Origin of the sequence: Streptomyces sp. NPDC048191 (assembly GCF_040652655.1) — a bacterium.
Lineage (GTDB): Bacteria > Actinomycetota > Actinomycetes > Streptomycetales > Streptomycetaceae > Streptomyces.
In genome coordinates, this window is sequence record NZ_JBEZMO010000024.1 from 1 (window position 1) to 113466 (window position 113466).

At 72.6% G+C, this 113466-nt stretch carries 93 protein-coding genes, 3 pseudogenes and 1 riboswitch (1 of these 97 only partly in view); of the genes and pseudogenes, 30 read left to right on the forward strand and 66 right to left on the reverse strand.

The annotated features are described in order from the left end of the window. Positions 1-406 precede the first annotated feature (406 nt). Both AB0D93_RS30465 and ptsP read left to right on the forward strand, forming a co-directional pair. Positions 407-856: a PTS glucose transporter subunit IIA gene (locus AB0D93_RS30465; RefSeq protein WP_362126098.1), complete on the forward strand. Its 450-nt coding sequence runs from the start codon at positions 407-409 to the stop codon at positions 854-856. Between the two features lie 78 nt (positions 857-934). Next, positions 935-2605: a phosphoenolpyruvate--protein phosphotransferase gene (ptsP, locus tag AB0D93_RS30470; protein ID WP_362126101.1), complete on the forward strand. Its 1671-nt coding sequence runs from the start codon at positions 935-937 to the stop codon at positions 2603-2605. A 69-nt stretch (positions 2606-2674) separates the two neighbouring features. On the opposite strand, the gene AB0D93_RS30475 is transcribed toward ptsP, so the two are convergent. Together AB0D93_RS30475 and AB0D93_RS30480 are read right to left on the reverse strand one after the other, a co-directional pair. After that, positions 2675-3568: a hypothetical protein gene (locus tag AB0D93_RS30475; protein ID WP_362126104.1), complete on the reverse strand. Its 894-nt coding sequence runs from the start codon at positions 3566-3568 to the stop codon at positions 2675-2677. Between the two features lie 24 nt (positions 3569-3592). Next, entirely contained in the window at positions 3593-4798 is a 1206-nt protein-coding gene (locus AB0D93_RS30480; RefSeq protein ID WP_362126107.1) for an MFS transporter, read from the reverse strand. A 129-nt stretch (positions 4799-4927) separates the two neighbouring features. On the opposite strand from AB0D93_RS30480, the gene AB0D93_RS30485 reads away from it, so the two are divergent. Further along, a complete protein-coding gene (locus AB0D93_RS30485) occupies positions 4928-6247 on the forward strand; it encodes a GntR family transcriptional regulator (protein ID WP_362126110.1) in 1320 nt (439 codons plus the stop codon). Positions 6248-6262: 15 nt separating this feature from the next. On the opposite strand, the gene AB0D93_RS30490 is transcribed toward AB0D93_RS30485, so the two are convergent. Then, on the reverse strand, positions 6263-8230 hold the full coding sequence (locus AB0D93_RS30490) for an acetoacetate--CoA ligase (RefSeq protein ID WP_362126113.1): 1968 nt from the start codon (positions 8228-8230) through the stop codon (positions 6263-6265). Between the two features lie 215 nt (positions 8231-8445). Here AB0D93_RS30490 and AB0D93_RS30495 point away from each other — a divergent pair, with 215 nt between their 5' ends. Next, positions 8446-10806, forward strand: coding sequence for a glycoside hydrolase family 31 protein (locus AB0D93_RS30495; protein WP_362126116.1), 2361 nt, complete (start codon positions 8446-8448; stop codon positions 10804-10806). 10 nt (positions 10807-10816) lie between these two features. Here AB0D93_RS30495 and AB0D93_RS30500 read toward each other — a convergent pair whose 3' ends face one another. Next, complete coding sequence (locus tag AB0D93_RS30500; protein WP_362126119.1) at positions 10817-11353, reverse strand: NUDIX domain-containing protein; 537 nt, start codon at positions 11351-11353, stop codon at positions 10817-10819. Between the two features lie 46 nt (positions 11354-11399). Next, positions 11400-12209, reverse strand: coding sequence for a M15 family metallopeptidase (locus tag AB0D93_RS30505; protein WP_362126122.1), 810 nt, complete (start codon positions 12207-12209; stop codon positions 11400-11402). A gap of 75 nt (positions 12210-12284) precedes the next feature. On the opposite strand from AB0D93_RS30505, the gene AB0D93_RS30510 reads away from it, so the two are divergent. The 5 genes from AB0D93_RS30510 to glpK all read left to right on the forward strand — a co-directional run bounded on the left by AB0D93_RS30510 (position 12285) and on the right by glpK (position 18551). After that, positions 12285-12731, forward strand: coding sequence for a zinc ribbon domain-containing protein (locus AB0D93_RS30510; RefSeq protein WP_362126124.1), 447 nt, complete (start codon positions 12285-12287; stop codon positions 12729-12731). Next, positions 12728-13918 (forward strand): lipid-transfer protein, encoded by a 1191-nt coding sequence (locus AB0D93_RS30515; protein ID WP_362126126.1) that lies wholly within the window; start codon positions 12728-12730, stop codon positions 13916-13918. The genes AB0D93_RS30510 and AB0D93_RS30515 overlap by 4 nt, the downstream gene beginning before the upstream one ends. Before the next feature lie 134 nt (positions 13919-14052). Then, the gene (locus AB0D93_RS30520; protein WP_362126129.1) at positions 14053-15702 is read left to right on the forward strand and encodes a GGDEF domain-containing protein; all 1650 of its coding nucleotides are present in this window, start codon (positions 14053-14055) and stop codon (positions 15700-15702) included. A 489-nt stretch (positions 15703-16191) separates the two neighbouring features. Beyond that, positions 16192-16941 (forward strand): MIP/aquaporin family protein, encoded by a 750-nt coding sequence (locus AB0D93_RS30525; RefSeq protein ID WP_362126132.1) that lies wholly within the window; start codon positions 16192-16194, stop codon positions 16939-16941. 89 nt (positions 16942-17030) lie between these two features. Continuing rightward, positions 17031-18551, forward strand: coding sequence for a glycerol kinase GlpK (gene glpK, locus AB0D93_RS30530; RefSeq protein ID WP_362126135.1), 1521 nt, complete (start codon positions 17031-17033; stop codon positions 18549-18551). Positions 18552-18634: 83 nt separating this feature from the next. Here the strand turns inward: glpK and AB0D93_RS30535 are convergent, their stop codons facing one another. From AB0D93_RS30535 to AB0D93_RS30550, 4 genes are all read right to left on the reverse strand, one after another. Further along, the gene (locus AB0D93_RS30535; protein WP_362126138.1) at positions 18635-19240 is read right to left on the reverse strand and encodes an ATP/GTP-binding protein; all 606 of its coding nucleotides are present in this window, start codon (positions 19238-19240) and stop codon (positions 18635-18637) included. 191 nt (positions 19241-19431) lie between these two features. Continuing rightward, entirely contained in the window at positions 19432-19824 is a 393-nt protein-coding gene (locus AB0D93_RS30540) for a DUF742 domain-containing protein (RefSeq protein WP_362126141.1), read from the reverse strand. A 9-nt stretch (positions 19825-19833) separates the two neighbouring features. Beyond that, complete coding sequence (locus tag AB0D93_RS30545; protein ID WP_362126144.1) at positions 19834-20268, reverse strand: roadblock/LC7 domain-containing protein; 435 nt, start codon at positions 20266-20268, stop codon at positions 19834-19836. Further along, positions 20265-23447 (reverse strand): nitrate- and nitrite sensing domain-containing protein, encoded by a 3183-nt coding sequence (locus AB0D93_RS30550; RefSeq protein ID WP_362126147.1) that lies wholly within the window; start codon positions 23445-23447, stop codon positions 20265-20267. The genes AB0D93_RS30545 and AB0D93_RS30550 overlap by 4 nt, the downstream gene beginning before the upstream one ends. Before the next feature lie 421 nt (positions 23448-23868). Here AB0D93_RS30550 and AB0D93_RS30555 point away from each other — a divergent pair, with 421 nt between their 5' ends. After that, the gene (locus tag AB0D93_RS30555; RefSeq protein ID WP_362126149.1) at positions 23869-24399 is read left to right on the forward strand and encodes a hypothetical protein; all 531 of its coding nucleotides are present in this window, start codon (positions 23869-23871) and stop codon (positions 24397-24399) included. Between the two features lie 18 nt (positions 24400-24417). Here the strand turns inward: AB0D93_RS30555 and AB0D93_RS30560 are convergent, their stop codons facing one another. From AB0D93_RS30560 to AB0D93_RS30575, 4 genes are all read right to left on the reverse strand, one after another. Continuing rightward, positions 24418-29073 carry a hypothetical protein gene (locus AB0D93_RS30560; RefSeq protein ID WP_362126152.1) on the reverse strand — a complete coding sequence of 1552 codons (4656 nt, stop codon included), beginning with the start codon at positions 29071-29073 and terminating at the stop codon, positions 24418-24420. Between the two features lie 65 nt (positions 29074-29138). Then, positions 29139-30017 carry a hypothetical protein gene (locus AB0D93_RS30565; RefSeq protein WP_362126155.1) on the reverse strand — a complete coding sequence of 293 codons (879 nt, stop codon included), beginning with the start codon at positions 30015-30017 and terminating at the stop codon, positions 29139-29141. Between the two features lie 31 nt (positions 30018-30048). Further along, positions 30049-31578 carry a hypothetical protein gene (locus tag AB0D93_RS30570; RefSeq protein ID WP_362126158.1) on the reverse strand — a complete coding sequence of 510 codons (1530 nt, stop codon included), beginning with the start codon at positions 31576-31578 and terminating at the stop codon, positions 30049-30051. A 151-nt stretch (positions 31579-31729) separates the two neighbouring features. Continuing rightward, positions 31730-32419, reverse strand: coding sequence for a GntR family transcriptional regulator (locus AB0D93_RS30575; protein WP_362126160.1), 690 nt, complete (start codon positions 32417-32419; stop codon positions 31730-31732). 112 nt (positions 32420-32531) lie between these two features. Between AB0D93_RS30575 and AB0D93_RS30580 the strand changes: the two genes are divergently transcribed. Further along, entirely contained in the window at positions 32532-33371 is an 840-nt protein-coding gene (locus AB0D93_RS30580) for a putative hydro-lyase (RefSeq protein ID WP_362126163.1), read from the forward strand. 1134 nt (positions 33372-34505) lie between these two features. On the opposite strand, the pseudogene AB0D93_RS30585 reads toward AB0D93_RS30580, so the two are convergent. From AB0D93_RS30585 to AB0D93_RS30605, 5 genes and pseudogenes are all read right to left on the reverse strand, one after another. Continuing rightward, positions 34506-35333: pseudogene (locus AB0D93_RS30585) on the reverse strand (SGNH/GDSL hydrolase family protein); the annotation flags it as partial. Beyond that, positions 35330-36505 (reverse strand): glycosyltransferase, encoded by a 1176-nt coding sequence (locus tag AB0D93_RS30590; protein ID WP_362126166.1) that lies wholly within the window; start codon positions 36503-36505, stop codon positions 35330-35332. The gene AB0D93_RS30590 and the pseudogene AB0D93_RS30585, both read right to left, overlap by 4 nt. After that, positions 36502-37629: a glycosyltransferase family 1 protein gene (locus tag AB0D93_RS30595; protein WP_362126169.1), complete on the reverse strand. Its 1128-nt coding sequence runs from the start codon at positions 37627-37629 to the stop codon at positions 36502-36504. The genes AB0D93_RS30590 and AB0D93_RS30595 overlap by 4 nt, the downstream gene beginning before the upstream one ends. A gap of 187 nt (positions 37630-37816) precedes the next feature. After that, the gene (locus tag AB0D93_RS30600) at positions 37817-39235 is read right to left on the reverse strand and encodes a HEAT repeat domain-containing protein (RefSeq protein WP_362126172.1); all 1419 of its coding nucleotides are present in this window, start codon (positions 39233-39235) and stop codon (positions 37817-37819) included. A 301-nt stretch (positions 39236-39536) separates the two neighbouring features. Further along, complete coding sequence (locus AB0D93_RS30605) at positions 39537-39929, reverse strand: ankyrin repeat domain-containing protein (RefSeq protein ID WP_362126175.1); 393 nt, start codon at positions 39927-39929, stop codon at positions 39537-39539. 310 nt (positions 39930-40239) lie between these two features. On the opposite strand from AB0D93_RS30605, the gene AB0D93_RS30610 reads away from it, so the two are divergent. Both AB0D93_RS30610 and AB0D93_RS30615 read left to right on the forward strand, forming a co-directional pair. Continuing rightward, the gene (locus AB0D93_RS30610) at positions 40240-40434 is read left to right on the forward strand and encodes a hypothetical protein (protein ID WP_067046482.1); all 195 of its coding nucleotides are present in this window, start codon (positions 40240-40242) and stop codon (positions 40432-40434) included. After that, a pseudogene (locus AB0D93_RS30615) lies at positions 40418-42105 on the forward strand (hypothetical protein). The gene AB0D93_RS30610 and the pseudogene AB0D93_RS30615 overlap by 17 nt, the downstream one beginning before the upstream one ends. A gap of 246 nt (positions 42106-42351) precedes the next feature. Here AB0D93_RS30615 and AB0D93_RS30620 read toward each other — a convergent pair. Next, positions 42352-43860: a PLP-dependent aminotransferase family protein gene (locus tag AB0D93_RS30620; RefSeq protein WP_362126178.1), complete on the reverse strand. Its 1509-nt coding sequence runs from the start codon at positions 43858-43860 to the stop codon at positions 42352-42354. Positions 43861-43962: 102 nt separating this feature from the next. On the opposite strand from AB0D93_RS30620, the gene AB0D93_RS30625 reads away from it, so the two are divergent. From AB0D93_RS30625 to AB0D93_RS30640, 4 genes are all read left to right on the forward strand, one after another. Further along, a complete protein-coding gene (locus AB0D93_RS30625) occupies positions 43963-44616 on the forward strand; it encodes a hypothetical protein (RefSeq protein ID WP_362126181.1) in 654 nt (217 codons plus the stop codon). Further along, entirely contained in the window at positions 44613-45389 is a 777-nt protein-coding gene (locus AB0D93_RS30630) for a glycerophosphodiester phosphodiesterase (RefSeq protein WP_362126184.1), read from the forward strand. Before AB0D93_RS30625 ends, AB0D93_RS30630 begins: the two co-directional genes overlap by 4 nt. Positions 45390-45448: 59 nt before the next feature. After that, positions 45449-46789 (forward strand): MFS transporter, encoded by a 1341-nt coding sequence (locus AB0D93_RS30635; RefSeq protein WP_362126378.1) that lies wholly within the window; start codon positions 45449-45451, stop codon positions 46787-46789. Positions 46790-47078: 289 nt separating this feature from the next. Beyond that, the gene (locus tag AB0D93_RS30640) at positions 47079-47453 is read left to right on the forward strand and encodes an RNA polymerase-binding protein RbpA (protein ID WP_009187548.1); all 375 of its coding nucleotides are present in this window, start codon (positions 47079-47081) and stop codon (positions 47451-47453) included. Positions 47454-47567: 114 nt separating this feature from the next. Here the strand turns inward: AB0D93_RS30640 and fxsA are convergent, their stop codons facing one another. The 4 genes from fxsA to AB0D93_RS30660 all read right to left on the reverse strand — a co-directional run bounded on the left by fxsA (position 47568) and on the right by AB0D93_RS30660 (position 51673). Further along, positions 47568-48122: an FxsA family membrane protein gene (fxsA, locus tag AB0D93_RS30645; protein WP_362126187.1), complete on the reverse strand. Its 555-nt coding sequence runs from the start codon at positions 48120-48122 to the stop codon at positions 47568-47570. A 66-nt stretch (positions 48123-48188) separates the two neighbouring features. Then, positions 48189-48986: a polyprenol monophosphomannose synthase gene (locus AB0D93_RS30650; protein WP_362126190.1), complete on the reverse strand. Its 798-nt coding sequence runs from the start codon at positions 48984-48986 to the stop codon at positions 48189-48191. A 569-nt stretch (positions 48987-49555) separates the two neighbouring features. Further along, a complete protein-coding gene (locus AB0D93_RS30655; protein WP_362126193.1) occupies positions 49556-51169 on the reverse strand; it encodes an amidohydrolase in 1614 nt (537 codons plus the stop codon). Between the two features lie 63 nt (positions 51170-51232). Continuing rightward, positions 51233-51673, reverse strand: coding sequence for an Lrp/AsnC family transcriptional regulator (locus AB0D93_RS30660; RefSeq protein ID WP_018548954.1), 441 nt, complete (start codon positions 51671-51673; stop codon positions 51233-51235). Positions 51674-51917: 244 nt separating this feature from the next. On the opposite strand from AB0D93_RS30660, the gene AB0D93_RS30665 reads away from it, so the two are divergent. After that, positions 51918-52352 (forward strand): hypothetical protein, encoded by a 435-nt coding sequence (locus AB0D93_RS30665; protein ID WP_362126195.1) that lies wholly within the window; start codon positions 51918-51920, stop codon positions 52350-52352. Positions 52353-52374: 22 nt separating this feature from the next. Here the strand turns inward: AB0D93_RS30665 and AB0D93_RS30670 are convergent, their stop codons facing one another. The 3 genes from AB0D93_RS30670 to AB0D93_RS30680 all read right to left on the reverse strand — a co-directional run bounded on the left by AB0D93_RS30670 (position 52375) and on the right by AB0D93_RS30680 (position 56138). After that, entirely contained in the window at positions 52375-53469 is a 1095-nt protein-coding gene (locus AB0D93_RS30670) for a phosphotransferase family protein (protein ID WP_362126198.1), read from the reverse strand. A 14-nt stretch (positions 53470-53483) separates the two neighbouring features. Beyond that, positions 53484-54584: a hypothetical protein gene (locus tag AB0D93_RS30675; RefSeq protein ID WP_362126201.1), complete on the reverse strand. Its 1101-nt coding sequence runs from the start codon at positions 54582-54584 to the stop codon at positions 53484-53486. Between the two features lie 345 nt (positions 54585-54929). Next, positions 54930-56138: an acyl-CoA dehydrogenase family protein gene (locus tag AB0D93_RS30680; protein ID WP_362126204.1), complete on the reverse strand. Its 1209-nt coding sequence runs from the start codon at positions 56136-56138 to the stop codon at positions 54930-54932. A 345-nt stretch (positions 56139-56483) separates the two neighbouring features. On the opposite strand from AB0D93_RS30680, the gene AB0D93_RS30685 reads away from it, so the two are divergent. Then, complete coding sequence (locus AB0D93_RS30685; protein WP_362126207.1) at positions 56484-57716, forward strand: glycoside hydrolase family 18 protein; 1233 nt, start codon at positions 56484-56486, stop codon at positions 57714-57716. Positions 57717-57787: 71 nt separating this feature from the next. Here the strand turns inward: AB0D93_RS30685 and AB0D93_RS30690 are convergent, their stop codons facing one another. The 5 genes from AB0D93_RS30690 to AB0D93_RS30710 all read right to left on the reverse strand — a co-directional run bounded on the left by AB0D93_RS30690 (position 57788) and on the right by AB0D93_RS30710 (position 63042). After that, positions 57788-58447: a TetR/AcrR family transcriptional regulator gene (locus AB0D93_RS30690; protein ID WP_362126210.1), complete on the reverse strand. Its 660-nt coding sequence runs from the start codon at positions 58445-58447 to the stop codon at positions 57788-57790. 75 nt (positions 58448-58522) lie between these two features. After that, positions 58523-58669, reverse strand: coding sequence for an SCO1431 family membrane protein (locus AB0D93_RS30695; protein ID WP_362126213.1), 147 nt, complete (start codon positions 58667-58669; stop codon positions 58523-58525). A gap of 54 nt (positions 58670-58723) precedes the next feature. Beyond that, the gene (locus AB0D93_RS30700; protein WP_362126216.1) at positions 58724-60088 is read right to left on the reverse strand and encodes a peptidase C39 family protein; all 1365 of its coding nucleotides are present in this window, start codon (positions 60086-60088) and stop codon (positions 58724-58726) included. A 377-nt stretch (positions 60089-60465) separates the two neighbouring features. Then, positions 60466-62007, reverse strand: a complete 1542-nt coding sequence (locus tag AB0D93_RS30705; RefSeq protein WP_362126218.1) for an amino acid permease — start codon at positions 62005-62007, stop codon at positions 60466-60468. 78 nt (positions 62008-62085) lie between these two features. After that, a complete protein-coding gene (locus AB0D93_RS30710) occupies positions 62086-63042 on the reverse strand; it encodes a hypothetical protein (protein ID WP_362126221.1) in 957 nt (318 codons plus the stop codon). A gap of 262 nt (positions 63043-63304) precedes the next feature. On the opposite strand from AB0D93_RS30710, the gene AB0D93_RS30715 reads away from it, so the two are divergent. Together AB0D93_RS30715 and AB0D93_RS30720 are read left to right on the forward strand one after the other, a co-directional pair. After that, positions 63305-63925 (forward strand): hypothetical protein, encoded by a 621-nt coding sequence (locus tag AB0D93_RS30715; RefSeq protein ID WP_362126381.1) that lies wholly within the window; start codon positions 63305-63307, stop codon positions 63923-63925. A 426-nt stretch (positions 63926-64351) separates the two neighbouring features. Further along, entirely contained in the window at positions 64352-66211 is a 1860-nt protein-coding gene (locus tag AB0D93_RS30720; RefSeq protein WP_362126224.1) for an AAA family ATPase, read from the forward strand. Between the two features lie 78 nt (positions 66212-66289). Here AB0D93_RS30720 and AB0D93_RS30725 read toward each other — a convergent pair whose 3' ends face one another. The 9 genes from AB0D93_RS30725 to AB0D93_RS30765 all read right to left on the reverse strand — a co-directional run bounded on the left by AB0D93_RS30725 (position 66290) and on the right by AB0D93_RS30765 (position 73652). Then, on the reverse strand, positions 66290-67375 hold the full coding sequence (locus AB0D93_RS30725) for a hemolysin family protein (RefSeq protein ID WP_362126227.1): 1086 nt from the start codon (positions 67373-67375) through the stop codon (positions 66290-66292). Then, positions 67372-68706 carry a hemolysin family protein gene (locus AB0D93_RS30730; RefSeq protein WP_362126230.1) on the reverse strand — a complete coding sequence of 445 codons (1335 nt, stop codon included), beginning with the start codon at positions 68704-68706 and terminating at the stop codon, positions 67372-67374. Before AB0D93_RS30730 ends, AB0D93_RS30725 begins: the two co-directional genes overlap by 4 nt. Positions 68707-68931: 225 nt before the next feature. Then, positions 68932-69387 (reverse strand): PH domain-containing protein, encoded by a 456-nt coding sequence (locus AB0D93_RS30735; protein WP_362126233.1) that lies wholly within the window; start codon positions 69385-69387, stop codon positions 68932-68934. Between the two features lie 15 nt (positions 69388-69402). Beyond that, entirely contained in the window at positions 69403-70251 is an 849-nt protein-coding gene (gene hisG, locus AB0D93_RS30740; RefSeq protein WP_362126236.1) for an ATP phosphoribosyltransferase, read from the reverse strand. Between the two features lie 54 nt (positions 70252-70305). Further along, complete coding sequence (locus tag AB0D93_RS30745; RefSeq protein WP_023552153.1) at positions 70306-70578, reverse strand: phosphoribosyl-ATP diphosphatase; 273 nt, start codon at positions 70576-70578, stop codon at positions 70306-70308. Between the two features lie 34 nt (positions 70579-70612). Beyond that, positions 70613-71098 (reverse strand): 6,7-dimethyl-8-ribityllumazine synthase, encoded by a 486-nt coding sequence (gene ribH / locus AB0D93_RS30750; RefSeq protein WP_208901990.1) that lies wholly within the window; start codon positions 71096-71098, stop codon positions 70613-70615. A 24-nt stretch (positions 71099-71122) separates the two neighbouring features. Next, on the reverse strand, positions 71123-72409 hold the full coding sequence (locus AB0D93_RS30755; RefSeq protein ID WP_362126239.1) for a bifunctional 3,4-dihydroxy-2-butanone-4-phosphate synthase/GTP cyclohydrolase II: 1287 nt from the start codon (positions 72407-72409) through the stop codon (positions 71123-71125). Continuing rightward, positions 72406-73047, reverse strand: a complete 642-nt coding sequence (locus AB0D93_RS30760; RefSeq protein WP_362126242.1) for a nicotinamide mononucleotide transporter family protein — start codon at positions 73045-73047, stop codon at positions 72406-72408. Before AB0D93_RS30760 ends, AB0D93_RS30755 begins: the two co-directional genes overlap by 4 nt. Further along, positions 73044-73652 carry a riboflavin synthase gene (locus AB0D93_RS30765; RefSeq protein ID WP_362126245.1) on the reverse strand — a complete coding sequence of 203 codons (609 nt, stop codon included), beginning with the start codon at positions 73650-73652 and terminating at the stop codon, positions 73044-73046. The genes AB0D93_RS30760 and AB0D93_RS30765 overlap by 4 nt, the downstream gene beginning before the upstream one ends. A 156-nt stretch (positions 73653-73808) precedes the next feature. Continuing rightward, a riboswitch (FMN riboswitch) is annotated at positions 73809-73939 on the reverse strand. Between the two features lie 270 nt (positions 73940-74209). Between AB0D93_RS30765 and AB0D93_RS30770 the strand changes: the two genes are divergently transcribed. Together AB0D93_RS30770 and AB0D93_RS30775 are read left to right on the forward strand one after the other, a co-directional pair. Beyond that, positions 74210-75100 (forward strand): RNA polymerase sigma-70 factor, encoded by an 891-nt coding sequence (locus tag AB0D93_RS30770; protein ID WP_362126248.1) that lies wholly within the window; start codon positions 74210-74212, stop codon positions 75098-75100. 101 nt (positions 75101-75201) lie between these two features. Next, positions 75202-75945: an NAD(P)H-binding protein gene (locus tag AB0D93_RS30775; protein WP_362126251.1), complete on the forward strand. Its 744-nt coding sequence runs from the start codon at positions 75202-75204 to the stop codon at positions 75943-75945. 337 nt (positions 75946-76282) lie between these two features. Here the strand turns inward: AB0D93_RS30775 and AB0D93_RS30780 are convergent, their stop codons facing one another. Further along, on the reverse strand, positions 76283-77578 hold the full coding sequence (locus AB0D93_RS30780; RefSeq protein ID WP_362126253.1) for an ROK family transcriptional regulator: 1296 nt from the start codon (positions 77576-77578) through the stop codon (positions 76283-76285). Between the two features lie 142 nt (positions 77579-77720). Here AB0D93_RS30780 and AB0D93_RS30785 point away from each other — a divergent pair, with 142 nt between their 5' ends. Next, on the forward strand, positions 77721-78935 hold the full coding sequence (locus AB0D93_RS30785) for an MFS transporter (RefSeq protein WP_362126256.1): 1215 nt from the start codon (positions 77721-77723) through the stop codon (positions 78933-78935). Here the strand turns inward: AB0D93_RS30785 and AB0D93_RS30790 are convergent. Together AB0D93_RS30790 and AB0D93_RS30795 are read right to left on the reverse strand one after the other, a co-directional pair. Continuing rightward, positions 78895-79353 (reverse strand): thioesterase family protein, encoded by a 459-nt coding sequence (locus AB0D93_RS30790; protein WP_362126259.1) that lies wholly within the window; start codon positions 79351-79353, stop codon positions 78895-78897. The genes AB0D93_RS30785 and AB0D93_RS30790 overlap by 41 nt on opposite strands. 74 nt (positions 79354-79427) lie before the next feature. Beyond that, positions 79428-80684, reverse strand: a complete 1257-nt coding sequence (locus AB0D93_RS30795; RefSeq protein WP_362126262.1) for an alginate lyase family protein — start codon at positions 80682-80684, stop codon at positions 79428-79430. Between the two features lie 132 nt (positions 80685-80816). Here AB0D93_RS30795 and AB0D93_RS30800 point away from each other — a divergent pair, with 132 nt between their 5' ends. The 3 genes from AB0D93_RS30800 (at position 80817) to AB0D93_RS30810 (ending at position 84173) form a co-directional block, all read left to right on the forward strand. Then, complete coding sequence (locus AB0D93_RS30800) at positions 80817-82223, forward strand: solute carrier family 23 protein (RefSeq protein ID WP_362126265.1); 1407 nt, start codon at positions 80817-80819, stop codon at positions 82221-82223. 259 nt (positions 82224-82482) lie between these two features. Continuing rightward, on the forward strand, positions 82483-83169 hold the full coding sequence (locus tag AB0D93_RS30805) for a DUF5995 family protein (protein ID WP_362126268.1): 687 nt from the start codon (positions 82483-82485) through the stop codon (positions 83167-83169). 74 nt (positions 83170-83243) lie between these two features. Then, entirely contained in the window at positions 83244-84173 is a 930-nt protein-coding gene (locus AB0D93_RS30810) for an LLM class F420-dependent oxidoreductase (RefSeq protein WP_362126271.1), read from the forward strand. 40 nt (positions 84174-84213) lie between these two features. On the opposite strand, the gene AB0D93_RS30815 is transcribed toward AB0D93_RS30810, so the two are convergent. Both AB0D93_RS30815 and AB0D93_RS30820 read right to left on the reverse strand, forming a co-directional pair. Continuing rightward, the gene (locus AB0D93_RS30815; RefSeq protein WP_362126274.1) at positions 84214-85911 is read right to left on the reverse strand and encodes an NAD(P)/FAD-dependent oxidoreductase; all 1698 of its coding nucleotides are present in this window, start codon (positions 85909-85911) and stop codon (positions 84214-84216) included. A 47-nt stretch (positions 85912-85958) separates the two neighbouring features. Next, positions 85959-86747 (reverse strand): carbon-nitrogen hydrolase family protein, encoded by a 789-nt coding sequence (locus AB0D93_RS30820; protein ID WP_362126277.1) that lies wholly within the window; start codon positions 86745-86747, stop codon positions 85959-85961. Positions 86748-87054: 307 nt separating this feature from the next. Here AB0D93_RS30820 and AB0D93_RS30825 point away from each other — a divergent pair, with 307 nt between their 5' ends. Then, positions 87055-87627: a Repetin gene (locus AB0D93_RS30825; protein ID WP_362126280.1), complete on the forward strand. Its 573-nt coding sequence runs from the start codon at positions 87055-87057 to the stop codon at positions 87625-87627. A gap of 59 nt (positions 87628-87686) precedes the next feature. On the opposite strand, the gene AB0D93_RS30830 is transcribed toward AB0D93_RS30825, so the two are convergent. From AB0D93_RS30830 to AB0D93_RS30870, 9 genes are all read right to left on the reverse strand, one after another. Beyond that, positions 87687-88316 (reverse strand): DUF4232 domain-containing protein, encoded by a 630-nt coding sequence (locus tag AB0D93_RS30830; RefSeq protein WP_362126283.1) that lies wholly within the window; start codon positions 88314-88316, stop codon positions 87687-87689. A gap of 143 nt (positions 88317-88459) precedes the next feature. Then, positions 88460-88840 (reverse strand): DUF742 domain-containing protein, encoded by a 381-nt coding sequence (locus tag AB0D93_RS30835; RefSeq protein WP_362126286.1) that lies wholly within the window; start codon positions 88838-88840, stop codon positions 88460-88462. Between the two features lie 7 nt (positions 88841-88847). Beyond that, positions 88848-89285 carry a roadblock/LC7 domain-containing protein gene (locus AB0D93_RS30840; protein ID WP_362126289.1) on the reverse strand — a complete coding sequence of 146 codons (438 nt, stop codon included), beginning with the start codon at positions 89283-89285 and terminating at the stop codon, positions 88848-88850. Beyond that, positions 89275-91935: a nitrate- and nitrite sensing domain-containing protein gene (locus tag AB0D93_RS30845; protein ID WP_362126292.1), complete on the reverse strand. Its 2661-nt coding sequence runs from the start codon at positions 91933-91935 to the stop codon at positions 89275-89277. The genes AB0D93_RS30840 and AB0D93_RS30845 overlap by 11 nt, the downstream gene beginning before the upstream one ends. A 100-nt stretch (positions 91936-92035) precedes the next feature. Beyond that, the gene (locus tag AB0D93_RS30850; protein ID WP_362126295.1) at positions 92036-93502 is read right to left on the reverse strand and encodes an HAD-IA family hydrolase; all 1467 of its coding nucleotides are present in this window, start codon (positions 93500-93502) and stop codon (positions 92036-92038) included. A gap of 14 nt (positions 93503-93516) precedes the next feature. Continuing rightward, on the reverse strand, positions 93517-94587 hold the full coding sequence (locus AB0D93_RS30855; protein ID WP_362126298.1) for an ABC transporter ATP-binding protein: 1071 nt from the start codon (positions 94585-94587) through the stop codon (positions 93517-93519). Between the two features lie 5 nt (positions 94588-94592). Continuing rightward, a complete protein-coding gene (locus AB0D93_RS30860; protein ID WP_362126301.1) occupies positions 94593-95414 on the reverse strand; it encodes an ABC transporter permease subunit in 822 nt (273 codons plus the stop codon). After that, complete coding sequence (locus tag AB0D93_RS30865) at positions 95399-96298, reverse strand: ABC transporter permease subunit (RefSeq protein WP_362126304.1); 900 nt, start codon at positions 96296-96298, stop codon at positions 95399-95401. Before AB0D93_RS30865 ends, AB0D93_RS30860 begins: the two co-directional genes overlap by 16 nt. Further along, positions 96295-97455: an extracellular solute-binding protein gene (locus tag AB0D93_RS30870; protein ID WP_362126306.1), complete on the reverse strand. Its 1161-nt coding sequence runs from the start codon at positions 97453-97455 to the stop codon at positions 96295-96297. Before AB0D93_RS30870 ends, AB0D93_RS30865 begins: the two co-directional genes overlap by 4 nt. Positions 97456-97660: 205 nt before the next feature. Here AB0D93_RS30870 and AB0D93_RS30875 point away from each other — a divergent pair, with 205 nt between their 5' ends. Next, a complete protein-coding gene (locus AB0D93_RS30875) occupies positions 97661-98401 on the forward strand; it encodes a GntR family transcriptional regulator (protein WP_362126309.1) in 741 nt (246 codons plus the stop codon). A gap of 100 nt (positions 98402-98501) precedes the next feature. Here AB0D93_RS30875 and AB0D93_RS30880 read toward each other — a convergent pair whose 3' ends face one another. From AB0D93_RS30880 to fmt, 10 genes and pseudogenes are all read right to left on the reverse strand, one after another. Then, entirely contained in the window at positions 98502-98954 is a 453-nt protein-coding gene (locus AB0D93_RS30880) for an Lrp/AsnC family transcriptional regulator (protein WP_362126312.1), read from the reverse strand. Positions 98955-98981: 27 nt separating this feature from the next. Beyond that, positions 98982-100466, reverse strand: coding sequence for an amino acid permease (locus AB0D93_RS30885; RefSeq protein ID WP_362126315.1), 1485 nt, complete (start codon positions 100464-100466; stop codon positions 98982-98984). Between the two features lie 239 nt (positions 100467-100705). Beyond that, positions 100706-101116: pseudogene (locus AB0D93_RS30890) on the reverse strand (GNAT family N-acetyltransferase); the annotation flags it as partial. Positions 101117-101207: 91 nt separating this feature from the next. Beyond that, a complete protein-coding gene (locus AB0D93_RS30895; RefSeq protein WP_362126318.1) occupies positions 101208-102650 on the reverse strand; it encodes a GuaB1 family IMP dehydrogenase-related protein in 1443 nt (480 codons plus the stop codon). Between the two features lie 133 nt (positions 102651-102783). Continuing rightward, positions 102784-103113 carry a barstar family protein gene (locus AB0D93_RS30900; protein WP_362126321.1) on the reverse strand — a complete coding sequence of 110 codons (330 nt, stop codon included), beginning with the start codon at positions 103111-103113 and terminating at the stop codon, positions 102784-102786. After that, positions 103110-103592, reverse strand: a complete 483-nt coding sequence (locus tag AB0D93_RS30905) for a ribonuclease domain-containing protein (RefSeq protein ID WP_362126324.1) — start codon at positions 103590-103592, stop codon at positions 103110-103112. Before AB0D93_RS30905 ends, AB0D93_RS30900 begins: the two co-directional genes overlap by 4 nt. A gap of 601 nt (positions 103593-104193) precedes the next feature. Beyond that, a complete protein-coding gene (locus AB0D93_RS30910) occupies positions 104194-105237 on the reverse strand; it encodes a sugar-binding domain-containing protein (protein WP_362126327.1) in 1044 nt (347 codons plus the stop codon). A 90-nt stretch (positions 105238-105327) separates the two neighbouring features. After that, positions 105328-106014, reverse strand: a complete 687-nt coding sequence (gene rpe, locus AB0D93_RS30915) for a ribulose-phosphate 3-epimerase (RefSeq protein ID WP_362126330.1) — start codon at positions 106012-106014, stop codon at positions 105328-105330. A 110-nt stretch (positions 106015-106124) separates the two neighbouring features. After that, entirely contained in the window at positions 106125-107543 is a 1419-nt protein-coding gene (locus AB0D93_RS30920; RefSeq protein WP_362126333.1) for a transcription antitermination factor NusB, read from the reverse strand. A gap of 81 nt (positions 107544-107624) precedes the next feature. After that, positions 107625-108557 carry a methionyl-tRNA formyltransferase gene (gene fmt / locus AB0D93_RS30925; protein WP_362126336.1) on the reverse strand — a complete coding sequence of 311 codons (933 nt, stop codon included), beginning with the start codon at positions 108555-108557 and terminating at the stop codon, positions 107625-107627. 279 nt (positions 108558-108836) lie between these two features. Between fmt and AB0D93_RS30930 the strand changes: the two genes are divergently transcribed. Beyond that, positions 108837-109376: a hypothetical protein gene (locus AB0D93_RS30930; RefSeq protein ID WP_362126339.1), complete on the forward strand. Its 540-nt coding sequence runs from the start codon at positions 108837-108839 to the stop codon at positions 109374-109376. 469 nt (positions 109377-109845) lie between these two features. Here AB0D93_RS30930 and AB0D93_RS30935 read toward each other — a convergent pair whose 3' ends face one another. Both AB0D93_RS30935 and metK read right to left on the reverse strand, forming a co-directional pair. Beyond that, positions 109846-112005, reverse strand: coding sequence for a primosomal protein N' (locus tag AB0D93_RS30935; RefSeq protein ID WP_362126342.1), 2160 nt, complete (start codon positions 112003-112005; stop codon positions 109846-109848). Positions 112006-112274: 269 nt separating this feature from the next. After that, a protein-coding gene (gene metK / locus AB0D93_RS30940) for a methionine adenosyltransferase (RefSeq protein ID WP_362126345.1) crosses the window boundary here: on the reverse strand, positions 112275-113466 show its 3' portion. Its footprint extends 17 nt past the window's final position; the window shows 1192 of its 1209 coding nt (coding positions 18-1209); its start codon lies off the right edge, out of view; the stop codon is at positions 112275-112277.

Below are 113466 nucleotides of genomic sequence, written 5' to 3' on the forward strand. Positions count from 1 at the left end.
GTTGACTTTTGGCACGCTGTTGAGTTCTCAAGGAACGGTCGCTTCCTTTGTACTCACCCTCTCGGGCTTTCCTCCGGGCTTCCCTTCGGTGTTTCAAACTCTACCAGGGTTTTTCCGTCTCCCTGACCACCCCCCTGCGGACATGCAGAAGCGGATCCAGAGATAGGATCTGACGAGTTTGGGTTCTGCTGAGCGAGGGCGCTCTCACGGCGCTCCGCCCCAAGCAGGGTTACGACTGTACACGGAGCCTTGAACACGGGGCAAATCCGCGGGGTTGGTGGTCTAGACCACTTGCTGGTAGCTTCTATACGGAACCGCCACTTCACATGACATACCCTGCTGCTCAGCGCCGTCCGGGACAGGCAGTGACGGCCCGTAAGCAGCTCCACTCCTTGGGAGGCTTCCCATGACCACCGTGACGTCCCCTCTTGCCGGACGTGCCATCGGACTGGCCGCCGTGCCGGATCCGGTCTTCTCCGGGGCCATGGTCGGCCCGGGCACCGCGATCGACCCCGTGCGTGAGCCCTCCGAGGCCGTGGCGCCCGTGGACGGCGTCATCGTCTCCCTGCACCCGCACGCCTTCGTCGTCGTGGACGAAAGCGGACACGGCGTGCTCACCCACCTCGGCATCGACACGGTGCAGCTCAACGGCGAAGGTTTCGAGCTGCTCGTCAACAAGGGCGACACCGTCACGCGCGGGCAGGCCGTCGTGCGCTGGAACCCTGCCGCCGTCGAGGCCGCCGGCAAGTCCCCGGTCTGCCCCGTCGTCGCACTCGAAGCCACGGCCGAGTCCCTCTCCGACCTCCGTGACAGCGGAGACGTGAAGGCCGGCGACAGCCTCTTCGCCTGGAACTGACGGCAGTGCCGTCACCCGACGGCGATCAGGACAACCACCGCGGCGGCGGGACCCGCCGCACTATCGGAGACGGGTGAGATGGAGACAACGCTGCGAGGCGTCGGCGTGAGCCACGGCGTGGCCATCGGCGAGGTTCGGCACATGGGGACGGCGGTGCTGGAGCCGCCGGCCAAGCAGATCCCGGCCGACGAGGCCGAGCGTGAGCAGGGGCGTGCTCGCCAGGCCGTGGACGCCGTGGCCGCCGATCTGATGGCGCGCGGCAATCTGGCCGGCGGCGAGGCCCAGGCCGTGCTCGAGGCGCAGGCCATGATGGCCCAGGACCCCGAGCTCATGGCGGATGTGGACCGGCGCATCGCCGTCGGCAGCACGGCCGAGCGTGCGGTGTACGACGCGTTCGCGGCGTACCGGGAGCTGCTGGCCGGCGCGGGCGAGTACCTGGCCGGTCGCGTGGCCGACCTCGATGATGTGCGGAATCGTATCGTCGCCCGGCTGCTGGGCGTTCCGATGCCGGGTGTGCCGGACAGCGACCAGCCGTACGTGCTCGTGGCCCGGGACCTGGCTCCCGCCGACACCGCGCTGCTGGATCCCTCGCTGGTCCTCGGTTTCGTGACCGAGGAGGGCGGGCCGACCAGTCACAGCGCGATCCTGGCGCGGGCGCTGGGGGTGCCGGCGGTGGTGGCGCTGCCGGGCGCCGGTGAGCTGGCCGAGGGCACGGTGATCGCCGTCGACGGCAGCACCGGCGACATCTTCGTGAACCCGAGCGAGGAGAAGAAGGCGCAGCTGCAGGCGGCGGCCGCCGAGCGCAAGGCCGCGCTGGCCGCCTCGACCGGGCCGGGTGCGACCGCGGACGGGCACAAGGTGCCGCTGCTGGCCAATGTGGGCGGTCCCGCGGACGTACCGGCCGCTGTGGAGGCCGGGGCCGAGGGTGTCGGTCTGTTCCGTACCGAGTTCCTGTTCCTGGACGACAGCAAGAACGCTCCTTCCGAGGCGAAGCAGGTGGAGGCCTACCGGCAGGTGCTGGAGGCGTTCCCCGAGGGCCGTGTGGTCGTGCGGGTGCTGGACGCGGGCGCGGACAAACCGCTGGACTTCCTGACGCCGGCTGACGAACCGAACCCCGCGCTGGGCGTGCGTGGTCTGCGGACCCTGCTCGACCACCCCGAGGTGCTGCGTACGCAGCTGACCGCGCTGGCGAAGGCCGCCGAGGGGCTGCCCGTCTACCTCGAGGTCATGGCGCCGATGGTGGCGGACCGCGCGGACGCGAAGGCGTTCGCGGACGCCTGCCGTGAGGCGGGGCTGCAGGCGAAGTTCGGCGCGATGGTGGAGATCCCGTCGGCGGCGCTGCGGGCGCGTTCGATCCTTCAGGAGGTCGAGTTCCTGTCGCTGGGGACCAATGACCTCGCGCAGTACACCTTCGCGGCCGACCGGCAGGTCGGTGCGGTCTCCCGGCTTCAGGACCCGTGGCAGCCGGCGCTGCTGGACCTTGTCGCGCTGTCCGCGGAGTCGGCCAAGGCCGAGGGCAAGAGCTGTGGCGTGTGCGGTGAGGCCGCGTCCGACCCCCTGCTGGCCTGTGTGCTGACCGGTCTGGGTGTCACCTCCCTGTCCATGGGTGCGGCGTCGATTCCCTATGTCCGGGCGACGCTGGCGAAGTACACGCTGGCGCAGTGCGAGCGGGCCGCCGCGGCCGCCCGTGCCGCGGACAGCGCCGAGGAGGCGCGCGGCGCGGCTCAGGCGGTGCTGTCCGGCGAGTAGCCGTGCCGGCGCCTTGGGTGTGCCGGGTTCAGGGGCGTCCCGCCTTCGGGTGGGGCGCCCCTGGTGCGTTCAGTGGCGGTGGCCCGGTGTCCTGCTCGTGTCCCCGAGGTCGGGGGGTTCGCAGTAGTCGACGCCGGATTCCGGGGAGATGAGATCGCCTGATTCGACGTCGGTGCAGTAGGCGTCGAAGACTTCGGAGGCGGTGAGTGGTTCGATGCCGCCGCAGCGCAGTCGCCAGCCGTAGACCCGGTCGGCCGTGTCCGGGGTGCTGGTGCGCAGGACGAGTCCGCCGGGGCTTCGGGTCGCGAGGCCGAGTGCGAGGACACTGGTCAGTTCCAGGACCTCGGCCTCGTCCAGGCGGATGCCGCCGTCGCCGTCCTGGTCGCCGTGCAGGACGGCGACCAGGGTGTCGGGTGGTCCGGAGACGCTGCACACCAGGTGCCGCTCGCCGGGCGGGGCGGTATCGAGGATGCGGACCAGGAGGTCGGAAGCGCGGGTGAAGGCCGCCCTGCCGATGTCCTCGCCGCAGGTGGGGCAGGGTCCGAGGCGGGAGAGCAGGGTGGTGGCGTACTCCCACGTCGCCTGTCGGACGGCTTCGTCCACGAGGGCGGGTACGAGGGTGGCCAGGGGGCGGCCGTCGTAGGGGATGGTGGGGCCCGTGGCCGCGAGTTCCGCGGTGAACCGGGACCGGCTGGCCGGGGCTTCCGGGTCGAGGTCGGCTTGCGCGCAGTAGGTGGCGTAGTCCTCCGGGTCGAAGAGGGCGAGTGTGGTGTGGGTGCCCTGGGCGGCGCGGGCCCTGAGGACGGCCTCGATCTGCCTGAGATAGGTCGCGTGGTCGTCGAACGTGAAGCTGCGGTAGCGCCGCATGGCGCGGAAGTCGTGTTCGTCGGTGAGCAGACCGATGGTGCCGGCGATCTCGCGGCGCAGGACGCGTCGCATGGTCTGGTGGTCGGTGTGCGCCATGTTTCCCCCAAAGTGCGCGGTCGATCAGTGCTCACTCACCGTAACCGGCGGCACTGACAACGGGCTCGGCCGGAGCCGGTCGCGGACCAGGCGGTGCTGAAGTGCGCAGGTCGCGGCGATGGTGGCGCCGAAGACGGTCCAGCCGAGGGGGCCGGTGGCGATGGCGGCGGTGACGGCGAGTGGGCCGAGGCTGCGCTGTCCGGACTGGGCGAGTCCGTGGACGCCGAGGTAGGCGCCCTGCGCGCGGTCCGGAGCGAGGGCCAGGGAGAGTTCCCAGGACACGACTGCGTGCAGCATCTCGGCCAGGGTGAACAGGGCGGCGGATGCGGTGAGCAGGCAGATCGCCCGGGTGGTGCCGCCGGTGGCGGACAGGGCCATGGTGACGCCGCCGGCGGCGGAGGCGGCGGACAGCGGGGTGAGCAGTTTCCTGGCTGCCGCGGTGGTGGTGCCGTAGCGGGCGAGCGGTACCTGGAAGGCGACCACCATCACGTTGTTGAGGACTAGCAGCAGGGGTGCGAGGCCGTGGGGTACGCCCTCGGTGTGGGCGATCCACAGGGGCAGGCCGAGCTGGAAGACGGAGTCGTCGAGGAAGAGGACGAGGTCGGTGGCCACGTACGCGAGGTAGGTGCGGTCGCGCCAGGGGTTCGCCGGCCTGGTGGTGCGGGGTGGGGTGCCGGGGGCGCGGACGCGGCTGGTGGACGGGGGTTCGGCACAGGTCAGGGTGAGGAGGGCGATCGCGAGGAAGGAGAGGGCGTCGCCGGTGAGGAGCCAGCGGTAGGCGGTGGTGGTGCCGAGGGTGAGGGCGGCAGCGGCGGCGAGTCCGCCCAGGGCCCAGCCGGCGTTGGACGCGGTGCGGTTGACGGCCTGGTAGCGGACGCGGTCGGGTCCGGCGACGCGGGTGGCGTAGAGCTTGGTGAGGACGCTGGAGGCGCGGTCGCCGAGGCTGCCGACGGCGGAGATCGCGAGCAGGGGGAGGTAGTGGTCGGTGGTGAGCAGGCCGAAGGACGCCAGGGCGCGCAGGAGTTGGATTCCGGTCAGGATCCGGGTGAGGGGGAAGCGGTCGGCCATGCGTCCGCCGAGGGGTGCGCCCGCGATGCCGACGGCGCCGGAGACGGCGGCGAGGGTGCCGACCTGGGCGACGGAGAGGCCGGAGACGTAGGTGAAGTACAGGACGGAGACGGATGCCCACAGGCCGCTGCCGATGCGGTCGGTGAGGGTGATGAGGAGCATCCGGCGTCCGTCGCGGCCGCCTGGTATGCGTGACGGCCGGGTCGCGGCCTCGGACGTGGCGTCCACTGTTCCCCCTTGGACGGAGCTTGTCCCTTGCTCCGAGTTATGTATTGGTACATAATTATCAACGTGGCAACACAATATGAGATCAGTGGTACGACGGCCAGGGGAATTGCGGGATCCGTCGAACGGGGCGTGGCCGAAGGAGCACTGACCCCGGGAGTGGCGCTGCCGCCCGTGCGGCGGCTCGCGGACGACCTGGGGGTGAGTCCGGGCACGGTCGCCACGGCCTACAAGGAGTTGCGGCGGCGCGGCATCGTCGTCACGCGCGGCCGGGGCGGCACCGTGGTCGCTCCGGCTCCCGCGGTCGCGTCGCGTCGGCCGCCGAAGGTGCCCGAAGGGCTGCGGGACCTGGCCGGCGGACACCCCGACCCGGCGCTGCTGCCCGCTCTGCTGCCGCCGTCACGCCTTTCCCCCGGTGCTCACTCGCATCGCTCCGCGCCCCGGCTGGCGCGGCTCGAGGACGCGGTGCGCGACTGGCTGGGAGCGGACGGGGTCCCCGTGGACCACGTGACGTTCGCGCACGGAGCGCTGGATCTGATCGACCGCGTGCTGTCGGTCGAACTGCGTTCCGGCGACGCCGTGGCCATGGAGGATCCGGGGTACCACCATCTGCTCGATCTGGTCGCGGCGCTGGGGCTGCGCACCGTACCGGTCGTCGTGGACGACGAGGGGATGCGCCCGGAGGCCCTGCGCGAAGCGCTCGGGGCCGGGGTGCGGGCCGTCGTGTTCAGCCCGCGCGCGCAGAACCCGTACGGCGGCTGCTTCTCCGCCGCCCGTCGCGATGCCCTGGCCGAGGTGCTGCGGGGCGCGCCCGACGTGCTCGTGGTGGAGAACGACCATGCCTCCGAGGTGGCCGGCGCCACGCTGCACACGGTGACCGGCAGCGGGCTCACGCGCTGGGTCCACGTGCGCTCCGTGAGCAAGTTCCTGGGGACCGATCTGCGCTGGGCGGCCGCGGCCTGTGACCCGGTCACGCTCGCCCGGCACGACGGCAGGCTGCTGATGACCTCGGGCTGGGTCAGTCACCTGTTGCAGGAGACCGTGTACGGACTGATGACGGACGAGGACACGCGCGCGCTGGTGGCACGCGCGCGTGAGACGTACGCGCTGCGGCGCTCCGCGCTGGCCGGTGAGCTGGCCGTACGGGGGGTCGTGGCGCACGCCGCGAGCGGCCTGAACCTGTGGGTGCCCGTGCGCGATGAGTCGGCGGTGGTCAACGGGTTGCGGTCGTACGGCTGGTGGGTCGCCGCGGGGGCGAGGTTCCGGCTGGCTGCCGGGCCGGGGGTGCGGATCGCGACCGCGGGCCTGGAGCCGGCCGACGCGGCTCGTCTGGCCTCGGACTTCGCCACCGTGCTGGGCGAGTCCGAGGCCACCTATGGAGGGTGATTCCCCGTTGGGCGGTCAGGCGCGCTTGCGGGCGAGCTCCTCGTAGAAGCCGAGCAGGGCGAGGTTGTCGATGGATCCGGGGTTGACCGCCTTCTCCAGCGGCGTGCCCTGCAGCAGGCGCTTGACGGGGACCTCGATGCGCTTGCCGGTGAGGGTGTGCGGGACGCCGGGTACCTCGATGATCTCGTCCGGTACGTGGCGCGGCGAGAGCTGTTCGCGGATCGTCTGCTTGATGCGGGTCAGGAGTGCCTCGTCGAGGGCGGCGCCGGGTGCGAGGTGCACGAACAGCGGCATCCAGTAGCCGCCGTCGGGCTGCTCGAGACCGATGACGAGGGACTCCTTGATCTCGGGCAGGCGCTCGACGACCTCGTAGATGTCGGCCGAGCCCATGCGCACGCCCTGCCGGTTGAGGGTGGAGTCGGAGCGGCCGTGGATGATCACGGTGCCGCGTGCGGTGACCGTGATCCAGTCGCCGTGTCGCCAGACGCCGGGGTAGGTGTCGAAGTAGCTGTCGTGGTAGCGGCTGCCGTCGGGGTCGTTCCAGAAGCGGATCGGCATGGAGGGCATGGGGTTGGTGACGACCAGCTCGCCGACCTCGTCGATGACGGGCTTGCCGCTGGGGTCCCAGGCCTGCAGGTCGGTGCCGAGGCCGGGCGCCTGGAGTTCGCCGGTGTACACGGGGAGGGTCGGTACGCCCCCGGCGAAGCAGGAACAGACGTCGGTGCCACCGCTGACGGAGGCGATCCACAGGTCGTCGCGGACCTCGTCGTGCAGCCAGCGGAAGCCGTCGGGCGGCAGCGGGGAGCCGGTGGTGGCGACGCACTTCACGGCGGACAGGTCGAAGTCGCGCGCGGGGTGGACGCCGGCCTTGCGGCAGGCCATGACGTACGCGGCCGAGGTGCCGTAGAGGGTGGCACCGGTGCGCTCGGCGACCCGCCACTGGGCTCCGGTGTCCGGGTAGCCGGGGCTGCCGTCGTACAGGACGATCGTCGTGCCCGTGAGCAGGCCGGAGACGAGGAAGTTCCACATCATCCAGCCGGTCGAGGTGTACCAGAAGAAACGGTCCTCGGGACCGAGGTCGCAGTGCAGGCCGAGCTGCTTGAGGTGCTCGACCAGGATGCCGCCCTGGGACTGCACGATGGCCTTGGGCAGGCCGGTCGTGCCGGAGGAGTAGAGCACCCACAGCGGGTGGTCGAACGGGACCTGCTCGAAGACGGGCTCGGTGTCGCCCGCCGTCAGCGCCGACCACTCCAGGGCGCCCTCGGGTGCCTCGGTGCCGAGCAGCGGGATGTGGACCACGGCACGCACCGTGGGCAGCTCGCGGCGCAGTTCGGCGACGATCTCCCGGCGGTCGTGCTCCTTGCCGCCGTAGCGGTAGCCGTCGACGGTGAACAGGACGACGGGTTCGACCTGCTGGAAGCGGTCGAGGACGCTCCGGGCACCGAAGTCGGGGGCGCAGGAGGTCCAGACGGCGCCGACGGCGGCCGTGGCCAGCAGGGCGACGACGGCCTGCGGGACGTTGGGCAGGTAGCCGCTGACGCGGTCGCCGGGGCGGACGCCGAGGGCGCGGAGTTCGGCGGTGAGGGAGCCGACCTGGCGGCGCAGCTCGGACCAGGTCACCGGGCGCGGCTCATGGGTCTCGTCGACGTACAGGAGGGCCGGTTCGTCCGCGCGGTCGGCCGCGGCGCGCAGGGCGTGCTCGGCGTAGTTGAGGGTGGCTCCGGGGAACCACTGGGCGCCGGGCATGGCGCGGTCGCCGAGCACGCGCGCACAGGGCGTCGAGAAGCGGACGTCGAACCACTCCGTGACGGCCTTCCAGAAGGCCTCCAGCTGGTCGACCGACCATTGGTGCAGGGCGGGATAGCCCCCTTCGGCCGGGGCGCCGTGGTGCTCGGCGGCCCATGCCTGGAACCGCGTGATGCGGGCCTGGGCGATCCGCTCGGGGTCGGGCTGCCAGAGCGGCTGGGGGTTCGCGGTCGTCATGGGGGCGGCTCCCGGGCTGTGCGCGTCGTGTGCGTCGGTCCGCGCACGGGCTGGGGTGTGCGCGTGACGCGGCTGACAGGGACGATGCCATGTGATCGACTTCTGCACCAGGGTGCGCCCCACATAGTCCATGTCGTGAAGATGTGGTCCTGGCACGGGTGAACGGCAGTTGAACGACACGCGCGCGTGGGGTGGGCAGTGGCAGGGTGAGCAGCATGGACGGTCGTGACCTGGTGCGTTCGGTGGGTGTGGTGGGTGCGGGGAGGGCGGCGCGGGGGTTGCGTACCGTACGGGCCGCGTGGCGCAGGCGGCGGATCGACGCCGCGGGGCTGCCGCGGCGGGGTGCCGAGCGGGCGCGGGTTCCGGGCCAGGTGGAGGGGGTGGAGCCGGGGCCCGGTGGTGGTCTGATCCGGTTCGGCCGGTCCGAGCTGCGGGTCACCGTCGCGGTGAACGGGGCGGTGTTCTGGGGATGGGACGGGGCGGGCCCCCTGCCGTCGTACGCGCTCGCGGGGAACTGTCCGGAGCCGGACCCGCGGGCGGTGCTGGAGCCGGACAAGGACGGCGGCTGGCGGGTGGTCGCCGAGCGGGTGACGATCACCGTCTCACGGCACGGCGCGGTGGAGGTGTGCACGCCGGGCGGGGTGACCCTGCGGCGGGACCTGCCGCCGCGCTGGTGGGAGCCGGTCGGCGGGGGCACGGCACGGTGGATGCAGCGGTCGGAGGTGCCGGCGGACGCGCGCGTCTTCGGTCTGGGCGGCCGGGCCCGCGGACCGAGGCTGCGCAACGGCACGTACCGGCTGTGGAACACCGATCCCGGCCGGGCGTTCGGTCCCGGGGACGATCCGCTGTACCTGACGATGCCGGTGCAGTTCGTGGTGGCGGACGCCGGCACGCATCTGGTCTTCCACGACACCACGTGGGACGGGACGGTGGTCCTGCGCGAGGGCGAGGAGGGCGCCGGGTCCGGGCACGACCGGACGGGCCGCTGCGAGGTGCGGATGGACGGCGGTCCGCTGCGCTGCTGGGTGATGGTGGGCACCCCCGCGCGCGTGCTGCACACCTGGGCCTCGCTGACGGGGGCGCCCGCACTGCCGCCCGCGTGGGCGCTCGGCCACCAGCACGCGCGGTGGGGGTTCGGCAGCGAGCAGGAGGTGCGGCGGATCGTCGCCGGGTACCAGGAGCGCGGTCTGCCGCTGGACGCCGTGCACCTGGACATCGACCACTACGCCGACCACCAGGTGTTCACCGTCGACCAGGAGCGCTTTCCCAAGCTGCCGCAGTTCGCCGAGGAACTGCGCCGGGACGGCATCCGGCTGGTGTCGATCGTCGACCCCGCCGTGAAGGCGGCGCCCGGCAACGCCGTGTACGACAGCGGCTCGGCCGTGGACGCGTTCGTGCGGGACTCCACCGGGCGCACGGTACGCGGGGTCGTGTGGGCCGGGGAGTCGGTCTACCCGGACTTCACGCACCCGCGCGTGCGCAAGTGGTGGGGCGCGCTGTACGAGGAGCGGCTGGGGCAGGGCTTCGCGGGCTTCTGGCACGACATGAACGAGCCGACGTCGTTCAACGCCTTCGGGGAGCCGACCCTGCCGCGGTCGGCCCGGCACGCGCTGGAGGGGCGGGGCGGCGACCACCGGGAAGCGCACAACGTGTACGGCCTCTGCATGGCGCGGGCGGGCTACGAGGGGCTGCGCGAGCTGTCCCCCGGGGAGCGGCCCTTCCTGTTCTCCCGGTCGGGCTGGGCGGGGATGCAGCGGTACGGGGGCACCTGGTCCGGGGACGTGGCGACGGGCTGGCCCGGGCTGCGGGCGTCGCTGTCGCTGGTGCTGGGCCTCGGGCTGTGCGGGGTGCCGTACTCGGGTCCGGACGTGGGCGGTTTCGACGGGAGTCCGTCGCCGGAGCTGTATCTGAGGTGGTTCCAGCTCGGCGCGTATCTGCCGCTGTTCCGCACCCACGCGAGTCTGCGGGCGGGGCGCCGCGAGCCCTGGGAGTTCGGTGCCGAGGTGCTGGAGCACGCGCGCGCGGCGCTGCTCGAACGCCGGCGGCTGCAGCCGTACTTCGTGACGCTGGCGCATCTGGCCCGGCGTACCGGCGCACCCTATGTGCGGCCGTTGTGGTGGGGGGCGCCGGAGGACCGGGCGCTGCGCGACTGCGAGGACGCGTTCCTGCTCGGGGACGGTCTGCTGGTGGCTCCGGTACTGGACCCGGGTGCCGACCGGCGTGCGGTGCAGCTGCCCCGGGGCCGCTGGTACGACACGGTGACGGAGGAGGCGTACCAGGGCCCGGGGCAGGTCCTCGTCGAGGCGCCGCTGTCGCGGACACCCGTGTTCGCACGGGCGGGGGCGGTCATCCCCGTGCGCGGTGCCGACGGCGGCCTGGAGCTGGAGGTGTGGGCACCCGCGCGTGGCCGGACGGGCGGCGGTCTGGTCGTGCCGGACGCGGGCGACGGGTGGGACGTACCGGAACTCGAACGCTACGTCGCCCGCCGGCAGGGCGGCGGGGTGGTGGTCACCCGGGAGCAGGTGGACGGCTCCGCCGAGCCGCCTTACCCGGTGCGGGTGCGGGGGCTCGGCTGAGCGGCGCCGCTCAGACGTACCTGCCCTCGAACCAGGCCCGTACGGCCGTGGTGTGCAGCGGGAAGGCGAGCTCCTCGGGCCTGCGCAGCAGCCGCCAGCCCTCCGTCTCGTCCGTGGGGTCGGAGGGCGGGAGTCCGTCCACCGGGCGCTCCGGGAGGAGCCCGAAGAGCAGCAGGTGTCCGTCGGGCGAGCTCATGGCGTCCACGAGCCGCACGTCGCGCGTGGCCGCGTCGATGCCGGTCTCCTCCTTGAGCTCGCGAACGACGGCCTGCTTCCAGTCCTCCCGGTCGTCGATGTAGCCCCCGGGCAGTGCCGTGCCTCCGCGCGCGGGGGCGATGGTGCGGGTGATGACGACCAGGGCCGTGCCCTTGGTGTCGTACACGGGCTGGAGCGCGATCGCCACCGGCAGCGGATTGCGGTAGGCGACGGCACCGCAGGACGGGCAGGTGCGCGGCCAGCCGGAAACGCCCTCCCCGTAGGGCGCTCCGCAACTCGAACAGTGTGAGTCCGGTACGGAGTTGACAGTCGGTTGTTGAGTTTCGGACACGCGCGGACTGTATCCGATCGGAGGAGGGCCATCTTCCGGAGGTTGGTCAGCCGCCGTTGACGAGCGACTTCCGGGACACGGGGAAGTCGAAATAGGTGTCCGGGTAGGGCTCCGGCTTGTACGTGTAGTGCCACCACTCCTCGGCGAGGTTCACGAAGCCGAGGCTCTCCATGGTGTTCTTGAGCAGCAGGCGGTTGGCGCGCTGTTCGCCCTGGACGCGCGGGTCGAGCGTGTGCGCGAGGGTGTCGAAGCAGTCGAATCCGGTGCCCATGTCGACGGAGTTGTCGGGGAACCGCTCGGTCTTGGGCGCGTAGCAGGGCACGAGCGGCTGTCCGCGGCGGTACGGCCGGGTCGGCCTCGCGGGGAGCCTCACGATCGTGAGGTCCATGGTCGAGCCGCGACTGTGGCCGGATTTCTCCGCGATGTAGCCGTCCGCGAACAGACGGGTCTTGTCGACGTTCGGGTAGAACTCGCCCTTCATCGCCTGGTCGTCCAGGTCCTCGGCCCAGCGGACGAAGTGGTCCACGGCGCGCTGGGGCCGGTAGCAGTCGTAGACCTTCAGGGTGTAGCCCTCGCGCAGCAGTTGGACCTGCGCCTCGTGGAGGGCTTCGGCGGCGGGGCGGGTGAGGATGCAGATCGGCTGCTCGTAGCCGTCGATGCGTTCGCCGACGAAGTTGTGCGGGGTGAAGTAGCGGATCTCCTGGACGATCGTCGGGTCCACGGTCGACAGGGCCACGAAGTCCTTCGGAGCTCTGGGTTCCGTGGTCGCCCGGGCGGTGGCGGAGGCGGCGGTCACGGCCAGCAGGGCGGCGAGGGCGGTGACGAGACCGCGGACTGCGCTGGTGAGTCGTGTCATGTCTCCGCCCTGCCCATTTCCCGGTGTCCGTGACACACTTCTGACACAGTGTCAGATCTCGGGGAGGGAGGGACTTTGTCCCGGACGCGTACACCCGCGGTCGCCGGCTGGTTCACCGGTGAGGGGGACGGCTTCCGGCTGCTGGGCACCCGCTGCTCGTCCTGCGCCTCGGTGTTCTTCCCGCGCGAGGACGTCCACTGCCGCAATCCGCACTGCCCCGGCGGCCCGCTGGGGGAAGTGGCCTTGTCGCGAAGAGGGCGGATCTGGTCGTACACGGACGGCCGGTACCGGCCGCCGTCACCCTATGTGAGCAATCCGGAACTTCCGTGGGAGCCGTACGCGTTGATCGCGGTGGAGCTCGAGGCCGAGCGGATCGTGGTGCTGGGACAGGCGGCTCCCGGGGTCACCGTCGCCGATCTGACGGTGGGCATGGAGGTGGAGGTCGTTCCCGGAGTGCTCCACGAGGACGCGGAGACGACCTGGACGACCTGGCACTGGCGGCCGACGGGGGTGAGGGCGTGACGACGGACGTGGCGGTGCTCGGCGCGGGCATGCACCCATGGGGCAAGTGGGGCCGCTCCTTCGTGGAGTACGGGACGGCGGCAGCCCGTGCGGCACTCACGGACGCCGGTGTGGACTGGCGGGACGTCGGCTCGGTCGTGGGCGCGGACACGGTGCGTGGCGGCTATCCCGGGTACGTGGCGGGAGCGACGTTCGCCAAGGCCCTGGGCTGGCAGGGAGCCAGGGTCGCCAGTGTCTACGCGGCGTGTGCCTCCGGAGCACAGGCGTTGGCCACGGCCCGGGCGCAGATCCTCGCCGGGCTCGCGGACGTCGTCCTCGTGGTGGGGGCGGACGCGGCGCCCAAGGGGTTCTTCCGGCCCGCGGGCGGGGACCGTCCCGAGGATCCGGACTGGCTGCGCTTCCGCCTGCTGGGCGCGACGAACCCGACGTACTTCGGGCTGTACGCGCGGCGGCGGATGGCGGTGCACGGGGACACGCCGGAGGATTTCGCCCTGGTCAAGGTGAAGAACGCCGCGATGGGCGCGCTCAACCCGTACGCCCGCTACCGCGCGCGGGTCACCGCCGAGGAGGTGGCCGCCTCCGCGGTGGTCGCCGATCCGCTGCGGCTGCTCGACATCTGCGCGACCTCCGACGGCGGCGCGGCGCTGGTGCTCTCCAGTGTGGACTTCGCCCACCGGCACGGCGTGTCCCGTCCGGTGCGGATCCGGGCGGTGTCGACGGTGACCCCGCGCTTCCCGAACACGGTGCTGGACCTGCCGGACATCGCCACGGACTCGGCCGTGGCGGTGGAAGCCCCCGGGGAGACCTTCCGGGCCTCCATCGCCCGAGCGGCCTACGAGGAGGCGGGCATCGGCCCCGAGGACCTGTCCCTGGCCGAGGTCTACGACCTGTCCACCGCGCTGGAGTTGCAGTGGTACGAGGACCTGGGGCTGTGCGGCGAGGGCGAGGGGGCGAAGCTTCTGCGGGAGGGGGCGACGGCTCCGGGCGGCCGCATACCCGTCAACTCCAGTGGCGGACTGGCCTCCTTCGGGGAGGCGGTCCCGGCCCAGGCCATCGCCCAGGTCTGCGAGCTGACCTGGCAGCTGAGAGGCACCGCGGGCGACCGGCAGATCACCGGGGCCCGCACGGGGATCTCCGCGAACCAGGGGCTGTTCGGGCACGGATCGGCGGTGGTCGCGGTGGCATGACGGAGACCGGCTCGGGCGTCCTGGGACCCCTGTGACTACAGAGGCCTTCCACGCTGCGTGACCGACCCGGAATCCTGTGTGAACGTCTCATGAACTGCGCCTGGGCGCAGTCGGGCAGCGCAATCATGCTCCACGTGCACTCCTGGACGGACACTCTCCGCTTCGCCTTCCAGCCGGTGGTCAACCTGAGGACGGGCGCGGTCGCCGCCCTGGAGACGCTCGCCCGTCCGGAGACCGGGGACATCCTGGCCGAGGCCCGCCGGGACCCCGAACTCGACGGCAGGCTGACGGTGTTGGCGCTCCGTGCCGCGACGCGGAAGGAGACCCTGCTGCCGCTGCACCTCAACGTGTTCGCGGCCACCCTCGCCGACCTCGGCGGCCTCACCCCGCTGCACGACGCCGTGCGCGCGGCCGGGCGCCTGCCCTGGGAGGTGACGCTGGACGTGGTCCCGCCCTACACGCACGTACCGCAGCGGGCCCTGCTGGAGGCCGTGGCCGTGCTGCGCGAGCAGGGGTTCCGGATCAGCGCGGACGGCATCGGGGACGGCGACGTACCGCTCAGGCTGCTCACCGACCTCACGCCCGACCTGGTCAAGCTCGACGCCTCGTTGCTGTCGCGGCCGGCCGCGGTGCGCGCGATGCGGACGCTGTGCGAGGAACTGGGTGCCCTGGTCGCGGTGGAGGGCGTCGAGACCGAACTGCAGTGTGCGGCGGCTCTGTCGGCCGGGGCGCAGCTGGCCCAGGGCGAGCTGTTCGCGCCGCCGGCCCGGATCCCCGTCGCGGACGTATACGTTCCGCCCCGCTCCCCCGGCGCCGTCGGCGTCCCCCGGTCCGGGCCGTCGGTGCGGGAGTTCGTACGCCCGGCCGCCGTGCTGCCGGTGACCGCCCGGGCCGGGCAGGTGCGGGCGCTGCTGACCGGGTCGCCGGACGTCTCGGGTGTGCTGCTGGTGGACCAGGCGGGCAGGCCTGTGCGGTCGGTGCACCGTTCCCGCTTCCTGCTGACCATGTCCGGTCGTTACGGCCACGCCCTGTACGCCGACCGGCCGGCCTTCAAGCTGGGTGACGTGCCCCGCACCGTCGGTGTCGACGCCACCGCCTGGGAGGTGCTGGACGTCGTCGCGATCGGCGGCCGGGACCGGACCTCCGACGATGTCGCGGTGATCGACAGGCACGGGCGGTGCGTGGGCGTCGTACGGCTCGCGGACCTGGTGCGGGCCCTGGCCGAGAGCCGGGTCGAGGAGGCGGCCGGGCTCAATCCGCTGACCCGGCTGCCCGGTTCGGACAGCGTCACCGGCGAGGTGGACCGGTGGATCGCCGACGGCCGGACGTTCGCCCTCAGTTGGCTGGACATCGACCATTTCAAACAGGTCAACGACGGTGCCGGGTTCGCCGCGGGCGACGAACTGATCCGGTCGGTGGGGCGAGCGCTGCAGCAGGCGGTCGCCGGGCACGCGCGCGTGGGGCACATCGGCGGTGACGACTTCCTGGTGCTGGCCACGGAGGAGGCGCTCGACCCGCTGGTCGCCGCCGTGCTCGACGCGCCCTGGTCGGCGGGCGGCCGGCCGGTCACCCTCTCCCTCGCGACCGTCGTGTGCACACCGGGAAGCGTGGGCGACCACCGCCAGGCCGCTGCCCAGCTCGCACCGCTGAAGAAGGCGGCCAAGGCGCTGCGCGGAGCGAGCTGGGTGCTCGGGCGCGCCGGGCTGTCCGGCCACGAGGTCCGGCGCGGCTCGGGAGCGGCGCCGGCACAGGCCGGCTACGCGACCGCCGAACCAGGGTGGTGAACGTCCTCACCGTATGTGCCCGTTGAACAAGACACCATATGGGCCCGTCGCCCCGGACATGCATGGCCCGTTGCACCGGGCAGGCATGGGCCCGTTGAACCGCGCACGCATGTGTCCGTTGAACCGCGCAGGCATGTGTCCGTTGAACCGCGCACGCATGTCCCGGTTGAACCGGGCAACAACGGCCGGGCCACCGGGCGCCCGGCTGTCACCGTCGCCGTCGGCAACCTTGACGCCCCCGTGGCGCCGGTGAACACTTCCCGGTGTCGGCCGACATCGCCGTACATTCGCGGTGTTATCAGGCACAGCGCCACGGGTCTGTCCTTTTCCACGGCCCGTCCCTCCCCGGCGATGCGGCTGCGACGGCACGCTCGTCACGGACGCCGGGCGGGGCGCGGGCTCCCTGTTCCCGGCCGACGTCGCCAAGGGAACGGTCCTGCACGGACGGCCGGGGCTGAACCGCCCCCAATCGGCCCCAAGGGAGCCGCCATGAGCAACGGAGACATCTTCGTCGGCGAGGTCATCGGCACCGCGATCCTGATCCTGTTCGGTGCCGGTGTCTGCGCCGCCGTCACCCTCAGATACTCCAAGGCACGGGCCTCGGGCTGGGTCGTCATCGCGTTCGGCTGGGGCTTCGGCGTCCTGGCGGGCGCGTACACCGCCGCTCCCCTCTCCGGCGGTCAGCTCAACCCCGCGGTCACGCTCGGCATCGCCATCGACACCGGAAAATGGGGCAAGGTCTGGGTGTATCTGCTGGGCCAGTTCGTCGGAGCGATGCTCGGGGCCGTACTCACGTATCTGGTGTATCTCGCGCAGTTCCAGGCCAACACCCGCACGGAGGGCACCACCGAGGGAACGGCCGACGAGCCGGTGCCGACGCTCGGCATCTTCTCGACCATCCCGGAGATCCGGAACCCGCTCGCCAACCTCATCACGGAGATCATCGCGACCGTCGCGCTGGTGCTGCCGATCCTCGCGTTCGGGCTGACCAAGGGACTCGGTGAGTCCGGCACCACCGCGCTGATCGTGTCGCTGCTCGTGGTCGGCATCGGGCTCTCCCTCGGCGGGCCCACCGGCTATGCCATCAACCCGGCCCGCGACCTGGGCCCGCGGATCGTGCACACCTTCCTGCCCATCCCCAACAAGGGCAGCTCCGACTGGGGTTACGCCTGGATACCGGTCGTCGGTCCGCTGATCGGCGGAGCCCTCGCCGGCGGCCTCTACAACGTGGCCTTCTGATCACCCGCACGGCACTTCCGAACCCGTACGCAGTTCTCCCCGCGCGCCCGTTCGACCCGCGACCCGACCCAGCCACCCAGGGGACAGCCATGACGGACACCGCCGAGAAGTACGTCGCCGCCATCGACCAGGGCACCACGTCCAGCCGCTGCATCGTCTTCGACCACAACGGCGCGATCGTCGCCGTCGACCAGCGCGAGCACCGCCAGATCTTCCCCAAGCCGGGCTGGGTGGAGCACGACGCGACCGAGATCTGGTCCAAGGTGCAGGCCGTGGTGGCCGGAGCACTCGCCAAGGCCGGGCTGCGCGCCGACCAGCTCAGCGCGCTCGGCATCACCAACCAGCGCGAGACGACCGTCCTGTGGGACCGCGCCACCGGCAAGCCCGTGCACAACGCGATCGTCTGGCAGGACACCCGCACCGCCGCCCTGTGCACCGAACTGGGCGGCGCGGACGGCCAGGACCGCTTCCGCGAAGCGACCGGGCTGCCGCTGGCCAGCTACTTCTCCGGGCCCAAGGCCGCCTGGCTGCTGGACCACGTGCCCGGCCTCAGGGAGCGGGCCGAACGCGGCGAGATCGCCTTCGGAACCATCGACTCCTGGCTGATCTGGAACCTCACCGGCGGCACCGACGGCGGCCGGCACGTCACCGACGTCACCAACGCCGGACGCACCATGCTCATGAACCTGGACACCCTGCAGTGGGATCCCTCGATCCTGTCCGCCATGAACGTGCCCGAGGCGGTGCTGCCCGAGATCCGGTCCTCCGCCGAGGTGTACGGCACGGCGGTCGGACAGCTCGCCGGCGTGCCCGTGGCCTCCGCGCTGGGCGACCAGCAGGCCGCCGTCTTCGGGCAGGCCTGCTACGACGTGGGCACCGCGAAGAACACGTACGGCACCGGCAGCTTCCTGCTGCTGAACACCGGCAACCGGCCGGTGCCGTCCAAGAGCGGGCTGCTGACGACGATGGGCTACAAGATCGGCGGGGAGGCGCCGGTGTACTGCCTGGAGGGGTCCATAGCGATAACGGGCGCGCTGGTCCAGTGGTTCCGCGACCAGCTCGGCATCATCCGCGCGGCCGACGAGATCGAGACACTGGCGGCGAGCGTCGAGGACAACGGCGGCGCCTACATCGTGCCCGCGTTCTCCGGCCTGTTCGCGCCCTACTGGCGCTCCGACGCGCGCGGTGTCGTCACCGGCCTCACCCGGTACGTCACGAAGGCACATCTCGCGCGGGCGGTGCTGGAGGCGACGAGCTGGCAGACCCGGGAGGTCGTGGACGCCATGTACCAGGACTCGGGGGTGCGGATCACCACGTTGAAGGTCGACGGCGGCATGACGAAGAACAACCTGCTCATGCAGCACCAGGCGGACGTCCTCGGCGTCCCGGTGATCCGGCCCCGGGTGTCGGAGACGACCTGCCTGGGCGCCGCCTACGCGGCCGGCCTGGCGACGGGCGTGTGGAACGACCTGGACGAGCTGAAATCGCACTGGCAGCGGGACGCGGAGTGGACACCGGCGATGGCGGCGCCGGTACGCGACCGTGAGTACCGCAACTGGCGCAAGGCCGTGGAGAAGAGCCTCGGCTGGCTCGAGGAGGACGACGCGTGAAGGTGCGCGGCACGCGCGCGTGAGTGCTCCTCACCGGACCACGGCCCGTACCCCGGTCGGCGGGGGTACGGGCCGTGCCGTCGTCAGCCCAGAGCGGCCTGGCGGCGGTCGGCGGCGTGGTCCATCGCATGCTGGACCACGCCGATGAGCACCTCCTTGACCGATGCCCGGTCACGCGCGTCGCACAGCAGAACGGGTACGCCGTCGTCCAGATCGAGGGCCTGCCGGACGGTGTCGGCCGGGTAACGGGCCGCTCCCTCGAAACAGTTGACGCCGACCACGAAGGGGATGGAACGCCGCTCGAAGTAGTCGACGGCGGCGAAGCAGTCCTCCAGGCGGCGGGTGTCGGCGAGGACGACGGCGCCGAGCGCACCCTCGGACAGCTCGTCCCACATGAACCAGAACCGTTCCTGCCCGGGCGTGCCGAAGAGGTACAGCACCAGGTCCTCGCGCAGCGTGATCCGGCCGAAGTCCATGGCCACGGTGGTGGTGTGCTTGCCCTCCACACCGCTGGTGTCGTCGACCGGGCGCCCGGCCTCGGTGAGCAGTTCCTCGGTGCGCAGCGGCCTGATCTCGCTGACCGCGCCGACGAGGGTCGTCTTGCCCACGCCGAAGCCGCCGGCCACCAGGATCTTGAGCGTGACGGGCTCGACCGGGGGCTTGCCGCGCTCAGAACGCCCGAAGATCATCGGTCTCTTCTCCTGCTTGACTGTCCTGCTGGATGGGGTCGGGCGGCGGCCGGCCGTGACCGCCGCCGCCAAGGGTTTCCATGCCGTCGGACGGCGGACTCCCCGGGACGGCCCCTCGGCTGCCGAGCCCGGTGTCCCGGCCCGTGCGGCGGGTGCCGGCCCGTCACCTCAGTACTCCGTTCGCGCGCCGGTCACAGCGCCCGCAGTCCGTTGATCACGTCGCGCAGAATGCTCTCGTCCGGCAGTTCGGCCGGGGGCACCGGACGCGTGACATGGACGAGTTCCGCGTGCACCAGGTCGCCGATGAGGACCCGCACCACGCCGATGGGCAGGTCGAGTTCGGCGGCGAGTTCGGCGACCGACTGCGGTTCGCGGCAGAGCCCGACGATGTCCACGTGCTCCGGCGCCAGCGTCGGATCCCTCTCGGGGTCGCCCGCGTCGGACTCCGTGACGACCACCGCGATCAGGTCCAGCCGGTGCTGGGCCGGACTCGTCGTACGTCCGCGCGTCATGGCGTACGGACGCACGACCGGCCCGGCCTCGTCGTCGAACCAGTGGTTTGTTCCCTGACCGTCTCCGCTCATGTCATCCCACTACCCGCCCGCGGGCAGATCGGTGCGCGGGGCGGTGCCCAGATGCACGCCGACCCGCTTGACCAGGAGCGTCATCTCGTAGGCGACCTGTCCGACGTCGGAGTCGGCGTCGGACAGGACGGCGAGGCAGCTGCCGTCCCCGGCCGCGGTGACGAACAGGAAGGCGTCGTCCAGCTCGACCACCGTCTGCCGCACGCTACCCGCGTCGAAGTGCCGGCCCACGCCCTTGGCGAGGCTGTGGAAGCCGGAGGCGACGGCGGCCAGATGCTCGCTGTCCTCCCTGGTCAGGTCCTTGGACACACCCGTCGGCAGCCCGTCGCCGGACAGGACGACGGCCTTGCGGATGCTGGCGACCCGGTCGACCAGTTCGTCCAGGAGCCAGTTCAGCTCCCCCTTGTTCGTCTCCGTGTGGCCGGTCGCCTTCGGTGCGGTCATCGACCGTCCCCCTTAGTCGTTCCTTGTGCTGTGCCGTCGTGGGCGTCGTCGCCCGCGGCGTTCTCCCGCCGGCCGCGCTGCCAGCCGCGCTGGAGCGAGGCCATCCGGCTGCGGACCTCGTCGGCGTCGCGGTCGGCGGGCTGCGCCGCGCGCTCGGCGCGCCGCGCGGTGTCCTGCTTGAGCTGTGGGGCCAGGCTGGCCTGGCGCACGCGCCGGGGCAGGGAACCGGTGGCCCGTTCGGGGGCCGGGCCGGTGGGCAGTCCGGCGGCGGGGCGGGTGGGCAGTCCGGCGCCGGGGCCGGCGGCCGGGCCGGGCGGAGCCGTGTCGTTCGCGGGCGTGGCCTCGGCGCCGTAACGGTCCGGGGCGGTGCCCGGTCCGACCGCCTCGCCGCTGAACCGGGTCTCGTTGCCGGAGCGGGCCACAGCGTCCCCGAATCCGGAGGCCGCACCGGTGGGCCGGAGCCCGCCGCTGACGGGCTCCGCCCCGCCGTCACTGGAGCGGCCCCGCTCGCCGGCAGGCTCGACCGCGCCGGCCGCGAAACCGGACCCCTCACCCACAGGCTCCGCCGCGCCGCCACCCGAACGTCCACGCTCACCGGCCGGCCCGGCGGCACCGATCCCGAACCCGGCCTCCTCGCCGACAGGCTCCGCGGCGCCGTCGGCCGGGCGGCCCGGCGTGGTGGGGCCGTCGTCGGCGGGTGCTGCTCGCCGGGTGCGCCGGGGCAGGGCGGGGACGCCGGTGGGGGCGTCGGCGGAGGCCGGGTCCTGGCCCTCGACGCGGTCGGCGAGTTCGGGACGCCGGTCGGCAGTGCCGCGCCGGCGGGCGGGCAGCGGCGCCAGTCCGCCGGTCTCCGAGCGGCGGACGGCAGCGGAGGGCTGCTCGTCCGGTTCGTCGCGTCGAGTGCGCTGGTCGGTGACCGGCCTGCCGTGCGAGCTGACCAGTTTGGGGGCCTGCCGGCGCGGCAGCGGTATCGGACCGCGGTCGCCGTCGTCGCGTGACATGTGGTCGGCAGAGGGGGCGGGCAACTCGTCGTCGGCGCGGGGACGGCGCGGCCGGAACAGTCCTCCTCGCTCGCTGTCCTCGTCCGCGAGGACCCCAGGGAAGTCGTCGATGGCGTCGAGGTCCACGGGCGCCTCCAGCTCGACGGGGCCGTCCAGCAGCGAGGTCGGCAGCCCGGGCAGCTGCGCCGGCGCGGCGGACCGTCCGACGGCGCGGCCCGCCGCGCGTCCGCTTCCCTTCCCGGGGCGGTCCCGGTCGAGGCGGAAGCCGATGCCGTTCGTGTCCGGTACGTCGTCGCTCAACAGGGCGTCGGGGATGAAGACGACGGCGGTGGTGCCGCCGTAGGGCGACGGCTGGAGGGAGACCCGGACGTTCTGGCGCTGGGCGAGACGGCTGACCACGAACAGGCCGAGCCGGTCGGTGTCGGACAGTTCGAACTCGGGGGTCTCGGCGAGACGCAGGTTGGCGTCCAGGAGCGCCTCGGCCGTCATGCCGAGGCCCCGGTCGTGGATCTCCAGCGTGAAGCCGTTGGCGACGCGCTCGCCGAGCACCTGGACGGCGGTGTGCGGGGGCGAGAAGACCGTGGCGTTCTCCAGGAGTTCGGCCACGAGATGGGTGAGGTCGGCGACGGCCGGGCCGGTGACGGCGACCCGGGGCAGGCGCCGTACCTCGATGCGTTCGTAGTCCTCGACCTCGGCGACGGCCGCGCGCACGATGTCCATCAGCTGCACCGGGCGGCGCCACTGCCGGGAGGGTGCGGCGCCGGAGAGGATCACCAGGCCCTCGGCGTGCCGGCGCATACGGGTGGTGAGGTGGTCCAGGCGGAACAGGTCGGCGAGTTCGTCGGTGTCCTCGGTGCGGCGTTCCATGGTGTCGAGCAGGGTGAGCTGCTTGTGCAACAGCACCTGGCTGCGGCGGGCGAGGTTGACGAAGACCTCGGACACACCGGAGCGCAGTTCGGCCTGCTTGACGGCGGCCTCGACGGCGGCGCGCTGAAGGGTGTTGAGGGCCTGGCCGACCTCGCCCATCTCGTTCTTGTCGTACTCCAGGCGCGGTACCTCGGTCTCGACGTCGACCTGTTCACCGGCGGACAGGCGGCGCATCACGCTGGGCAGCCGGACGCCGGAGGCCTCGTGCGCCTCCAGGCGCAGCTTGCGCAGGTCGCGGACGAGGCCGCGGCCGATCCGGACGGACAGGACGATGGAGAGCACGAGCGCGACCAGGCCGAGGAGACCCGCGACGGCCGCCTGCAGGATGACGGTCATGGCCACGGGGCGGGTGCGGTCCTGGAAGCGGTCGCCCGCCTGGTCGTCCAGGGTGCCGAGTTCGTCCAGGACGCTCGCCGCGGTGGAGTCCCAGCTCCTGGCGGTGACGTCGCCGGGCGTGCCGGCGCCGGTGCCGATGACGGACTGTTCGGCCGTGCGCAGCGGGGCGGTGGTGGCGCCCTTCCAGAAGCGGTCGTAGCGGTCGCGCTCGGCGGCCGGCAGCAGCGGCAGGCTGATGTCGTACAGGAGGGCGCGCTGGGCGACGAGGTCGGAGATGTCGCGGGTCTCGTCGCGGGTCAGCCTGCCCACGACGAGGGAGGAGCCGACCAGGGCGTCCTCGCGGGAGAGCAACTCGCGCGCCCGGGTGACGTTGACCATCGCGCGGGCCTGCTTGTCCAGTTCGACGTCGTCCACGCCGTCGAGGGCGTCGAGCAGCGTGTAGCAGGGGTCGACGAGGCGGTTGTAGAGGGTGAAGGCCTGGGCGCGGTCGACCGTTCCGTGTTCGACGCCGCGTCGCAGGGAGCCGAGACCGTCGAAGGCGTTCAGGGCGGAGGTGAGGCGTCCGCTGTCGGTGTCGTCCATGGCGTCCACCACGTCGTGGTGCCCGGCGTTCCCGCGGATCCTGCCGATGGCCCGGTCGGTGGCCGTGCGGGTGCGCTGCAGCGCGGAGAGCGCGTCGACGGCGCGCGGGTCGGCGAGGTAGACGAGGGTCTGGCGGCGTTCCTGCTGCAGGGCGCGGACCGCGTCCTCGGTCGGATAGCCGACGTCCTTGGTGAGGTCGGTGGCGTGGAACAACCGGGCGACATCGCGCCCCGTGAGTACCGTCGCGAAGCCCCAGATGGCGGTCAGGGACACCAGCGGCACGAGAAGCAGCGCCACGATCTTCCGGCGGATCGACTTCCCGCGAAAGCGCATGGCCTCCCCCAGCTCGACCCCCGCCGGTCGGGGGTGCACATGTCGGTCAACAAACGGCGCGAGCCTACTACCGCCGCACACCCAACTCGAAGACATGTCCGGAGGGTGAACTTCCGCTCCGGCGACGAGACATGGCGAGTTGTCCGGTCATTGCGGGAGATTGCCACCGCGATCCGGGACCCGGCCCCGGGCCGGACCGCGAACTCGTGACCGGGCGGTTGGCTGGTTTTTTTCGCAGGACGGGAATCTTCGGACGATCTCGCGCGTCCTTCTCTACGGGAAATGGGGGCGGAATGGGCCACAGGAGCCGCATCCCGCACCCCGGCGGCGTAAATCAGCGCAAGCCGGGCAGCCACTGGGGAGCCGGAGTCTTGTGACACCGGGGGCGAGCGGTCTGTTGGCGGTGGGGAGTGACACGGTGATGGGCACGGCGGAGCGGCGCGAAGCGCCCGAGAAGAGTGCGGCGGGACACCGGACGGCGCGACGGGGCCCGCAGGCACCGGATCGCGACATTCCGGCGCAGCGGCGCGATGGGGAGTTCACCGGCGAACAGCCGCAGAGCTACCGGGCGTTGTGGATCGAGGAGCCCGCGAAACGGCACCCGATGCCGGATCCGGTGCGTACGGCGGCGGTCCGGGCGGTCCTGATCATCGCCGTGACGCTGATCCAGGCGATGGTCGCGTTCCTGTGCACCATGGCCGAGTCCTGGCTGGCCTTCCCCATGGTGATCAGCAGCGTGACGAGCACCGTGGTGGCCACCTGGGCGGTGGTCGACGTGTGGGTCACCCGCCAGGTGTGGAACCAGCGGTACGGCGTGATCTCCGAGCCGAGCAGCACGGCCCGCTCTCTCCGCCGGGAGCGGCGCGCCCGCCGGCGCGAGGAGCGCACGGCCCTGCGCGAGCAGGAGCGGATACGCCGGCGGGGCGGGGCCGGACAGCTGTCCCACCCCTGAGTTCCGCCTCGCTCGCCGCTACGGCGTGTTCGAGACCGGCTTCTTGAACATCCGGGTCGCGGTGATCTCGCTGTGCACCGCCTCTTCGGCCTGGGGCTGCTGCGGCAGTCCGGGCCGGAGGTGCTCCTCCACGCTGATGTACTTCAGGCCCGCCCTGAGGTCGGCGTCGTTGCGCAGGCGGATGACCAGGGGGAACTCGGCCAGGGCGGTCGTGTCGAACAGGCCGGTGGTGTACAGCAGCTGCACGCCGAGCGCGTCCGACACGGCACGCTGCAGCTCCAGCAGGTACGTGGCGTTGGCGCGACCGATCGGGTTGTCCAGGAACAGCGTGCCGGCGTGCCGGTGCTTGTCCCGGCCCCGGTCGTTCGAGCGGAGGGCGGCCATCGTGCAGTACAGGGCGATCGCGGCGGTGAGCAGCTGGCCGCCGGAGAAGACGTCGCCCATCTGGCCGACGGGGACGCGCTCGGCGCGCAGCACGGCGTCTGGCTTCAGGATTTCGACGGCCACGCCCTTCGGCTGAAGTGCGGCGGCGACTCCTCGCAGCAGCAGCGACATGCCGTCCCGGCGCAGGTCGGAGTTCTTCTTCACGGCCGCGCGCGTGGCCTCGTCGATGACCTCGCCGAGCCGTTCGGTGAGCGTGGCCTGGTCGGGTTCCTCGAAGCGGATGCGCAGGAACTCCTGCCCGGACCACTCCCCGAGGCCCTCGGGGAGGCGGGAGAGCCGCTGGGCGGAGCGCAGGGTGGCGAGGGCCGACTCGACCAGACCCCGCAGGCGGTCCACGATCGAGTCGCGATTGCGCTCCAGCTGGGCCAACTCATCGGTCAGGACCCGCAGTCGGGGCGCGAAGGCGTCCGCCCACTTCTGCGCGTGCTCCGGGAGCGCGGAGGCGGGCAGTTCGCGGATCTGCTGCCGGGCGGGGGTGCGGACCTGCTCGTAGCGGGTGGAGTTGGCGTGCCGGACGAGGACGTCGCTCGCCTCGCGCACGGCCGCCTCGGCGGCGGACAGGTCGGCGGCGCAGCCACGCAGCGAGCGGCGGGCCTCGGCCGCGGAGTGCCGGGCCTCCTCCAGGCCGCCGGGGTACGGCTCCGGCTCCTCCTGCTCCTCCTCGGGGGCCTGCTCGCGCAGCAGGTCGCGGAGCATCGCGGCGATCTCGTCGAAGCCGCCGGCGGCGTCCTCGGCGGCGCGGTGGGCCTCCAGCAGCTCCGCGTGTGCCTCCCGGGCCCCGGCCAGCGCCTCGGTGCGGGCGGCCAGTTCGCCCGTAGCGGTGCGCAGCAGGGCCTGGGCGTGCTCGGCGTCGCGGGGGACGAGTTGCTCGGGCAGCTCGGTGTGCGCCTCGCCGTCCTCGGGGGCGTGCCGCTCGGCCTCGCCGCGCAGCCGGCCGAGCTGCTCGCTCGCGCTGGACATGCGGGTCTCCAGGAGCTGGACCAGTTCCTCCGCGCGTGCGGCGGCGGCCTGCCGGGAGGGCCCGTCGGAGCCGTCGGGCGACTGGAGGAGCTGCTCGGCGCGGGTGCGGACCTTGTTGCTGAGCCGGTCCAGTTCGGCGCGGGCGGCGCTCTCGTCGCTCTCGGCACGGGCCTGCTCGGCGCGCAGGTCGGCGCCGACGCCGACCTTCTCGTACACCTGCGAGGCGGCTCGGTAGGCCTCGCGGAGGGCCGGCAGGGACGCCGTGGGGGCGGCCGCGTCCTCGACCGGTACGTCGTCGGGGGCTCCGGCGATCTCCGAGCGCTCGGCGCGCAGGGTGCGTGCCGTGCGCCGGGCGTCGTCGGCGGCGCGCTGGGCGGCGCGGCGGTCCTCGTCGGCGGCGCGGGCGCGCTCCAGGCAGGCCTGGGCACGGGCCTCGGACTCGGCGGCCTCGTCGGCGAGTTCGCGGAGTTTGACCTGCCAGCCGGCGCGCTCGCGGAGCCGGTAGGCGAGTCCGGCGAGGGCGTCGGCGGCGCGGCGGGCCTTCTGCGCGGTCTCCTGGCGCTCGTCGCGGACCCGGGTGGCCTCGGCGGCCGTCTCGTCGGCCTCCGCGCGCAGCGCGCGTGCCTCGGCCAGTTCGGCCTCGGCCTCCTCGGCGAACGCCCGGGTCTCCTCGGCGGTCCGGGCCAGCTCGGTGAGGCGGCCGGCGGGGCAGCCGGTACGCCAGGAGGCGAGCCGGGCGGCGAGTTCACGGTCCTTGCCGAGCCGGGCGGCGAGGGTGCGGATCTCCTCGTCGCGCTCGGTGGCCCGGGCGCGCAGGGCCTGCCGTTCCTCGTCGGCGGCGTGCTCGTCGTGCATGGCCGGGTTCGGCGGCACGAGGAAGACGTCGCCCGGAGTGCTGTCGGCGGCAGGCGGCGGGGCGAGCAGGGCGGCGGCCGTGCCCACGGCGACGGCGGAGCGGGGCAGCAGGGCGGCGTCGCCGAGCGCCTCGCGGGCACGCGCGTGGGTGTCCGGGTCGGTGATGATCACGCCGTCGACCAGCTCGGGCCGCGCGGCGAGCACGCGCGCGTGGTCGGCGGGGTCGACGGCCTGGGCGAGATAGCGCCAGCCGGGCAGTGCCGGGATGCCGTGCTCGCCGAGGAACTCCACCGTGGCCAGGACGTCCGGGCCCGGCGGCAGCAGTCCGCCGTCACCGAGCGCGCCGAGGATCCTGGAGTCGTCGGCGGCGGCGGTGCGCAGTTCGAAGAGGTGGCGTTCGGCGGCCGACACGGCCTCGTCGAGGAGTTCGCGCAACTCGTCCGCGAAACGGTCGAGTTCCTCGGGGGCGAGCGGGCCCTCGGCGGGGACGGCGGGGCCGGCCGTGGATCCCCCGTGCGTGTCGTCGTCCGTCTCCGTCCTCTGGGCGGGCACCCGCGCGCGGCCCGGCGCGCCCGGCAGGCTGAGCAGTTCCGCGAGCCGCTCCTCGGCGGCCAGGGACTCGGCGAGCCGCTGCTCGGCCTCGTAGGCCCGCTCGGCCGCCGTGGCGGCGTCCGCCGCGCGGGCCGCGGTCAGTTCCGCGCGGGACTCGGCGGAGGCCGCCTCGCGCGCCTGCTCGGTGACCTTGCGGGCGGCCTCGCGGGCCGTGTCCCAGGCGGCCACGGCGGTCTTCTCGGCGTCGCTGGCGGCGAGCGCCGCGCGGGCCGGGTCGGCGTCCGGGGCGCTGTCGTCGAGCCAGCCCGCACGGACGGCCTCGGCGGTCTCCTGCTCGACCTCGGTGAGACGCTGGCGCAGGTGCCCGGCCTCGCTGCGGGCGCGCTGTGCCTCGGTCGCGGCCGTGGTGGAGTCGCGGTAGGCGCAGTCGCCGGCCTCCTGGAGGGCGGCGGAGCGCTCCTCCTCCTCGTTGGCGAGGGTCTCCGCGCTCTCGGCGGCCGCGTGCAGGGCGCGTACGAGGTCCACGGCGGCCTTGGCGCGGGCGGCGAGCGCGGGCGCGGCGTCCCGCTCGGCCTCCTGGATGGCGGCGGACACGCGCGCGGCCCGGTCGGCGGCGGCCCGGTGCCGCAGCACGGCCTCGGCGGCCTGCCAGGCGGAGTGCAGGGTGCGGGCGTCGGCCAGCTCGCGCTTCTGCGCGGCGGCGGACTTCTCCGCGGCGGCGAGGGCCAGGGAGGCGTGCCGGTAGGCGAGTTCGGCGGCGATCAGGGCGCTGCGCTCGCGGGCGCCCTCGGAGTGGGTGACGGCGTAGGCGGCGGCCGTGACCCGCTGGGCGAGGTCGGCGGCCCGCACCCGCTCCCGCACCGCCCGCGCGGACAGCCGCCGGGCCAGGGTGCGGGTGCGGCGCTCGGCGCCGGCGTGGATGTCACGCGCGCGTGAGCGGGCCTCGGCGGCCTCGACGATCCGCCCGAGCAGGTCGGCCGACCCGGCGGTGAAGTCGCGTTCGGCGATCAGCTCGGCGCGCCGGCCCAGCTTGTTGCCGAAGCCACTGACCAGGTCGGCGAGGCCGTCGGTGTCGCGGGTGTCGGTGACGGCGCGCAGCAGCAGGTCGGTGAAGTCGGAGTCCTTCTTGACCGCGAAGAGCCCGGCCGCCTCGCCCTCGTCCGCGTTCATCTCCCGTTGGTAGCGGAAGAGTTCGGGGTCGAGGCCGAGGTCGCCGAGGTGCTCGATCCAGCGGTCGTGGATCTCCTCCCAGTGCACCTCCAGGTGCGGGTAGGCCTTGCCGGCCTCCGTCAGGGCGTCGCGGAAGCCCTTCATGGTGCGGCGCCTGCCCTGCGCGCCCGAGGCGCCCTCGACCGGCGGCCGTACGGCGGTGGACTCGGCGACGGGCAGATTGTCCAGGCTCAGGCCGGGCCCGGGCCGGAACGAGTACCACGCCTCGGCGAACTTCCGCGGGTCGTTGGAGACCTGCCGCCCGCGCCACTCGCTCACCTTGCCGACGACGACGCACTCGCCGGTCTGCACGTGCTGCCACTCCAGCGCCACGTGCCCGCAGTCGTCGGCGAGCAGGAACTTGCGCAGCACACCGGAGCTGGCGCCGCCGAGGGTGTTGCGGTGGCCCGGCAGCATCACCGAGAAGATCAGCTTGAGCAGCACGGACTTGCCGCCGCCGTTCTCCAGGAAGAGCACCCCGGCGGGCGCCGGCCGGCGCGGCGGGCCGGAGGGCTCCTCCTCGAAGAACTCCGCCTGCGTGGGCGCCGGGTCGGGCACGGGCTCGCCGACGCCCCGCAGGTCAAGCACGGTGTCGGCGTAGCGCGCACCGGCGGGACCGATGGAGTAGAGGCGGACCCGGGACAGCTCGTACATGGCGGACTCTCGTAAGTCTGGTGAAAGGTGCGGTGGTTCGGGGTTGTCCGAGGGGCTCGGTGCCCTCAGGAGTGGAACGGCAGCCCGGCGTCGGCCACCAGTTCCAGGTCCTCGGTGTCCTCGGCGGGCAGCAGGCTGGCCGTGCCGTCGGTGACCGGTACGACACCGAGCTCCAGCAGTTCGGCCATGGCGGCGCCGCCGGCCATGTCGCGGACCTGGAGCTGGTAGCGGGCCGTGGTGCGGTAGGTGCCGCCGCTGTCGTCGCCGGTGCGCTGCAGGAAGCCCGAGTCGGTGAGGAAGGCGAGGGCCTTGGCCACGATGCCGGTGGTGGAGGCGGCCGGGCGGCGGGCGTCCTTGGTGGCACCGGTGGCGCTGCGTCTGGCCCAGATCCGCCAGGCGGCCTCGAGGCCGGGGGCATCGGTCGCGGGGTCGGTGTTCTCGCCCAGTTCCCCGGCCCGCTCCTCCAGACGCCGGCAGGCCTGCCGTACGAAGGCGTCGACGCCGTTGACGGTGACGCGGCCGATGTAGGTGTCGTCGGCCAGGTCCTCCGGGCGCGGGAACGCCAGTGCGGCGGCGGCGAGATGGGCCAGCCCGTGCAGGAAGCGGTCACCGGAGTCGGCGGTGGTGCGACGCGCGTAGTCGCCCATGCGGACGGCGAACACCGAGTCCTCGGCGGCGGTGACGGCCATCCCGGCGCGCGGGGACACCTCCAGCACGACGAGGCCCAGGCCCGCGGCGACGGCGTCGGCGAGCCGCGCGAACGCCGGGTCCTCGCGGTACCGGCGCAGCAGCTCCGTGTACTCCTGGTCCCGTGCGGGCTGCAGCTTGGGCTGCAGCCCGAAGGCGACGAGCCGTGCCGCGTCGGCGGCGTCGGCGGGGGTGACGGCGGAACCGGCCGGCGCGGCGCCGGGCTCGGGCTCACTCCGGTCGACTTGCTCGGTCACGGTCGGCGCTCCTTGTCGCGCTGTTGCTCACTCATGCTGCTTCCGTCCTGTCCGCCGCCATCCCGGCCGCGTCCAGCAGGGCTGTCCCCACGATCAGGTCGGCACCGCCGAACTCGGGGTCGTCCAGTTCCGTGCCGTCGTCCACGGCGAACAGCAGTTTCTCCTCGCCCTGCCGGTAGGCGGTGCCGACGGCCGGGCTGGCCGCGTGGACCGCCAACAGGGCCACCAGATACGCCAGATCGGGGTCGCCGGTGCGCCGGGCCTCGGTGAGCAGACCCGACAGCCTGCGCGGCGCGTCGGCCGGAAGGTCCAGCAACTCCGTCGCGGCGGCCAGTTGCTCCTCGCTGAATCGGCTGTCGTCCGGCGTCGCGATCAGATCCGGCTCCGGCATCTCCGCGCCCAGATGCTCCCGCTCCACCGGCGGAGTCAGCAGTATGTCGACGAGATCGGCCACGCGGACGGACACCGGTGTCCGCAGCCCCGTGCCGTTCGCGAAGAAGGCGTCGGTGACCCGGATCGCCTGCTCCAGGGGCAACGGCAGCAAGGGGGCGAGGAGATGGCCGTACAGGTCCGTCCCGGACGTCGTCGTGGGCGTGGCGAAGGCCTGCCGGTCCTGCTCGGCGCGGAACAGCGGGCCCGCCTCCAGCAGCCGCGACTGGAGCTGGGTGTGCCGCCGGATGCAGTCCTTGACGATGTCGACGAGCTCGGCGGCACGGCGCTTGTGCTCGGGCTCCTCGGTCTCGTCGCGGGCCCTGCGGATGTTGGTGAGGATCGCGTTCTCGTGGCGGTAGCGGTCCGCCACGTGGTCCAGGGCCTCGGCGATCATGTCGGGCACCGTGCTGAGCCAGTCGACCGCGCGGACGTTGCGCCGGGTGGCCTCCAGGGCGCGGCGCAGCGTCTCCGAGTACTGCACCGTGCGGTAGCGGGCCTGCTCGGCGGCGAGCTGGGCGTCGGCCAGCCGGCCGCGGCTGATCAGCACCTCCAGCTTGACCTCGGCGGCGATCTGGGCGCTGGTGACGTCGGTGTCGAGGGCACCGACCAGGACGTTGACGGCCTCGTCCGTGGTGCGCAGATAGACCGTGCCGCCGGGGCCGGGGACCTCTTCGATCAGCTTGAAGTCGTAGTCCCGGCGGACGTACGTGCCGTCCGTCGCGAAGGTGCCGTAGACGGCGCGGAAGCCGCGGTCGACGCTGCCGACGTTGATCAGGTTCTCCAGGACCCAGCGGGCCACGCGCTCGTGCTCGGCGGTCGGCCGGTGCGGGGCCTGGGCGGCGATGCGCGGGACGAGGCGGGCCACGATCTGCTCGTGGTCGGCGCCGGTGTCGAAGTCCATGTTGAGCGTGACCAGGTCGATGGCGGCGAGGGCCACCTCGGCCATGCCGTACACCGAGTACTCACCGGCCAGGTTGGCCTTGCGCGCGTCGAGGTCGTGCAGCGGCGCGGTGCAGGCGAGGGCGCGCAGCCGACGCGCCAGTCCCTCGTCGGCGGCCGGGCCCGGAGCCGGGCGCGGCCCCGCGCTGAGCTGGGGCGGAACGCTGTCCGTCGATGCAGGCGAAGTCACGGTGCACAGACTAGGTCCTCGGTCTGACATCGACCCAAACGAGACGCTCCGCCGGTTTGCCCGACAGCGCAGGCGTTCGTCGTGGGGCTCGGGCCGGCCGTGGTCGGCCGCCCGCGCGGCGGAGCCGCCCATCGGTACGGCACCGTGCCCCCTACGGGGCGACGCGCCGCCGGTACACCTCCACGACTCGCTGCAGCGAGGCCGCGAGGTACGTCTCCAGCAGCCGCTCGGCCTCGCGCCGGTCGCCGTCCTGCAGCGCGCGCAGGATCTCGCGGTTGCGGGCGAGGTAGGGCTCGTGCAGCCGGCGCGGGTCGTCGACGACGTGGAAGGCGAGCCGCAGTTCGGCGAAGACGCTGCGCATCAGTTCGTCGGTGCGCTCGCTGCCGGCGAGGGCGACGAGTTCCCGGTGGAAGTGGATGTTGGCGGTGCCCAGCGCCTTCCAGTCGTGCTCCGCGGTGGCCCGCTCTCCCTCGGCCACCGCCGCGGCCACCTGGTCCAGGCGGTACGGCGGCTCGCCGAGGCCGCGGACGACGGCGCACTCGACCAGGGAGCGCGTGCGGTAGATGTCCTCGACGTCCTCGACGGTGAGGACCCGCACGAACACACCCCGGTTGAGTTCGTGGACCAGCAGCCGTTCGTGCGTGAGCAGCCGGAACGCCTCGCGCAGGGTGTTGCGGGAGACCCCGAGCGCCCCGCCGATGCCGTCCTCCGACAGCCGGGTTCCGGGTGGGAAGTACCCGTCGGCGATACGGCTCCGGAGGATGTCCGAAACCCGCTCCGCCGTGCTCGTGCGCCCCAGGAGCGCACGGTCGTCGGCCAGTGCCGTCAGCTGCTCTGCCATGCCGGGAATTCAATCGCACGTACCGGAACGAGACAACATGGGTATTGAAGGATCGTTGAACGATCCTCTACGGTGCTCGGGACGGCACTGCTCACCTTCTCCAGGAGCCGGCATGACGCGGACATCCCGTACCGAAGACCTGCCCGTCACCACCGTCGACGAGCACGCGCACGCGTGGAGCCCGGGAACCGCCCGGGCCCGCTTCAGGGAGGGCCTCTCGGGTCCCACGGCCGGGGTCGCGGCAGGCCACACGCAGGCCAACCTGATCTCGGTGCCCGCCGACTGGGCCTACGACATGCTGCTGTTCTGCCAGCGCAATCCCAAGCCGTGCCCCGTGCTCGACGTCACGGACGCCGGCTCCCCGGCGACCGTCCTGGCCGAGGGCGCCGACCTGCGCACCGACCTGCCGCGCTACAGGGTGTGGCAGGACGGCGAGCTGGTCGAGGAGCCCACCGATGTGCGTGCGCACTGGCGCGGCGACCTGGTGTCGTTCCTGCTCGGGTGCAGCTTCACCTTCGAGTGGGCGCTGGCCCGGGCGGGGGTGCCGATCCGGCACGTCGAGCAGGGCCGCAACGTACCGATGTACGTCACCACGCGTGCGTGCCGGGCGGCGGGCAGGCTGCGCGGGCCGATGGTGGTGTCCATGCGGCCGGTGCCGCCGGAGCACATCCGCGCCGCGATCCGGGAGAGCAGCCTGTTGCCGGCCGTGCACGGTGGTCCCGTGCACTGCGGGGACCCGGCGGCTCTCGGCATCGAGGATCTCGGGCGACCGGACTTCGGGGACCCCGTGACCCTGGCGCCCAGCGACATCCCGGTCTTCTGGGCCTGCGGGGTGACCCCGCAGGCAGCGGTGACCGCCTCCCGGCCGCCGTTCGCCATCACCCACGCCCCGGGCCAGATGTTCCTGACCGACGCCCGCGACGAGCAGTACCGGCTGATGGGCATCGTCTGAAGCCGCGGGGCCGCCCTCCTCCCGAACGGCGCTACCGGGCGGCCCACGTGCGCGTACCGGCCGCGCTGCCCTTCGGTGGGGTACGCGCGCGGGTTCGTACCGCTGGAAGGCGCGTCCGCGTACGCGGCATCCCGCGGGGAGACCGGCAACCGCGCCGGGCGGCCCACGCCGCACCGAGGAGGCCCGGTGCGGGCCCCGCCCGGTGAACCCCCGACGGGGCTGGACCTACGCGCTCCGATTCCCGACCGGGCGAAGGCCCGGCAGCCGCCGCCAGCGGCCCACGCCCGCCGCCCAACCCGCAACCGCCGGACGCCGCCCGGCCACGGTCCGACTCCCGACCAGGCGGAGGCCCGACGGCCGCCGCCAGCGGCCCGCGACCGCCGCCCATACGGGCCCGCGACCGCCGGACGCCGCCCGGCCACGGTCCGACTCCCGACCAGGCGAAGGCCCGGCAGCCGCCGACCATCGGGCCCACGCCCGCCGCCCATCGGGCCCGCGACCGCCGGACGCCTCCCGGTGCTACCCGGCGACCGCGGTGGTCCGTATGGCCTGCGTCCCGACGGCCGCACAGGCACCCTCCGGCACCGGGTCCGCGTCGGCCCTGTCCGGCACAGAGGCCTCGCTGCCCGCATCCGCGGCCGGGGCCACGCGTGCGCCGACGGGCATCGCGCCTTCGGCGGCCGCACGGACGGCACCGGGAATCGCGCCCTCCGAGACGGCACCCGCAACCGGAGCGGCCCTCACCGCACTCGGAATCAGCACCTCAGAGACCGCACCGGCCGCACCCGAGGACGCACGGACGGTCCCCGCAACCACTCCCCCAGCAACGGCACCCGAACCCGGAGCCGCACAGACCGCCCCCGGAACCACGCCCTCACCGCACACCGCACCCGCACCCTCAGAAGACGCACCACCGCGCCCCGCAACCACGCCCCCGGCGACAGCACCCGAACCCGGACCCTCACAGACCGCCCCCGGAACCACGCCCTCACCGCACACCGCACCAGGAATCGCGTCCTCGGCGGCCGCACCCGCCATCGATGAGGCCGCCCTGGACGCACCCCGGGTCGCCACCACGCGTGAGGACCCCCGCACGCCCGACGGGCTCGGGGCGGTGTTCTGGCCGGGGTCCGCCGTGAGGGCTGCCAGGGCCGCGGTCGCCGCCGCCGAGGCGTGCAGGTCGAGGCGGGCACTGGTGCCCCTGGCCCGGTGGTGGAGCTCGTCGGCGGCCAGGCGCAGCAGCTGGGGCAGCAGGTCCTGGCAGCGCCGGACCACCCAGGCCGTGCCGGCCGTGGCCAGCCACAGCAGGCTCGCCGTCCGGGTCGGCGCCGGGGACTCCGGCTCGGACGACGGCGGCCGCCCGGTGGCCCGGCCCGCCTCGGCGAGCAGGGCGTGGAAGCGTACGGCGAGCCGCCGGTGCCCGCGCTCGCCGGGATGCAGCCGGTCCGCGCTCCACAGCTCCCGGTCGGTGATCCAGGTGCCGTCCGCGGCGTGCAGGTGGACGGCGCCGTAGCGTTCGGACAGCGCGTGGACGACCGTGTTGACGGCCCGTTGCCGGCGGGCCAGCGGGCGGGCCAGGGCGGCCGGCAGGCCCAGCATGGCGCCGGGGTCGGGCAGGCAGGCGGTGAGCAGGGTGGCGCCCTGGTGGGTGAACGCCGCGTACACCTCGTCGAGGTGGGCGGCCACGGCCCGGATGTCGAAGGTGCGGCGCAGCGTGTCGTTGACGCCGATCACCACGGACACCAGGTCGGGGCGGAGTCCGAGGGCGGCCGGAGCCTGCCGCTCCAGCACGTCCCGCGTCTGCGCGCCGCTGACGGCGAGGTTGGTGAACTCCACGGCGTCGGCGGTCTCGGCGAGGGAGGGCGCCAGCAGCGCGGCCCAGCCCCGCCAGCCGTCGCCGACGGGGTCGCCCACGCCCTGGGTCAGGGAGTCCCCGAGGGCGACGAAGCGGACGGGTCTCATGCCACGCCCTCCGCCATGGTGCGGCGGAGGCCGCCGGGGCGGAGCACCTCGGCGTCGTGGGCCGCCAGGAACGCCTCGACCGCCGTGCCCCAGCCGAAGCACTCCGCACGCGCGCGTGCCGCCTCCCGCCGTGCCCGCTCGCCGCGGTCCAGCAGCAGCTCCACGGCGTCCGCGAACGCCTCACCGCGGTCGGCGGCTGTCGCCCCCGCGGAGCCGATGACCTCGGGCAGCGCGGAGGACGCGCTGGCCACGACGGGGGTACCGCAGGCCATGGCCTCCAGCGCGGCGAGCCCGAAGGTCTCGGCCGGCCCGGGCGCGAGAGCGACGTCCGCGCTCGCCTGGAGGGCCCCGAGCACGGCACGGTCGGAGACATGCCCGAGGAACGTCACGGGCAGCCCGTGTTCGCGCGCCCGCTGTTCCAGCCGGGGCTTGAGCGGCCCGTCGCCGGCGACCACGAGCACCGCCCGCCGACCGCGCCGCAGCAGCGCCTCCAGGGCGTCCAGGGCCGTGCCGGGCCGCTTCTCCACGGACAGCCGGGAGCACATCACGAGCAGCGCCTCGCCCCCACGCGCGTGCAGGGAGCGCAGCCCCGGGTCGCGCAGTGCGGGGTGGCGTTCCATCAGGTCGACGCCCAGGGGGGCGCGTACGACGTTGCGCGCGCCGATGCGCACGAACTCACGCTCGGCGAACTCGGTCGTGCACACCACCCGTGAGTAGACGTGCGCCGTACGGGTGTTGAGGGCGTCGGCGGCGCGGCGGGAGAGGTTCTCGGACAGGCCCCAGGTGCGCAGCACGCCGTCGGCGGTCTCGTGGGAGACCATCACGGCGGGCACGCGCGCGCGGCGGGCCCAGCGGCCGGTCCAGCGCAGGGTCGTACGGTCGGAGACCTCCAGGCGGTCCGGGGCGAGTTCCTCCAGGAGGGCGGCGACGCGCCGCTTGTCCGTGAGGACGCGGTAGCCGCCGGTGCCGGGCAGCAGCGGGCCGGGCAAGGTGATGACGCGGCCCTGTCCGGTGTCGTGGTCGGTGTGCCGTTCGCCGGGCACGATCAGGACGGGTTCGTGACCCGCCGCCCGGAAACCCTTGCCCAGTTCGCGCAGGGCGGTGCGCAAGCCGCCGGAGGCCGGGGCGACGAAGTTGGCGAGCCGGACGATGCGCAGGGGCCGGCCGGTCATGCCGCCACCACCGTCCTGCGTGCCGCGAGGACGTCGTCGTAGTGGGCGATCAGCTGGTCGCCGACGGCGGCCCAGGTGCGGCCCTCGACCATGGTGCGCGCGGCGGCGCCGAACGCGCTCCGCCGGGCCGGGTTGGCGGCCAGTTCACGGACGGCCTCCTGTACGGCGCCGGCGTCGCGCGGTGCGACCAGGTATCCGGTGCGGCCGTGGGCGACCAGGTCGAGCGGGCCGCCGGCGGCGGGCGCGACGACCGGGACCCCGCTGGCCATGGCCTCCTGGACGGTCTGGCAGAACGTCTCGAAGGGGCCGGTGTGCACGAACAGGTCCAGCGAGGCGAAGATCCGCGCGAGGTCGTCGCCGGTGCGGCGGCCGAGGAAGACGGCGCCGGGCAGGGCCTCGGTCAGGTGGGCGTGGCTCGGTCCGTCGCCGACGACCACCACCTTGACGCCCTTCAGGCCGCAGGCGCCGACGAGGAGTTCGACGTGCTTCTCGGGGGCGAGCCGGCCGACGTAGCCGACGATCAGCTCGCCGTCGGGGGCGAGTTCGCGGCGCAGCGCCTCGTCACGGAGGTCTGGCCGGAAACGTACGGTGTCCACACCGCGCGGCCACAGCCGGACCCGGGGTACCCCGTGCGTCTCCAGGTCGCCGAGGGCGGCGCTGGAGGGGGCGAGGGTGCGGTCGGCGGCGGCGTGCACGGAGCGGATCCGCCGCCATGCGGCCGCCTCGCCGGCACCCATGTAGGTGCGGGCGTAACCGGCCAGGTCGGTCTGGTAGACGGCGACGGCGGGGATGCCGAGCTTGGCGGCGGCGGCCATGCCGCGCACGCCGAGGACGAAGGGGCTGGCGAGATGGACCACGTCAGGGCGGTGTTCGAGGAGCGCCGCGGCGAGGCGCCTGCTGGGCAGGGCGACGCGGACCTGGGGGTAGCCGGGGAGCGGGAGGGAGGGGGTCCGGACGACCCGGCACGGGGCGTCCGTGTCCGGTGCGCTGCCCGGAGCGGGGGCGGGGGCGACGACGAGCGGATGGTGACCGCGATCTACGAGGTGCCGGGCGGTCTGGAGCGCGCAGTGGGCCACGCCGTTCACATCGGGGGGAAAGGATTCGGTCACGATGACGACACGCATACGGGTGTTCTCGCCGTGCGGGGCGTGGCCGCGTCGACTTCGATCTTTCCGCGCGGGGAACGTCCTGTGAGCGTTGAGCTGCACACCCGAGCAGGTCAGGCGGCCGTCATGACCGCCTGACCTGCGGGACACCCGGTGTTCACGCGGCGGGCGGTCGTCCGCCCGGGTCGGGTGCGTGCGTGAGGGGTCAGCCGAGGGCGGCGTCGGGTCCGAAGCGGCTGCGGACCGCCGTCTGCACCTCCGCCTCCTCGGCCGGATCGGCGGCCAGGCGGCGCAGGCGTTCCACGACCCGGGTGTCACCGGTCTCGGCGTGCCGGGCGGCGAGTTCGCGGGTGGTCTCCTCGCAGTCCCACAGGCATTCGACGGCGAAGCCGGCGGCGAAGGAGGGGTCGGTGGCGGCCAGGGCGCGGGCGGCGCGCCCGCGGAGATGGGAGGAGGCCGTCTCGCGGTAGATGTGGCGCAGTACGGGGGCGGCGCAGGCGATGCCCAGGCGTCCGGCGCCGTCGACGAGGGTCCATAGCGTGGGTGCGTCGGGTCCCTCGCCCCGTACGGCCTCGCGCAGGGCGCCGAGGACGAGGTCGCGGTCCTGGACACCGCCGCGACAGGCGAGCATGCGTCCGGCGGCGGAGCCGAGCACGTCGGGCCGCTGGGCCCAGCGGCGCGCGCGGTCGACGGCGGCGACGCTGCGCATCCGTTCGAAGGCGTCGGCGGCGGCCTCCACGACGACGCTCGTGCCGTCGGCGACGGCGGCCTCGATCAGGTCGAGGGCGTCGGGGTCGTCGCTGTCGGCGAGATAGCGCAGTGCGGTGCAGCGGGCGCCGTCGATGCCGTTCCGGGCGGCCTGCACGATCTCCGGCCGGTCCTCGGGGCCGGCCACGGCCACCAGACAGCGGGCGGCCGGCACATGGAGGGCGGCGCCGCGGTCCATGCCCGCTTGCGCCCACTCGAAGACGGCACGCACGCTCCAGCCGGGGCGCGGGCCGGTCGGCCGCATCTGCCGCTGCCAGCGGTCGAAACAGCCGGTCTCCTGGGCGGCACGCACACGCGTGGCGATCGATTCGCGCGGATCCTCGGCCCACAGGCGCCAGGGCCTCGGCTCGAAGGCGTCGCGTACGGCGGCGGCCAGCTCGGCCTCGCCCTCGGGGTCGGCGGGGAAGCGGGCCAGGACGGGCGCGGCGAGGGCGCGCAGCCCCGCGTCGTCGTCCCTGAGGGCCAGCTCGTCCAGGGCCCAGGCCCAGTTGGAGCCGTGGGCGGCGTACCTGCGCAGCAGCTCGAGCGCGTCCCGCCTGCCGTAGGAGGCGAGGTGACCGAGGACGGCCAGCGCGAGGCCGGTGCGGGACTCGTCCGTGTCGAGGACGTCCTCGGGGTCGAAGAGGTGCGCCTCGATCGCGTCCAGCTCGCCGTTGAGGTCGAGGTAGAGCCGGGCGTAGTACAGGGAGCGGTTCTCCACCTGCCAGTCGTGGCGGGGATCGCGCAGCACACAGTGGTCCAGGGCCGCGAGTGCTTCGGCGCGCGGGGCGGTGAGCGCGTGCAGTGTGCCGTCGCCGCGGCCCCGCTGGAGCAGGCCGAGCAGCGTACCGCTGGGCGCTATGACCGGATCGAACATGGGAAACAGCCTCACATCAAGCGTCGACGCAACCGGGAAACACGCACTACCTGGCCGCGTGACACAACGTCGGAGCGCCCGCCGTCTCTTGCTTGCTGAAGACCATCTCTCTCTGCCTCTCGTCGGTGGCCCATGCGGACCGCATCACGGCCCGCGCGGTGCGGCAACACCTGCCCAGCCATCGCGTCCGTGAATCACGTCGTCATGATGACCCGGCGGTTTGTGCTGCCGCGACCGTATTTCCGGCGGCCTCTTACCGCCTCCCCCGTTTTCCGTGTCGTACCTGCTCAGGACATGCGCGTCAGTGCGCGCCGAACAGCTCCAGAAGTTCCGTCTTGCCGAACATGCGGGCGGTGTCGACGGCCGACGGCGTCCCCGCCGCGGGATCGGCCCCGCCCTCCAGAAGGGCCTTGATCACTTCGGTCTCACCCTTGAAGACGGCCCCCGCGAGTGGGGTCTGGCCTCGGTCGTTGACCTCGTCGGCGGCGGCCCCCCGGGCGAGCAGGGCGCGCACGGCGTCGGCGTGGCCGTGGTAGGCGGCGAGCATCACCAGGGAGTCGCCGCGGTCGTTGGTGAGGTTGGCCGGAACGCCGGCGTCGACGTACGCCACGAGCGCCTCCGTCTGACCCCGACGGGCCAGATCGAAGATCTTGGTCGCCAGCTCCACGACCTCGGGGTCGGGGGCTTCACTCATCGGCGGACCACCTCTCCTGGAACTTCGGGTACTGCAGGGAGCGTACGGCAGCGAGCGGAACACGGCCGTACGAGTGAATCGCCAGCGTACTGGCTCGCACGGCACATGACCCGTTGTGTCCGAGGTAAAGATCAGCGACGGCTCCCGCTGTAGCCAACCACCCAGCCGAACGGGGCCCAAAACACTCCGCCGACGGGGCGAAATCAACCATATTTCACCCAGTTGCACCTTTAATCGTATAGATACATCCTGTGATCCTGGAAGAACTCAGGGTGACTGTCCCCCACCCTTCGACACCAGGAGGCCCGAAATGATCCTCTCCGTCTCAGGCGTCATGCTGCTCGGCGTCGTCGTCTTCCTCTTCTTCCGCAAGGACGGCCTCAAGGGCTCGCACGCATGCACCTCGGCCCTGTTCGGCTTCTACCTGGCCAGCACGGGCATCGCCCCGAGCATCAAGGCCGGCGGCGAGAGCCTGGCGAGTCTCCTCGGTGGCATCAAGTTCTGACCCACCCGTCCCGCACGCACGCACCATCAGGAGACAGCAGTGGCCCGGCGCCCTCTCCCCCGCATTCTGAGCAAGGACAGCGCCCAGATCGCCCGGATGCAGATCGCCCGGAGCCGGGAACTGGCGCGGACGGCGGCCGACAGCGCCACGGACGTCCTGCATCCGCTGATCACCGTCACGCGCGGGCTGCGCCGGCTGGCCTCGGCCGGGCAGCGCAGATGGGCGGACACGCCCAAGGACAAGCGGGGGCCACTGCTGTTCCTGGTGGCCTCCGTGATCCTGGTCGTGGCGCTGATGCCGTACGGGCCGCTGCTCGCCGTCATCACCGTGATGGCCGCGGCGGCCTGGCAGGGCCGCGACCGCACCCCGACGGCCCCGGAGGGGCCCGACGAGTCCCAGACCGAGCGGCTCCAGTCCCTCTACGAGGCCCTCGTGCCGTACTTCTCCAGCCCCGAGGACCCGGCGCCGCTGTACGCGCACGGCGGGGAGTGGGAGAAAGCGCTCACCGCCCACGAGTTCGACGACGCCGGGCGCGTCGGCCATCTGGTGATCCGCTATCCCGCGTACTTCCCGGACGGCGAGCCCGCGGCCCGGGCGCGGATCGAGCAGTTGCTCACCGCGAAGGCCGGGCGGGGCCGCGAATACCACTTCGCGTGGGACGAGGAGGGCAACCAGCTCACCGTCACCGTCCTGCCCCCGCTGCCCGCCGACATTCCGGCCCAGCACTTCGTCACCGCGCCCGGCGAGACCGTCCTCGGCTTCACCGACCCGAGCGAGGTGCAGCGCACGCTTCCCCTCTCGTACGGGGAGGAGCAGATCGACGTACCGCCGGTCGTCTGGCGCACCGGCATCCGCTCCACGGAGCCGCACCTGCTGACCATCGGGCACCCCGGCAGCGGCGCCTCGACCCTGCTGCGGTCCATCGCCCTGCAGGCCCTCCAGTACGGCGACGTCCTGATCGTCGACGGCGGCGGCACCGGCGAGTACGCCTGCCTGACCGGCCGGGACGGGGTGCTGGCCGTGGAGTGCGCGCTCGCCGGGGCGCTGGCGAGCCTGGAGTGGGCCGCGCAGGAGACCGAGCGGCGGCTCATCGCCATCAACCTTGCCCGGCAGGCGGGCGACCCGCCGCCGGCCGACGCCCGGCGCGCGCTGTGGATCCTGGTGGACCGGCCGTCGGTCTTCGCCCATCTCGCCGCGGCGGACGGCCGCAAGGACCCGCAGTCACTGCTCCAGGTACCGCTGCGGCACGGCCGGGCGGCGAACGTGACCGTCATCGTGGCCGAGCAGTTCGACAGCGCGGAGGTGCTGAGCGACGCGGTACGACAGCACACGCGCGCGCGTGTCGTGCTCGGGCCCGCGGCGCCCCGGCAGGTGGAGGCGGTCCTGGGCGCTCCGCCGCACACGACGCCGCTGGGGCACGTGCCGCCGGGGCGGGGGTACGCGCGCCTGGGCTCGGGACCGGTGCACCGGCTTCAGGTGCCGCGCACGCCGGATCCGTACGACGACGCCACCAGTGACGCCGATCGGCAGGCAGTGCTGGAGCTGCTCCCACCGCGGACCACCGTCGTGCAGGCTGAGCGCACGGAGCCTCCCCAGCCGACGGACCTCACGAAACGGGAGGCCGATGCACCGCCGCCGGTCGCCGCGGAAGCAATCGCCGCCGAAAGCTGACAACGCCGCCCGGCGCCGTCGCCCGCGCCACGCACACCGGATCCCGACGACACGACCAGCGGCGCCCATCACCAGACCGGCCCTGCCGCTCCCACCACCGACCACCGCCGGACAGTCACGAAACGGGAGGCCGACGCACCGACGGGCGGGGGTGGGGTCGGGGTTCCCCGGGGCGCGGGGAACCGCGCGATCAGGCGTGGCGGACCTGCCCCCCGGCAGAGCGGGCCCCGAGCCGGGCGGCGTCGGCTAGGCGACAAACGTGCGCGGCGCCTCCGCGCCCCCCGTGCCCCCGGTCTCCACCAGCCGGGCCGCCGCGGCCAGTCGGACCGCCGCCTCCTCCGCCACCGCTCCCGCGACGGTGAACGGCAGCCGGACATAGCCCTCGAAGGCGCCGTCCACACCGAAGCGCGGGCCGGAAGGAACGCGGACACCGGTCCGCTCCCCCGCTTCGGCGAGCCGGGAGCCGGACAGGCCGCCCGCGCGGACCCACAGGGTCAGCCCGCCCTTGGGGACGTCGAACTCCCACGTCGGCAGTTCGCGGCGGATCGCCGCCACCAGCGCGTCCCGGTTCTCCCTGGCCTGCGCACGGCGCAGTTCGACGGCCTGCTCCCAACCACCCGTACTGAACAGCCAGTTGACGGCGAGCTGTTCCAGTACCGGCGTACCGAGATCGGCGTAGGCCCGCGCGGCGACCAGGCTGCGGATGACGTCCGGCGCCGCCCGCACCCAGCCGATGCGCATGCCCGCCCAGAACGCCTTGCTGGCCGAGCCGACCGTGATGACGGTCGAACCGGCCGGGTCGAAGGCGCAGATCCGGCGCGGCATCCCGGCACCGGCGCACTCCTCGTCCAGCCACAGCTCGGTCATCGTCTCGTCGGCGACGAGCACCGTTCCGGCCGAACGCGCCGCGTCCACCAGCCGGCGCCGCTGGTCCTCGTCGGCGAGCGCGCCGGTGGGGTTGTGGAAGTCGGCGACGACATAGGCGAGACGGGGCGCGGCCTCGCGCAGGACCTGGCGCCAGCGGTCCATGTCCCAGCCGGACAGGCCCTCGGCCATCGCGACGGGGACCAGGCGGGCACCGGCCTCGCGCATCAGCTGGAGGATGTTGGCGTAGGACGGCGACTCGACGGCGATCCGCTCGCCGCGGCCGGCGAAGAGATGACAGATCGCGTCGATGGCGCCCATCGCGCCGGTCGTCACCATGATCTGCTCGGGCATGGTGGGGATCCCGCCCGCGGTGTAGCGCTCGGCGATCATCGAGCGCAGGGCGGGCAGGCCGGCCGGGTAGTCGCCGTGCGTGTGGGCGTACGGCGGCAGTTCCTCCAGGGCACCCTGCACGGCGCGGGTGAGCCACGGCTCGGGGGCCGGGAGCGAGGCGCAGCCCAGGTCGATCACCGAGCCCAGGGCCTCGGGGGGCAGGGGTTCCAGACCGCGGGCGGGCAGCGGGTTGCCGGCCGGCACCGCGGTCCAGCTGCCCGCTCCGCGCCGGGACTCCAGGAAGCCCTCGGTGCGCAGCGCTTCGTAGGCGGCGGCGACCGTGGTGCGGCTCACGGACAGCGCGAGGGCGAGTTCGCGTTCGGCGGGCAGCCGGGCGGCCACCGGGACGCGTCCTTCGAGCACCAGCAGCCGGACGCCGTCGGCGAGGGCACGGTAGGCGGGCGGACGGCGGGTGCCGGCGCCGGCCGGGCGCTCCTGCTGGGAGTTGAGGAGCCGGGCGAGCTGCGCGGCCCCCATCGCAGAGGTCCACTGCGCCATGAAGATCAGTCCACCTTCCCCGAATTGGCCATGGATGGTGTTTCATCCCAAGCCACAGAGTGACATGCGTCAGGCCACCGCCACCACCCAGGGGGGTATCTCATGTCCACTCCGGACCATCTCGGACGGCGCCTGCTCCAGCTGTACGCCGGGCTCGCGCTCTACGGCGCGAGTGCCGCGCTGCTCCTGAGGGCCGGTCTGGGCATGGAGCCCTGGGGCGTACTGCACCAGGGGCTCGCGAAGCTGACCGGGCTGACCATCGGCGTGGTGTCGATCATCGTGGGAGCGGCGGTCCTGCTGTTGTGGATCCCGCTGCGGCAGCGCCCGGGACTCGGCACGGTCTCCAACGTCTTCGCCGTCGGTCTCGCCATGGACGGCACGCTGGCCCTGGTCCCCACTGCGCACACCTTCGCCGTCCGCGTCCCGCTGCTGCTCGCCGGCATCGTGCTCAACGGCGCGGCGACCGGCCTGTACATCTCCGCGCGCTTCGGTCCCGGCCCGCGCGACGGGCTGATGACCGGGCTGCACCGGCGCACCGGCCGCTCGATCCGGCTGATGCGGACCGGGATCGAGGTGTCGGTGGTGATCACCGGGTTCCTGCTGGGCGGCACCATCGGTGTCGGCACGGTGCTGTACGCCGTGTCCATCGGGCCGCTGGCGCAGCTCTTCCTGCGGGTGTTCGCCGTCCCACCGGCACCGGACCGCAGCGCGGTCGTTGCCACCGCGACACCGGAGCAGGCCATACTGCCCAGGTGAGCCCCACTACACCCGCCATACGCCACCCCTACCTCGACCACCCCGGACCGATCGCGTTCGCCCACCGGGGCGGGGCCGCGGACGGACTGGAGAACACCGTGGCGCAGTTCCGGCGCGCGGTGGAGCTGGGCTACCGCTACATCGAGACCGACGTGCACGCCACGACCGACGGCCGGCTCGTCGCCTTCCACGACTCGACGCTGGACCGGGTCACCGACGGCGCCGGCCGCATCGCCGACCTTCCGTGGGAGGACGTACGGCACGCGCGCGTGGGCGGCCGTGAACCGGTGCCCCTGTTCGAGGAGTTGCTGGAGTCCTTCCCCGAGGTCCGCTGGAACGTCGACGTCAAGGCGGAACCCGCGCTGCGTCCCCTGCTGGACCTGATCGAGCGCACCGCCGCCTGGGACCGGGTCTGCGTGGGCTCGTTCTCCGAGGCCCGGGTGCTGCGCGCCCAGCGGCTGGCCGGGCCGCGGCTGGCCACGTCGTTCGGCACGCGCGGGGTGCTGAACCTGCGGCTGCGCTCCTGGGGCCTGCCGGCCGCCGTGCGCCGGTCGGCCGTCGCCGCGCAGGTGCCCGAGGCCCAGTCGGGCGTCCCGGTGGTCGACCACCGCTTCGTCCGCGCCGCCCACGCGCTCGGCCTCCAGGTGCACGTGTGGACGATCAACGAACCCGAGCGCATGCACCGGCTCCTGGACCTGGGCGTCGATGGCATCATGACCGATCACATCGACACGTTGCGCAAGGTCATGGAGGACCGCGGCGTCTGGGTCTGACGGCCCTGGCGCCCCGGCCGAGCCTTCGCAGGAGCGGGGAGGCGAGGGCACGGGTGGCCATGGACACGGTGCGGACGCGGACGGCGGACGAGACCGCCGGCCTCAGGCGCGAGCAACGCGGCTGGTACTTCTACGACTGGGCCTGCTCGGTCTACTCGACGAGCGTGGTGACGGTCTTCCTCGGGCCCTACCTCACCGCGGTGGCCGAGCGGGCCGCGGACGCCGACGGTTATGTGCACCCGCTGGGCGTCCCGGTCCGGGCGGGCTCCTTCTTCGCCTACTCGGTGTCCCTCTCGGTGATCGTCGCGGTGGTAGTGATGCCACTCGTGGGCGGCGTGGCGGACCGCACGGGCCGCAAGAAGCCGCTGCTCGCGGCGGCGGCGTACACCGGGGCCGCCGCGACCACCGGCATGTTCTTCCTGGACGGCGACCGGTACCTGCTCGGCGGGGCGCTGCTGGTGGTGGCCAACGCCGCCCAGTCCGTCGGGATGATGCTCTACAACTCCTACCTGCCGCAGATCGCCCCGCCCGAGGAGCGCGACGCCGTCTCCTCGCGGGGCTGGGCCTTCGGCTACGCGGCGGGCTCCACGGTGCTGGTCGCCAACCTGGTCCTGTACTCGGCCCATGACTCCTTCGGCCTGACCGAGACGGCCGCGGTCCGCATCTGCCTGGCCTCGGCGGGCTTGTGGTGGGGCGCGTTCACGCTCGTCCCGCTGCGCAGGCTGCGCGACCGGCGCGTACGCGTGGAGCGCGGCGCGGCGCCCGGGCCCAGACAGCTCGCGGCGACGGTCCGGGACATGCGCCGGCACCCGCTGACCCTCGCCTTCCTGCTGGCGTACCTCATCTACAACGACGGTATCCAGACGGTGATCACCCAGGCCTCGGTCTACGGCTCGCAGGAACTGGGGCTCGGTCAGTCGACGCTCATCGTGGCGGTGCTGCTGGTGCAGGTGCTGGCCGTGGCCGGCGCGCTGGCGATGGGGCGGCTGGCCCGCGCCCACGGAGCCCAGCGGACGATCCTGGGGTCGCTGGTGGCCTGGACGGTGACCCTGGCGGCCGGCTACTTCCTGCCCGCGAAGGCACCGGTGTTCTTCTTCGTGCTGGCCGCCGGGATCGGCCTGGTCCTCGGCGGCAGCCAGGCACTGTCCCGCTCGCTGTTCTCCCACCTCGTGCCGCCCGGCAAGGAGGCCGAGTACTTCTCGGCGTACGAGATGAGTGACCGGGGGATGAGCTGGCTCGGGCCGCTGCTGTTCGGCGTGACCTACCAGCTGACCGGAAGCTATCGCTCCGCGATCATCTCGCTGGTGGCCTTCTTCGTCATCGGTTTCGCCCTGCTGGCGCGGGTCCCGGTGCGGCGGGCGATCGCCGAGGCGGGCAATCCGGTGCCGGAGAAGATTTAGCGCCGATTTAGCGCTCAACACAAAAGGGCGGTAGTGTACGCCTTTGGCCTGCCAGGCGTACCGTTACTGCGCGTCAAAGATGCCGAAACGCTGGGTGACATCTGCTAGCAGATGTGACAAACCGGGCGCCGGTGGGTACGACATTGGTCAGCAAGGCTGCGGCTACGACGGCGACGCACGACCCGGAACGGGACACGGAACGGGAATCTTTACCGCCGACCGGACGTTGACCGGATGACGACGACAGCGACACCTGTCCTGTGGGCGACAAGCCCGGGAGGCACGATTCATGAGTGAGCGAGCTCTTCGCGGTACGCGCCTCGTGGTGACCAGCTACGAGACGGACCGCGGTATCGACCTGGCCCCGCGCCAGGCCGTGGAGTACGCATGTGAGAAGGGGCACCGCTTCGAGATGCCCTTCTCCGTCGAGGCGGAGATCCCGCCGGAGTGGGAGTGCAAGGTCTGCGGGGCCCCGGCACTCCTCGTCGACGGCGACGGCCCAGAGGAGAAGAAGGCCAAGCCTGCGCGTACCCACTGGGACATGCTGATGGAGCGGCGCACCCGCGAGGAGCTCGAAGAGGTCCTCGAGGAGCGCCTGGCGGTTCTGCGCTCGGGGGCGATGAACATCGCGGTTCATCCCCGGGACAGCCGTAAGTCGGCCTGACCCGGCGGGTCCGGGCCGGACACACCGCACACACAACCGCGGGCGCCGTACGTGCATCACGTACGGCGCCCGCGGTTTTCGTATGTCCTCACGGACGCATGTCCCCGACCGTGCTCAGCGCGACAGCGGCGGCCACTGCTGCTCGCCCGGACCGGGCCGGTCCTCACGGATGACCTCGCCCTGCACCACCTTGCCGTCGGGGCGGTGGATCCGGGCCTGCTGGAAGACGTCACCGAAGCTGCCCGGGGCCGCCGCACGCAGCCTCTTGTCCAGGGTGTTCTCGAAGTACCGGCTCACCGCCTTCTGCACCGGCGGGAGCAGCAGGAACAGGCCGACCGCGTCGGAGACCAGGCCGGGGATCATCAGCAGCAGACCGCCGAGCATCATCAGGCCGTTGCCACCGCCGCGCGCCGGCGAACCGCCCTGCTGCAGCGCCTCGTTGAGACTCCGGAAAGCACGGCGGCCCGCCCGCTTGATGACCACGGAGCCGGCCACGAAGCCCGCGACGAGCAGCAGGAGCACGGCGAGTCCCCCGGCCGCGCCCGCGACCAGGGTCAGCAGCCAGATCTCCAGCACCAGCCAGGCGGCGATGCCCAGCGGCAGATACCTGCGCAGCCGGGAACGCCGGGGCCGGGCGGTGTACGGAGAGGTCGGAGCGCCAGTCGTCATGGTCCCAGTGTGCCTGGCCGCGGCTCAGCGCGGGATAAGGGGACGAACGACCGAAGTCCGACGGGGCTACGAGGTCCGCTTGTTCTTGCCGGTGAGCTTGGCGACCCGGTCCCGCGCGCCCCAGGCGGTGACCCGCCACAGCGCCTCGATCAGGATGTCCTTGCTCATCTTGGAGTCGCCGAGTTCGCGCTCGACGAAGGTGATCGGGACCTCGACCACCTGGTAGCCGGCCTTGACCGCGCGGCGGGCCAGGTCGACCTGGAAGCAGTAGCCCTGCGAGGCGACCGCGTCCAGACCCAGGCCCTCGAGGGTCTCGCGGCGGAACGCGCGGTAGCCGCCGGTGATGTCGCGCAGCGGCAGATCGAGGGCGAGCCGCGAGTAGAGGCTGCCGCCGCGGGAGATGAACTCACGGGACTTGGGCCAGTTCACCACGCGGCCGCCGGGCACCCAGCGGGAGCCGAGCACCAGGTCGGCGCTCTTGAGGGCGGTGAGCAGCCGGGGCAGTTCCTCGGGCTGGTGGGAGCCGTCGGCGTCCATCTCGACCAGCACGCCGTAGTCGCGCTCCAGTCCCCAGCGGAAGCCCGCGAGGTAGGCGGCCCCGAGGCCTTCCTTGCCCTTGCGGTGCATGACCTGGACGTGTCCGTCCTCGGCGGCCAGTTCGTCGGCGAGCTTGCCGGTGCCGTCGGGGCTGTTATCGTCCGCGATCAGTACGTGCGCCTCGGGGACGGCCTTGCGTACCCGGCCCACGATGGTCTTGATGTTCTCCGCCTCGTTGTAGGTCGGGATGATCACCAAGGCCGTGCCGAGCGGACCGAACTGCCTCCCCTGGGCCTTGGCCGCGAGGGTCCCGTCGCCGTCGTTCACTGATGCCCCTTCATGTCGTACGCAGGCGTCCACCATAGTGGCCGCCGTCTGGGAAGACGTGACAGCTCGTTCGTATGGTGGTGTCGATTCCACAAGAGTGGGGTAAGAATGCGTTTTTGGCACCTTAACCGGTGCGCCGCCCCCACATTTCCCGCCCCTGCGTTTCCCGCCACGACGGATGGGGGCCCGGCACCCTTCGGGCCGACCTGGGACCCGCTGGCTGCGGATCGACCGAAAGCCGTTGTCTACTGAGCGCACGGGCCCCACCCGGGTCACACCTTGCCGGGCCGGAACGTTCCCTCGGCGGCGCGGGCGCTGAGCCTGGCTGCCAGCGACGGTGCCCCGGTGCGGCACACCGTCCCTGACCCAGCGGCGCTGCGACGAGTGGCGGGAACCCTCCCGGTCGGCGTCCGGTGGTGGACTCGGACGAACCTACCGGCCCCCGGCCGTCGACTGTCAACAGCCGTCTGACCTGCTACGACGGCCCGACTGACGGGGTCACCACGGAGGATGCGCAGGTCGGGCGGCGGAGCGGCGGCGACCGACGGGCGCCGCGCCCCGCCCGTAGATCACTCGCCCGGCCGTACGAACACCGTCCGTCCGCCCACCACGGTCCGCAGACAGACCGGCAGGTCGCGGCCGGGGGTGAGGTCGGGCAGGCCGGGCGTGCCGGAGCGCGGGTCGGTCGACCAGCGGGCCACCCGGTCGTCGGGGGCCTGGACGACCAGCTCGTCGGTGCGCCAGACCGCGTAGTCGGCGGGCGCGCCCGGCACCAGGACGCCCGCGTCGTCCCGGCCCACGGCCCGCCAGCCGCCGCGCGTGTGCGCCGTGAAGGCGGCCCGGACGGAGACCCGGTGCTCGGGCGTGCGGTGGAAGGCCGCGGCGCGGACGGTGCCCCACGGGTCGAGCGGGGTGACCGGGCTGTCGGAGCCGAAGGCGAGGGGCACCCCGGCGCGCAGCAGGGCCGCGAAGGGGTTGAGGGTGCGGGCCCGCTCGGCGCCGAGACGCCGGGCGTACATGCCGTCCTCGCCGCCCCACAGCGCGTCGAAGGCGGGCTGCACGGAGGCGATCAGGCCCAGTTCGGCGAAGCCGGCGACGGTCTCGGGGGTGAGCATCTCGGCGTGCTCGACGCGATGGCGCGCGGCCCGGACCCGGGCCGGGCCCAGCTTCTCCGCGGCGGCGCGCACGCCCTCCACGACGGCGCTGACGGCGGCGTCGCCGATGGCGTGGAAACCGGCCTGCAACCCCGCCTCGGTGCAGGCGACGACGTGGGCCGCGACGGTCTCGGCGTCCAGGTAGGCGGTGCCGGCGTGGTCGGCGTCGGCGTACCGCTCGTGCAGGCAGGCGGTGTGCGAGCCGATCGAGCCGTCGGCGAAGAGGTCGCCCGCGGCGCCCACGGCACCCAGGTCCCGCGCCCTCTCGACGTTCTGCTCCGCCCAGTAGCCGACGACCCGGGGGCCGGGTGCTTCACCGGCCAGCTTCAGCAGGCCGGTGAAGTCGTCCTCGGAGGAGATCTGCGGACCGCCGCACTCGTGCACCGTGCCGATGCCGAGGGAGGCCGCGCGGGCGAGGGCGGCGCGCTGGGCCTCCGCGCGCTGGGCCGGGGTGACGGCGGCGAACGCGGCCTCGCGCACGGCGTGATGGGCGTCCCGGGTCAGCGGGGCGTCCTCGCGGGGGACGTCGCCGGGGAGCAGGTCCAGCAGGGCGGTGGTGACGACCGCCGAGTGCACGTCGATGCGGGAGAGGTACAGCGGGCGGCCGCCGGTGGCCTCGTCCAGTTCGGCGCGCGTCGGCGGGCGGCCGCCGGGCCAGCGGGCGGCGTCCCAGCCGTGGCCCAGCAGGACGCGGTCGCCCGGGCGGGCGGCGGCGAAGTCGCGGACCAGGGCGAGGGCCGCGTCCAGGGAGGGGGCGGCGGAGAGGTCCAGGCCGGTGAGGGCGAGGCCGGTGCCGGTGGTGTGGACATGGGCGTCGGTGAAGGCGGGGGTGACGAGGGCGCCGTCGAGGTCGACCACCTCGTCCACGCCGTCGGCGAAGGCGTCGGCGGCCCCCTCGGAGCCGACCCAGGCGACGTGTCCCGCCTCCACGACCATCGCTGTGGCGAAGGGGTCCGCGGGGCTGTGCACCTCGCCGCGGCGCAGGAGGACGGTCTTGGGGGGCTCGGGGTCGGCGGTGCGGTCGCTCATGGGGGACAGTTTCCCCTGTCGCCGGGCCGGAGCCGCACCTGGGGGCGTGCCGAAAGGGTGCGATCAGATCCGCGGTGGCCGTGCCTCGTACGGCGTCGACAGCACGACGGTCGTCCGCGTCGACACCCCCGCCAGGCTCCGCAGCCTCGCCAGCAGCTCCTCCAGTTCGTGCGGTGTCGCCACCCGCACCTTGAGGATGTAGTTCTCGTCGCCGGCGACGCTGTGGCAGGCCTCGATCTCGGGGACGCCGGCGAGGCGGTCCGCGATGTCGTCGGGGGCGCTGGGGTCGAACGGCTTCACCGAGATGAACGCGGTGAGGGGCAGCCCGACGGCCTCGGGGTCGACCACCGCGGCATAGCCGCGGATGACGCCACGCTGTTCCAGCCGGCGCACCCGCTGGTGCACGGCCGACGTGGACAGGCCCGTGGCCTTGCCCAGGTCTGTGTAGCTCATCCGCCCGTCCTTGACGAGCAGCTGCACGATCTGTCGGTCCAGCTCCTCCATGGCGCAAAAACCTACAGTGCGCTTGATCTCCTGGGATAGCCGAGAGCGCAGGTCATAGCCGGTTCGATACAAAACGCACCGCACGAGGCCCGCAGCGCGCACCTGCACGCGGCATGTGACGAACGACACACAACTCGAACGGGCTCCGTGATGTTCTCGTGATTACCGCGGAGAGCGGACGGGAAGTGCTTGCTGTGGTCGAGGCCGCAGCGCCGTCACGGCCCAGCCTTAGGGGGAGAATCCCATGCAGAGTGTCCATCGCCCTGGTCGATCCGCGTCCAAGCGGCAGCAGCCGGTCGTCGAGCCCGAGCCGGAGGGCGTCGAACCCGACGCCCTCGACGACGAACCGGACGCCTACGACACCTTCGAGATGTACCGGGTGATCTGCCCGGACTGCGCCCAGCCGATCGCCCTGCTGGCGGACGAGGCGGTCCTGCCGGAGCACGCGCTGTGCGCCTCGCCGTGGAATCCGTTCGGGCTCACGGTCTGTGCGGGTACGGGCCGCCCGGCGACCGCCGCCCGCCCCGCGGACGAGTCCTTCGAGCCGCAGGAGCAGGACACCGCCCTGCTGCTGACGCTCCCCCAGGGTCTGAACTGGCGGACGCAGCCCTTCTCGCACGTCGGCGGCCCGGGCTCGCGCCCGATGCGCGTGCCGGAGCTGCGCCGCCAGGCCGCCTGAATCCCTTCCGGCCCGGCCCGGCTCAATCCCAGTAGTCGCCCTGCACCATGGCGCGCAGACTGCCGTGGTGCAGGATCAGTGTGTCGGGGTCCGCGGGGACGGCGACCTCACCGAAGTACGCCTGCCGGTAGGCGACGCGCAGCATGACGATCGCGTGCCGCAGAGCGGCGTAGAGGGTGTGGAAGTCCATGTCGCGCGGGGTGTGGCCGGTCAGGCGCGCATAGCGGGCCTCGACGCGGTCGCGGCGCAGGAGGTCCGGCAGTCCGCGCTGCCCGGAGGCGACCGCGAGGTCGTGGAAGAAGCGGTGCAGATAGACGGTCCAGCCGAGGTCGACCTCGCGCGGGGCGAGCGCCGCCATCTCCCAGTCCAGGACGGCGACGGGGTCGAACCCGTCGTAGACGATGTTTCCGATGCGCGCGTCGCCCCAGCTGAGGACGGGTTCGCCGGCCTCGCGCGGCCACAGCTGTTCCAGCCGGTCGAAGGCGGCCTCGATGAGGGGTGAGCGGGGCAAGCCGTCGATCACCCAGGAGTAGTAGGCCCGTTGGGCCGTCACATGGCGGCGCAGGACGTCTCCCGCACCGGGTGGAGCGAGGAACTGGGCCTCGGCGAGCGGCACTTGGTCGTGCAGGCGGGCCAGCAGTCCGACGGTGGCGGCCTCCAGGCGCTCGCGTTCGGCGTCGCTCGCCGCCTGCAGCCAACTACCCTCGTAGGTGTACGGCATGACGTCCGGCGGCACGCGCCCGGCGACGCGCTCCATGACGAAGAACGGCGCACCGAGCGGACCCGGATCCTCCTCCAGCCACAGCACCCGGGGCACGGGCACGTCGGTGTGCTCGGCCACCAGGCGCAGGGTGCGGTACTGGCGGGCCATGTCGTACTCGGGGAAGACGGTGTACGCCCGCGGGTCCGCCGCCAGCCTCAACGCACAGCCGCGGCACGGCGCTTCGGGGTGCTCGATGTCGAACAGCAGGGTCTCGCTGGACATGCCGTTGGAGGCCGGGACGGTGACGCCGGTCGCCTTGGCGCCGGGCAGCCGGGTCCGGAGCCAGCCGGTGAGGTGTCGGGTGAGCACTTCCGGGTCGCGGGTGGTGGTGCGGGGACGCGGTGCCGTGGCCATGCCGGGCTCCTTCCTCAGGGTGCGACCGAGTCGAAGCCGGTGAAGCCGCTCGGGTCGTGCCGGCCGAACGAGCCGTGCTCGAAGATGCCGTGGCCCGTCTGCCCGTCGAGCCGGAAACGGGCGGAGTGGTCGGTGACGCCGTAACCGGCCAGGGGGTGCGGCAGCGTCATGTCGTAGGTGCGGCGGTCGGTCCAGCCGGGGCCCCGCCATGTCCCGTGCTGCCAGTCGTCCGCCGGCGGATAGCCCGCGCCGAGCGCGAGCGGCGAGGAGGTGAGGATCTCGACGTCCAGCTTCCGCGCCTCCCGCGCGTCCCCCAGATGGATGACCGCCCGTTCCGGGTGGCGGGTGCCCGAGCGGTAGCCGATCTCCGCCTGGGGCCAGCCCAGTTGACGGTCGCGGCGGCCGGGGCGGACCAGGGTGGCGTCGTTGAGGGAGCGGTGGCCGTCGGCGTCCTCCTGGGTGATGACCATCAGGAAGCGGTCCTCGAAACGGACCGGACACCAGATCCAGTGGAACCCCTCGGCGGGGTGGTCCGCGGCGAGCCGCCCGCCGTCCTCGCCGGGTACCGGCCGCACGCCCCAGCTGCGGTCCCGGGTGCCGGTCCAGTCGTCCGCGGTGACCCGGAACTCCGCTCCCCCGGCCCGGATCACGCCCTCGGCGGTGCCGGCCTGCACGAAGCGGCGGCCTTCCAGGGTGAGCCGGCCGCCCCGGCGCTGGAGGTGGTGCGGCTCCCAGAGGGCGGGGAAGGCGGCCGTCCAGGTGAGGTCGTACGACAGCTGCTCGTCCTCGCAGAGCAGGCGCAGTTCCCGCAGCGGCCGTGGCACCTCGATGCGCAGCGGGCCGACGGCGAGCCGCATCCGGTCCTCCCCCAGGGCGTCGGAGGCACGGACGGCGTGCAGGGTGTTCCCGGTGCGCAGGGTGGCGTAGGCGTCGATCACACCCAGGTTGGGGTAGACACCGAGGCCGAGGATGAGCAGGGCACGGCCGGCGTGGTCGAAGACGTGGAAGATGCAGCGGTCGTAGGCGTTCCGGTCACCGGTCGCCACGTGCTTCATGGACAGCGGCACCTGGTGCACCGGGTACTCGTCGAGCGGGACGGGACGGTCGTCGGCCACGGGCACCCCCTGAACGATGGTCGGCTGACGGTACGTCAGCCGACCCGAGGAGGCCAGAGCGGGAACCGGACGTGCCTGAACTGACGCTCGATTCCGTCAGGCGGTGACCTGTCCGGTCGCTGCCGCGTTGCTCAGGCATGACCCCCATGCACTCGGTCACCGGGCGTCAGCGCCGCATCTTCGTCCCGCGCCCGGCAGAATCGGTTCCGCCGCCGCCCGCGCCGCAGGACCCGCCCATCTACCTCGATCTCATGCGGACCTGGGCCGACCGGGGCCGGACCCTGCCGGGCCGCCACGACCCGGAGTGGATCAGGCTGGCGGCCCCGACGGTCCGCACGGGACAGTTCAGCGAGCTTCGGGTCCCGCCACGTGACGGGCGATGACCATCCGCTGGATCTGGTTGGTGCCCTCGACGATCTGCAGGACCTTGGCCTCGCGCATGTAGCGCTCGGCCGGGAAGTCGGCCGTGTAGCCGTACCCGCCGAGTATCTGCACGGCGTCCGTGGTGACCTTCATGGCCGTGTCCGTGCAGTGCAGCTTGGCCATGGCGGCCTGCTTGGCGAACGGCTTGCCGGCGTCGCGCAGCCGGGCCGCGGCGAGGTAGAGCGCCCGGCCGGCCTCGATCTGGGTGGCCATGTCGGCGATCATGAAGCGCAGGCCCTGGAAGTCGGCGATGGGGTGGCCGAACTGCCGGCGCTGAGTGGCGTAGGCGACCGCCTGGTCCAGCGCGGCCTGGGCGACACCGATGGCACAGGCGGCGATGCCGAGCCGCCCGGAGTCCAGGGCCGACAGGGCGATGAAGAAGCCCTGGCCCTCCTCACCGATCCGCCTCTCGTCACCGACCCGGACGCCGTCGAGGTGGACCTGCGCGGTGGGCGAGCCCTTCATGCCCATCTTCTTCTCGGGCAGCGCCCCGCTCAGCCCCGGCGCGTCACCGGGGACCAGGAAGGCGGTGATCCCGCGCGGCCCGTCCTCGCCGGTGCGCGCCATGACGGTGTAGAAGTCGGCGATGCCGCCGTGCGTGATCCAGGCCTTGGTCCCGTTGATCACCCACTGTCCCCCACGCTCGGCTGCGCTCACGCGGGAGGGGCCCCCATCGTCGCGGACCGCCTTGGTGCGCAGTGAGGCCGCGTCCGAGCCCGAGGACGGCTCGGAGAGGCAGTAGGCGCCGAGCAGGCCGCCGCCGAGCATGGCGGGCAGGTACTCGACCTGCTGCTGCTTGGTGCCGTAGGTGGCGAGCGCGTAGGAGGCGAGCGTGTGCACGCTGACGCCGAGGCCCACGGTGAGCCGGGCCGCGGCCAGCTCCTCCAGGACCTGGAGGTAGACCTCGTAGGGCTGGTCACCGCCGCCGTACTCGGAGTCGTAGGGCAGACCGAGCAGGCCCGATTCGGACAGCAGGGTGAAGACCTCGCGCGGGAAGCGTCCCGCGTCCTCCTCCTCGGCCGCCTTCGGCGCGATCTCGCGCTGGGCGATGTCCCGGACGAGCGCGAGCAGATCCCGCGCTTCCTCCGTGGGCAGCTGACGCTCCACCGGCTGCGGGTCGCGGTCGGACATGGCGTCGGTCTCCTCCCTGTTTCGGGCACCGGCGGTCTGGCCCTTCGGGTGGGGGCGGCTCCGCCTGGTCTTTCCGGATGGCCGAAGGCGTCCGCTCCCGGGTCTCGGAGGCGGCTGACCAGCGGCTGTGCGCTGTGAGTATGCCCGATCAGCGACCTCCCGTCACCAGTTAACGACCGCTTACTTCAAGAATCCAGCCGGAACGTTTCGTACCGCCGGACCCCGCTCCGGAATTGGTCCGAACCATTGACGCAGTGGTCTAGTCCTCCTACTGTGCATGACCAACGCTTTACCGCGTTCATGCCAATCGGCGCGCGTTCCCCTCTCCCCACGAGGAGCCACCCGATGCACACTCCCCACCGCTCCCGGCTGCGGGCGCTCGTCTCGGCCGCGTGTACCGCCGCCCTCGGCGCCGGGCTGCTCGCCGGCGCGGGCCCGGCCACCGCGGCGGCCAAGGCCGCACCGCACGTCAAGGCCGGCTCGAAGGTCGTCGGCTACTTCACCGAATGGGGCACCTACGACCGCAAGTACTACGTCAGGAACATCGAGACCTCGGGCTCCGCGGCCAGGCTGACCCACATCAACTACGCCTTCGGCAACGTCACCGGCGGCAAGTGCGCCATGGGCGACTCCTACGCGGCCACCGACCGCGCCTACACCGCCGCCGAGTCGGTGGACGGCGTCGCCGACACCTGGGACCAGCCGCTGCGCGGCAACTTCAACCAGTTGCTGAAGCTGAAGAAGAAGCACCCCGGCCTGAAGATCCTGTGGTCCTTCGGCGGCTGGACCTGGTCCAGCGGCTTCGGTGAGGCCGCCAAGAACCCCGCCGCCTTCGCCCAGTCCTGCTACGACCTGGTGAAGAACTCCAAGTGGGCGGGGCTGTTCGACGGCATCGACATCGACTGGGAGTACCCGAACGCCTGCGGCAACACGTGCGACACCAGCGGCCGGGAGGCGTTCAAGAACGTCATGGCCGCGCTGCGCTCGAAGTTCGGCTCCGCCGGCCTGGTCACGGCCGCGATCACGGCGGACGCCGCCGGCGGCGGCAAGATCGACGCGGCGGACTACGCGGGCGCGGCCCGGTACGTCGACTGGTACAACCCGATGACCTACGACTACTTCGGCGCCTGGGACGCGACCGGGCCGACCGCCCCGCACTCGCCGCTCACCTCGTACAGCGGCACCCCGAAGCCCGGGTACGACACCTCCTCGACCATCGCCAAGCTCAAGGGCCTCGGCATCCCCGCGTCCAAGCTGCTGCTCGGCATCGGCTTCTACGGCCGCGGCTGGACCGGGGTCACCCGGACGGCGCCCGGCGGCACAGCCACCGGCCCCGCGGCGGGGACGTACGAGCAGGGCATCGACGACTACAAGGTGCTCAAGACCAAGTGCCCCGCCACCGGCACCGTGGGCGGCACGGCCTACGCCAAGTGCGGCAGCGACTGGTGGAGTTACGACACCCCTTCGACCATCGCCACGAAGATGACGTACAAGAACCAGCAGGGCCTCGGCGGCACCTTCTTCTGGGAGCTGAGCGGCGACACCTCGAACGGTGAGCTGGTCAAGGCCATCAAATAACCCCTCACCGGGGGGACTTGGGAGCGGAGGACCACGAGCCTCCGCTCCCTTGTGCGCGGGGCGACCGCGGGTCAGCCGTCGCGGCGGGCCGGCTGCGGCGCCGGGTAGGCCGGGTCCAGTTCCGCCACGGCGCGCAGGGCTCCGCCGAGCGTCTTCACGAGCAGCCGGCGCATGGTGTCGCGGGAGAGCTCGGGGCGGTCGATCCAGTCCAGGGTGGCGCCCTCCACGCCGCACACCCAGGAGAGCAGGCCCATCCGGGCCGGCGGGGCGATGTCGCTGCGGCCGTAGGCCCCTTCGGCGATGGTGGCGATGATCGCCTCGCGCACACCGTCCCGGATGGCGTGCACCTCGGCGTCGAAGCCGACGCCACCGCTGACGATGGTGCGGTAGGCCGCCTGGTGGTGCTCGGCGTAGCGCAGATAGCCGTCGATGGTGCGGTGGACGCGGTCCACGGCGGGCAACTCGAGACCGCCGGCGGCGGAGGTGACCAGGTCGGCGACGGAGTCCTGGATGATCGCCAGGTAGTAGCCCCGCTTGGACTGGAAGTAGTAGTAGATCAGGCCCTTGGCGACGTGCGCCTGGCGGGCGATGTCGTCCATGGACAGTGCGTCGTAGGACGTGTCGGCGAACAGCTTCCGCCCGATGGCGATGAGTTCGGCGCGACGCGCCTCCGAGCGCTCGGTGCCGCGCGTCCGGGGACGGACGGCGGCACGCTGCTGCGGCATGTTCAATTTCGACCCTGTTCCAGGCGGTCGGCTGGACCCGAGCAGTATGTCAGAACATGCCGCACACGTGAGCGGGTCGCGTCAGAGCAGGCCGAGCTGGGTCACGAGCATCGCCACGACCGCCACGAGCACCCAGCCCATGACGTGCTCGAGGATCTTCGGGCCGTCTTCCCGGGGGCCGCCGGTGCGGGCGCGGGTGGCGGTGGCCGGGTGCGTGGTCATATCCATTTGTCCACCTTGCCACCCGCGGCTCCATGTGCGGCGATGAGCTTCCTCACACGGTCAGCGCACCCCCACCGCCGCGAGGGCCTTGCGCTGGCGCGGGCTCGGGTGGGCCGGGAAGTAGAGGTAGCAGACCCCACCGGTGCCGGAGGCGACCTTGCCGGAGGCGTTGTACCGCTTGGTCCTGAGCCAGATGTTCTCGAACTCCCGGCGCAGGTAGACCCGTCGTACCGCGTCGTCGCTCGGCGAGGCCGGGTCGTTGGCGATCACGTCGCCCTCCGCGGTGAACCCGATCACCGTCATCAGGTGGCCGGAGGTGCCGTAGCCGGCGCCGGTCAGCTCGGTCTTCAGGAACGACTGGGACGTTATGGCCGGGATGCCGGCCGCGATCAGCGTCTCCAGGTCGGTGAGCGAGGCGAGGCGCGTGACCACGCCCTGGATACCGCCGAAGGTGGCCGCGTAGGCGGCGTTGAACGGCCAGTTGCCGCAGCCCTCGTACTGGTAGTCGTAGGTGAAGCGGGCGGCGTTGTCCACCTGTGGGTCGGCGTACGAGGGGTCGACCCAGGACAGCTGCTCGGGGGTGAGCCTGCCGCCCCAGTACTCGACGATCATCTGCGAGGAGGTGGGGCTGCACCAGGCCTCTCCGCCGTTGTCGTACTGCGGGTACTGGCCCTTGTGGATCTCCTGCGAGTAGCGCGGTACGGCCAGTTCCTGGGCGAGACCGGGGGTGGAGGCCGGGACGGTGAAGCGGTCGGGGATGTCGGACCCCATCGCGCCCAGCCGCCACACGGTCGGCGTCAGGTGCGTCCCAGGCCTGCGGTAGAGGGTGAGGCGCAGCCGGTACGACGCCAGGCGCAGACCGGTGCTCGCGTCGTCGATGGCGAAGGTGTCGGTCCAGATCGTGCTCTTGCCGTCGCTCTGGCCGTCCACCGAGGTCCGCTTGATGTCCTGGTCGCCGGCGGCCCAGCGGCCCATCACGTACCACGGGGTCTCGGTGCCGTCGGTGTACGTGCCCCGCAGTTCCACCTGGAGCCAGGTGCCGTCGGGGGTGTGCGCGTTCCAGGAGGAGACGACCTCGGTGGCCGGGACGGTGAGCCGGTGGACCGGGGAGGTCCAGACGGCGTACTCCCAGGTGGCGGTCGTGCCGGTGTGCGGATCGGTGTAGTCGCTGCGGCCGGCGGGGGCGCCGATCTCGACGCCGGGGCGGGCGCCGGAGACGGCCCGGACGCCCTGGGCGGCGCCGAGACGCCACTCGCGGTACGTGGTCCAGGCGTGGTAGTCGATCGGCCGGGCCTGGCCGGCGTCGTCGGCGTCGGTGGCGGGCCGCTGGGCGGCGGCGGTCGCGGGGACCGTCCCCCCGGCCACCGCCGCGGCGACGGCGACGGCGAGGACGGTTCTGCGGGACGGCTGCTGGGCTCTGCTCATGGGCGCGGATACCCCCAGGTGTCCGGGTCGGGGCTGATCGTGTGCAGGTTTTGCGCCAACTATGAGGCAGGCGGCATGCCCCTGCCAGCACTTCGACGCATGCCGGGGAATGAATATTGGTCTTGGCCATTGAAGGATGCCTTCACCAGCTGAGGGCGCCGCCCGGCGCGGTGGCCGCCCGGAGGACGTCGCTTCCCGGCGCCGCCGGGATGCCGGAGCGGGCACGTGACCTCATGGAGCGGCTGAGCGGTGTCCTCGTGGGCCCTCGGGCCGGGCCGCTCGCAGGCGCGCAGGGAACTTCCGGCTCCGGCCTCCGGGCACGGAACAGCCCCGGCCCGGAAGTGGTGCGGTGGGCCGGGGCTCGAGGGGCGCGTCGGTCAGACGAGGTCCATCGCGGCCACCTCGTCGGGCCCGCCGTAGCTGACCGGCCCCTGGAAGCGGCGGCGGGCGGTGGCGAACCACCACACCGTGGCGACGACCAGCACGACGGCGAGCGCGATCGGCGCATAGTTGAACGAGTCGACGGTGATCGGCGAGGCCTGCGGCAGCATGAACAGGATGCTGCTCAGCACGATCCAGATCACCGCGAGCCAGCCGACCGGCCGACCCCAGCGGCCCAGGTGCCAGGGCCCGGGCTGGAACGCGTCACCGAGCCGCAGCCGCAGGAAGATCGGTACGGCGTAGGCGAGGAAGAGGCCGACCACGTTGACGCTGACGATCGCGGTGAACGCGGTGTGCGACCACCAGCCCGGCACGACCAGGGCCACCGAGCAGGCGACCGCGAGCCACACCGCCTTCACGGGCGTACGGGTGCGCGGCGAGACCGAGTGCCACCAGCGGGAGCCGGGCATGGCACCGTCGCGGGAGAAGGCGAAGATCTGCCGGGTGTTGCTGGTGAGGTTGGCGAGACCGCAGAAGAGCATCGCGCCGATGACGACGAGGAGCATGACCTTGGCGGTGCCGAGACCGAGCCCGTCGATGAGAATCTGAACGGGTGGTGCGTCCGAACCGGCCACCTTGGCGTAGTCGCCAATGCTATAGACCAGTGCCAGCATCAGGATCAGCCCGGTGATCGCCGAATAGCCGATGGAGCGCGTGATCCCCTTGGGCGCGTTGATCGTCGCGTGGACCGTTTCCTCGGACATGTGGAAGCTGCCGTCGAAGCCGGTGAACGTCCAGCTCGTGACCAGCAGGCCGAGCATGCCGCCGTAAAGGCCGTTCGTGAAGCCGGTGTTGTTCTCGAAATGCGTCACGAAGGACACCGGCTGATGGTGATCGGGCATCACTATGAGTGCGCCCACGATCACGACGAGTCCGATCAGCAGCCACCACACGGAAATGCGGTTGAGTACGGCGACGAGCTGGACGGTGTAGGTGTTGGCGAGCCCCTGCACCACGATGATCAGGGCCGTGATCAGGACCGTCTGGTGCGTGGTCGGCTGGTAGGAGGGCCACTGCAGGTGAACGAACGCCTGGATGAAGGTGGCGGCCGCATACCCCGTGGCGGCGGTGCCACCGATCTGGCCGACGAAGTTCAGCCAGCCCGTGAACCAGGACCAGGCACCCTTGTGACGCTTTGCAAGTTTACCGGCGGAGAAATAAAGGGCACCGCTCGTCGGATAGGCCGAGGCGACTTCCGCCATGGCCGCACCGATGAGCAGCACCATGACGCAGACACCGATCCAGCCGAACACGAGAATACGAGGGCCACCCGCATTCATACCGAATCCGAAGGACGAGAAAATGCCCGACAGGATATTGATGATGGTGAAGGAGATCGCGAAATTATCGAACGCCTGGAAGCGTCGGGTGAGTTTCCGCGGATAACCCATCGCGTGCAGGGTCGCGTCGTCGTCGAACACGACCGGGTCCTCTCCCCCGCGGGCTTTCGCCCGTGGGGTCGACATCCGTTCCGACACAGATCTGCCTTTCTCTCGGGAGGGGAGCAGGGATCTTTCGCTGGGGAGCAGGGACGGACAGGGGCCGGACGCACGGGGTCAGTCGGGCCGCGGGACGGGCAGGCCGCAGGCGCGCCGGGCCCGGGAGAGCTGCTCGGCGGGGTCACCGAAGGCGCTCCAGGGCATGCGCGAGGCGTAGGGGCCCATCGCCGCGAACACCGCCCGGGCCTCGAACTCGCGCTGGGCCATGACCAGCGCGTGCGCGAGGTAGGCCAGGTCGAGCACCGGGGTGAAGCGGTAACCGGCCACCGCGGGCAGCCAGTTGTGGTAGATCGACAGCGCGGTGGAGCGCCACTGCGGCTGTTCCCAGATGCGGTCGGCGAGCAGCTGGGTGGGGTTGTAGCTCTCCACAAGCGCCACCAGGGGCAGCAGCCGGAGGGCGGAGTCGGCGGGCGCCCGCTGGCTGAGGAAGGCGGCCACGTCCCAGGCCGCGTTGACCGAACCGCCGTAGCGGGTGAAGAAGCAGGACAGGAAGCGGTGGTGGCCCTCGCGGTGCCAGGGGTCCAGCGACAGGACGTGCGAGAACAGCCGCCAGGGACCGGGCGGTGCGGTGAGCAGCCCTTGCGGGGCCGGGTCGCGCAGCCGGTGCAGCCGGGCCATGGCCAGCTTGGCGACCCAGGGTGTGGGGTCCTCGGGGGCCACGGCGGCGGCGCGGTCGCAGGCGGTCAGCGCGATCCGCTCCAGCGTCTCGGCGCGCTCGTCGCGCGCGTCGGCGGCCCGCAGCGCGCGCTGCACCGCGACCCGGGCCCACATGAGCGCCGCCTCGGGCGTCGGTTCCTCCGCGAGCCAGCGCTCGACCAGATCGGTGCCGGCCGCCTCGGAGGCGAGGACCAGCGAGCGGTGGGCGCGCAGGCCGAAGTCGGAACGCGTCTCGGCGAGGGCCTCGGACGCGTATCGATAACGTCCGGCGCGCACATCGACGCATACGCTCGCCAGGACACGGTCGTCGGCCGCCGGATGCCACACATAGTGCCCTTCGAATAACTCCGTGGCCATGTCCCCCTGCCAGTCCCCGTACGACGCACGCCGGTTGCGCTGGAGGCACCTTACTCAGCGGCGGGCACACCCGGAACGCCGAATTCGACATATCGGTCAGGGGATTCGCGAACGTTTATCCGGGCCATTGACTGGCCGCCAGCCGATGATTCAAAACGCGACTTTCGCGTCCGGCAACCCCGGCGGCCCGTCCGCCGCAATGGGCCACTACTACACTGTTTCCGGAAAACCGCCCACACCGACCCACCTCCAGGGAACCGTCATTCGCGATCTCGCCGCCCGGCTGCGCGGGCTCCCCCCGTCCCTCGGGCCCGTACGGCTGATCGGGGTCGACGGGCACGCCGGCTCGGGGAAGTCCACCTTCGCCGGCCGCCTGGCCGCCGCGCTCGGCGGGGCGCCGGTGCTACACCTGGACGACATCGCCAGCCATGAGCAGCTCTTCGAGTGGACCGGCCGGCTCGCGACCCAGGTGATACACCCGCTCGCCCGCGGCGAGAGCGCGCTCTACACGCCGTACGACTGGCGGGGCCGCACCTTCGGCGCGCCGCGCCCGCTGCCGGCCGCCCCCGTGGTCGTGATAGAGGGAGTGGGAGCCGGCCGCCGGGCACTGCGGCCGCACCTGGCGCTGCTGTTGTGGATGGAGCTGCCCCGGGAGGAGTCCTGGACACGGGGCCGGCTGCGGGACGGGGCGGAGCAGCGGGAGTTCTGGGAGGGCTGGGTCGAGGCGGAGCACGCGCACTTCACCCGGGACCCCTCGCGCCCCCATGCCGATCTTCTGGTGCGGCAGACACCCGAGGGGTATGCGGTGCTCCCGGGACCTGGGTCAACTGGTGGACCGGACCAAGTTGTGACAGAGAGTGACAGTCCGTCCGCGTTGTGGTGAAGTTGTGAAGAGGCTCGACGGCGAACTTCTTCGAGTGCCTCAACTCCGCTTGACCCGGGGCCCGTACAGGTCTTACGTTCTCAATGTGCGGTCATTCGAGACCGCCCAGGACGCGAAGCCCCCGGTTGTTCCCCCGTGACCGGGGGCTTCGTTCTGTCCGCAGAGGCTTTTCCGGGCGCTCCGCGCACCGATCCGCTCACCCTCGGTCACCAAATCGCGTGTGCCCCGTCTGCTCCCACCTCGCCAAACGGCCCGTGCGGCACCCTTCGGCACGCGGTCGTCGCGCGGGTACGATGCCTTCGGTGCGACCTTCGAGGCTGCCTCGCGCACCTGCAACTCCGGCCCGCGGCACAGCGGTTCGACCGCGGCGGCCGTCGGGCGACTGCCCGGTGATGATCCACGGGGCACGGTCTGTGGGGGGACGGGATGGACTTCGGCACGCAGGGCCCCGAGGCCCCGGCCGACCTGGCCTGGCTGCGGGGTGTGGACGCCTACACGATGGGCGCCTACCCGCAGGCCGAGGAGGAATTCCGCACCGCGGTGCGGATCGACCCCGGGATGGCCGACGGCTGGCTCGGGCTGCACGCACTCCGGGTCGACACGACGACCTCGCTGCTCAGGATGTTCCGGCACCGCGACCGCTTCGGCGAACAGCGGGCGCGGCACCGCCGGGCGCTCAACTCCTGGTACTGGCTGGGCTGGTGGGTGCAGCCGGTGCTGGAGAGTCCGCGCGATCTGCTGCTGGCGCACGCCTCGCACTGGCTGGACGGCCGGCATGTGCCGGAGCTGGACCGGGCGCTCGCCGGACTGCCCCCGGTCGACACCGACCCCCAGGTCCGCTTTCTGCACGCCTGCCGCGCCTATCTGGTCAAGGACTGGGAGCAGCTGGTACGGCACACCGACTCGCTGCTGGACGATCCGATGCTCGGCATCGAGGCCGGCCTGTTCGGCGGCATGGCCAGGGTCCGGCTGGAGATGTACGGGCAGGCCGAGCCGCTGCTCTCGGCGGCGCTGATGCGCTGCCGCAGCGAGCAGCCGCAGCGCAAGGAACTGCGCTACTGGCTGGCGCGGGCGCACGAGGGCACCGGCCGCTCGGCGGCGGCGCTGCCCCTGTACCGGGCCGTGCACCGGGTCGACCCGGCCTTCATGGACACCTCCGCGAGGCTCGCGGCGATCGCCGAGGGCGACGGGTACGACGACACCGCCGACCTGGCCGCGATCACCCTGACCGGTGCGGGGCAGGACAGCGTGGACGGGACGGACGGCTTCGATCCGCTCTTCGGCACCGAGGGCCGCGACCTGCGGCTGCCGGAGCCGGACCTGCCGACCGGGCCCCTGCCGTCGGTGAGCGATCCGGCGGTACGGGTGAAGACCGGGGTCTCCTCGCCCATCCCGGCCGGTCCGACCGATCCCGCGTTACTCGAGGAGGCGCTCGCCGAACTCGAGCGCATGGTGGGTCTGGAGCCGGTCAAGCGCCAGGTGAAGGCGCTCTCCGCGCAGTTGAACATGGCCCGGCTGCGGGCCGGGCAGGGGCTGCCGGTGCAGCCGCCGAAACGGCACTTCGTCTTCTCGGGGCCGTCGGGCACCGGGAAGACCACGGTGGCCCGGATCCTCGGCCGGGTCTTCTACGCACTGGGCCTGCTCGGCGGGGACCACCTGGTGGAGGCCCAGCGGGCGGACCTCGTCGGTGAGTACCTCGGGCAGACGGCCGTGAAGGCCAACGAACTGATCGACTCCGCGATCGGCGGGGTGCTGTTCGTGGACGAGGCGTACTCCCTGTCCAACTCGGGGTACGGCAAGGGGGACGCGTACGGCGACGAGGCCCTGCAGGTGCTGCTGAAGCGGGCCGAGGACAACCGGGACCATCTGGTGGTGATCCTCGCCGGCTATCCCGAGGGCATGGACCGGTTGCTGGCCGCGAACCCGGGGCTGTCCTCCCGGTTCACGACCCGTGTCGACTTCCCCTCGTACCGGCCGCAGGAACTCACCGAGATCGGCAAGGTGCTGGCCGGGGAGAACGGGGACATGTGGGACGAGGAGGCGCTGGAGGAGCTGCGCTCGATCGCCGGGCACGTGGTCGACCAGGGGTGGATCGACGAGCTGGGCAACGGGCGGTTCCTGCGGACGCTGTACGAGAAGAGCTGCGCGTACCGGGATCTCCGGCTGTCGACGTACGCCGGGGCCCTGTCGCGGGATGACCTGGCGACGCTGCGGCTGCCGGACCTGATGCAGGCGTACGGGGAAGTGCTGTCGGGGCGGGGGCCTCACGACCCGTCGGCGACATAGCACCGAATGGGGCGCGGGGAACCGCGCGGCCGGCCACGACACGCCGGCGGCCGCACGGCTCCCGCACCAGGCGAGCGCTCAGGCGAGCGCTCCCTCCGGCTCCCCGCTCCCCCGCGGCTCGGTCAGCTTCACGTCCGGCATCTCCCGGTGAGCCGGGTCCCGTACCTCGCCCACCAGCATCTCCAGGACGTCCTCCAGGGCCACCAGGCCCAGCACCTTGCCGGAGGCGTCCGCGACCTGGCCCAGATGGGTGGCCGCCCGGCGCATCACCGTCAGGGCGTCGTCGAGCGGCAGCTCGGCCCGCAGGGTCGTCATCGGCCGCCAGACGTGTTGCGGGACGGCGCGGTCGGAGTGTTCCAGGTCCAGGACGTCCTTGACGTGGACGTACCCCATGAAGGGGCCCGTGTCCGTCGCGGCGACCGGGAAGCGGGAGTACCCCGTACGGGCGGTCAGCTCGACGATCTCTCCCGGGGTGACCGCCGGGGTCACCGTGACCAGGGACTCGCGGCGCAGCAGGACGTCCGTGACCGGGCGGGAGCCCAGTTCCAGGGCGTCCTCCAGGCGTTCCCGCTCCTCGGGGTCGAGGAGGCCCGCCTGGCCGGAGTCCTCCAGCAGCCGGTTGAGCTGCTCGCTGGTGACGACCGCCTCCACCTCGTCCTTGGGCTCGACCCGGAAGAGGCGCAGGATCGCCTGGGCGCAGGCACCGAGTGAGACGGTGATGGGCTTGCACAGGCGCGCGAAGTAGACCAGCCCGGGGCTGAGCCAGAGCGCCGCCTTCTCGGGAGCCGCCATCGCGAGGTTCTTCGGGACCATCTCGCCGATGACCAGGTGGAAGAAGACCACCGCGGCCAGCGCGATGACATAGCCCAGCGGGTGCACCATGCCGTCCGGGAGGTGCACCGCCGCGAACACCGGCTCCAGCAGATGCGCCACCGTCGGCTCGGCGACCGCGCCGAGCGTCAGGGAGCAGACGGTGATGCCGAACTGGGCCGCGGCCATCATCTGGGGCAGCCGTTCCAGGCCGTAGAGGACCTGGCGTGCCCGGGCCGTGCCCAGCGGTTCGATCTGGCTGCGGCGGACGGACACGAGCGCGAACTCGGCGCCGACGAAGAAGCCGTTGGTGAGCACGAGCAGCGCGGCGAAGACCAGTTGGAGGACGCTCATCGCGCGGCCTCCATGACGTTCGTGGCCTGGGCCGTCCGGACCAGGCGGACCCGTTCGGCGCGGTAGTGGCCGACCTGGCGGACCGAGACCCGCCAGCCGGGCAGTTCGGCCCGGTCGCCGGGGGCCGGGATACGGCCGAGCAGGTCGGCGACGAGTCCGGCGACCGTCTCGTACGGCCCCTCGGGCACGTCGAGGCCTATGCGCTGGAGGATGTCGACGCGGCAGCTGCCGTCGACGTCCCAGGCGGGCCGGCCGTCCTCCGGCGGGGCGGGGGCCAGCTCGGGGACGTCCTTGGCGTCGTGCTCGTCGCGGACCTCGCCGACGAGTTCCTCGACGATGTCCTCCAGGGTGACCACGCCGGCCGTGCCGCCGTACTCGTCGACGACGACGGCGATGGGCTGCTCGCTGCGCAGGCGCGCGAGGAGCGGCTGGACCGGCAGGGTCTCGGGGACCAGCAGCGCCTTGCGGGCGATGCGGGTCACCGGGGTGCGCAGGCGGTCGTGCACGGGGACCGCGAGCGCGTCCTTGAGGTGTGCCATGCCGACGACGTCGTCGATCTTCTCGCGGTAGACCGGGAAGCGGGACAGGCCGGTGGCGCGGGTGAGGTTGACGACGTCCTCGGCGGTGGCCGTGTCCTGCAGGGCACTGACCTTCACACGCGGGGTCATCACGTGCTGCGCGGTCAGCTCGCCGAGGGACAGGGTGCGGACGAACAGGTCGGCCGTGTCCTGCTCCAGGGCGCCGGCCTGGGCGGAGTGCCGGGCCAGGGAGACGAGTTCGCCAGGGGTGCGGGCGGAGGCCAGCTCCTCGGCGGGCTCGACGCCGAGGGCCCGCACGAGCCGGTTGGCGACGGTGTTGAGCGCGGCGATCACCGGGCGGAACAGACGGGAGAAGTGGTGCTGCGGGCCCGCCACGAACCGCGCGACCTGGAGCGGCTTGGAGACCGCCCAGTTCTTCGGCACGAGCTCACCGATCACCATCTGGATCGCGGAGGCCAGCAGCATGCCGACGACCACGGCGACACCGGAGACGGCGCCGCCGGGGATGCCGAGGGCGGCGAAGGGGCCGTGCAGCAGGCGGGCCAGGGCCGGTTCGGCGAGCATGCCGACGACCAGGGAGGTGATGGTGATGCCGAGCTGGGTGCCGGAGAGCTGGAAGGACAGCTCCTTGAGCGACTCGGCCACCCTACCGGCCCGTCGGTCGCCCTCGGCCGCGGCCTTCTCGGCGTCCGTCGACTCGACGGTCACCAGACCGAATTCGGCCGCCACGAAGAAACCGTTGGCGAGGATCAGCAGGAATGCCGCTGCGAGGAGCAGCAGGGGGATGGTCACGCTGCCACCGCCTTCCCGGTATGTCGGGTCGGGGCGGCGCAGGTACTACAGGACGATCCGTCCATCGCTGGAGGGAGTCACTCCTCGGGTAGCAGGAACCCCTGTGCGCCGGGTGGCGTGCAGGGGCGGAGGCGCAGCGAAAGGGCCTCCGCCACCAGATTAATCAAGACAGGGGCCACTCGGGCAGGGTGGGCGCCCCCGAGACAGCCCCGAACGGCCCCCGAGTCAGCCCTGATCTTCCGCCGGGTGGGGCGTCGAACGGGCTTCGGCGAGGGCCCGCAGGGCCTGTGCGTCGGCGATGGCGCGCTGCTTGGCGATGCCCGGCTGGATGCCGAGCGCGGGCAGGCTGGTGCCGTCGCTGAGGTTGAGGAACACCCACGGATCGCCCGGACGGAGGTTCACCTGGAGGATCTCCGCCCACTCCAGGCGGCGCCTGCTGGCGATGTTCACCACGGTGACGCCGGACTCGTCGGCGACGACCTTCACCCGGGCCAGCTGGGCCAGCACCCAGAAGATCAGCGCCCCGGTGACGACGAAGCTGAGCCGCTCCCCCGGGCCGAGCTGCTCCAGCAGCAGCCCGATCGCGGAGACGGTCAGGAAGATCACAACACCGGCGGTGAGCAGGATCGCCCGGGTGTGGCCCGGCCGGAAGGTGACGGGAAGGGAGGGAAGCTCGGACATCGCGGTGCGCACCCCTTACAGGCGGCAGGCGTGGATGGCCGTGGTGAGGATGGCCCGGGCGCCGATGGCGTACAGGTCGTCCATGATCCGCTGCGCCTCCTTGGCGGGGACCATGGCACGGACCGCGACCCAGCCCTCGTTGTGCAGCGGGGAGACGGTCGGGGACTCCAGGCCGGGGGTGAGCGCGACGGCCTTCTCCAGCTGCTCGACGCGGCAGTCGTAGTCCATCATCACGTACGTCCGCGCGACCAGGACGCCCTGGAGGCGCCGCAGGAACTGCTGCACCTTCGGTTCGTCCCCGTCGGTGCCTGTCCTGCGGATGACGACCGCCTCGGACTTCATGATCGGCTCGCCGAAGACCTCCAGGCCGGCGTTGCGCAGGCTGGTGCCGGTCTCCACGACGTCGGCGATGACCTCGGCGACGCCCAGCTCGATCGCGGTCTCCACGGCGCCGTCCAGGTGGACGACGGAGGCGTCGACACCGCTGTCGGCGAGGTGTCCCGCGACGATGCCCTCGTAGGAGGTGGCGACGGTCTTGCCCTTGAGGTCCTCGATGCCGTTCGCGGTGCCGGGCTTGGCGGCGAAACGGAAGGTGGAGCGGGCGAAGCCCAGCGGCAGGATCTCCTCGGCGTCGGCGCCGGAGTCGATCAGCAGGTCGCGGCCGGTGATGCCCACGTCGAGACGGCCGGAGGCGACGTAGATCGCGATGTCGCGGGGGCGGAGGTAGAAGAACTCGACCTCGTTCACCGGGTCGACGATCCGCAGCTCCTTGGACTCGCGGCGCTGCTGGTAGCCGGCCTCATGCAGCATCTCCGCCGCAGGGCCGGACAGTGAACCCTTGTTGGGGACGGCGATGCGCAGCATGAGGTCGGCTTCCTTTGCGTGAAGGGGTTTCTACGGCGGTTGCGGCGGGGCGGACTACAGGTGGGCGTAGACGTCGTCCAGGGAGATCCCGCGGGCGACCATCATCACCTGGACGTGGTACAGCAGCTGGGAGATCTCCTCGGCGGCCGCCTCCTTGCCCTCGTACTCGGCGGCCATCCAGACCTCGGCGGCCTCTTCGACGACCTTCTTGCCGATGGCATGGACTCCCTTGCCGACCAGCTCTGCGGTGCGGGAGGTGGCGGGGTCCCCGTGGGCGGCCTTCTGCTGGAGCTCGGTGAAGAGCTCCTCGAACGTCTTCTTGGACATGGTGGTCCTTACCCTACGCGCTCCGGCCGGTGCCTCAGTGCCAGGGTTCGGATACTGAGCGGAGCGTGGCGGCGGTCGCGACCGCCGCGGTCACCGCCTCGTGGCCCTTGTCCTCGTTCGAGCCCTCCAGACCGGCCCGGTCCAGGGCCTGCTCCTCGGTGTCGCAGGTGAGCACGCCGAAGCCGACGGGGACGCCGGTCTCGATGCTGACCTGGGTGAGGCCCTGGGTGACGCCCTGGCACACGTAGTCGAAGTGCGGGGTGCCGCCGCGGATGACGACACCGAGCGCGACCACGGCGTCGTAGCCGCGCCCGGCCAGCACCTTGGCGGCGACCGGGAGTTCGAAACTGCCGGGGACCCGGATCAGGGTCGGCTCGTCGATCCCCAGTTCGTGCAGGGCGCGCAGGGCGCCGTTCACCAGACCGTCCATCACCTTCTCGTGCCACTGCGCCGCGATGACGGCGACCCTCAGGTCGCTCGCGTTGCGTACGGACAGTTCCGGTGCACCCTTGCCGCTCACGTGTGTCCTCTCAGTGCTTCTTGCTTACTGGTTACCGCAGGCCGCCACGGCGGGCGTGTCCAGCCAGGGCAGGTCGTGCCCCATCCGGTCCCGCTTGGTGCGCAGGTAGTGGAGGTTGTGCTCGCCCGCCTGGACGGGCATGGGCTCGCGCCCGGTGACGTTCAGGCCGTGGCGCAGCAGCGCGTCGGTCTTGTCGGGGTTGTTGGTCATCAGCCGGACGCTGCGCACGCCGAGATCGGCGAGGATCCGGGCGCCGGCGCCGTAGTCGCGGGCGTCGGCGGGCAGGCCGAGTTCGAGGTTGGCGTCGAGGGTGTCGCGGCCGCGCTCCTGGAGTTCGTACGCCCGGAGCTTGGACAGCAGGCCGATACCCCGCCCCTCGTGGCCGCGCAGGTAGACCACCACGCCGCGGCCCTCCTCCTGGATACGCTCCAGAGCGGCGTCCAGCTGGGGGCCGCAGTCGCAGCGCAGGGAGCCGAAGACGTCACCGGTGAGGCATTCGGAGTGGACGCGGACCAGGACGTCCTCGCCCTCGCCGATCCGGCCGTGGACGAGGGCGACGTGTTCGACGCCGTCGACGGAACGGTAGCCGTAGGCGGTGAAGGTGCCGTGCTTGGTGGGCAGGCGGGTCTCGGCCTCGCGGCGGACGGTCGGCTCGCTGCCGCGGCGGTAGGCGATCAGGTCCTCGATGGAGATGATCGTCAGGCCGTGCTTGCGGGCGAACGGGATCAGCTCGGGCAGGCGGAGCATCCGGCCGTCCTCGCCGGCGATCTCCACGATGGCACCGGCCGGGCGCAGGCCCGCGAGCCGGGCGAGGTCGACGGCGGCCTCGGTGTGGCCGTTGCGGCTGAGGACGCCGCCGGGCTTGGCGCGCAGCGGGAAGACATGGCCGGGGCGGACGAAGTCCGTCGGCTGCGCCGTGCCGTTCGCGAGGAGCTGAAGCGTCGTCGCCCGGTCGGACGCGGAGATGCCGGTGCTCACACCGTGCGCGGCCGAGGCGTCCACGGAGATCGTGAACGCGGTCTTCATCGACTCGGTGTTGTCCTGCACCATCTGCGGCAGCCGCAGCCGGTCCAGCTCCTCGCCCTCCATGGGGGCGCAGATGAGTCCCCGGCACTCGCTCATCATGAAGGCGACTATCTCCGGGGTCGCCTTCTCCGCGGCGATGACGAGGTCGCCCTCGTTCTCCCGGTCCTCGTCGTCCACGACGACGACCGGGCGGCCGGCCGCGATGTCGGCGATGGCCTGCTCGACGGGGTCGAGCCCGAGGTTCTCGACGAGGTGCGTGGCGTACAGGGGCGGTGCCGAGGTCATGCCGGGGCTCCTTCCAGGACGGGCTGCGCGCCCTTGCGGGAGCGCAGCCACCAGTCGCGCATGCCCCACAGGACGAGTGCGCCGTAGATGACGTAGACGAAACCGGAGAAGGCGTAGTGGTTGGCGAAGTTGAGGGGCACGCCGACGGCGTCGACCAGCAGCCACGCGATCCAGAACTCCACCATGCCCTTGGCCTGGGCGTACATCGCGACGATGGTGCCGACGAAGATGTAGGCGTCGGGCCAGGGGTCCCAGGACAGGGACGGGTAGGTCGTGAAGAGCAGGGCCACGGCGACCGTGCCGGCGGCGGCCGCGCCGAGCATCGCCGCGCGTTCGCGCCAGGTGGCGAACCGCGGGGTGATGTGGCCGTCCGCGGACCGGCCCTTGTCGCGCTGCCACTGCCACCAGCCGTAGAGCGCGACGGTCATGACGACGACCTGCTTGCCGGCGCTGCCGGTCAGATGGCCGTAGAAGGCGACGAAGAGGACGAGGCCGGAGAGGAACTGCACGGGCCAGGTCAGAAGGGAGCGGCGCCAGCCGAGGGCGAGGGTGATCAGGCCGAGGATGTTGCCGGTCATGTCCGACCAGATGATGCGCTGGCCGAAGAGGGAGAAGGCCTCGGAGTTGAGCCAGTTCACCGCGTGGCTCCCTGGGCGCGGTCGCCGAGGAGCCGCTCGACGTACTTGGCGACGACGTCGACCTCGAGGTTGACCGGGTCGCCGGGCTGCTTGTGGCCGAGCGTGGTCAGGTCGAGCGTGGTCGGGATGAGGCTGACCGTGAAGTGGTCCGGGCCCGCTTCCACGACCGTGAGGCTGATGCCGTCGACGGTGATGGAGCCCTTCTCGACCACGTACCGGGCGAGGTCGGCCGGGAGGGAGATCTTCACGATCTCCCAGTTGTCGGAGGGCCTGCGCTCCAGCACCTCACCGGTGCCGTCGACATGGCCCTGCACGATGTGCCCGCCGAGACGCGCGCCCACGGCCATGGGCCGCTCGAGGTTGACCCGGGAGCCGACGGTGAGCGCGCCCAGGCTGGAGCGGTTCAGGGTCTCGGCCATGACGTCGGCGGTGAACTCGTCGCCCTCGTGCTCCACGACGGTGAGACAGACCCCGTTCACGGCGATGGAGTCGCCGTGCTGCGCGCCCTCGGTCACGACGGGGCCGCGGAGCCGGAAACGGGAGGCGTCGCCGAGGTTCTCGACGGCGGTGATCTCACCCAGCTCTTCGACGATTCCGGTGAACACTTCCCGGGTCCTCCTGCCTCTTCGGGCACGGACTCCGGGGCCTGTCGATGACGACAGAATGTACGGGTGAGCACATCGGGGCGACGCCGAAAGGAGGCCCGTCCGCATGCGGACAAGCCCCAGATACGGCGGCGCGCACGAATACGTGCCCGCCCGCCGCGCACTGCCTCCCATCCGGACTTTAACCGTCGGTCCAGGAATTTCACCTGGTCAACCGGCCGCTGGAAGCGACCGGGTCGCGGACTGTAACCGCCGGTTCGGACTTTCACCGACCCCGGAGTGCGCTGCTTCTGGTACAGGGCCAGTGTGCCACGCCGGACGGCCGTCCTGACAGGTGAGGGGTGTGGGTTCCCTCACAGCGTGTGTCACCGGCCTTGCGCGGCGCAGTCGGCCGGGCACAACTGCCGGTCGAACAGGGCGGATTGGAGCTGGTCCGGACCTATTGACGCAATGGTCTAGTCCTTTTATCGTGCGGTCGAGCCCGGTGGCGGTGACGACGGCCCTTGCCCGCCGCCGGGCCGCCAGGCGGCGGTCGGGCGTCTGGCAGGGTGACGACCATGAAGCCGTCACCGCTTGCCCATGAGTTCGAGTCCCACCGCCCCCGGCTGTTCGGCCTGGCCTACCGTCTGCTGGGCTCCGCCCACGAAGCGGAGGACGCGGTGCAGGACGCGTATCTGCGGTTCAGCGGGGCCGACCGGGCGTCGATCGAGCACCCCGGCGCATGGCTCGCCAAGGCCGTCACCAACCTCTGCCTCACCCGGCTGACCTCGGCCCGGGCGCGGCGCGAGGAGTACCCCGGGACCTGGCTCCCGGAGCCGGTGGTCACCTCCGACGGCACGCTCGGGCCGCTGGAGTCGGTGGAGCGGCGCGAGCAGGTCTCGATGGCGCTGCTGGTCCTGCTGGAGCGGCTGACGCCGACCGAGAGGGCGGTGTACGTGCTGCGCGAGGCCTTCGGATACGCCCACCGCGACATCGCCGGCGTCCTGGACCTGAGCGAGGCCAACTGCCGTCAGCTGTACCGGCGGGCGGTGGCCCGGGTGGCCGTGCCGGAGGGCCGGTTCGAGCCGGCGCCGCAGCGGCAGGAGGAACTGGTCATGTCCTTCCTCACGGCGGCCCGCGAGGGCGATCTGGCCGGTCTGGAGAAGCTGCTCGCCGCGGATGTCACCTACTGGGGCGACGGCGGCGGCAAGGTGTCCGCGGTCAGGCGGCCCATCGAGGGACGCGAGAAGGTCGTGCGCTTCCTGGTGGGCGGCGCCGAGCGGTTCACGGGCGGCCTGGACATCGTGGTGATGGAGGTCAACGGGGCGAGCGCGCTGGCCGGTTGGGCGGGCGACGTGCTCGTCGGGGTGGCGGCCTTCGAGCTGCGCGACGGGCTGATCGCCCATGTGCGGACGGTGATGAACCCGGACAAGCTGGCTTACATGCGGCGGCAGCTGGCGCGGTCGTAGCGCAGCCGGGCCGGGGCTGTCACATTTCCCGGGGGCTGCCTGGTCCAAGCGGTCGAGAGTGCTCCGCCCGGGGCACGCGAGTCCGGAGGGACAGGTACAGCATGACCACGATCCTGGTGACCGGCGGGACCGGCACGCTCGGCCGGTGCGTGACGGAACGGCTGCGGACGGACGGGCACGAGGTGCGGGTGCTCAGCCGGCACACGCAGCCGTACGCCGTCGATCTGCGCGTGGGCGGGAGCGGGCTCGACGCCGCGCTCGCCGGTGTGGAGACCGTGGTGCACTGCGCGAGCAGCCCGCGCGGCGGTGACGAGGAGGCGGCCGACCACCTGATCGCGGCGGCCCGGCGGGCGGGAGTGGGCCATCTGGTCTACATCTCGATCGTCGGCGTCGACCGGGTCCCGCTCGGCTACTACAGGACCAAACTGGCCGTGGAGCGGCGGATCGAGGAGTCGGGGCTCGCCTGGACCGTCCTGCGCACGACCCAGTTCCACGACCTGGTGCTCTCCGTCCTCGGCGGGCTGGCCAAGTCGCCCGTCCTACCGGTCCCGGCCGGCGTCCCCGACCAACCGGTGGAGGTGGGCGAAGTCGCCGACCGCCTGGCCGAGTTGGCCCTCGACGCGCCGGCCGGCCGGGTGCCGGACATGGGTGGCCCCGAAGTACGGTCCCTGGACTCGCTGGCCCACGCCTACCTGCACGCGACCGGCCGGCGCCGGGCGGTGGCGCGGGTACCGCTGTTCGGCGGGGTCTATCGCGCCGCCCGCGCGGGCGGGCTGCTGGCGCCGGAACACGCGGTGGGGAAGACGACGTTCGAGGAGTACCTGGGGCGGCGCTTCGGCCGCTGACCGGAGGGGGGCGGCCGGTCACCCGGTGCCGCTCGACGAACCCACCCGGGATCTGCGGTCGCCGCCGGAGGCATCGCCTGCTGGGCTCGGCGGAGACGCCCGGCCGGGGTCGGTTCCGCACCGAAGGGCAGGTCCACGAGTGGCACCGGCCGACACCCGCCTCGGCGCGGGGAGGGACCGGCCGAGACCCGCCTCGGAGCGGGGAGGAACCGGCCGGCCGAGCTTCAGACGCCGTCGGAGCGGTGAGGGTGGGGCCGGTTCGGCCCCGGGGACACGGGTCGGGCCCGGGGACACGGGTCGGCCCCGGGGACACGGGTCGGGCCCGGCCGGCGGGTGGTCAGTTGCGGTCCGGGGGTGCGAACAGCTCGTCCTGGGCGCGGTCCCGGGCCGTCAGCAGAGCGCCGCGCAGCACCGCCGCTCCGCCGAGGGTGCTCGCCCGTACCTCCGTGAGCAGGGGGGACATTTGACGGAGCCGCTCCTCCACGAGCCCCGCGAGTACCGGCCCCCCGGCCTGGCCGGCCTCTCCGCCGAGCACCACGCAGCCGGGGTCGAGGACGGCGACGACGGACGCGGCCCCCACGGCGATCCGGTCGGCGAGACGATGGAGAAACCGCTCGGCAGACCGCACGGCGCCCGCACCGCCCGAACCGACGAAGGGCTCGGCACCCGGATGCACCGCCCCTGGACCGGCAGGTCTGTCGGCACCGGGGTGCACGGCCTTGTCCTCCGTCAGCTCCGCGACTGCCTCCCGAATGACCACTGCCGCGCCCGGGCCGTCCATCGGCGCCGGTACCGGCAGGCCGCACTCCGCTGCCAGGGAGCTGATCGCCGCCGCGCCGGCCAGCGAGTGGAAGCCGCCGTCGCAGTCCCTCGCCGAGGGGAGCGAGGCGGTGCCCGGGACCGGGAGGAAGCCGATCTCACCCGTGCCGCCCGAGGCGCCGCGGCGGAGCGTGCCGTCGAGGACGACCGCGGCGCCGACGCCGTGGCCCAGCCAGAGCAGGACGAAGGTGTCCCGGTCCCGGGCGGCGCCCTCGCGCTGTTCGGCCAGGGCGGCGAGGTTGGTCTCGTTCTCCACGGTGACCCGCGCCCCGGGCAGCCGTTCCTGCAGGGCGGCGGCCAGGCTGCGGTGCCACTCCGGAAGCCCGCCGGAGTCACGGAGGTCACCGGTGGACGGGTCGATGAGGCCCGGCGCACCGATCCCGACGGTGTGCAGCCTCCCCACCGCCCCGGCCTCCTTCACGGTCCGCTCCACCGCGGCGACCGCCTGCTCCACGGCAGGCCCCGTCCCGGTCTCACCGCCGATCGGCACGGACGCCTCCGCCAGCACCCGCCCGACCAGGTCGGAGACCAGGACGAAGACGCCTCCGGTGCGTACGTCGAGCGCGGCCAGATGGGCCTGGTCCGCGACGATGCCGTACAGCCGGGCGTTGGGACCGCGGCGCTGCTCGCCGGACTCGCCGACGACCGTGATCAGGCCGGCGCTGGTGAGCCGTTCCACGAGGTCGGCGACCGTCGGCCGGGACAGACCCGTCAGCTGCTTCAACTGCCCTGCCGTGAGCGGGCCTTCCTGCTGCAGCAGCCCGAGGGCCAGGCGGTCGTTGATGGCCCGGGCGGTGCTGGGTGATGCGGGCATGACGGGAATCCTCCCAGATCGGCAGCCCTCCCCGAGCGACGCGCTCCCGAACGGCGGCCGTAAAGGCGTCTATCTATCAGGCAGGGTCCCTGATAGTTTACGGCGCGTGCCGCGGCGGCGAGGCTCGGGGAGGGACCGGAACATGAGTGACGTGGGATACGCACATGGCGAGGTCAGGCGCGCCCGGTACGCCGTGGCGGCCGTGTTCGCCGTGCACGGCGCCGTGACCGGATCGTTCGCGACCCGGGTGCCGTGGATCCAGGACCACGCCTCGCTCGGCGCGGGCCAGTTGGGGTTCGCCCTCGCCTTCACGGCGTTCGGTGCCTCCTGCGCGATGCCCCTGGCGGGCCGGATCAGCCACCGTTTCGGCAGCCGTACGGCCCTGCGCGGGCTGCTCGCCCTGTGGACGCTCGCCCTGGTCCTGCCGCCCCTCGCGGCGAACCTCTACACCCTGTGCCTGGCTATGTTCGTCTACGGCGCCACCGCGGGCATGGCCGATGTCGCGATGAACGCGCTCGGCGTCGAGATCGAGCGGCTGCTCGACAAGTCGATCATGTCGGGGCTGCACGGCATGTGGAGCGCGGGCGCCCTGGTCGGCTCGGCGGCCGGCACGCTCGCCGCGCACCTCGGGTCGGACGCCCGCCTGCACCTCGCGCTCGCCTCGGCCGCGCTCACCGCGCTCGGCCTGGTGGCCTGCACCTGGGTGCTGGATCTGCAGCCCGCCGAGGACGAGGAACCGCCGCCGCGGTTCGCGCTGCCGCCACGCTCGGCGCTGCTGATCGGCACCGTCGGCTTCTGCGCGGTGTTCGCGGAGGGCGCCAGCCTCGACTGGTCGGCGGTGTTCCTGCGGGACCGGCTGGACAGCTCGGCGGGGGTGGCCGCCGCCTGCACGACCGGATTCATGCTCACGATGGCGGTGGCGCGGATCGCCGGGGACGCGGTGGTGAACCGGTTCGGCCCGGTCCGCACCGTCCGGGCCGGCGGCATCCTGGCCGTGCTGGGCGGTCTGCTGATCGTGTTCGCCGGGCACGAGGCGGTGGCGATGGGCGGGTTCGCGTTGATGGGGCTGGGTATCGCGGTGGTCGTACCGCTGTGCTTCGCGGCCGCCGGGCACGCCGGGCCCCATCCCAGCCAGGCCATAGCGGGTGTCGCGACGATCACCTACACCTCGGGGCTGATCGCGCCGAGCCTGATCGGCGGGGTGGCCCAGGCGACCAGCCTCGTGGTGTCGTTCTGCGTGGTGACGGCGCTGGCCTGCGGGCTCGCGGTGTTCGCGGGCGTGCTGCGCACCGCCGAGCGCGGCGGCCGGGCCGAGGTCAGCCGGCCGGCCGCAGCAGTTCCCGACCCACGGCCCTGAAGGACTCGGTCCAGGGCGCCGGGCGCAGGGTCGTGGCGTCCAGCCGGACCAGCACCCGGGTGCCCTGGGCGTAGGTCTGCGTCCCGTCCGCCGAGCAGAAGCGGAAGCCGTAGGTCAGGCCGGTGGTGCCGAGCCGCTCCAGCCAGAGGTGGACGGCGTAGGTGCCGGGGCGGGTCACCGGCGCCTCGTAGCCGATGCGCAGTTCGCGGACCGCGTTACAGGCGTCGCCGGCCGCGTGCCAGTCGCCGTCGAAGCGGACGCCGTGCTCGTTCCACAGCTCGGTCCAGGCGCGCTCGACCATGAGCGGGTAGCGGGCGTTGTGCAGGAGGCCGAGCGCGTCGAGGTCGTCGAAGTGCACGGTGACGGGGATCAGCCGGCCGTAGGAGACGGCGGGGGCGATCGGGGCTTCGGCGGTCACGGGTGGGGCTCCTGAACATCGCTGCTGCTGACGATCCATACTAAGCGACCGCTCAGGAGCCCCTTCCCTCGTCGTCAGCCCGCGATGGAGTCCAGTTGCTCCGCGGCGGGCCGCAGCGCCCACAGGTCTCCCCCGGGCGGCGCCTGAAGCTTCGCCTCGGCCGCCTGTGCCGCCGCGTCACCGGCGTCGGCCGCCGCGTGCACGACGTCGGTGGCCGCGTACCGGTGGAACTCCAGCTCCGGATGCGGCCACGCGGCGGCTCCGGTCGCGGCCGGCAGCAGATAGTCCACGGCCTTGAACAGGCTCTGGCCGTCCGGGCCCTGGTACGACCACAGGTTCACGCCCACGTGCCGGCCGATGGCCGCGAGGCGGGTGTAGGCGACCAGGTCGAAGGTGGAGTAGTGCCAGCTGCGGGTGCGGGCGAGTTCCTGCGGCTGGCTGCCGTCGGCCGCGATCTGCGGGTCGATCCGCCTGGCGCGCGCGTCGAGCACCGTCCGCCGGGCCAGGGCGTCGTCGCCGGTGGCGTAGGCGAGGGCGGCGAGCTGCATGTCGTAGAAGGTGCCGTGGTTGTTGGCGGCCGCGCCCTCCTCCTTGCCGAAGTCGCTGTTCTTCAGCCAGTTCAGGAAGTCGGCGTTCCACCTGCCCATCGCGGTGCGGTCCTGGGCGCTCCAGCCGGGGGCGCCCGCGGCGAGGATCGCCTGAGCGTCGAGGACGCTGGTGTACGACTGGGAGAAGTCGATGATGCCGATGGACCGGCCGTCGTACTTGCACGGGATGAACTGGGCGTGGTTCAGGTCCGGGTTCATCCGGGTGGCCGGGTCGAGGAACCAGGTGCGCAGGATCTGCCCGGCCTTCTCGGCGTAGGCGCGCTTTCCGGTGTAGTACCAGGCGAGCGAGAGGTCGTACGAGGAGTCGAAGACCTTCTCGACGTCCTGCCGGTCCGTTCCGCTGTCGACCTCGGGGTTGCGCTGCCCGTCGCGCTGGACGTACGGGCAGCCCCAGGGGTTGTCGGCCGTGGGGGTGGTGGTGGGCCACCAGTAGGGGGCCTGGCTCAGGTACTCGTGGATGTCGCCGCCGGGCGCGGGCCTCGGCTTGTCGACGACCGTCCAGGGGCCCTGGTCCAGCCAGCCGTCGGCACGGCTGGTCAGGTCCTTGAGCGCACGCTGCAGTCGGGGGTCGTGGTCCAGGCGTGCCCGGGCCCGCTGGAGGCGGCCGCCGTCGAGGACGGCGGTCCTCGGGGCCTTGGGTGCGGCGTGTGCGGACGGGGCGAGGACACCGGCGAAGGCCAGCACCGCGGCGAGCAGCACGGCCGCACGGGATCTTGCACGCATCGGCTCTCCGATCCACGTCGTTCTTGTACATGAACGAGATTCATAAGGAGGACCGTGTGAGCGTAGAGCCGCTCGTTACCCGAGACAATGGTCCGGACCGTCTTCACGTACGTAAGAAAGCGAAACCCCACCATGGACCTCGGCGTGCGCTGGAAACTGCACGGTGACGGGCGCACGCCCGCGCCCGGAGCGGTGGTACGCCCCGACGAACGGCTCTCCTGGCCCCGCACGGTCGGCCTGGGCGCCCAGCACGTGGTCGCGATGTTCGGGGCGTCCTTCGTCGCGCCCGTACTGATGGGCCTCGACCCCAACCTGGCGATCATGATGTCGGGCGTGGCGACCGCGATCTTCCTCGTCGCCACCCGCGGCCGCGTGCCCAGCTACCTGGGCTGCTCCCTGTCGTTCGTGGGTGTGGCCGCCGTCATCCGCGCCCAGGGCGGTACGAGCGCCACGGTGACCGGCGCGGTGTTCGTCGTCGGCGTGGCCCTGTTCCTCGTGGGACTCGCGGTGCAGCGCTTCGGGGCACGGATCATCCACGCGGCCATGCCGCCGATCGTCACCGGCGCGGTCGTCATGCTGATCGGCTTCAACCTGGCTCCGGTCACCGCCTCCACCTACTGGCCGCAGGACCAGTGGACGGCGCTGCTGGTCATGCTGTTCACCGGCCTGGCCGTGGTCTGCCTGCGCGGCTTCTGGTCCCGGATCGCGATCTTCCTCGGCCTCGTCTTCGGCTACGGCATCTCGTGGGCCTTCGACCGGATCTTCGGCAGGATCCACTCCATGAGCCCGAGCGGCAAGGTCACCGACCACTGGCGACTCGACCTCTCCGGCGTCTCCAAGGCGGACTGGATCGGCCTGCCGCACTTCCACGGGCCGTCGTTCCAGTGGTCGGCGATCCTGGTCGCGCTGCCGGTCGTCATCGCCCTGGTCGCGGAGAACGCGGGGCACGTCAAGGCGGTCGGCGAGATGACCGGCGACCCGCTGGACGACAAGCTCGGCACCGCGATCTCGGCGGACGGCGTCGCCTCCATGCTGTCCACCGCGGTGGGCGGCCCGCCGAACACCACCTACTCCGAGAACATCGGCGTGATGGCCGCGACCCGCGTCTACTCCACCGCCGCCTACTGGGCCGCCGCCGGCTTCGCGCTGCTCTTCGGCATCTGCCCGAAGTTCGGCGCGGTCGTGGCCGCGATCCCGGGCGGGGTCCTCGGCGGCATCACGGTGATCCTCTACGGCATGATCGGCCTGCTCGGCGCCCAGATCTGGCTGAACGCCAAGGTGGACCTGCGCAACCCGCTGAACCTGGTGCCGGCCGCCGCCGGGATCATCATCGGTGTCGGCAACGTCAGCATGAAGTTCTCCGGCAACTTCTCACTCAGCGGCATCGCCCTCGGCACCCTGGTCGTCATCACCGGCTACCACGCGCTGCGCGCCTTCGCCCCGGCCCACCTGAAGAAGCAGGGGCCGCTGCTGGACAAGGGCACGTCCGCCTACGACGCGGAGGCCGGCGACGCGCAGACTCCGCGCGCCAAGTCATAGGCCTACGACGTGTGACCGTCCCGGCCGCGCCCCGGCGGCCGTCGGACTCCCCCGGCGGCCGGAGGGACGCGGTGCCGGCCTGCGAGGAGCCGGCGCACTTCCCGCCTGCGCGCGGCCCGGGGCGCGGCGAGGCGCCGGGCACGCAGGCCTGACACGTGTGGCCCCGTCGCATCCGCACCGCGGCAGCCCGTTCCCCCGTTCCGGCGAAGCCCCGGGCCGGTCGGCACGCCGGCCGGCCCGGGGCTGGGACCCTTCCCTCATGGCGCAGTTGGAACAACTCACCACCCCCGTCGACGCGGTCGTCTCCCGGATGCGCGCCCTCGCCGCGACCCTGCCCGAGCGGGACGGTGTCGCCGTGTTCAACCGCGTCTACCTCACCGTCACCGAGGAGGTCGACCGGCGCCTGGACACCGGGGCGTTCCCGGAGCCACGGGCGGCGATCGCGCTGGACGTGCGGTTCGCCGAGCGCTATCTGGCGGCGGTCGACGCGGCGGACGCCGACCGCCGTCCGCCCGCCTGCTGGCGGCCGCTGTTCCAGCTCCGCCGCCATCCCGGGGTGCGCCCGCTGCAGTTCGCCCTCGCGGGCATCAACGCGCACATCGGGCACGACCTGGCGCTCGCCGTGGTGGACGCCTGCCGTACGCTCGGCTGCGAACCGCCCGAACTGGAGGACGAGTTCGACCGCGTGGGCGATCTCCTCGGCTCGCTGGAGGAGCGCATCCGCGAGGACCTGATGCCGGGTCCCGACCTGCTCCAGATCGCCGACCCGCTCACCCATCTCCTGGCCTCCTGGAGCCTGGAGCGGGCCCGCGACGCGGCCTGGGTGGCGGCACGGTCGCTGTGGGCGCTGCGCCACTGCGGGGACATGGCCGAGGAGTTCACCGAGCGACTGGACGCGGCCGTCGGTTTCGCCGGCCGGATGCTGCTCACACCGCTGACGGACTGACCGGGCGACACCGGAACTTCCCCTGGGCCGCGGGGCGTTGACGGACAGGCACCCGATCACAGAGGAGTGGCTGTATGGCAACGCGGCTCGGTCTCGGTCTCCCCCAGATGCGGCAGTACTCGATCGGCAAGGACGTCCCCGCCGTGGCACGCGCCGCGGAGGACATCGGTTACGACAGCCTGTGGGTCTTCGAGCGGGCCCTGTTCCCCGAGCCCGCCACCCAGGGCCTGTACGGCGTCGAAGGGCTGCCCTGGCCCGACCAGTACCGCAACGTGGCGGACCCGCTGGTCACCCTCACCCTGGCCGCGGCGGCCACCGAGCGGGCGGAGCTGGGCTCCAGCGTCCTGGTGGCCCCGCTGCACGTGCCGTTCCAGCTCGCCAAGGCCCTCGCCTCGCTGGACGCGGCGAGCGGCGGGCGGGTGATCGCGGGCCTGGGCACCGGCTGGTCCCTCGACGAGTACGCGGCCTCGGGTGTCCGGCCGATCGAGGAGCGCGGCGCGGTCCTGGACGAGATCATCGCGGTGTGCCGGGCCGTGTGGGGTCCGGATCCGGTCGTCCACGACGGGCGGTTGACCAAGATCGCTTCCGCCGTGGTGGGGCCCAAGCCCGTCCGGCCCATCCCGGTGATGCTGGCGGCGAGCAACGACCGGGCCTTCCGCAGGCTCGTCGACCATGCCGACGGCTGGCTGCCCGCGGGGTTCAGCGCGGAGGGGGTCGGCGCGCAGTGGCGGCGGTTGCGGGAGCTGGCCGAGGAGCGGGGCCGTACGAAGCCGGTCCGGACCGTGCTGCGCGTGAACGCCGGCCCCCGGGCGAAGCCGTACGACGGGGCGGACCGCCAACCCTTCCAGGGCGACGTCGACCAGATCGTGGCGGACCTCGTGGAGTTCGCCGGCATCGGTCTGGACGAGATCCTCGTCGACCTCCAGAGCTCCGCCCGGGACGCCCGGGAGCTCACGGACGTCGCCGCCGAGGTGTTTGAAAAGGCGCGGGCGGCCGGAATCTGAGGCCGGCCGCCCGCGCCTTGGTCCTTGCTCGCTCTCGTGGTCAGTCCTCGGGCAGCTCCACGGGGGCGATCTCGTCGTACACGTCACCCGGGCCGGGATTGGCCGCGTCGGTCTCCCCGCCGAAGTGGTGCATCACGCCCCAGACCGCGTTCAGCGCGGTCTGGATCGCGCCCTCGGCCCAGCCGGCGGTCCAGGAGATGTCGTCACCGGCGAGGAAGATGCCCCGCTTGTCCTCGGGCAGCCGGTCCTGCATGAAGTGGGTGAACAGACGGCGCTGGTAGCGGTAGTGGCCGGGCAGGTTGGCCTTGAACGCGCCCATGAAGTAGGGCTCGTTCTCCCAGGAGACGGTCACCGGGTTGCCGATGACGTGCTTCCTGATGTCGACCTTCGGGTAGATCTCGCCGAGCGACTTCAGCATGACCTCCATCCGCTCGTTCGCGGACAGCGGCAGCCACTTCAGGCTGTCGTCGCACCAGGTGTAGGACAGGCAGATCACGGCGGGCTTGTCCGGACCGTCGTCCAGGAGGTAGGTACCGCGGGTCATGCGGTCGGTGAGCGTCATCGACATGACGTCCCGGCCGGTCTCCTCGTCCTTGTCCAGCCAGAACGGCCGGTCCACGGGGACGAAGAGCTTGCTGGACTCCATGTAGTGGGTGCGCTCGATGGCGGTCCAGTGGTCGATCGGGAAGAGCGAGTCGTCACAGGCGATCTTGGACAGCAGCATCCAGGACTGGGCGGTGAAGACGGCCGCCTTGTAGGTGCGGATGTCGCCGTTCGCGTCCGTCACGGTGATCTGGTTGCCCGCGGTGCGGTGCAGCCGGGTCACCGCCGGACGGGGCTCGCCGTCCACGTGCAGGGACTTCAGCGAGGTGCCGTACGGCCAGTGGACGATCTTCTCCGGCTCCCGCTCCCACAGGCGCAGCGGCAGCTGCTGGGAGCCGCCGACGATGCCGCGGTGGTGGTCGTCGGCCTCGGTGTAGACGACGCGCAGGATCTCCAGGATGGAGTTCGGGAAGTCGGTGTCCCAGCCGCCGGTGCCGAAACCGACCTGGCCGAAGATCTCGCGGTGCCGGAAGGACTTGAAGGCCTCGGAGTCGCAGAGGAAGCCGTAGAAGGTCTGGTTGTCGAGCTTCTCGACCAGCTTCGCCCAGATCTCGCGGATGCGCGGCACGTCCCGCTCGCGCATCGCACGGTTCATGTCGGAGAAGTCGGCGCCCTCCTCCAGGCACTTGTTCCAGGCCTCGGCGACGTCCCGGTACACCTGGGGCAGGTCGTCGATGGTCTCGGCGTAGTGCGACTCGCCCTTGAGGTCCACGACGGTCGAGGGGGTCGCCTCGGCCAGCGGGTTCGGGAAGGGCCTCGTCTCCAGGCCCACCATGTCGATGTAGTGCTGCAGGGCGGTGGAGGACGGCGGGAAGCGCATCGCGCCCATCTCGGCGGTCAGCGAGTCGTCGCAGCCCTCGAAACCGACCGTGCGCAGCCGGCCGCCGATCTGGTCGGCCTCGTAGACGACGGGCCTCAGGCCCATCTTCATCAGCTCGTACGCGGCCACGATGCCGGACAGGCCGCCGCCGACGACCGCGACCTCGGTGCCGTGCTCGGTCGCGGGTATCTGACCGAGGCCCGCCGGGTGGGCGAGGAAGTCGTCGTAGGCGTAGGGGAAGTCCGGGCCGAACATGGTGATCGGCGGCTGCTGCTCGTCGGTGTGCTCGACGGCGTTGGGCACCGTGGACGTCATGGGGTACGGACTCCTTGCGCGGGGTGGTACGGGGAGGGCTCGGGGTGTCAGACCAGGGACCCGTACAGGCCGGGGCGGCGGTCCTGCAGATACGGGTTGGCCTCACGGGAGGCGGCCAGGAAGGCGGGGTCGGCGTCGGCGAGCACCAGTTGCCCGGCGCGGCCGGCCCGGGCGCGGGCGACTCCGTCGGGACCGGCGAGGACGGACAGCCCGACGAACTCGAACTCCCCTTCCTGGCCGACCCGGTTGACGTACGCGACGTACATCTGGTTCTCCCAGGCGCGCACCGGCACGAGGGACTCGGCGACGAACTGGAAGGGGTGCATCTGCGCGGTCGGGACGACGAGGAGGTCGGTGCCGGCCAGGGCGTGGGCGCGGACGTTCTCCGGGAACTCGACGTCGTAGCAGATCATCAGGCCGACGGTGAGACCGTTCAGCTCGGCCTGGACGACCGGCTGCTCGCCCGGCGTGAAGTGGTCGCGCTCGAAGCAGCCGAAGAGGTGGGTCTTGCGGTAGTTCGCGAGCCGGGTGCCGTCCGCAGAGATCAGCTGGGCGGAGTTGTGGACCGTCTCGCCGTCGCGCTCCGGGTAGCCGTAGGCGATCGCCAGGCCGTGCCGGTGGGCCAGCTCGGCGATCGCGTCCGCGCTGTCGCCGTCGGCGGGCTCGGCGAGGCGCGCGATGTCGTCGCCGATCGCGTACCCGGTCAGGAACATCTCCGGTGCGGCGAGCAGCGCGGCGCCCTGGGCCGCGGCACGGCCCGCGGCCTCGTCGAGGACCTTGAGGTTCTCGGCGACGGAGCCGGGGCGGCCGGAGCTCTGTAGCAGGGCGGTGCGCATGCGGGGTCCTCACCGGAAAGAGGGGTTTTGGGGGGCCACGAAGAAGGTACGGTCGGCGCGCTCCGCCGGACAAGCAGGAGCCGTTGCGCGCCTGTGCGCGGTTTGTTGCGTGGAGCGCGGGCCGGGCGGCGATTCGTTGCGTGGCCCCGGGTCCGGTTCCCGTCCTCCCTGAGGCGCAGGTCACGGCCGGGGTTCCCCGCCGGACGGCGGAGGCGGGGTCCCGCCCGCGGAGCGATGCCCTCGCGGCCCGCTGCCGGGAGAGTGGTGAGCGTTGGGTTCACGCGCTTGACCTGCGGAAAGGACCGTCATGAAGCGCCGTACGAAGATCGCCGCCGTCACTCTCACCGCCGCCCTGCTGATCACCGCCGGTACGGCCGGGGCGGCGCTGGCCTCGGGTGGCGGGGCGTACCAGCCCCGGACGGAGGCGCACCCGGCACCGCGCGAGGCCGCCGCGCTGACCGGCACCGCCAAGCTCTACCGGTCGGCCGGGGACGACATCACCTTCTCCTTCGACGCGCACTTGGCGGCGCGGCACACCATGGACCCGCGCAAGGCCACCGGCACCTTCGAGTTCAGCCACTATCTGCACGGCCGGGGAGCCTGGGCCAAGGCCAAGGTCGACTGTCTGGTCACGGGCGGCCGGGTCGCCGTCGTCTCCGGTGTGATCACCGCGTCCGACCTGCCGGGGGCGAAGGGCAGGCGGGTCGGCGTCACCGTGCACGACCTCGGCCGGAACGACCGGCTGGGCTACAGCTGGGCCGGGGTGGGCAGCCCCACGGACACCAGGGACCTGCCGCCGTGCGTGTCCTCCGCCCCCTTCGAGAAGGTGAAGGAGGGCACGGGCGACTTCAAGGTCGTGCCGTGGCAGCCCAGGCTCTAGGTCTACAACTGACGGACGCCTAGGTCCGCCCCAGCGGAGCGGACGGCCTCCGGCGCCGGCTACTTGCCGGTGCCGACCGGGTCGACGGTGATGGCGGGGCCGCTGCCGTCCGACACGGGCACGTTGATGCTGACGGGCAGGGTGCGGGAGTGGGTCTCGTCGGGCGGGGTGACGACGAGGCCGGTGAAGGTCTCGCCGCTGCCGCCGGAGGTGTTCGGCGGGTAGTGCAGGGTGAAGCGGGCCTCCTCGCCCGGCTTGACGCCGACCAGCGGCGCGGCGAGCTTGCTCCGCTTCGCGCTGACGCTGCCGTCCTTGCTCTTCAGGTCGGCGCCGGGGAAGCCCTTGAGGGTGCAGGCGGCGGAGCCGGTGTTCTTCATGTTGACGATGAGGGTGCCCTCGGCCATGCCCCCGGAGGTGCTCATCGCGAGCTGCGAGGTCGTGCACGCGCCGGAACCGCCGCCCGTGCCGGACCGGCCGGTGGCGGTGCCCTTGCCGGAGGACGTGCCGCTGCCGTCGGAGCTCCGGGAACCGGAGGCCTGTGACCCGGAGCCCTGGGAGGCGGAGCTCTGCGAGCTCGGGGCGGAGGAGTCGCTCGTGCCGGAGGACCCCTTGTCATCGCCCTGGCAGGCGGTGAGCGACAGGGCGGCGACGGCGGTGACGGCGAGCAGTGAGAGCTTCTGGGCGCGCATGGTTCCCCTTCGGGCGTTGCCCCTCACTCCTCGGGAGTCCGGGGCACTGGTCACTTGCGCCCAGGGAGACCGCCGGGGGCGCCCGGTGCGTTCCGGCTGTCACCGCCCTCGTACACGCCTGTGACAAGAGTCTTCGCAATCGCTCAGATCTCCCGCAGACGCTTCACGATCTCCCGCAGCAGCCCCGGGTCGGCGGCCGCGCCCCCGGACGTGAGCCGGCGCGGCTCGTCGATGCGGACCAGGCCCGCCTCGGCCAGGTCGCCGAGCAGGACACGCAGGACGGTCAGGGGCAGGTCGGCGTCCGCGGCCAGCTCCACGACGGGGCGCGGGCCGCGCCGGACCAGGTCGAGCAGGGCGGCGCGGGCGTGGTCCAGGTCGGCCCCCGGCGCGTCGGTGTCCAGCGCGGTGACCCGGGACATCAGGTCGATGGCGTGCGCGGCCGAGGGCCGGGTGCGGCCCCTGGTCACCGTGTAGGGGCGCACCATGGACCCTGTCTCGTCCTCGTACCAGTGCTCTTCGCTCACCGCGGGATCATCTGGGGGTCCGGGCGGCCGCGTCCAGGTGGCGGCCGAGGCGGCGGACGAGCAGGGCCATCTCGTGGGCCAGCTGGCCGACGTCGGTACGGGCCTCGCTGAGTACGGCGAGCCGGCTCCCGTGCCCGGCCGGGGTGACGAAGAGGTAGGCGTCGTCGAGCATCACCATGGTCTGCCGCACCTCGCCCGCGGCGAACCGCTCGCCCGCCGAACGGGCCAGGCCGTGGAAGCCGGAGCAGACCGCGGCCAGATGCTCGATGTCCCGCCGGCGCATTCCGTCCGAGCTGCTGAGCGGGAGGCCGTCGGCGGTCAGCAGCACGGCCTGGCGGACGTGGTCGGTACGGGCCACGAGATCGTCCAGCAGCCAGCCGAGGTCCGTACCGGGTGCGGCTTCGGTCCCCGCGGTCTGCTCGGGAGTCTGGTCGTCACCGTGCATCGTCGGTGTCCGTCCCTTCGTCGGCGTGGGTGGTCGTGGCGTCGGTGGTCGCGGGGTCCGGGTGGTCGGGGGCGGTTGCGGGTGCGGGGGCGTTCGCACGTGTGTGTTCGGGTGCGGGTGTATGGGGGCTGTCGCCCCCGGAGCGCCGCGGTGCCGTCGGCCGTGCGGTACCGGCGCCGGGAGACGGCGCGTCGGTCGCCGGCAGTCCCCTGCGGCCGCGGTCGAGCCCGCGCTGGAAGGCCCCGAAGATCGCCCGCATCTCCTCGGCGTCGACCTCGGCCCCGGCCCCGCTCTCCGGGGACGGCGGCTCGTCCCGCAGTTCCGGCGCGAGAGAGGCCTGCCGGATCCGGGTGGGCAGCGCCGGCGGCGGCGCCGACGACCCGCCCACCGTGTCCGGGCCGGGGTCGGGGAGGGACGACAGCTGGCCGGTCTCCGGCGACTGGGACGTGGGCCGGGACGACGGCCGTGCTCCTGCCGAGTGGTCCGGCGCGGGTCCCGGGGTCGGCGGTGGTGGGGGCGCCTGGTCGAGCCCCGCCGGCCCGGGGCCGGTTCCGGCTCGTGCGGTCGCGGTGGACGCCGGTCGTCTCTCTTCCGTCGGTGCCTGCTGGTCGGGCGCAGGGACCGGTGCGAGCCGGTGTCGCGTGGGTGGTTCCGGTACGGCCCCGCTGCCCGCCCCACGCGGCGCGGCGGACCGGTTCCTGGACGGCAACTCGCGTACGGCCGCACCTGGTTCGCGTGGCTCCACCTCCGCCAGCACCCTCTCCGGCAGCAGGACCACCGCCGTCGTCCCCCCGTACGGCGAGTCGCGCAGGGTGATCTCGATGCCGTGCCGGGCGGCGAGGCGGCCGACGACGTAGAGGCCGAGCCGGTCGTGGCGGGTGGGGTCGAAGGCGTCGGGGTCCGTGAGGGTGCTGTGGGCCCGGGTGCGCGCCTCGGTGTCGAGCCCGATCCCCCGGTCGTCGATCTCCAGCACGAACCCGCTGCCGACCCGCCCGGTGCGCAGGGTCACCTGGGTGTGCGGCGGTGAGAACACCGTGGCGTTCTCGAGGAGTTCGGCGACCAGGTGGACGACGTCGGCGACCGCGTCCGCGGCGACCCCGGTCTCCGGCATCGGCGGCACGACCACCCGCGCGTAGTCCTCGATCTCGCCGACCGCCGAGGCGACGACGTCCGCCAGGGGCACCGGCCTGCGCCAGCGGCGGCCGGGCGCGGAGCCGGAGAGGATGATCAGGCTCTCCGCGTGCCGGCGCATCCGCGTGGTCAGGTGGTCGATGCGGAACAGCTCGCGCAGCACGTCCGGGTCGTCGGTGCGCCGCTCCAGGGTGTCCACGAGCTTCAACTGGCGGTGCACCAGCGCCTGGTTGCGGCGCGCGATGTTGAGCAGCACCGCGAACAGGCCCCGGCGCAGGGTGGCCTGTTTCACGGCGGCCTCGACGGCGGCGAGCCGGGCCGTGTTGAAGGACCGGCCGACCTGCCCGATCTCGTCGCCGCGGACCTCGTCGGCGGCGAGCGGCGGCGCCTCGGCGAGCGCGTCCACGTCCTCACCCGCGCTCAGTCTGCGCATGACGTCGGGCAGTTGGCCGGTCGCGAGGACGTCGGCCGCGTCCCGCAGCGTCTCCAGCCGCCGCGAGATGCGCCGCGCACCGCGCACCGCGAACCACAGCGACAGCGCCACCGCGGCGAGCCCCACCACGCCGACGACGGCCGCCTTGGTCAGTTCCCGGTAGGCGAAGGACCGGCCGCGCGCGGCGGAGTTCTCGGCGGACCGCGTGCACAGCTCCATGTACCGGTGTACGGCCCGGTCGGTGCTGGACCGCCAGGTGGCCGCCCCGACGGCCTTGCCGGCGCCGGCGGCCCCGGCCCGCAGCAGCGCGTCCTCGCCGCGTGCCAGTGAGCCGTACAGGGTGCCGCGCTGGAAGTCCTCGAACAGCGCACGCGAGTCGGCGGGCAGGTCCGGCACGTACGTCCGCTGGAACACCCGCCGGTCCTCGATGGTCGCGGTCAGCGTGTCGTACTGCCGGTCGGTCAGCGTGCCGGCCGCCCGCGCCCCGGCGACCAGCGCGTCCTCCCGCGAGACGAACTCCCGCACCCGCACCAGCTCGATGACGACCTGTGCCTCGCGGGCCATCTGCCCGGCCTGGAGGGCGGTGAGCGTGGACTGCACGTCGAAGCCGGGCTCGACCAGCGCGCTGTAGTCGTCCACCGCCCGGTCCCAGGTGATGCGCCGGGACAGCACCTGCGAACGCAGCCCCTCCAGCCTGCCGGTGGCCGTGACCATGGCGTCCAGCGCCTGCCGCTGCCGCGCGGTGAGCCTGCCGCGGTCGCCGCCCCGGACCGCCTGCCGCATGGCGTCCACGGCCCGGTCGGTGCGGCGTTGCTGTTCGAGCAGCTGACCGGCCGTGGAGGTGTCGAGGCGGGCGCCCAGGTAGGCGGCGGACATCCGGCGCTCGATCTGGATCTGCCCGATCGCGGTGTCCACGGGGGTGCCGAAGACGTCGTACACCCCCTGGACCCGGATCAGCGCGCGCAGTTCGCCGGTGACGGACCACATGGCGAAGCTCCACAGACCCATCAGTGCCACGGCCGGGGCGAGCGCGAGCGCCACGATCCGGGTACGGACGGTGGTGGGACGGCCGAGGGGCCAGCGCATGGGTACCTGCCGGTGTTACCAGTCAGTAGTGAGCGTGAGCGCCGCACAACCTACGGGATGGTCACCCCGTACCGCAATGGTGACCTGCGGTAACCCACGGTCACCTCGGCGGAAGCGCGAACGTGGTGACGACCGCCGCGTGGTCCGAGGGCCAGTCGTTGTCCGCGACGTCCGGCCAGGGCCGCGGGCTGCCCGCGACCAGGGTCCGCGCGTCCCGGACGGTCAGGCCGCGGTGCAGTACGTAGTCGATCCGGTCCTGCGGCTCGGGCCGTCCGCTGCCGTCCTCGTGCACCGGGTGGACCGGCGACCAGGTGTGGCCGGGCGCGGCGACCGGGTCCGGGTGGGCCTCGCGGTAGGAGTCGGCGAAGCCCGCCTCCGCGGCGGCGCTCGTCACCGGCCAGGCCACGTCCGGCCAGTCCAGGTGCGAGGGCGAGTTGAAGTCGCCGACGAGGACGACCGGGACGTCCTCGCGCGACGAGTCGGCGATGCGGGCCAGTGCGTCCCGCATCTGGGCCAGCCGCAGTTCCTCGTGGGCGATCAGCTCCGCCGCCGGCAGGCCGTCGAAGGCGGACTCGTAGGGCCCGTACGGCGTGTAGTGCAGATGGGCGGTCCACACGTCGACCTCGTGGCCGGGCCGCACGGCGATCCGGACGCCCGCGGCGCCGTAGAACCCGACCTCGGGGTCACCGAAGCGGGCGGTGATCGGGTGGCGGCTGATGATGCCGAGGTTCTCGCCGGCCCGGTGGTGGTGCCAGCCGAGCGCCTCGGCCAGCTCCTGGGCCGCGGTCCCGCCCGTCTCCTGGAGCCCGACGACGTCGGCGCCGCTCTCCAGGACGGCCTTGAGCTGCTTGGCGCGGTGGTCGTCGACCTCGCTGCCACCGAGCCACAGGTTCCAGCTCATGACCCGGAGTTCGGGCGCGACCATGAGCCCCAGCTCGTGGACCGTGACCCCGGCGAGGCTCTCCCGGACGGTGCGGCCGAGCGCCGTGCCGATCGGCGCGAGGGACGGCACGGCGAGGACGGCGCAGCCGGCGGCCTCGGCGGAGGCGACGCCGGTCTCGGTGTCCTCGACGGCCACGCACGCGGCCGGGTCGACGCCGAGGGCGCGGCAGGCGGCGAGGTAGGGGTCGGGGGCCGGCTTGGTGCGGACGGTGTCGTCGGCGGTCACGGAGACCGCGAACCGGTGGGCGCCGAGGGCGTCGAGGACGACGTCGGCGACCGCGCGCGGCGACGCGGTGACCAGGGCGACCGGGACTCCGGCGGCGGCCAGCGCGTCCAGCAGGGCCGGCGCGCCGGGCCGGGGCACGATCCCGGTGCGCACACGGGCGGCGAACTCGCGGTGCAGCTCGGCCGCGAGACCGGTGGACGGCCTGCCGGTGGCCGTACCGAGCCAGGCGGCCGTGTGCTCGACCGGACGGCCGAGCACGTCGGGCTGGTCCGCCTCGGTCAGCGGGCGTCCGGCGACCTGCTCGACCGCCTCCCACCACAGCCGCTCGGTGTCGACGAGCGTGCCGTCCATGTCGAACAGAACGGCCTGGAGCGGGCGTTGAGGGATGTGGGGGGTCACGTTCGGTAGATTCCTCACTTCTGGATGCGTTCGGCCACGAGCACCGGGCGTTCCGGCAGCGACACGCCGACGGCGGTTCCGGCGCCGAGTCCGGTGGCCTCGTGGGCGGGCAGGTCGGCCTTGGCCTCGGTGCCGTCGGCGAGCCGTACGGTGACCCGGACGACCGCGCCGAGGAAGGCGGTGGCGACGATCCGGGCGGCGCCCTGCTCGTCGGGGCCCACCCGGACGGACTCCGGCCGCACCAGCACGTCCACCGGGCCGTCCGGCACCTCGCCGTCGGCCGGCAGCCGCTGCCCGAGCACCTCGACGGTGCCGTCCTTCAGCTCGCCCGGGACCCGGCTCATCGTGCCGACGAACTCGGCGACGAAGGCGGTGGCGGGACGGCCGTACAACTCGGCCGGTTCGGCGCACTGTTCGAGGCGTCCGGCGCGCATGACGGCGACCCGGTCGGCGACCGAGAGGGCCTCCTCCTGGTCGTGGGTCACGAACAGGGTGGTGATGCCGAGCTCCTGCTGGAGCCGGCGGATCTCCTCCCGCAGGGTGAGCCGCACCTTGGCGTCCAGCGCGGACAGCGGCTCGTCCAGCAGGAGCACGCGCGGGCGCAGGGCGAGGGCGCGGGCCAGCGCGACACGCTGCTGCTGGCCGCCGGAGAGCTGGTGCGGATAGCGCTCGCGCTTGTCGGCGAGCCCGACCAGCTCCAGCAACTCGGCGGCGCGGGCCCGGCGTTCGCGCGTACGGACGCCGCGCATGCGCAGTCCGAAGGCGACGTTGTCGACGGCGTTCAGATGCGGGAAGAGGCTGTACGACTGGAAGACCATCCCGGCGTCACGGCGGTGGGCCGGGACGTGGGTGACGTCCTCGCCGTCCACCAGCACGGCACCGGAGTCGGGGTGTTCGAACCCGGCGAGCATGCGCAGCGCGGTGGTCTTGCCGCAGCCGGAGGGGCCGAGCAGGGCCAGGAACTCCCCGGGGCGGACGGTCAGGTCGAGTCCGTCGAGGGCGACGGTGGCCCCGAACTCCCGCCGCAGCGAACGGAATTCGACGGTGGCGGCCTGGGTGCGGGTCTCGGGCAGGGTGGCGGTCATGTAGGTCATCCCCGGGAAGGAGCGGTTCGGTTGCGTCCGCCGCCGGCACCGGCGAGCGCGAGGAGCAGGGCCCAGGTGACGAGCAGGCTGAGCACGGACACGGCGACGGACATCTGGGCCTGCTCGCCGCCGACGTTGTAGATCCACACGGCGAAGGGGGTGTAGCCGAGCAGATGGGAGACCGTGAACTCGCCGAGGACCAGGGCCAGCGTGAGGAAGGAGGCGTTCAGCAGGGCGCCGCGCAGATTGGGCAGCACGGCCCGGACGAGGGCCTTGGGCCAGGAGGCGCCGCAGCTGCGGGCGGCCTCGACCAGGGTCCGTACGTCCATGGCGCGCAGGCCGGCGTCCAGGGCGCGGTAGACGAAGGGCAGGGCCATCACGACGTAGGCGAGGACGAGGACGACGGGGAAGCTGTCGTTCTGGATCACCACGAAGGTCTCGAACAGCGGCGTCCTGGAGAGATGCTCCGGGCCCCACTTGAGCACGGTGGCGATCCCGGCGACGAACGCGATGGGCGGCACCACCAGCGGCAGGGAGCACACCACCTCCACCACCGGGCGCAGCCGGGGCGAGCCGAGCCGGAGGGCGACCACGGCGGGCACCATCAGCAGCAGTACGACCGCGATGGTGGCCACGGCCAGTTCCAGCGAGAGCAGCAGGCTGGAGAGGAAGCCGTCGGCGGAGAGGATCTTGGTGTAGGCGTCGAGGGTGAGGCCCTGGCCGGGCACGTCCACCGTGAAGATCGCGGAGGCGACGAGCGGCACCAGGAAGTACAGGGCGGCGAGGCCGAGGACGACCCACCGCCAGAGGGTCAGGCGTCGAGCCATCGGGCACTCCGTCGCTGAAGGGGCAGGTACACGGCCATCACCAGGCCGGCCACCAGCACCATGTCGAGGCTGAGGGCGAGGGCGACGTTCTCCTGGCCGACCAGCACGTTGCCGGACAGGGCGTCGGCGATCTGCAGGGTGACCAGCGGGACCGCGCTGCCGACCATGGCGGCGGCGGTGGCGTAGGCGGCGAAGGCGCTGCCGAACAGCAGCACGAGGCCGCCGAGCAGCGAGGGCGCGAGCACGGGCAGGGCCACGTGCCGCCAGTACTGCACACCGGTGGCGCCGTTGTTCAGCGCGGCCTCCCGCCACTGGGAGCGCAGGCCGTCCAGCGCCGGGGTGATGGTGAGGACCATGAGGGGGATCAGGAAGTACAGGTAGACGAGGACCAGCCCCCAGAAGCTGTACAGGTCCCAGCCGGTGTCCTTCAGGCCCAGGTGCACGGTGAGGACACCCGCGTTGCCGAGGGTGGCGACGAAGGCGAAGGCCAGCGGGACCCCGCCGAAGTTGGCGAGCACACCGGAGGCGGTCAGCACGGCCTCGCGCAGCCAGCGTGAGCGGGAGGAGACCACGGCCTGGGCGAGCGGCAGCCCGAACAGGGCGCCGAGCGCGGCGGAGACCGCGGACAGCTTGACGCTGCCGAGCAGGGCGGTGAGGTACGTCCCCTGCAGCGAGGTCGTCATGTTGGCGCCGGTGTACGCGGTGGCGCCCGTGCCGGCGTCGTCGACCGAGAAGGCGCCGTTCACGATGGCCACGGCGGGCAGGCCGAAGGCGATCGCGACGAAGACCAGCAGCGGTACGACGGCGAGCCAGCCGGGGGCGCGGCGCCGCCGCTTCGCCGAAGCGACGGGCGCCACGTCCGCGCGCGGAAGGGCGGCGGTCATCCGGAGACGGCCTTCCCCCAGCCCTGCGCGATGACCGTCTTGGCCTTGCTCTGCTGGGTCTCGGTCGGGAAGGACGGCGTGCCGGTGACCTTCGGGAGCTTGGCGGCGGCCGTCTTGTCCAGCGTGCCGGCCTTCTCCATCGCGGCCATCAGGGCCGGGCGGGCGTAGCCCTTGAGCCACAGGTTCTGGCCCTCGGTGCTGTACAGGTACTCCTGCCACAGACGGGCGGCCGCCGGGTGCGGGGCGTCCTTGTTGATGCCCTGGCAGTAGTACTGGGCGTACTGGCCGTCGCTCGGGACGGCGACCTTCCAGTCCAGGCCCTTGGACTTGAACTCGTCGGCGTAACCGGCGTTCAGGTAGTCCCAGTCGATCGAGATCGGCGTCTCGCCCTTCTCGACGGTCGCCGGGGTGGACTCGACGGGCGTGTAGTTGCCGCTCTTCTTCAGCTTGGCGAAGAAGTCCAGGCCGGGCTGGATGTCGTCGAAGGAGCCGCCGTTCGCGAGGGCCGCCGCGTAGACGCCGCCGAAGGCCGAGCCGGACTTGGTCGGGTTGCCGTTGAGCGCGACCTGGCCCTTGTACTGGGGCTTGAGCAGGTCCTTGAAGCTGGTCGGGCAGCTCTTGACCCGCTTGGCGTCGCAGCCGATGGAGACGTAGCCACCGTAGTCGTTGTACCAGCGGGCCTGCGGGTCCTTCTGGGCCTCGGGGACGTCACCGTAGGAGGCCACCTTGTAGGGCGCCAGCAGGCCCTGCTGGGCAGCGCTCAGCGCGAACGAGGAGCCCAGGTCGAGAACGTCGGGGGCGCGGTCCTGGCCCTTGCGGGTGGTGACGGCGCTGATCTCCTCCTCGCTGGTGCCGTCGGGGCTCTCGTCCTGGATCTTGATGCCGTACTTCTTCTGGAAGCCGTCGATGATCGCACCGTAGTTGGCCCAGTCTCGGGGTACCGCGATGATGTGCAGCGTACCCTCCTTCTTGGCCGCCTCGACCAGGGCGTCCATGCCGCCGAAGTCGGCCGCGGAGGTGGCGGTGGCGGCGTTCTTGCCGTCCTTGGTGGTGGTCGACGCCTTGTCGGGGGCGGCGCCGCAGGCGCTCAGCGCGAGCGCGGCGACGGCGGCGAGGGAGCCGGCGAGGACGGCGTTTCTCGACAGGGACACGGTCACGGTCTCTCCAGGGGGACGCATGAGGGTTGCGGAGAACTTGTCTGAACAAGTTGCGTCACAGTACGCCCGCTCACGGTGTCCTGTCTGTAAACGGGAGCGAAACTCTGGCCGCTGGTTGGCTGCACAGTCCAGACCGTTTCAGATCACGCTCAGGTCTCGCTTAGGCTGGTCACGCTGTGCACAGTGACCCGAGCTGAGGGGAAGCATGACGGCGCGACACGAGGAGATCGCCGACGAGCTGCGGCGGGCGATCGACCGCGAGGAGTACACGGTCGGCAGCCGTCTGCCCTCGGAGTCGGAACTCGCCACGCACTACGGCGTCTCACGCGGCACGGTCCGTCAGGCCGTCGCGTCCCTCACCGCCGAGGGCCTGATCGGCTCCCGCCAGGGCGCCCGGCGCGTCGTCCTCGCCAGCCGCCGCAGCCAGAGCTTCGAGGAACTGCGCAGCTTCGCCCAGTGGGCCCGTGCGATGGGCCGCGAGGCCACCGGCCAGGTGGTGTCGCAGGAGTACCGCCCGGCGACGCACGAGGACGCCGTACGCCTCCAACTGCCCATCGGAGCAAGGGTGTTGCATGTGCTCCGGGTGCGCGGCCTGGACGGCGAGCCGGTCCTGCTGGAGCGGACGGTGTACGCCGACTGGATCTCCCCGGCCGTCGAGCCGATCGAGCCGGACTGCCCCTCCGTCACTCAACGCCTCTACGACGACACGGGGTTGGTCTTCGCCTACGGGGAGCACATCATCGACGCGGTCGCGGCGGGCGCCCAGGACGCCGAGCTGCTGGGCGTGCGCCGTACGAGTCCGCTGCTGCGGGTGCGGCGGGTGACGACCACGCGTGCGGGGCGGCCGGTGGAGTGGTCGGACGACCGGTACCGCTCGGACGCGGTGAGCTTCAGCGTGCACAACTCCATCGGGAACAACGCGCTGGCGCGGAAGACGGCGGAGTAGAGGCGCCCCTTCAGGGGCGCGGGGAACTGCGCGAGGAAGGAGGAAGCACGACGCGCCCGCACCCGGCACACGACCGTGCGCGCCGAGCCGGAAGCGGCCCCTACCCCGGCGCGCCCGAAGAGAACCGCCGCAGCAACGGCGACAGCACCAGCACCGACTTGGTCCGCTCGACGAACGGCTCCCCGGCGATCCGCTCCAGCACCCGCTCGAAGTGACGCATGTCCGACGCGAAGACCTGGGCGACCGCGTCCGCGTCCCCGGTGACGGTGGACGCGGCCACGACCTCCTGATACCGCTCCAGGCCCCGCTGGATGGTGTCCGGCGAGGTGTTGCGCCGGCAGTAGATCTCGATGAACCCCTCGGTCTCCCAGCCGAGCGCCGCCGGATCCACCCGCACGGTGAATCCGGTGATCGCTCCCGTGGCCCGCAGCCGGTCCACGCGCCGCTTCACGGCGGGCGCGGACAGGCCGACCATCTGCCCGATGTCCGCGTAGGAGCGGCGGGCGTCCTCGGCGAGGGCGTGCACGATGCGTTCGTCGAGATCGTTCAGCACAGGGGGTGGTTCACTTCTTCGGTCCGGTCACTTCTCTGCCGTCACCGCGAGGTCACCGGTCGCGAGACGGGAACGGCGATAGCCGTATACGAAGTAGAACACGAGCCCGACGGCCATCCAGACACCGAACACGATCCAGGTGACGGTGGACAGGCTGCCCATCATCCAGATGCAGAACGCGAAGCCCAGCGCGGGCAGCACCGGAGACAGCGGCACGCGGAAGGTGCGGTGCATGGTCGGGCGGGTCCGGCGCAGCACCACGACGGCCACGTTGACCAGTGCGAAGGCGAACAGCGTGCCGATGCTGGTGGCGTCCGCCAGCTGTCCCAGCGGGATCGCGGCGGCGAGGACACCGCAGAACACCGACACGATGATCGTGTTGGTGCGCGGCGCGCCGGTCTTCGGGTGGACCTTGGCGAAGACCTTGGGCACCAGGCCGTCACGGGACATCGCGAACAGGATGCGGGTCTGGCCGTAGAGCACGGTCAGCACGACGCTGGCGATGGCGATGACCGCGCAGAACGCGAGCAGCGTGCCCCAGAAGCTCTGCCCGGTGACGTCCGTCATGATCTGCGCGAGCGCGGCCTCCGAGTCCTTGAACTTCCGCCACGGCCAGGCACCGACGGCGACGGCCGCGACGAGGACGTACAGCGCGGTCACGATGACCAGGGACAGCATGATCGCGCGGGGCAGGTCACGCTGGGCGTTCTTGGCCTCCTCGCCGGCGGTGGAGGCGGCGTCGAAGCCGATGTACGAGAAGAACAGCGTGGCGCCCGCCGCGCTGACTCCCGACATCCCGAGCGGCATGAAGTCCGAGTAGTTGCCGGACTTGAAGCCCATGAAGCCGATCGCGCAGAAGAGGATCAGCGCGGCGATCTTCACGGACACCATGATGGTGTTGGCCCGCGCGGACTCCTTGGCGCCGCCGAGCAGGAACACCATTCCGAGCAGGACGACGATCAGGGCGGGCAGGTTGAAGATGCCGCCCTGGCCGGGCGGCGCCGAGAGGGCGTCGGGGATGGTGACGCCGATGGTGCCGTCCAGCAGCTCGTTCAGGTACTGGCCCCAGCCGACGGCCACGGCGGCCACCGAGACGCCGTACTCCAGGAGCAGACACCAGCCGCAGACCCAGGCGATCAGTTCGCCCATGGTTGCGTATGCGTACGAGTACGAGGACCCGGAGACCGGGATGGTGCCGGCCAGCTCGGCGTAGGACAGGGCCGAGAACAGCGCGGTGAGACCCGCGATCACGAAGGCCAGGGTGACGGCCGGACCCGCCTTGGGGACGGCCTCGCCGAGGACGACGAAGATGCCGGTCCCGAGGGTGGCGCCAATGCTGATCATGGTCAGCTGCCACAGCCCGAGGGAGCGCCGCAGCGAGCCTCCCTCGCCCTGGCCGCCCTCCGCGACCAGGTGTTCCACGGGCTTGCGCCGCATGAGGCGCGCGGCGAGGCCCGGGGAGACGGGGGCGGTCGCTGGGCGGTCGTGCGGGGGTGCACCTTGGTCGAGCACGCGCTGGCTCCTTATCGCTGCCGGTCATTGCGGGCGGGGACCGGTGACAGCCCTGCGAGGGCAGGAACCCACCGAGCGGGGTCCCCGCCACGCCACCTACAGACGAGCACCCTATGAGGCGGTCCTTCACGGGCGTAATGCAGCAACCTTGCGCGTCCCCGGATGATCATTGCGTTCATCGGACCGGAATGACAAATCGTTGCGCGCGGGCTGCCGGTCGTTGCACGGCGACCTCACGGTCACGTCCGCAGGGCCTTGGTGAGGAAGGTGCACGGGTCGGCGCACTCCCGCTCGCACCCGTCGGCGTCGACGCAGGAGTAGCGGTCCAGGCAGTCGGTCAGGGGCCGGTACCCGAGCCGGGCGTACAGCGCCGCCGCGCGCAGATCGTCCTTGCCGACGCCGGTCCCGACGACCGGCAGGCCACGGTCCACGACCAGTTCCTCGGCGGCGCGGATCAGCGCCGTTCCGGCACCGCGCGAGCGCAGCTCGGCCGGCCGGACGGCGAGCGCGTTGCTCTCCGGACAGCCCACGGTGACCTCGGGCGCCGCGCAGCCCGTCCAGCGCAGCTCGGTGTGGCCCACGGGCCGTCCGTCGAGCCAGGCGACGAGGTAGGCGCTCTGCCCCGCCCTCTGGCGCGCGAACCGGCGGGCGCGCCGCCGACCGTAGCCACCCGGGCAGGCCGACGGCCCCGGTTTCCCGGCGGGCGGGAGCAACGGGGGCCGTGGAAAAGGGACTTGGGGGTCAGCTCCAGCTGGCGTGCAGCGGCTTGCCCTCGGCGTAGCCGGCCGCGCTCTGGATGCCCACGATGGCCTTCTCGGCGAACTCTTCCAGGGAGCCGGCACCGGCGTAGGTGCAGGAGGAACGGACACCCGCGATGATCGAGTCGATCAGGTCCTCGACGCCCGGACGGGCCTGGTCCAGGAACATGCGGGAGGTGGAGATGCCCTCCTCGAACAGCGCCTTGCGGGCCCGGTCGTACGCCGACTCCTCCGACGTACGGTTGCGCACCGCGCGGGCGGAGGCCATGCCGAAGGACTCCTTGTACGGGCGGCCGTTCGCGTCGTGCTGGAGGTCGCCCGGGGACTCGTAGGTGCCGGCGAACCAGGAGCCGACCATCACGTTGGACGCGCCGGCCGCGAGGGCCATGGCCACGTCGCGCGGGTGGCGGACACCGCCGTCGGCCCACACGTGCTTGCCGTACTTCTTCGCCTCGGCGGCACACTCCAGCACCGCGGAGAACTGCGGCCGGCCCACGCCGGTCATCATGCGGGTGGTGCACATGGCGCCGGGACCCACACCGACCTTGATGATGTCCGCGCCGGCGTCGATCAGGTCCTTGACGCCCTCGGCGGAGACGATGTTGCCCGCGGCGATCGGCACCTGCGGGTCGAGGGCGCGCACCAGCTTGATGGCGCTGATCATCGACTCCTGGTGGCCGTGCGCGGTGTCGATGACGAGCGTGTCCACGCCCGCGTCGAGCAGCTGCTTGGCCTTGCCCGCCACGTCTCCGTTGATGCCGACGGCGGCGGCGATGCGCAGCCTGCCGTTCGCGTCCACGGCCGGGGTGTACAGCGTGGCACGCAGGGCGCCCTTGCGGGTCAGGATGCCGGCGAGCCTGCCGTCCTTGTCGACGGCCGGGGCGTAGCGCCGGTTGTGCTGGTCCAGGGTGTTGAAGGCCTCGCGCGGGTCGATGTCCGCGTCGAGCAGCAGCAGGTCCTTGGACATAACCACTTCGAGCTGGGTGAAGCGGTCGACGCCGGTCAGGTCCTGGTCGGTGACGACACCGACGGGCCGGTGGTTCTCGTCCACGACCACGCCGGCGTTGTGGGCGCGCTTGGGCAGCAGCGCGAGCGCGTCGGCGACGGTCTGGTGCGGGGCCAGCACGATGGGCGTGTCGAGCACCAGGTGGCGGCTCTTCACCCAGGAGACGACATCGGTGACGACGTCGATCGGGATGTCCTGCGGGATGACCACCAGGCCGCCGCGGCGGGCGACCGTCTCGGCCATGCGGCGGCCGGCGATGGCGGTCATGTTGGCGACGACGAGCGGGATGGTGGTGCCCGTGCCGTCCGGCGAGGCGAGGTCCACGCCCTGACGCGAGCCGACCGCGGAGCGGCTCGGCACCATGAACACGTCGTCGTACGTCAGGTCGTACGCGGGCTGGATGTCATTGAGGAAACGCACGTGCTGCACATCCCAGTCGATCAGAGGTGACCCCCCGACAGGTGTGCCAGGGGGAAAAGAGCACGTACTTCATTCTCCCACGGCGCGGCCGCTGACAGGCCCCGACAGAACCTCCAGGCTCCGCGCCGATCACCTAGGAGGATGCTCCAAGGGAGAGGGCCACGGTGAGCGCGGGCATCACGCTCATGGCGTGCCGGAACACCTCCTGGGCAGTCTCCCACTCCTCCGGTCGCGCCTTCGCGTACGTCTGCCAGTCCCGCACGACGACCAGGAGGCCCCTGCCCTCGGCCGCCTCCGGCCACACCGAGAGGTCGGACAGGGAGTCGGCCAGCGCGTCCCAGTTGCGGCCGAACCAGTCGGGCAGCTCCAGGGCCCGGGCGGCGCGGTCCATCAGGCCGGCCTTGTCCGTGACGCCGCCGAGGTCGAGCGCGACGACGAAGCGGCCGGTCAGGTCTTCGCTCATCTCAGCACCGCCCGGAACGAGTTGTAGTGATCACCGGAGTAGTAGATCTCCCCGCCCCGGCCCGTGACAATGCGCCGGGCCCCGCGGTCCCGCGAGCCGGGCGTCCTCACCGTGTACTCGTGGTAGTAGCCGCGCTGCTGCCTGGGCAGACGGCCCTCGAAGTTGCCGAAGACGACGCCGTCCCTGGCGTACGGGAAGGGGCCGCCCTTGTCGATGAGGGCGAGCGTGCTGCGGGCCTCGGCGGGCAGCTGGGCCTGCGTGACCGTGCCCATGCCGTGCGCCCACGCCGGGACGGAGACGGCGCCGGACGGACGCGGCCCCGTGCCCACCCCGACACCGGAACCGGTCCCGGACGAGCATCCCGCCAGCAGGACGGCGAGGACGACGGCCACCAGCCCCACGATCACCCGCCCCGCCGCCAGCGCCCGCCCGGACCCGTGGGCCGACAGCGGCGCCCGCCCGGACCCGTGGGCGGACATCGGCGCCCGTCCGGACCCGTGGACCGCCGCCAGCGACCGTTTGCGCCCGCGGACCGCCATCAGCGCCCGTCCGGGCCCATTGGCCGACATCAGCGCCCGTCTGCGCCCGTAGGCCGCCGCCAGCGACCGATTACGCCCGTAGGCCGCCGCCAGCGACCGTTTGCGCCCGTGGACCAGCAGCGGGGCCCGTTTGGGCCTGTGAGGGACGAACCGCGGCAACATGCCGACGATGCTGCCACGCCCGCCCCCTCCGACACGACCACGACCCACCGCCGCACGACGTGACACCGCCCCACCCGTCATCCCGACGCGGGCCAGACAGAGCATGCACCGACACAGACGGCTTCCCGGACGGCCCCCACACACCGACTCGCCAGGCACCCCACCGGGACCACCGGACCGGGAACCACCGCCGCACCCCTCCCCCGACACCGGAGGGCGTCACCACGGCCGCCGGCCCACCATGGCCCACGGGCACACCTACAGCCCACGATCCACCGCTCGGCGTGACCGCCCCGCCTCGCGGGCCCCGCGGGGCTCGGCGCAGGCTGGAGCGGCCGGGCCGCTCGCGCCCGGGTCCCGTGACGGCGGGCGGAGCCCGTCAGTGGCCGTCGGGGTCCGCGCGGCCGAGTGTCGGCTTCGGGGTCGGGCCGGTCGTCATCAGGTAGTCCGCGGCGGAGGTGTCCGTGACCAGGCTCGTGACCAGCCCGGACCGCAGCACCGCGTCGATCGCGGACGCCTTGCGCTGACCGCCGGCGATCGCCACGACCTCCGGGATACGGCGCAGCTGGTCGGCCTTGACCGTGATGCACCGCTCCCCCAGGTCCCGGCCGATCCGGCGCCCCTCCGCGTCGAAGAGGTGCGCGGCCATCTCGGCGGCGACACCGAGCGAGGCGTAGTGCGCCCGTTCCTCGTCGCTGAGCATGTCGTGCACGGTCGAGATGCCCGGCTCCCAGGAGCCGATGGAGACGCAGGCGACCGTGACCTTGTCGAAGTACTCGAAGGCCCGGGCGATCCCGGTCTGGTTGCGCAGCGCGGCCGCGGTGGCCGCGTCCGGCAGCAGCATCGGCGCGTAGATGGGGTGGGCGTCGCCGCCCGACACCTGGGCGGCCCGGCGCACGGCCTCGACCGAGCCGCGCTCCGAGGTCCCGGCGTCGTACACGCCCGTCAGCTGCACCACGGTGCACGGCGGCAGCCGGTCGAGCGCCGCCGCCATGTGGATCGTGGACCGGCCCCAGGCCAGCCCGAGCACGTCCCCCTCGTTGACGAGTTCGCCGAGCAGGTCGGCGGCGACCTCGCCGAGGTTCTCGGGGTCGGGCGTCTCCTCGGCCTCGGCCGGGGACTCGACCACTACGGCGTGCCTCAGGCCGTAGCGGGCGCGGAGGGCGTCTGAACGCTCCGCGTCCAGCTCGGCCGGGACACGGATCTCGATGCGTACGAGATCCCGTTCGAGAGCCGTTTCCAGGACCCGGGCCACCTTGAAGCGGCTGACGCCGAACTCCTCCGCGATCTGGATCTTGGACTTGCCCTCGAGGTAGAAGCGGCGGGCCATGGCCGCCGCCTGCACCAGCTCAGCGGGTCCCATCCGCATGGCTGACCGGCCCGCCGACATACCCGACACGGCGATCTCCTCACTGCTGTTCACACTCTGGATTCGCCGTTCATCCTTGCAGATCCGGCGCGGCTGATCCGCCCCGAAGGGCGGCCTTCCCTTAACCGTTCACGTACCTGTGGCTCAGTGGTCGCATGCCCAGGACGCCTTGGCGGTAGCCGTTTCGGCCTGCGTGCGTAGAGCACGGACCGCCGCTGCCGGGTCCTGCGCCCCGTACACGGCCGAGCCGGCCACGAACACGTCCGCTCCCGCGTCCGCGCACCGCTCGATCGTCGACGCCGAGACGCCGCCGTCCACCTGGAGCCACAGCTGCAGGCCGTGCTTGTTGATCAGCTCCCGGGTGCGACGGATCTTCGGCAGCATGATGTCGAGGAACGCCTGGCCGCCGAAGCCGGGCTCGACCGTCATGATCAGCAGCATGTCGAGCTCCGGGAGAAGGTCCTCGAACGGCTCGATCGGCGTCGCGGGCTTGAGCGCCATGGAGGCGCGGGCGCCCTTGGCGCGGATCTCCCGGGCGAGCCGCACAGGGGCGGCGGCCGCCTCCACGTGGAAGGTGACGGAGGAGGCGCCCGCCTCGACGTACTGGGGCGCCCAGCGGTCGGCGTCCTCGATCATCAGGTGGCAGTCCAGCGGGGTGTCCGTCGCACGGGCCAGGGACTCCACGACCGGCACGCCGAGCGTGAGGTTCGGGACGAAGTGGTTGTCCATGACGTCGACATGGAGCCAGTCGGCGCCTTGGACCGCCTTGGCCTCCTCCGCGAGGCGGGCGAAGTCGGCGGACAGGATGCTGGGGTTGATCTGCACGGCCATGCCTAAAGACTGCCATGTCCGGGGCACTGATGTTCGCTCCGGTCCACAGGCAAGGCCGTTCATCGTACTTACCCGGCCTACTGTGGATAAGCCCTGGCGGGTCCGCTGCCTCAGCCGGTACGGCGGATCAGGGCCAGATACATCGCGTCGGTGCCGTGCAGATGCGGCCAGAGCTGCACGTCCGGCCCCTCGCCGAGCGCCGGGACGCCGGGCAGCAGCGGGCGGGCGTCGATCAGTTCCGTCTCGGGACGCTGCTTGAGGACGTCGGCGACGACCGCGCGGGTCTCGGCGAGATGGGGCGAGCAGGTCGCGTAGCCGACGATCCCGCCGACGCGCACCGAGTCGAGCGCGGTGCGCAGCAGGGCGCGCTGCAGGGGCGCGAAGTTGTCCAGGTCCTCCGGGCGCCGCCGCCAGCGCGCCTCGGGGCGCCGCCGCAGCGCACCGAGTCCGGTGCAGGGCACGTCCATCAGCACCCGGTCGAAGGTACCGGGCCGCCACGGCGGCCGGGTGCCGTCACCGGCGATCACCTGGTACGGCCCGGGGTTGCCGTGCAGCGCCTTGGCGACCAGACCGGCCCGGTGCGGCTGCTTCTCGGAGGCGAGCAGCGTGGCCCCGCGCTCGGCGGCGAGGGCGGCCAGCAGGGCCGCCTTGCCGCCGGGCCCCGCACACCCGTCCAGCCATTTCGTGTCGGAGCCTTCGAGGGGCGCGCCCGCGAGGGCGAGGGCCACCAGCTGGCTGCCCTCGTCCTGTACCCCGGCCCGCCCCTCGCGCACGGCCTCCACAGCGCCCGGCTCACCGCCCTCGGCGAGCCGCACGGCGTACGGCGACCAGCGCCCCGGCACGGCGGCGTCCTCGCGCAGCAGTTCCTCGGCGGTGGCCCGGCCCGGCCGCGCGACCAGGGTCACCTCGGGCCGTTCGTTGTCGGCCTCCAGCAGGTCCTCGATACCGGCGCGACCGCCGCCGAGGGAGTCCCAGAGCGCCGAGACGACCCAGCGCGGATGCGAGTGCACGACGGCGAGGTGATCCTCCGGGTCCTCGTCGTACGGCGGCGCGACCTTCTCCAGCCATCCGTCGAGGTCGTCCTGGGCCACCTTCCGCAGCACGGCGTTGACGAACTTGGCGCGCCCGTCGCCGAGCACCACCCTGGCCAGCTCCACGGAGGCGGAGACGGCGGCGTGCGTCGGGATCCGCGTCCCGAGCAGCTGGTGCGCGCCGAGGCTGAGCACGTCGAGCACCGGCGGGTCGACCTCGCGCAACGGCCGGTCGACACAGGCGGCGATCACCGCGTCGTACGTGCCCTGCCGGCGCAGCGTGCCGTACACCAGCTCGGTGGCGAGGGCGGCGTCCCTCGCGTCGAAGTCGCCCTTCTCGCGCGCCTTGCGCAGCAGCGGGGGCAGCACGAGGTTGGCGTAGGCGTCCCGTTCGTCGACCGCGCGCAGCGCCTCGAAGGCCAGGATGCGGACGGGGTCCTTCTGCGGACGACGGTAGGGCTTGGCGGGCCTGTGCGGCCGCCGGGACTGCTCGCTCACGAAAAAGGTGCTCCGGACATGAGGAAGGGGGTGCGGTTCCCAGCGTACGTCGATGGGCCGCCGGCCCCTGACGACCGGGCGTCAGCCGCCGAGCGTCTCGCTCTCGGCGATGCGCACACCACGGGCCCAGTCGGCCGCCCGCATCGGCTTCTTGCCCTGCGCCTGCACCCAGAGCAGTTCGACGGCGTACGAACCGGTGCCCACGTGCACGCTGTTCTTGCCGACGGCCAGGTGCCCCGGCGCGAGGTCCGTACGCTCGGGCACGGGCGTGACCTGGATCAGCTTGAGCCTCTCGCCGCGGAAGGTGGTCCAGGCGCCGGGCGCCGGGGTGCAGCCGCGCACGACACGGTCGACGCGCAGCGCGGGCGCGGCCCAGTGGACCTGCGCGTCCTCGACGGTGATCTTCGGTGCGACGGTGATGCCCTCGGCCGGCTGCGGTACGGCCTTCAGCGTGCCGTCCTCGATGCCGTCCATGGTCGCGGCGAGCAGTCCCGCGCCGGCGAAGGCGAGCCGGGTGAGCAGGTCGCCGCTGGTGTCGGTGGGCCGGATCTCCTCGGTCACGGTGCCGTAGACGGGCCCCGAGTCCAGACCCTCCTCGATGAGGAAGGTGGACGCGCCGGTGATCTCGTCGCCCGCCATGAGGGCGTGCTGCACCGGCGCCGCGCCGCGCCAGGCGGGCAGCAGGGAGAAGTGCAGGTTGACCCAGCCGTGTGCCGGAACGTCGAGGGCGACCCTGGGCAGCAGGGCACCGTAGGCGACGACCGGGCAGCAGTCGGGGGCGATCTCCCTCAGCCGTTCCAGGAACTCCGGGTCCCGCGGCTTGAGGGGCTTCAGCACCTCGATCCCGGCCTCCTCCGCCCGCTCGGCCACGGGCGACGCGACCAGCCGGCGCCCGCGCCCGGCCGGCGCGTCGGGCCGCGTGACGACGGCGGCCACCTCGTGCCGCCCGGAGGCGATCAGAGCGTCCAGAGCGGGAACGGCGACCTCGGGGGTACCGGCGAAGACGAGCTTCATGGGCGGGTTGGGGCCTCTCGGACGGATGTTGGACGGGCAGCGCACCAGTCTATGACCACGGGAGGAAGGACGGGCCACGGCCAAGGAGGCGCGGCCGCCGACACCGGGCGGCCCCGAGGACGCGAGCGGCGCGCACCGGGAGGACCGGCGTACGCATATGCCCGTACGCCCCCAGCCCGTGACCAGCGGAGCGCACACGCGTTGGTCAAGAAAGAGTTGACCACATAGGGCCGTTTTCGCGGCCCAATTCCTTTCAACGCCGGTTCGAGAGGCTTGTTCATGGCCGACCACGCAACCCACGACGCCCAGGCCCGGGCCAGCCTGCACTTGCTGGTGCGGGACATCGAGCGGGTCCGCCGGCAGGTGGACGCGCTGCGCACGCTCACCGCCCAGCTGGGCAACGTCTACCGCCCGCGCCGTTCCGGCCCTTCCACGGGCTTCGTCGTCTACGGACGCGCTCCCGCCCCGACGGTGCGCCTCGCCCAGGAACTCCGGGACAGTGTCGAAACCCTGGTCACGGCCGCCGTGGACTTCGACCGCTCACTCGGCTTCTCGTGGGACGCGGTGGGCTCGGCGCTCGGAGTCACCAAGCAGGCGGTGCACCGCCGTTACGGCGCCCGCCGCGCCGCGGCCCAGGCGGCCGCCGAGGCCGAGCGGGCCACCGAGCCGTCCGGCACCCGCACGGTCAACGTGAACACCGGCCTGCCGACGGTCCCCGCGGCCCGCTCGATGCCGACGCAGCCGACCGCGGGCAGCCAGACCCTGCGCGACCGCGACGACGCCCGTCCGACGGCCTTCCCCAGCCCGCGCAACGGCTGAACCGCCCCGCCCTGCCCTCCCGGCGACACCTGGGAGGGCAGACGCACGTCCGTAGGGGGCAGACGCACGGCCGGACGGACCGACCGACCGACACGGCAGGACGGACCAGCACGACACAGTCGACCGGCGTGACAGGCCCGACCGGCTGACACCCGGACGGATCACGTCAGCCCGTATCCAGCCCGCCCAGCTCCTGGCGGACGGACCGCGTCAGCCCACGTCCGGCCCGAGCAACTCTCGGCGAACAGACCGCGTCATCCGACGAGCGGCCGACCAGTTCCCACCGAACACACCGCCCGAGCCGACGACCGGCCGACCAACCCCCACCAGACACACCACCCCAGCCGACGACCGGCCGACCAACCCCCACCAAACACACCACCCCAGCCGACAACCGGCCGACCAACCCTCACCAAACACACCACCCCAGCCGACGACTCGCCGACCAACCCCCACCGAACACACCGTCTCAGCCGATGTCCGGTGGATCGATCCGTACCCGCACCGCCTCCCCGCTCCCCCGTGCCATGCGGGCGGCCTGGGCGGTCTTCAGTGCCGAGGCCAGCGCGGCGCCGCTGCCCGGCGGTACCCGGACCAGCGCCCGGTCCCAGTGCTCGCCCGGCGGAGGCGCTCCCGGCCTGCGCGGCCCGCCGGGTGGCGCGGGCGTCATCGGTACCGGCCCCAACACCTCGGCGTCCGGCGGCAGTTCGGCCGAGGCCAGGAACTCGGCGACGGCCGCGGGCGTCCCGGACACGGCCGCCATCCGCGACACCGGCGGGAAGCCCAGCTCGGCCCGCTCGGCCAGTTCCCGCACCGCGTGCCCGACGGGGTCCCACCGCACCAGCGCCTGCACGGGCCGCAGCGTCGGCTCGGCCACCACGACCACCGTGCCCCCCTCGCCCTGCGGCCGTACCAGCGCTCCGGCGGCGATCCACCGGCGCAGCGCGTCCTCGCCGGCCCGCAGATCGGGACGGACGAGCATGGCCCAGCCGTCCAGCAGGAGGGCCGCCGCGTAGCCGCCCTCGGCGACCGGTTCGGCGCCCGGTGTGCTGACGACGAGCGCGGGCGTTCCCGGCACCGTGTCCAGCACGTGTTCCCGACCCGAGGTGCGCACTGGTACGGCAGGGAAGGCGCGGCCCAGTTCCTCGGCCGTCCGCCGCGCCCCCACCACCTGGGCCCGCAACCGGAAGCCACCGCACTCCGGGCAGTGCCACGCGCTCTCCTCGCGCCCGCACCAGCCGCACCGCAGAACGCCCGCGTCCTGTCCCTGGAGCGGCCCGGAGCAGTGCCGGCACCGGGCGGGCGCCCGGCACTGGGCGCAGGCCATACGGGGCGCGTAACCGCGCCGGGGCACCTGCACCAGCACCGGCCCGTGCCGCAGCCCCTCCCGGGCCGTCTGCCAGGCGAGGGTGGGCAGCCGGGCGGCGCGGGCGGCCTCGTCGCGCGCGAGGTCGCCGTCCCCCACCGTGCGGACCAGGGGGGCGGCCCGGCGCACCTGCTCGCGGCCGGCGACCAGCGGCCGGGCCCAGCCGCTCTCCACGAGCTGGGCGGCTTCCACGGTGCAGGCGTGTCCGCCGAGCAGGAAGGCGCACTTGTCCAGCGCGGCGCGCAGCAGCAGCACGTCGCGCGCGTGCGGCTGCGGGGCGTGCTGCTCGCTGTGGCTGTCGTCGCCGTCGTCCCAGACGGCGACCAGCCCGAGGTCCTGCACGGGCGCGAACATGGCCGCCCGTGTGCCGACCACGGCACGTACGGCCCCGCGTCGCACCGCGAGCCACTGGCTGTACCGCTTCTCGGGACCCGCGTCGGCTGTGAGCAGCGCATGCCGACCGGCGCCGAGCAGCTGCGTGAGCGCGGCGTCGACCCGCGCGGCGGCCCGCCCGTCCGGTACGACGACGAGGGCGCCGCGTCCCGAGGCGAGCGTGGCGGCGACGGCGCGGGCCAGTTCCTCGCTCCACCGCGGGCCCGGCAGCGCGTTCCAGACGGCCCTGGGCGAGCCGCCGGTGGCCAGCGCCTGGAGGAACGCCCCGCCTTGCTCGTACCGCTCCCAGGAGGCCGGCTCCGGTGCCTGCGGGGGCGGCAGCGGTGCGGGCGAGGGCCGCTGCTCGGCGCGGGCGCTGCGCGGCGGTATAGCCAGCTGGAGCACGTCGGCGAGGCTCCCGGCGTAGCGGTCGGCCACGGCCCGGGCGAGGCCCAGAAGTTCCTCGCCCAGCACCGGCTCCGGCGAGACGACCTGCGCCAAGGCGGCCAGCGGGCCCGAGTAGTCGGATTCGGCGCGCCGCTCGACGAGGAAGCCGTCGATGAGGCCCCCGCCCTCGCGGCGTCCCTCGCGCACCCGGCCCCGCCCGGCGCCGAACCGCACCCGCACCCGCACCCCGGGCTGTGCCTGTGCGTCCAGTTCCTCGGGGACCGCGTAGTCGAAGTACCGGTCGAGGTGCAGCACGCCCTTGTCGACCAGGACGCGTGCGACGGGCAGCTCCTTGGCGAGCGCGGCTCCCCGCCAGGTCCGGGGCTTGGCGCGGGGTGTCCCGGCCTTGCGCACGCTTTCCCGGATGAGCGCGAGCTGCTCCGGCGGCGCCCCTTCGGCCCCGCCGTCCCCGTCTGCCCGGGGTGCCCCGTTCTCGCTGCTCACGCTTGCATTCTTACCAAACGGCACTGACAACCGACGTGTCCACCCGGGATCGTCACGGCTGCGGAAGCTGCGGAACGTATTCCGCCTCTCCGCGGGCCCGGCGGGCACGCTCCACGAGGTGACCACGGCCTTCGCACCGGGTGGCGCCGGTGCCCCGGCGCAGGCCCCGCATGCCTGGGCTCACGGGCCCGCCGACCGGTCCGGGACACGCCGAGGCCCGGCCTCCCACGGTGGGGAGGCCGGGCCTCGGCGAGAAGGACGGGACGGGCTTACAGGCCCACCGCCGCGCGCAGCGCGTCCACGCGGTCCGTGCGCTCCCAGGTGAAGTCGGGCAGCTCACGGCCGAAGTGGCCGTAGGCGGCCGTCTGGGCGTAGATCGGGCGGAGCAGGTCGAGGTCGCGGATGATCGCGGCCGGACGGAGGTCGAAGACCTGGTCGATGGCCTTCTCGATCTTCTCGTGGTCGACCTTGGCGGTGCCGAAGGTCTCCACGAACAGACCGACCGGCTCGGCCTTGCCGATCGCGTAGGCGACCTGGACCTCGCAGCGGGAGGCCAGGCCCGCCGCCACGACGTTCTTGGCGACCCAGCGCATCGCGTACGCCGCCGAGCGGTCCACCTTGGACGGGTCCTTGCCGGAGAAGGCGCCGCCGCCGTGGCGGGCCATACCGCCGTAGGTGTCGATGATGATCTTGCGACCGGTCAGGCCGGCGTCGCCCATCGGGCCGCCGATCTCGAAGCGGCCGGTCGGGTTGACCAGCAGACGGTAGCCGTCGGTGTCCAGCTTGATGCCCTCGTCCAGGAGCGCCTTCAGCTCCGGCTCCACGACGAACTCGCGGATGTCGGGCGCCAGCAGCGACTCCAGGTCGATGTCGGAGGCGTGCTGCGAGGAGACGACCACCGTGTCGAGGCGGACGGCCTTGTCGCCGTCGTACTCGATGGTGACCTGCGTCTTGCCGTCGGGGCGCAGGTAGGGGATGGTGCCGTTCTTGCGGACCTCGGACAGCCGCTTGGACAGGCGGTGCGCCAGGAAGATCGGCAGCGGCATCAGGGTCGGCGTCTCGTCGGACGCGTAGCCGAACATGAGGCCCTGGTCGCCGGCGCCCTGCCGGTCCAGCTCGTCCTCGTCACCCTCGACCCGCGACTCGTACGCCGTGTCCACACCCTGCGCGATGTCCGGGGACTGGGCGCCGATCGACACCGACACGCCGCAGGAGGCGCCGTCGAAGCCCTTCTTGGAGGAGTCGTAACCGATCTCGAGAATCTTGTTGCGGACGAGGGTCGCGATGTCCGCGTAGGTCTTGGTCGTCACCTCGCCGGCCACGTGCACCAGGCCGGTGGTGATCAGCGTTTCGACGGCGACCCGGGAGGTCGGGTCCTCGCGCAGAAGCGCGTCGAGAATGGTGTCGCTGATCTGGTCAGCGATCTTGTCGGGGTGACCCTCGGTCACGGACTCCGAGGTG

What these genes read in the sequence shown, in the direction of transcription:
- AB0D93_RS30465 (WP_362126098.1), top strand. Translation starts at nt 407, where the DNA reads ATGACCACCGTGACGTCCCCTCTTGCCGGACGTGCCATCGGACTGGCC.
- ptsP (WP_362126101.1), top strand. Translation starts at nt 935, where the DNA reads ATGGAGACAACGCTGCGAGGCGTCGGCGTGAGCCACGGCGTGGCCATC.
- AB0D93_RS30475 (WP_362126104.1), bottom strand. Translation starts at nt 3,568, where the DNA reads ATGGCGCACACCGACCACCAGACCATGCGACGCGTCCTGCGCCGCGAG.
- AB0D93_RS30480 (WP_362126107.1), bottom strand. Translation starts at nt 4,798, where the DNA reads ATGCTCCTCATCACCCTCACCGACCGCATCGGCAGCGGCCTGTGGGCA.
- AB0D93_RS30490 (WP_362126113.1), bottom strand. Translation starts at nt 8,230, where the DNA reads ATGACGACCGCGAACCCCCAGCCGCTCTGGCAGCCCGACCCCGAGCGG.
- AB0D93_RS30495 (WP_362126116.1), top strand. Translation starts at nt 8,446, where the DNA reads ATGGACGGTCGTGACCTGGTGCGTTCGGTGGGTGTGGTGGGTGCGGGG.
- AB0D93_RS30505 (WP_362126122.1), bottom strand. Translation starts at nt 12,209, where the DNA reads ATGACACGACTCACCAGCGCAGTCCGCGGTCTCGTCACCGCCCTCGCC.
- AB0D93_RS30525 (WP_362126132.1), top strand. Translation starts at nt 16,192, where the DNA reads ATGAGCAACGGAGACATCTTCGTCGGCGAGGTCATCGGCACCGCGATC.
- glpK (WP_362126135.1), top strand. Translation starts at nt 17,031, where the DNA reads ATGACGGACACCGCCGAGAAGTACGTCGCCGCCATCGACCAGGGCACC.
- AB0D93_RS30535 (WP_362126138.1), bottom strand. Translation starts at nt 19,240, where the DNA reads ATGATCTTCGGGCGTTCTGAGCGCGGCAAGCCCCCGGTCGAGCCCGTC.
- AB0D93_RS30540 (WP_362126141.1), bottom strand. Translation starts at nt 19,824, where the DNA reads ATGAGCGGAGACGGTCAGGGAACAAACCACTGGTTCGACGACGAGGCC.
- AB0D93_RS30545 (WP_362126144.1), bottom strand. Translation starts at nt 20,268, where the DNA reads ATGACCGCACCGAAGGCGACCGGCCACACGGAGACGAACAAGGGGGAG.
- AB0D93_RS30550 (WP_362126147.1), bottom strand. Translation starts at nt 23,447, where the DNA reads ATGCGCTTTCGCGGGAAGTCGATCCGCCGGAAGATCGTGGCGCTGCTT.
- AB0D93_RS30555 (WP_362126149.1), top strand. Translation starts at nt 23,869, where the DNA reads ATGGGCACGGCGGAGCGGCGCGAAGCGCCCGAGAAGAGTGCGGCGGGA.
- AB0D93_RS30560 (WP_362126152.1), bottom strand. Translation starts at nt 29,073, where the DNA reads ATGTACGAGCTGTCCCGGGTCCGCCTCTACTCCATCGGTCCCGCCGGT.
- AB0D93_RS30575 (WP_362126160.1), bottom strand. Translation starts at nt 32,419, where the DNA reads ATGGCAGAGCAGCTGACGGCACTGGCCGACGACCGTGCGCTCCTGGGG.
- AB0D93_RS30580 (WP_362126163.1), top strand. Translation starts at nt 32,532, where the DNA reads ATGACGCGGACATCCCGTACCGAAGACCTGCCCGTCACCACCGTCGAC.
- AB0D93_RS30590 (WP_362126166.1), bottom strand. Translation starts at nt 36,505, where the DNA reads ATGACCGGCCGGCCCCTGCGCATCGTCCGGCTCGCCAACTTCGTCGCC.
- AB0D93_RS30595 (WP_362126169.1), bottom strand. Translation starts at nt 37,629, where the DNA reads ATGCGTGTCGTCATCGTGACCGAATCCTTTCCCCCCGATGTGAACGGC.
- AB0D93_RS30600 (WP_362126172.1), bottom strand. Translation starts at nt 39,235, where the DNA reads ATGTTCGATCCGGTCATAGCGCCCAGCGGTACGCTGCTCGGCCTGCTC.
- AB0D93_RS30605 (WP_362126175.1), bottom strand. Translation starts at nt 39,929, where the DNA reads ATGAGTGAAGCCCCCGACCCCGAGGTCGTGGAGCTGGCGACCAAGATC.
- AB0D93_RS30610 (WP_067046482.1), top strand. Translation starts at nt 40,240, where the DNA reads ATGATCCTCTCCGTCTCAGGCGTCATGCTGCTCGGCGTCGTCGTCTTC.
- AB0D93_RS30620 (WP_362126178.1), bottom strand. Translation starts at nt 43,860, where the DNA reads ATGGCGCAGTGGACCTCTGCGATGGGGGCCGCGCAGCTCGCCCGGCTC.
- AB0D93_RS30625 (WP_362126181.1), top strand. Translation starts at nt 43,963, where the DNA reads ATGTCCACTCCGGACCATCTCGGACGGCGCCTGCTCCAGCTGTACGCC.
- AB0D93_RS30635 (WP_362126378.1), top strand. Translation starts at nt 45,449, where the DNA reads ATGGACACGGTGCGGACGCGGACGGCGGACGAGACCGCCGGCCTCAGG.
- AB0D93_RS30640 (WP_009187548.1), top strand. Translation starts at nt 47,079, where the DNA reads ATGAGTGAGCGAGCTCTTCGCGGTACGCGCCTCGTGGTGACCAGCTAC.
- fxsA (WP_362126187.1), bottom strand. Translation starts at nt 48,122, where the DNA reads ATGACGACTGGCGCTCCGACCTCTCCGTACACCGCCCGGCCCCGGCGT.
- AB0D93_RS30655 (WP_362126193.1), bottom strand. Translation starts at nt 51,169, where the DNA reads ATGAGCGACCGCACCGCCGACCCCGAGCCCCCCAAGACCGTCCTCCTG.
- AB0D93_RS30660 (WP_018548954.1), bottom strand. Translation starts at nt 51,673, where the DNA reads ATGGAGGAGCTGGACCGACAGATCGTGCAGCTGCTCGTCAAGGACGGG.
- AB0D93_RS30665 (WP_362126195.1), top strand. Translation starts at nt 51,918, where the DNA reads ATGCAGAGTGTCCATCGCCCTGGTCGATCCGCGTCCAAGCGGCAGCAG.
- AB0D93_RS30670 (WP_362126198.1), bottom strand. Translation starts at nt 53,469, where the DNA reads ATGGCCACGGCACCGCGTCCCCGCACCACCACCCGCGACCCGGAAGTG.
- AB0D93_RS30680 (WP_362126204.1), bottom strand. Translation starts at nt 56,138, where the DNA reads ATGTCCGACCGCGACCCGCAGCCGGTGGAGCGTCAGCTGCCCACGGAG.
- AB0D93_RS30685 (WP_362126207.1), top strand. Translation starts at nt 56,484, where the DNA reads ATGCACACTCCCCACCGCTCCCGGCTGCGGGCGCTCGTCTCGGCCGCG.
- AB0D93_RS30695 (WP_362126213.1), bottom strand. Translation starts at nt 58,669, where the DNA reads ATGGATATGACCACGCACCCGGCCACCGCCACCCGCGCCCGCACCGGC.
- AB0D93_RS30700 (WP_362126216.1), bottom strand. Translation starts at nt 60,088, where the DNA reads ATGAGCAGAGCCCAGCAGCCGTCCCGCAGAACCGTCCTCGCCGTCGCC.
- AB0D93_RS30710 (WP_362126221.1), bottom strand. Translation starts at nt 63,042, where the DNA reads ATGGCCACGGAGTTATTCGAAGGGCACTATGTGTGGCATCCGGCGGCC.
- AB0D93_RS30720 (WP_362126224.1), top strand. Translation starts at nt 64,352, where the DNA reads ATGGACTTCGGCACGCAGGGCCCCGAGGCCCCGGCCGACCTGGCCTGG.
- AB0D93_RS30725 (WP_362126227.1), bottom strand. Translation starts at nt 67,375, where the DNA reads ATGAGCGTCCTCCAACTGGTCTTCGCCGCGCTGCTCGTGCTCACCAAC.
- AB0D93_RS30735 (WP_362126233.1), bottom strand. Translation starts at nt 69,387, where the DNA reads ATGTCCGAGCTTCCCTCCCTTCCCGTCACCTTCCGGCCGGGCCACACC.
- hisG (WP_362126236.1), bottom strand. Translation starts at nt 70,251, where the DNA reads ATGCTGCGCATCGCCGTCCCCAACAAGGGTTCACTGTCCGGCCCTGCG.
- AB0D93_RS30745 (WP_023552153.1), bottom strand. Translation starts at nt 70,578, where the DNA reads ATGTCCAAGAAGACGTTCGAGGAGCTCTTCACCGAGCTCCAGCAGAAG.
- AB0D93_RS30755 (WP_362126239.1), bottom strand. Translation starts at nt 72,409, where the DNA reads ATGACCTCGGCACCGCCCCTGTACGCCACGCACCTCGTCGAGAACCTC.
- AB0D93_RS30770 (WP_362126248.1), top strand. Translation starts at nt 74,210, where the DNA reads ATGAAGCCGTCACCGCTTGCCCATGAGTTCGAGTCCCACCGCCCCCGG.
- AB0D93_RS30775 (WP_362126251.1), top strand. Translation starts at nt 75,202, where the DNA reads ATGACCACGATCCTGGTGACCGGCGGGACCGGCACGCTCGGCCGGTGC.
- AB0D93_RS30780 (WP_362126253.1), bottom strand. Translation starts at nt 77,578, where the DNA reads ATGCCCGCATCACCCAGCACCGCCCGGGCCATCAACGACCGCCTGGCC.
- AB0D93_RS30785 (WP_362126256.1), top strand. Translation starts at nt 77,721, where the DNA reads ATGAGTGACGTGGGATACGCACATGGCGAGGTCAGGCGCGCCCGGTAC.
- AB0D93_RS30795 (WP_362126262.1), bottom strand. Translation starts at nt 80,684, where the DNA reads ATGCGTGCAAGATCCCGTGCGGCCGTGCTGCTCGCCGCGGTGCTGGCC.
- AB0D93_RS30800 (WP_362126265.1), top strand. Translation starts at nt 80,817, where the DNA reads ATGGACCTCGGCGTGCGCTGGAAACTGCACGGTGACGGGCGCACGCCC.
- AB0D93_RS30805 (WP_362126268.1), top strand. Translation starts at nt 82,483, where the DNA reads ATGGCGCAGTTGGAACAACTCACCACCCCCGTCGACGCGGTCGTCTCC.
- AB0D93_RS30810 (WP_362126271.1), top strand. Translation starts at nt 83,244, where the DNA reads ATGGCAACGCGGCTCGGTCTCGGTCTCCCCCAGATGCGGCAGTACTCG.
- AB0D93_RS30815 (WP_362126274.1), bottom strand. Translation starts at nt 85,911, where the DNA reads ATGACGTCCACGGTGCCCAACGCCGTCGAGCACACCGACGAGCAGCAG.
- AB0D93_RS30820 (WP_362126277.1), bottom strand. Translation starts at nt 86,747, where the DNA reads ATGCGCACCGCCCTGCTACAGAGCTCCGGCCGCCCCGGCTCCGTCGCC.
- AB0D93_RS30825 (WP_362126280.1), top strand. Translation starts at nt 87,055, where the DNA reads ATGAAGCGCCGTACGAAGATCGCCGCCGTCACTCTCACCGCCGCCCTG.
- AB0D93_RS30830 (WP_362126283.1), bottom strand. Translation starts at nt 88,316, where the DNA reads ATGCGCGCCCAGAAGCTCTCACTGCTCGCCGTCACCGCCGTCGCCGCC.
- AB0D93_RS30840 (WP_362126289.1), bottom strand. Translation starts at nt 89,285, where the DNA reads ATGCACGGTGACGACCAGACTCCCGAGCAGACCGCGGGGACCGAAGCC.
- AB0D93_RS30845 (WP_362126292.1), bottom strand. Translation starts at nt 91,935, where the DNA reads ATGCGCTGGCCCCTCGGCCGTCCCACCACCGTCCGTACCCGGATCGTG.
- AB0D93_RS30855 (WP_362126298.1), bottom strand. Translation starts at nt 94,587, where the DNA reads ATGACCGCCACCCTGCCCGAGACCCGCACCCAGGCCGCCACCGTCGAA.
- AB0D93_RS30860 (WP_362126301.1), bottom strand. Translation starts at nt 95,414, where the DNA reads ATGGCTCGACGCCTGACCCTCTGGCGGTGGGTCGTCCTCGGCCTCGCC.
- AB0D93_RS30865 (WP_362126304.1), bottom strand. Translation starts at nt 96,298, where the DNA reads ATGACCGCCGCCCTTCCGCGCGCGGACGTGGCGCCCGTCGCTTCGGCG.
- AB0D93_RS30875 (WP_362126309.1), top strand. Translation starts at nt 97,661, where the DNA reads ATGACGGCGCGACACGAGGAGATCGCCGACGAGCTGCGGCGGGCGATC.
- AB0D93_RS30900 (WP_362126321.1), bottom strand. Translation starts at nt 103,113, where the DNA reads ATGAGCGAAGACCTGACCGGCCGCTTCGTCGTCGCGCTCGACCTCGGC.
- AB0D93_RS30905 (WP_362126324.1), bottom strand. Translation starts at nt 103,592, where the DNA reads ATGTCCGCCCACGGGTCCGGGCGGGCGCCGCTGTCGGCCCACGGGTCC.
- rpe (WP_362126330.1), bottom strand. Translation starts at nt 106,014, where the DNA reads ATGGCCGTGCAGATCAACCCCAGCATCCTGTCCGCCGACTTCGCCCGC.
- fmt (WP_362126336.1), bottom strand. Translation starts at nt 108,557, where the DNA reads ATGAAGCTCGTCTTCGCCGGTACCCCCGAGGTCGCCGTTCCCGCTCTG.
- AB0D93_RS30930 (WP_362126339.1), top strand. Translation starts at nt 108,837, where the DNA reads ATGGCCGACCACGCAACCCACGACGCCCAGGCCCGGGCCAGCCTGCAC.